This is a genomic window from Pseudotamlana agarivorans (genome assembly GCF_018860245.1).
Taxonomy (GTDB): Bacteria; Bacteroidota; Bacteroidia; order Flavobacteriales; family Flavobacteriaceae; genus Pseudotamlana; species Pseudotamlana agarivorans_A.
The window spans coordinates 298,506-413,848 of record NZ_JAHKPD010000008.1 but is presented as its reverse complement, the minus strand read 5'-3'; the positions used below and the strand labels follow the sequence as shown (position 1 = coordinate 413,848).

Sequence of the window (115,343 nt, the reverse complement as noted above, 5' to 3'; positions counted from 1 at the left end):
TCCATTATTTTGTTTATAGAAACCTGGTAGGTTATCTAATTCTCTCTGCGGAAAAGGAAGGTATTTCTTTTCATTAGTATAAAACAAACTGTTATCATCAGAAAACTTTTGTAATACTCTATCTGCTTCACCAAACCTTATTAAATCGTATAAACGTTGATTTTCATAAACAAATTCTAATCTACGTTCCTGTAACAACAAGGCTTTAGTAACGTTAGCCTGATCGTTTAGACCAGCTCTAAGTCGTACTTGATTAAAAGCATCTACAGCTCTCTGATCTGTAGTACTATCTCCACCAGCCAAAATTGCCTCAGCATACATTAATAACACATCTGCATATCTTAAAACTATCCAGTCATTGTCTCCAATCTCACCTGGTGTTGGGAATTTTGCATTAAACGTATCGTTAGTAGGCACTGAAGGGTTGTAAGAAATAGCATCAATACTAGCGTAAAACCTTATCGGTTGTAACGTTGGCGTCATGTAATCCAAGAAATCAAGCGACGCAATATTAACACCATTTGATGGTCCTTGTAAAGTCATAGCAAAACTATGAGATTCTGAGTCTGTTTGCACTTGATCATTTAAACCACTATCACTAGTTACATAGTTATCACTACTAAATAAATCGTAAGCAATAGAAAAGATGACTTCCTCATTAATTTCATAACCATCGTTATTAGACCAAGATCCATCAGGAATACCTCCAGTAAAATCACCAGAAATTTCATTACCAAATACGTGTCCGAAATCTTTAATTAAGTTCTCATAGTGTTCAAACATAGAAGAATTACCACGTTCAGTATATAATAAATCAAAACCATAAGCGTCATTATTTTCTACAACTGATGCTAATAAAAGTTCTGCTTCTTTAAAATCTGGATTAGGCTGACTTAAATAAGCCTTTGCAGCTAAACAAATTGCAGCTCCAGCAGATGGGCGGTATCTGTTTAATTCGACACCATCTAAATAAGCTATAGAAGTTTTAAAATCTTCTATAATTTTAGCATAAACTTCGGCTTCTGGTAATTGTGGATAATCTTTAGCTTCATCCTTAGTAATATCTAATACCTTATCTATAAAAGGTACATTTTGATAGGCTCTTACTAAATTAAAATGACACAAAGCTCTCATAAAATAAGCCTCACCAACCGCATATTGCTGATTTTCTGGAGCTAGAAAACGATTATCAATAACCGTATTAGCATGCTTTATTGTGGACATATTATTAGAGTAATATGTAGCTACATCACCGTTATTAGGATCGATGTTATATGCGTGGAAATCTGGGTAGTTACCATTCTCAGAATTCGCTCTAACGTTATCAGATCTCAATTCTGTTAGTAGAAACTCATTTGCTGGTACCTTTTGATAAGCATCAAGAACCCCATTCGACAACAACTCGAATCCATTGTCCGTTTTTAGTAACTCTTCAATTGAAAGCGCTGTAGGGTTACTAAGGTCTAATTCTTCAGCACAACTTGAGAACAATGCTGCGACAGAAAAACAAACTATAATATTTTTATATATCTTTTTCATAATTTATTAAAATTGAAAGTTAAGACCTGCTGAAATTGTTCTTACTACTGGTCCATCTCCTCTTTGGTAACCTGCTGTTAATGGTGTATTTGCATTATCTGAAGTTTGACCAGCAGCCTCAGGATTAAATCCTTCATACTCAGCAGCTGTAAAGAAAAGTAAGTTTTCACCTGTTACATATAGCCTAAGTCTATCAATGCTATATTTAGAAGTAAATGATTCTGGAATTGTATAACCTAAAGTAATATTTCTCATAGTGATATAAGAAGCATCTTGAATATGATCATCAGTATATCTTCTGTGTACTAATAAATCTCTATCAACAAAATCGTTAACTGAATTTACAGCAGACTCACTAGCATAATATAATTGATCTAGATCGGCAACTCTAACTTCAGCACCATGAGATCCTTGCCATTGGAAAGAGAAATCAAGGTTTTTATACGTAAAATCAGAATTGAAACCCCAAGTAAAATCAGGGTAAGGATTTCCTAATTCAGTTCTATCTTCACCATCAATAATACCATCACCATTTAAATCTTTTACATAAACGTGAGCAAAATCATTATTGAATCTATTAAAAGGATTGTCAACATACTCTAAAGGCATTTCTTTTTCGTATACCCAACCGTAGAAAGATGTAATTGGCTGACCTACTCGAGCGATAAATTCAGTTGGTCTAGTATCCTGATCGATTCTTGAAAGAATTTGATCATTATTACCTAAACTAATAACTTCATTTCTATTTAAAGCAAATTGCCCAGAAGCTTTCCAACTCATGTTTTCATTAGTATAAATTCTAGAACTAATTTCAACCTCAACACCTTCATTTTTAACTTCTCCGATGTTCTGCAACCAGTTATCAGCTCCATAAACTCCAGATACTGGAGCAAAAAGAATTAAATCTTTACTACTTCTAGTATAATAATCTAAACCTAAAGTTAAAATACTTCTACCAAAAGTCGCATCAATACCAGGGTTAAATTCTACTAACTGCTCCCAACCTAAATCTTGATTTGCCAGGGTAATAGCTTTAACACCTGTTAAGCCTTGATAACTTACAGTACTAAATGATTCTTCGAATCTATATAATGAATTGAAGATATTATTATCAATTTCATTAGAACCCGAGATACCATAACTAGCTCTTAACTTCAAGAAACTAACAAAATCACTATTTTCTAAGAAACTTTCCTTCGACATGATCCATCCCACAGAAGCTGCTGGAAAAAACCCAAACCTTGTATTCGTTCCAAATCTTGTACTTCCATCAGTACGAGCAGATAACTGCATTAAGTACTTCTCGTTATAACTATAATCAACTCTACCAAAATAAGATACTAACTTATCTGTACCATTGTCTGTAAAAGTAGTTCCTCCATCGGCAACAGCAATATTATTATTAAAGTCATTAGTGTAACCAACAGCTTCAGATTCTTGAGTATAAAAATCTCTACGTGTATACTCAAAACCAAGTACAGAGTTTAAACTGTGTTTCCCGAAACTTTTATTGTATTTAAGAAGAGATTCTATTGCGTATTGATTCAACTCGTCTCTTGCTTCTAAACGGAAAGATTCTTGATCTCTATTTTCTTGCCCGTATAGGTAATCTGCATTGTTATCTTTACTATGTCTAAAAACTCCAGAAACAGTTTGTCTGAAACTAAGACCTTTTGCTAATTTGAAATCCATATAGGCCGAAGTATTTAAATTTAACTTCTTCTTTAACCTAGATCTTTCAATATAGTGAACTAAAGGGTGTACGTTTTTAGTAGTAGATAATGTTAAACCTCCAGAAGTTAATGGACTTACCGTAGGAAGGCCTGTTGCTGGATCTCTTTGAATAGCTCTTGGATTATTAGGATCTACAGTAAAAACGTGATCGAAAGCTCTAGAAAAACCATAACTACCTACGCCAAGATTTTCAAACAACTTACCAGCATCTGTAGAAACACCTGGCTCCCTTGAGAAATTAGTTACATAAGGCATATGCGCTTCAGTTAAATAAAGAGGCAAGTGTCCATATTGTCTTAATGGATCGGTAAATCTCGTTGGTACTCTTACTTGATCATTATAGTTTACACTAATATTTGCACCAAACTTAATTTTTTTGTTTTTAGACTTACTATCAACTTTAATTCTAGCGTTTATTTTCTTAAAGTTATCTGTCAATATAATACCTTCATCTTCAAGGTAACCAATAGATCCCGTATAACTTGTTAACTCTGTCCCTCCTCTTACTGCTAAAGAGTGGCTATTAATTATACCGCCATTAAAAATTTCATCTTGCCAGTTCGTTTCTCCCTTACCTAATCCAGCAAGAAAATCCATTGCTTCTAATTCTGCATAAGCAGTATCGTAATACCTATTGATATCAGCATACCTAGAACTACTTGGGTCAATAGCATCTACTTGCCCTTGTAACCCATCTAATCTTGCTCTTTCATCAGCAATTGAAGTATTAAAATTGTTGTTATTATTAGCAAACTTATAACCAGTAAATGTGTTATAAGAGAATTTTGTCTGACCAACAACACCTTCCTTAAGCGTTACTAAGATAACACCATTTGCACCACGAGAACCGTAAATTGCAACTGAAGATGCATCTTTTAACACACTTAAAGACTCAATATTATTATTATCAATAGAACCTAAGATATCTGGATCTGTACCCAAAACAACACCATCAACAACAATAAGTGGTGCAGAAGATCCTGTAATAGAACCTGGACCCCTTAAAGTAATTTTCGGGTCTCCACCAGCTTCACTAGAAGTCACCTGAATTCTTAAACCTGCAACCTTACCTTGAAGTGCATCTTCAACACGAGCTACAGAATAATCCTGAATGTCTTTAGAATCTACTTTAGTTAAGGCACTTGTAATGTCTTTTTCTTTTTGATCACCATAACCAATAACGACAACCTCATCAAGTTGCGAAACATCTTCACTTAAAGAAATGTTTAATGTAGTATCTCCAGAAAAAAGTTTCGTTTGAGATACATAGCCAAGATAAGAAAACTGAACTGCCTCACCTTCCTCAACTCCGATTTCGTAGTTACCATCGAAATCTGTAGTAGTACCTCTTGAAGTACCTACTACAATAACATTTACACCAGGAATAGGAATACCATCCTCAGAAGCCACTACGGCCCCTTTCAGAACTGTTCCATTCTGCGCAAACGTTGTAATGCTTAAAAGCAACACAACAAATAGTGCTAATTTATTTTTTAAATTCATAATTGGTTTTTTTATGTTTATAATAGTATAGTTAATACAACCCAGACACATAACGATCAGGATTGCTTTTTTACCTGCACTTGACAAGCTATAAACCCAATTTACAAGTTTATAATAAGACCAAGATTTCGGCTTGAATTTTAATTCACTTCCCTCCTAAAAGAAGTAAACGTTTAAAAAATTTGAATTTATTCTCCTTTTTTTTACAATAAAATCATGCTAATAATAGTTTTTTAAGAAAGCGTTAAACATTAAATTTTAATAGTCAAAAACCAGTTTGGTTTACCAAATTGGTTTACCAAAGGTATGTTAAATAAAATTTAATGCAAAATATTTTTTAAAATTAACATACTAACTCTATAAATATTACTACTTCAGCTAAAAGACAATTAAATACTCAACCAAACTCTTAAAAATTAAAACTAATTTTAAATAGCGTTAATTTGAACATTTACATAAGTTTTAAATGTGTTTTTACAACTGATTGCATATGATTACTAGTAAAATAAATAAATGCGATGAAGCCTTACTTAACAAAACAACAGCCAAGCCAGATTTACTTCACCTGCATGCTGTTATCAGCACATTCCAATTAATATCCTTTTAATAATTTCACCTCTTGTCTTCCTTCGAACCCCTTCTTTTTTGAGGAATTCTTTACTTGTTCCAATTGTTTTCATAATCATCTTTTTTAGTCATCTACTTATTTAAAATAATAGCTCCCAGTCCACTGGAAAGTATCATCATGTATTTTCAATTTATGATTTGCTTCTTTTGAAGCCGTTTTATTCGACACAATAAACACCTTACTATGCCCTTGTAAATCCATTATGCTAACTGCTGTATAATTTGCATCATTATGAATTACTTCTATTTTAGTGATGTTACTATGCGAGTTAACCGCGTTTTCAGAAACCGGACTATAACTTCCATGAGACTCAATAACTGACGCAAAGACAGCATCCTTAGTTTGAGACTTTCTAAGCATAAGTGCTGGCTCCTTACGTAAATTAAATTCTGGATCGGCCGCGCCTATACGTGTCAAAAACACCTCATCTTGATTATCTGTAACAGTTGTTAAGGTGTGAAAGCGCCCTGCATTCAACCAAGATAATTTAACATTCTCTTGATTAGCCTGACCTTGAGCCTCAACGAATAAGTGCTGATAACCATGTTTAGCCCCCAGTGGTTTTAAGACTTCTGGCGTTTGGTATTTAAAGTTAGTCTCCATAACCTGCCCCAAGAAATAATAAGGAAAATCATATTGATTTGCTTTATCAGAAGTTACACGCATAATATCTAATACATAAGGTTTTTCAAAATCCTTATCTGAAATCACAGCCATTGTACGGTGCAGTATGGTACCAGGATAAGCATTTGCTTCGTGCGCACTCACCACTTTGATTTGATCATTAGAAAAATCATAAAAATCCAACACAGAATGATGTTTTGAACCTATTTCATATTTCCCTTGAAAATGACTTTTTCCATTTTGAGTTATGGTATTATGAGCGATAGTTTGTTTAGCCCAAGTTTTGTTTTCTTTTAAATAATTACCGCCACCTTTTTGTTCAATATTCACAAAACGTGCTAAGCCGTAGTCTTGAATAACTTCTTGACCGTTTTCATACATGGAAAATGATAACTTATCATAATGCCCATGACTTAAACCTTGCGCAGCATACTTAAACACCACTTCTAAATCGTCATTACGCAAAACAGCAACACCACCTTGCTTTCCATCTGGACCATCACTAAGATTAACAGACTTCTTTTCAAAAGGTTTAGCTTCACCATTTTTAATTCCTAAGGCTATGGCTAAACCAGAATCGTCTAATAAAACACGATTTTGTTTTTCAGCAATACTTAATAATCCAGCATTTTTACCACCATGCAAGTAGGCAATATCAACGGCTGTCACTAATTCTTTTGAATAATAAGACATCCCTTTCTGACCATCATTTAAAGGAAAGAAATCACCATCGGCATCCGACAGATTTAATAAAGCATCAACTGCTTTTAAAAGCACACCATCTTTATGTTCAAAGATTTTAAGTTCAGGCTTTACATTATTCAGAGCTTCTGAAAAAATTAAAAATGGATACATAGCGTATCTCTGGTAGTATGGTCCTTCAGTATAATAACCATCCGGAGAAAAAGGCTCCTCTAAATTCGCTAAGAATCCAGCCCTACCTTCTGGGTCTTTGATAAAACCACCATCATTATCCTTTGCATTTTTATCTAATCCATCATTTTCGATACCGTACAAGGCGCGATGTAATAATTCTGCATCGTCCATAACTAAAGCAATCATACCAACTGCAGCATTACCCCAGGTGCTATGATTATGAACACGATTGTAAAATTGTGGATTCTCTATTGAAATATAATCGGCAAACGGCTTAAATAGATCAGTTTCTAATGTTTCACGTTCTTCCGGCGATAAATATTCGTATATACAGTCGTAACCCTGACTTGCGTATACTAACCAATTCGAATCATTTAAACATTGCCAAAACAATTTCCCTCTTGCATAAGAACGCGTTTGAGGATGCACGGGCAAATCTTTATACATCGCCGCATACTGAAAAAACATATCTTTCACATACTTCGCATATTTTTCATCATCCAATATTTGATAAAGCAACCCTGCTTTTTCAAGCATAAAGAAGTTGCGTTTGTGACGCACGTGTGTGTAACCACCTGAAAAATCTTTTGGAATTGGCGTGTCTATACCCAATGCAATCTCTGCATCGACTTCCTCTTGCGCCATTTTCAAGGTCGCATCAAAAATTGGAATATTGCCCAATTCTGCACGAATTTTTTCTACCCCTGCTTTAGTAATAATAAGTTTTGGGTGACCTCCTGAATTTGAACTTTGGGTATTTTTACTTGAAGTTTCGTTTTGTGCTTTACAAGAAAACACGAATCCTAGCAATAACACACTAAGACATGCACTAATAATTGCTTTTTTATTTAACTCCATTCGTTTTATTCGAATTTATTTATTAAATTTAGTCTCTACTGCAAACCAGTTTGGTTTACCAGATTGGTTTCCCAAAGATAGACATATTTATCACTTACACCAAACCACTTCAAGTAAATTATTAATTACAACACTGTATTTGTGGCAAATACATAATTTCACGTCCAATTTTCGCTAATTAAACAACGTATTCGTAACACAAAACATGAATCGCTTAGTTTTTTTTATTTAAAACTGCATTTTACTATACTTTTATCAACGGAAGACAAAAAAATACAATAGAAGATCAACGCCGAAAAAAAGCAATCACCCGTTTTGTAATCAATAAGTTAAGTCGAAACTAGCCCCAGGAGCCAATGTAAGTTCAATAGATCCTTTGTCACTTTTAAATTGACAATCTACCCTTTCTTCAGAAAGTAATTGGATGGCAAGACGTCCACCCTTTTTAGAAATAAAAACATCAGAATTATCAGAAAAGTGCAGCTCTACCCCGTCACGTTTTAAACTTTTCACCGAAAAAAATAGAGACTTATCTCCTTTGGATAAACTTAATCCATTTCCCCCTTCAACCTTCCAAGTGCCATTGTTTAACTCCCAACCTTTAAGAACCGGCCAGGACACATCTTCATCAATGCGACTATCGTATCCCTTATAAGGATACAACACGGTAACAAAACTAAAGTCCTTTTGCTGCTTTTTAGAAACAACCGACCATTGCTTACCGCGCTTTCCAGAAACCGAAACGTCATCTGTATTATTTAGTTGATAAATATCCAACCCTGAGGCATCACTAAAAGTAGCACGTAACACATTTGGCGCTAACTCCTGACTGTAATGCCCTTGCCAAACCTGTTTGTATGCGTGTCTTTTTTTAGATGAAAAATTATCCTTTACAATCCAAAAATCATCTTTTAAATAAATCACTTGCCTAGAATAATCGACACCAACATTTTTAAATCCGTCATGAGAACCAACAAAAAGATCCAATTCATTATTAGTTTCCCATGCTATCGTTTTCGGTAGTGGTAATTCTTTAAACTTCCCAAAACCACTACCTCCCTTGTTTGAGGTGTATTGCTTCCCTTGCAATTCATCATCGACTAACGCCACGTTTTTGGTCATAGAGTTTTTAAACAACTCTAGATCATCAAGAGAATAGCGCACTTGATAATTTGGTAGCATCGGTCTGCCATAGGCCATGAATTGAACCCCTAACATATCGCCATGTTGGTGGTCGGGTTTATCCTTATCTAAACCAGAGGTAATCACCATCACCTTATCATCAGGGTTCCAACCTTCACGCATCACATAAACCCCTGTAGTAGGAAAGTGTACCGACCCCATAGTTGGCGCTTCAGATTTTATAGTATCCAACATACCCAATTGATCTTTCGTAACAAACCAAAACATTTTGGACGGTACCTGAGCGTTTGCAAAATACCCAAATTCTGAATCGCCAAACAACAAATACCCCAGTGTTAAAGCTCCCGAAATATCATTTGTTTCGCCCCAAGGGTTGTCGGTATCATCTGAAAGCACTGGAGCCGATCTATCTGGATAAGCGATTTTAGTTAAAGAAACAAATAACGACTTCAACTTAGCACTCCAAAAATCATTCACCTTGAAATCACTTAATTTAGCGAGTTGATACACATAATAATAATTTCCAATATCACTAATATGATAATGAACCGTACGTTCAAACTGAAAGCCGTCATCGTTAATTTCTTTAGCTAAATGCTCCTCTAACAATGCCATAGCATGATCATACCATACATCTGCACCTTCAAAATCTCTTAACAAAACAGAAATCATCGCTAAAGCGGAAAGACCTCGCGTTTGATGATTGCCCGGGTGAAATTTAAGATTATCTTGATACAAATGCGCCCCATGTTGAAGCAGGGTAGCAATAGTTGTTAATTGATCGGTATCGGTATAACCTTCTTCACCGAGAAACATATTATGAATCTGTAACCAATTTAAAACACGATACCCCGAACGAAACGCTTCATACACCCCGTTACCGTCTTTTATTTTTTCGTATTCACCAGCCAGAAGTGCTGAATTAAGGGATTGAAGTTGATTTTTAAAGTAATTTAAATACTTGATATCTTTATTCTGGTAGAAATAATAATAAGCGATATCTACCATTTTATGCTGTCGTGCCAGATGTCTTAGCGCATATGCATTTACAGGAGTTCCATATTGATAATTGAAAGGCAATACCCATTGTGTAGCATCTGAAAATTTTGCCATATGATCCAAAGCGCGCGCTGTGTGCAAGGCTTTCGCTTCAGGATATAAGTTTTGGTAAGCCTCAAAACGGCAATCAAAATTCTTCCAATTGAAGAAATAGCGCTCTGAAAATTTATCTCGAAAATATGCCGCTAGTTGAGCTTCGGAAATCGAATTTACCCCTAACTCCTTATGAACCTCTTTTGTTAAATACTCTGAAAGGTTTTCGTTAGCAATAACTTTATCAGCAGGTATATTTTGCGAAAAAAGGTTTTGCATGAGTCCGAAGACTAACACAAAACCTAATTGTTTTACAAATTTCATCATGTATGAATTAATACATCATTTTCATCTCTAAATTCTCTTGAACTTTAATAACACCAGAGCTAGAAATGGTATTGTTTGAGTGTTCGTTATTCTTTGCACCCCATAAAACAGACACAAATTTAACATGGTTGTTTTTAAAGGTATTATCCTTAATATTAACATTAACTATACCGCGGTGGTTTAATAATGTCTTGTTTTTTTCATGACTACCAGAATTTGTAAATGTACAGTTAGCAATTAACAAGTTACCACCAATGGTAGACTCGTCGTAGCCACCTCTATAGTAATCTACCACATTTTGCTTAATCGCATTAAAAGTACAATCTGTAATGGTTAAGTATTCAGTGTTATAATCGCCTTTATCGTTAATCTCTTCAGATAACTCAAGACCATTTTCACATTTATCAAAAGCGGTTTTTTCGAAAGTGATACTTTCAGCGAAAGCTTCTTTGTAAACCCTTAAAGCATAAGCAAAATCACTAACCTCACAGTTTGAAACCGTTAAACCAAAGTGATTAGACATGTTTTCTTTTAAAGTTGCAAAAGCATAATTTTCACCGTTACCTTGTAATACCACATTGTTTAAAGTTAAAAGCCCTTTAGGATTTAACTCAAAAACAGGTGCATTGGCAGCTCCAGAAAAAATAATTTGAGCTTTTTCTTCGGCAGGTGCTTGAATAGTAATTGACTTACTAATTTTCAAAGACTTATCTAATTCATAAACACCAGTAGCTAAAGCGATAACATCTCCAGATTTGGCTGCATCAATTTTTTGCTGTAACTCTTCAACAGAAGCAACTGCATGTGTTGTAGATGCTTTCGCTTCAACAATATTTGAATACCAATCTGCTCCGTACTTAGACTTATCTAAAATGTTCGGATTCGCAACATCTGCTTTTAAACTTGCTCCTACTATATTATTTTCATCTCTAGAATTACCAAATAAATCTTTAGTAATCGTATTAAAGTCAAAACCTTGATAAGGCACAACCGAACTTGGAACACCTGTTGGAAGCATAATATTATCTGTAATTTTTGTCAATTCTAATGGTGCTGTTTGAATACCGCCATCAAAATCCTTGTATTCAACACCTTGATTATTGATCACATTACTTTTAAAAAGAACACCATCCGCTTTATCATGTTCAAAAACCGGAGCAGGATCTCCAACCTCGTTATAAATAATATTATTTGCTACAGTAGTTCTAATAGCTTTAGCCGATCTAATTTCCGACTTAGGCAATACATCCGCTTGATCAATGTTGGTACCTACACCAAACTGCCAAGGCGAAACACAATCTACATAAGTATTATAAGCCACTACAACATCGGTAACTTGGTTGTATCTGTTTTGTGGTGATTTAGGTATACCATTCATTACCGCTAAGGCACTTCTAAAACTAGCCCCTTTGATGTTAAAGAAATAGTTGTTTGTTACCCAGTGTCCAGAATTTACAATTCTAATACCACCAACGTTCGTGTTATTACTATCGTTAATGAAATAATTACCATCAATAATACAGTAGTTACCATGTCTAGTTACTAAAGACCCTTCACTGTTGTAAAACACATTTCCTCTAAACTCATTAAAGTTTGTTTTACTAGAAATAATTTCTACCTCACCATTACATTCTTCAAAAAGGTTATTAGCAACCATAGTATAACTTGGTGCCATAGACGTAAAACTATTACCTATCTGAATGGTTTCTGCACTAGCTCCACCTTTTCTAGGACGTGGACCAAAGTGGTTGTTTACAATTTGGTGGTAGTTATTCATACTCTCGATACCTTCCAAATTAACACGTACTGTTGGTCCGCGGTTGGTTTTACCAGCGATATAACAATTGCTTAAAGTATTGTTTCTACCCCAGAATTGCACCCATAAATCGGTTTCATCACGATGTAATTGATTAAAATCTTCTATCACACAGTTTGTTACTGTACAATTGTATGCAATTTCATTTTCACCAATTCTAAAATCGATAACTGAACTTGACGGTGAATAACCATTTTTAAAATGCAAACCTTCAACTACTAAATATTCTCCAGCGAACTTCAAGTAAGATTCACCTTCAATGGAAACGCCTCCAGCTGTTTCAGCCTTGATGGTTATAGGCCGGTCTTTGGTACCTTTTGCCTTAAATTTTATTTGAACATCTTTCCAAACACCATTAGACAATACAATAACATCGCCCGGTTCTGCTTTTTTAATGGCTTCGTTTAACTCGTTACCATTTGATACAGCCGATGAAGACGCCACTTTTGCCGTTTTCTCCTTACACCCTACACTTAAAAACAAAACAGTTAATAATAATGCTGCTTTTGTTATTAAATGACGTTGAACATTTTTCTTCTGAATTTTATTCATTGCACTTATAAATTATGATTATTCGAACCTAAAGTTATAATTAATTAACTATAAATAAGCTAACAAACTAAAACTATTTACAAATTAGATAGTCTTAAGATTTAGAAAAGCAAACTACAAAACGACAAATAGTCATTTTATGGTTTGCTTTTGGTTTGGTTTTCTTAAAATACAAAAAAGCCTTTTATTTTACTAAAAGGCTTTTAATAACTAAACAACTACTTATTGAACTACTAATTTTTTACTAAAAGTACGTCCACTAGCTTCAATTTTCAGGATATAAACCCCTCTGTTGATGCTAGACAAATCAATTATGCTACCACTAAATTGATTGTTCTTATAAACACTCTTCCCTAACAAACTGTAAATACTTACAGCTGAAATTTGAAGGTTGTTTGATTTTATATTTAAAATATCGTTTGCTGGATTTGGATAGATTGCGAATTCACTTGATGTCGCGTCTTCTACAGATGCTGTAGTATCTTCAACAAGCACAAAGTTATCATAAAACACTTCATTAGAACTATTAACAGCTTGAAGCGCTCTACCGTAGATTACAACAAAGTCAGCTGTCGCTGTAAACGTAACAGAGTTATTTGTAAAGGTATTAGTTGTTGCATTACCCTTACTAGAATTAAAATCATTTGTAATATGTAAATACCCATCTACCATATCACCGTCATGAGCAAGTGCATCCTCACTTAAAATCTCCTCATTCAACATAAAGAATTCTGTCGTCACATTTTCAGCCTCAGATCTAGAATCTACTGAGAATTTATACGTAGCACCTAGAGTAACCGACACTTTTTGATATAAACGACGACTAGCCTCGCCTAACTTTACGCCTCTAGTTTTATTTCCTGCCGCATCAAAAGTTCCATCACTAGTAGAACCTGGCTGCTCACTATCATCACCATAAAACGTCTCTAACCACGTATCTAAATCAGTATTATTCCAAACTAAAAAATACGGACTATTATCAGAACCACCATCTATATCTTCAGGTGGTGTCATATCAAATGTATCTGCATTATCATTTGGATCAACAGTATGCGTATCTAAATCGCCATTCTGAACAAGGTTTGTTTGAGCAAAGCCAAACGATGCAGTAAATAATGCTGCTAAAAGTAATTTTGTTTTCATATTACATTAGTTTAAAATTAGTATTCAATTTAAATTTAGGTTAAGTTTTATATGGCAAACCAAACTGGTTTACCACATTGGTTCTCCAAATATAGGTATAATTATGAATAAACCAAATTTTACTTTGTTAAATTTCACATCAAACAATTAAATAGCCATCCATATACCAACTTACCACAAACCACACCCCTCTTCATCCAACGTTTACGCCATAAATCACGAGTTTTTGGGATAAAAAAAGTCAGCAATTAAAAACTGCTGACTTGAATTTTATTTATAAAAAACGTTGAATAAACGTTAGACTCTACTTAATTACTAATGAGACACCACAATCATTCGAGACTCATTTAGTCCGTTGGTGTTTGTAAATCGAATCACATAGGTTCCGTTAGACAAACTTGAAGTATTTAAAGTAATTCCTGCATTTGAATTCCCAACCGATTTGTTAAGAACCAATCTTCCGTCTAAACCGTAAACACTAACGTTATTTACAACAACATCTTTAGTATTAATATTCAACACCTCTTTAGCAGGCACAGGGTACATTTTTAATTGTTTGGAGAATATTTGTTCTTCAGTAGAAAGTGACGCATTAAAATCTCCATAAAATTCCAACTCGGTTATGGAGGTCCAGTCACTACCACCACCATTAGGCTGACCGAAGCCTAGTATTTTAACAAATCGAACCCCATTCGCTACCGATGGCAACACAAAACTTTTAAAGGTATTATCATTACTACTTATCAAATTACCTGTACCAAAAGGGTCGGTAAAATCACCATCTGCCACACCCGTATTAGACACTCTTAATTGGAAATCGTATGTTTTTCCGTTAGTAGAAGCAAAATCAATAATTTCTAAATCATAATAAGCCCCTAGATCTATAATAATAAATGAGTCTCCACCAGTAGTACCATCTGATGACCAATTCGTTCCTTGATCTTTATCTAAAACGTTTACCGCATAATTTGATTTAGTGGAAGTTACCTGCTCCATAGAGAAAGAGTGCACGGTTACACCATCAGTACCGTTACCCTGGTCATTAATAAGAGTAGCTAAATCTGTTGGGCTTGGCGCTTCTTGGTTTATTGTCAAGGTTCTAACGATATCATCACCTCCTGGATCCTGGGTAAAAGTTACGGTACCTGTACGACTTACTGAACTTGTATTTTTAGTTACCGTTACTAATACTGTTGCATCTCCAGACCCTGCATTGGTATCGATAGTTACCCATGAATCGTTAGATGCTGCCGTCCAACTCACATTAGCCGTCACATCAACCGTATTATTTCCTGCATCATAAGTAAATGAAGGCAAAGTACTTACCAATAATGATTCTTGAATAACAATATTACAATCACCATTAATTATTTTGGTTCCAGCACTGTTTAAAAAACAGGCTCCAATTCCAAAGCCTACCTTTGCATCGGTAGCAGGTTCATAAGCGCCCATATCTGCACCTTTTCCTGTAGCTCCAGAGAATGTAAAAATCTCACCGTCTGGAGTTGCGGTAATTCCAGATTCTAAAGAAAATCCATTTCCGGTATTCGCATCCGACTCCCCTAAATCTGTTCCGGCATATACATTTCCAGAATACATTAAACTCTGACCAATTTCGCTAAATGCAGTCGCAGTCTCTCCAACAATCACATCAGTTTTATTAATATTTCCAGAACTGAAATAAATTAAATTATTAGCCATCGTACCTGTTACAGCACCATCACCTTTATCGATATTATAAAATAAAGGCGCATTAGTATTAACAATAGTATTATTAGAAAGTGTAATATCTTTAGATTCCTGATAATCACTTGAAGAACTTGTAGACATACAGTCATCTATACTAGATTTCTCTCCGCCAATAAACGTAATTCCATTATTCCATTTGGCCTGATCTATAGTCGTTACACAGTCTTGAATGTAATTATTTGTAATTGAATGATCACTATCTACAATTCTAATTCCGCCAGTACCTTCAACATTATTACCTAAAAAGAAATTCCCATCTACAGTGGCATTAGAACCATGACGTAACACTAATGAACCTCTACACTCTCTAAAGGTGTTGTTTATATAGGAGTTCCCTTTACTCTTATTTGTAATAATTTCATTTTCACCATCCGATTTAACGAAATAATTATTATTAACCACACAATTAGCGTTTACCATTTGACCTCCGCTAACACCAATTCGAATCGTTTCACTATCGCCAGCATTAGTTAAGGTAGGATCAATTTTTTCGAAATTATAAAAATAATTATTGCTAATTGTATGACCTACTTCATCACACTGGGTGTTTGTAATCCCACCATCAGGAGTGATGTTATAATAAAGCTCTACCAAAATTAAGGCACCTGCGTTCTTTTTATTCATGAATGAACAATTAATAACGCTGTTATAATTACCATACAACTTGATCCAATTATGTTTTTTACTTTGACCAACAACCTCATCACTTGGATCGACAATTAACCCATCCATCGCGCAATTTTGAATGGTACTATGATAAGCAACATCCCCACTATCCCTAAACTCAATTACGGCACTTGCACCATAACCACCTTTCCAGTAAAACCCATCGACAACCACATAATCTCCACTAATACTTAAACGGGCACCGTTAGTAAAAGTCACCCCACCTGGCGTTTGCGCTCTAAAAATAATAGGATTGTCTTTTGTTCCGTTCGCGCCAAAGCGCATGCGACCAGAATTATTATAAACCCCATCTTTTAGCTCAACAATATCCCCGGGAACTAATGTAGCCGATAACCCCCTGATATCCTCTGGATCGTCAATCGTATAAATTTGTTGCGCCAAAGCAAACTGAGAAGCAAATAAAAACAGAAATAACAAATTGAAAGTTGTTCGTGTATTTCTAGCGCACGATCGCATAATAAGAGTAGATTTTCTTACCATTTTAATTAGATTTAGTATTAGTTTTGGTATGTTTTGTTTGAAATAAAATTGGTTTTCCAAACTGGTTTTCCAAATATACAATAAAATTCCAAAAAAACAACAAACAAAGAACCTATAGCGATAAGCTCATTCCAAAATTAGATCTTCTAACTATTTAAATACGCCTCTAAGCAAAGGGGCTTCTGGATACTTTTTAACGTCATTCAACAAAACTCAAATTACAGAAAAACAAAAGAGGCTGCCTTATTAAGACAACCCCTTCCGAAATAGTACAATGAATAATATTATTATTTTGAAACAACGATCTTATTTACCAATCTACTTGTTCCATTAGTTATTTCTACAAAATAAATGCCTTTAGAAATAGAAGAAACGTCTATAACTTCTTTTTGCACAGCAGGATTTAATTTCTTAATTAAAATCGTTTTCCCAGAAATATCATAAATTCTTAAGTCACTAACACTTGAGTCTTGTTTATTTAAATACAAAACACCATTTACAACTGGGTTTGGATATAATTTCACAGTATTCTTTTCAAATTCAGAATTTGAAAGTGCTTGACTTGTATAAAATTCAATTTCATGAATTGAAGTGTAATTACTTCCTCCTGGTTGTCCGTCACCAATAATTTTAACATATTTAACACCTGCAATTGTTGAAGAAGGAATAAACGGCTGCATATCACCATCACTAGTGGTTACAATATCTCCAAATACATTTGTAAAGTCTGCATCATCAACTCCAGAAGTAGATACCCAAATTTGAAGGTTATATGTTTTTCCTGATGATGTTGCAATATCTATCAAGTCTAAATCAAAAGCCCCTTGTAAATCGTAAATAATTATAGATTTCCCACTTCCAGCTGGATCCTGTGTTCTATCACTCGCCCAATAGGTTCCTGAGATTTTATCTAAACTATGTACTGCTTGATTGTCTTTATTTTTACTAGGATCTACTTCCTGATTTGTATACGAATACACAGAAACATCTGTAGCTGTTGGATTAATCAAGTTTAAATTAGCACGAGGATCGGCCATATCTTGGGATACTGTTAACGTTCTAACAATACTTGAGTTTCCAGAAGTTTGTTCAAAAGTTACGGTTCCTGTTCTAGAAGAACTCAATGTATTTTCTGTTACAGTCACAGAAACGGTTGCATCACCAGTACCAGATGATTGGCTAAGAGTAATCCAATTATCATTTACAGTCGCAGACCAACTTACATTAGCATTAACATCAACATCATAGCTCCCTGAAGTGTAATCCAAAGTAGACAATCCTCCAACTGTTAAAGATTCTAATACTTGAATTGTACAATTACCACTAGTAATTACAGCTCCAGAATTATCTAAAAAGCACGCTCCAATACCTTGACCTACCATCGCATCGGTTGCCGGTTGGTAAGCACCCATATCAGCACCTTTATTTCCCGAGAATGTAAAAATTTCTCCACTAGCAGTAGCTGTAATGCTATTGTCTTCGGAAAAACCAGCATTTGTAGCTCCCAAACTTGTACCCGTATATACATTCCCATTATATGTTAATCCAGTACCTAAGTTATCGAAAGCTGTTGCTGAATCTCCTGTGATTACATCGGTAACATTACCATTACCGGAAGCAAAATAAACCAAGTTATTAATGACACTTCCACTTGGATCGTTTGATCCTTTATCTTCATTATAAAATAAAGGAGCATTCGTGTTTACTAGTGAATTATTACTAATATTTACCGATACAGTTTTTTGGTACCCGTTTGAAACACTTGTTGAATTACAATCTACAGCATGGCTATCACCACCACCTAAAAAGGTGATCCCGTTATTCCATTTCGCTTGATCTAATACATTAATACAATCTTGGATATAATTATTAGTAACTGTATGTTCACTATCCACAATACGAATACCTCCTGTACCTTCAACATTTTCTCCTAAGAAATAATTCCCATCTACCAAGGCTCCAGAACCATGACGAAGGACTAAAGAACCTCTACATCTTCTAAAAGTGTTATTGATATACGTATTGTTTTTACTTTTGTTAGTAATGATTTCATTTTCACCATCGGCTTCCACAAAATAATTATTACTCACTGTAGTTTCACTATTTACGTTTTGGTATTCACTGGTTCCAATACGAATCGTTTCACTATCACCAGAGTTACTTAAACTAGCATCCATTTTTGCATACCTATAAAAGTAGTTGTTACTAATAGTATGCCCAACCACATTACACCTGGTATTTGAAACGCCATCTGGAGACGCATTGTACTCCATTTCTGCCAACACTAAAGCTCCAGCACTATTTTTGTTCATGAAAGAACAGTTTATCACCGTATTATAAGTACCGTATAAAACAATCCATCGGTGTTTAGTAATTGATTTATCAATAATATCATCTGCTGCATCATCTGGATCAATTTCTAAGCCATCGATAGCGCAGTTTTGAATCGTACTATGATTCGCATAGTTAGATGAACCATCTCTAAACTCGATAAAGTTGCTCGCTCCAATCCCGCCTTTCCAGTAGAAGCCGTCTACAATAACGTGATCACCACCTATACTCATTTTTAAACCACCTGTAAACTTAACGCCTCCCGGAGTTTCAGCACGAAAAGTGATAGGTTCTGCTGCCGTTCCTGTTGTAGGAGAAAATTTAATACGCTCATCCGAGGTATAAGTTCCATCCAGCAACACCACTTCATCTCCAGCCTGTAACGACGCCGATAAAGAAGTTATAGCCGCTGGATCACTAATGGTGTGAGTTACGCCTTGCCCTATTGCTGATATAGAAAAGAGCATTAGTAAATAAAAAGTAATTTTTCTCATTTTTTAATAATTTAGTTTGTTAACACTATAGACAACAGTATTTTAAACTGTATTCACTATAATTTCAGTTTATTACATCTGGAAAACCATTCTGGTCTACCAAATTGGTTTTCCAAATATAAGCCTAATTAACCAATTACCAAAAAAACGACATACATTACCGATATATTCACTCAAGCTCATAAATCCCCCCTTTAGGGCTCCTATATAATTTCACTGTTATCGAAGAATTTATTAGCTAAAAAAATTTAACTAAATTCAAATACAATCATGATTGCCTTATTTAAGGCTTCAGCAAAAATTTAGACATAAAAAAATCAGATGACAACCATCTGATTTTTGAATCTATTCGATATTTAAAAACTTCTTCTAATTCTTAAAAACAACAACGTCATCTCTTTTCAAAATCATACTTTCGCCTTTTCCTCTTAAATTATACGTGTCATTTTTGTACCAAAATCCAGAGCCCGTACGCTCTCGTTTCAATTCTGTGATTTCACCTTCAAAATCTATAGTTACTGTGCCCTTTGTATTATTAAAAGTCATGTATAAAGTCTTTCCACTTTCATCAGTCACTGTGCTTTCTACGATTTCATCCGTGACAACTTCCATAGGCTTCACTCCGGTTTCATTGGACTGCACTTCTTTACATGATATTAAGACTAAACTAAAAACAATAATAATGGTCAAAACTTTTCTTATCATTCTAAACAGGATTTGGCTATTCACAAGGATAAAGTTAGTTTTTTTATTTTATAATTAGCACCATAAACAGTATTTGAGAAAGAAAACATGATTAGAATCCATTTAATAAACTGATATCATTTCTACTTTTAATTTCCGCCCTAAAACAAAAAAGCATCCCAATCTTCTTCGCAGAAAAAAGGAAAGCCTTTCATTGGAATACCTCCCGATTGCTATCGGGATTACTGGTATTACTACTTCCTAGATTTCTCTAGGAACAACACAACATCATTATTGCCATAAACCTTGATTCTTCAAACTTTATTTGCAACATTTTGCGATACGCTTGGAGTCATTTAACTCCCTGAGCACGCTTTATATTTTGTTCAAAATTTCAATTCTAAAAATTCTTAAAACCTTCTCTACAAAGGCATACCGCACAACCTGCGCCTAGAAAGTACAAAGATAGAAACTTAATCTATACAGTCAAATCATTTTATCAAATTAATTAAATTCAAATAATAAGAACTCGTATTCTACGATTCTATCTCAATCAAAATGATGTCAGATATAAAACACTTCACCCATCTCTTAGATCAAGATAATTATTAAAATCTCAATTTTACCTATTCAATTATTACCTTTTTTACAACAACACCAATATCCGATTCTAAATACACAAGATACACCCCTGTAGACATTTTATCAACTGGCAACAAGGTTACTGAAGCCTCTAAATTTTCAACCCAAACCCCTACTAAACCTCCTAAGGTATTGTACATTTTCACGCCTAACAACTTAGAACTTGTTGTGTTTCTAATTTGTAATTCCTTTGTCGTATTGCGCATATAAACCGATAAACCATGTTCTAAAGTCTCTTCCGCAGCACTTAACGTATCGTCTGACTTAAAAACCAATGAAAAACGATTTAAATATGCTCCAGCCTCTAAATTCATTTTAAAAACTCCTTCGTTTATAGCATATGTTTTGTTTGTAAAACGATCTTTAATATATAAATCCATTCCTTCTGGAAGGTTTTCTAAATCGGCTATTTGAATTTCTACCATGTCATTAGCACTAACATGCAATCCGAATGGAAACTGTGCATCTTCATTAAATTCAGGCACACCTTGTATGACAAATTTACCGTTGTTTATTTCCCAAAACATATCGTCTGAAGCTACATCTAACATAGGTGCATCGTAACCAATATCAAAGTTAGTACTTGTATTAGCATCGGCACCTATAAGTAATTGCCTGTAATAGCCATTTGAAGCATATGTTAATCTAATTTTAGGTCTCGTGTCGCCTGGTGTTTTAGCTGTATTTTCTTTATTAGTAGATTTCAGAAAAATTGAATTACCGCTACTTTCAGTCTCAAATACACGTTGGCTATTTTTAAATTGAACAACTCCACCAACAACATCAGTTGTATTATCACTATTCATAATAGGATCAAGCGTTGCCGAGACAAAAAAGCCCTGTCCTACAGGTATGTATTGCCCAGGTGCATTTGCTCCTGATGCATTATTATCATTTATTAAAGGATCGTTTGAAATAGCCACTGCTCCACCTATTAAATTCCAAGTGGCATAACCGCCTATGTATTGTTTTAAATAATGTGAATTGACTGCCCCAAAGTGATCCCAAAAATACAAGGCTCCATTTATAACGTTCGTTCCTCGGTTTCCTGAAGTTCCCCCATCTGTTAGGTTTATCTGATCCTTAATAAATTCATCGGCGTCTAGAGCCGATGGGTAAGGGTTTCCAATTAACACGTCCTCGCCTTGGGTAATATTTATATCTATGTCTCCACTATTAGGCATACCAATAAATACATAATTTTCAGAATCTGTTAAAGGCACGGGGCCTAATGAGCCTTTCATCGTAAAACCTTGTCCAGGATTAAGGTTTGTATTTTGATCTATTTTACCCCAAGCATTATAATCATCGGTTGGCCCTTCAAAAGTATAAAGCCATCGTGAGCTTTTAATTAATTGTCCTACAGGCGCGGTATCGGCACCATTAGCACTTGTAGAATAAAGAATATCATTTCCATAATGCCCACTCCTACCATCTTTTAATACAGTTTCTAAATTATATGTTGAAGCTCCAGAAACATGTACTGGTGATGACCAATAATTATAATTAAAACTATTTGCTTTTCCCTGTTGATCGCGTTCTAATGATCCCGTACTAACTCCAATTATAGTACTGCTGTCGTTTTGCAACAACTGCCCTTCGTCTACTAAATCAATAAAACCATTTAATAATAAATCGCCGTCTAGTTGCATAAAATTATCATGAACCATTAATGAGGCACCTGTTTCAATATCAAAATCATTGGCTAAACCACCAGCATCTCCACTAAAAATCTCTGGCTGATTTACGGCACTCGCAGGTATTAATACATCTGTACTTAGTTGCGGAATAGCACCACAACCCCAGTTCCCTGAATCATTCCAATCTGTACTTACTACGCCCGTCCAAACATTAATATCATTGATAATTATAGTCGCTACATTAGAAGTGTTTTCTGCAATATAAGGACTTGTCATACCTACATTATTTGTACTAGAAAGTGTGGCTTTTCTAATCACATATATCGTATCTCCACTATTCACAGTACCAAAATCTGTTACAGCCGAAGGGGTATATGCAGCTCCTGTTGCTCCCGATATATCTGTCCAAGGACCACCTATCGAGCTACTATAAGCCCACTGATATCCTGTACCTGAAGTAGTAATACCCGCAGGTAAACTTCCAAATTGATCACCACTTATTGGTACACCTACTCCTGTTTCACAAAGAGTTTGTGTGGTATTGGTATTTAAGTCATTTTCTAAAACTAAGGTTAAACCATTAAAAGAAACTTGATTACTACCGCCATTCTCAAAAAAATCTAATATTAAAGCATTACTCCCATTTAAATTTAATAGAACATCTTGATCCGTACTGAAGCCTCTAGCTGTCCAATAATCGTACACCAGACTCCCATCAACTTGTAAACGTGAGCCGTCATCGGACCCTATATCAACCACATATAAGCCTTGCCTAGTAGAATTCATACGATAACGAATTGAAAAATATTCGGTATGAATAGATCGAATGCCGTATGTTGCCGAATTTATAGAGTAACACGTAGTTCTCCCGCCAAAATTCTCATCAAACTCTTCCATTTCAGTCACTTCACCATAATAATCAGTAAAATTACCACCATGAGCAACCGAGAAATTATTTCCATCATACACGTGACCTATCCAAGAATCTGTACCAGCGGTAGTTTGCGAATCGGGGGAGTTAATTGGAGTCTCCGCGCTAACCATAATGAGTCCGCTAACACAGCCGCTAGCATCTAAAATAGCCACCCAGTAATCAGTTGGAGCACTTATAGCTGGGGTGTTAAATGTATTATCTGAATCATCAGTACTTTCATAAAGTATTGCACCACCAGTTGCTGCATCGTACCATCTATATTTGTCACCTGAATTAGCTCCTGAAGCAGATAATGTGACACTCGATGCTCCACCAATACATAGTGCACCATTAATACCTATTGGTGATGTAGGTGTCCCTGCAAAGGCATTAATTACAACATTAGCCGATGCTGCCGAATCACAGTTACTAGCTCCGTTATTAATGAGTTGAGACGCCGGTATATTTACATAAGAAGCCGCACCAGACCTACCCCAAGCAAGTTGCGCTACCGCCTGACCTGCATTCTCGTAATACTCTAAAACGATGTTATATTTTTGTCCTGCCACAAAAGGGATTAATGATGAGTAATTATAAGTCGCCCCGTGGTCTGTCCAATTATTAATAACCTGAACACCATCTACCCAAAGCCTAATACCATCATCACTACGTGTTCTAAACACATAATCATCAGAATAAGTGGGAACCACTTGTCCGGTCCACCTAACAGAAAAGTTATCAGTACCAATGGAACCGTCTGGACTTCCATTGACCCAGTCAAAATTTATTGTGCTATCCGTTCTTGTTAAATCAGGGGTACCCGTTAAGGTTGAATTATTAAAATACTCACCTTTTAAACCTTGTTCATACGCTTCAACCGTATAAGAATAGGTTCCAGGAGCTAATCCAGAAATCGTGGTAGTCGACCCCGTTCCTGCTGTGGTATTTCCTCCCGGACTTTCTGTTATAACCCAAGAATTTGATGGCAAGCCAGTTAATTCAACGCTACCAGTTGCAACAGGACATGATGGCTGTGTAATGGCTCCCACAACAGGTGCCGATGGTATATTATTTATGGTTAAATTTATACCATTATCACTTCCAACCTCCACAGGATTATCACTTACCACCCTTATTCTATACCCAGCACCTTCTAAAGTACCTAAAGGAACTGTAGCAGTAATGGTACCTGCAGACACAGATGATAATGTGCCTATGTCAACAGGAGAAGTAAACCCTCCGGCAGCATCAGATAACTGAGCAGTAAAAATATTTCCTGAGTTAAAAGTTCCTGAAATAACGAAAGGCACATCCACGGCTCCCCCTTCGCAATACGAAGTTGGCGAAATCATTTCTGTGGTAATCGTTTGAGAAAAACTTAGAAAATTAACGAACAAAAAAAGCACGAGTTGGTTAACTTTCAGAAAATTAAAGATTTGGGTCATGTATTAATTTTTAGAAAGGGAGATGATATTTGGCAAACATAATGTTTTTTTCAATCATTTAAAAAACATTAACAAGGGGGCATTTCCTTAGTTTTTAAGCATAAAAAAAGCCTTAAATTTCTTTAAGGCTTTTTGCAATCTTGCGGTCTGGACGGGACTCGAACCCGCGACCTTCGCCGTGACAGGGCGACATTCTAACCAGCTGAACTACCAGACCGTTGCGTTATTGCGAGTGCAAAGATACACGCCTTTTTAAATATCACAAACGTTTTTGAAACTTTTTTCATGAAATTTTTAAAATATTTTAAAACAATTTGATAATCAGTATTTTAAAATTTCAAATTTATTTATAAAAGCTCAGGATTAAGCGAATTTTTGACGCTCCACCAAATAAGTCGTTAGGATGTTATTAAAATCCTTGTTTATATCGGCTTCAACATACTTAATTTTATACTGTGCGCACTTTAAGCGCAGGTTATTAAAATAATTTTCTACGGTGGCGCTGTAGCTTTCTTTTATTGAATCAGCATAAAGGTTAATAAACGCTCCGGTTTCAACATCAACAAAACGCTTGGGCTTATTATCAAAATCGAAGTCTTGCTCCTTTTTCTTATCCATAACATGAAATAACACTACTTCATGCTTGTTGTATTTTAAATGCCGTAACGCTTCAAAAAGTTTTTCATCCTCCTCTGAGGCTTGAAACATATCGGTAAACAAAAAAATCATAGACCGCTTATGAATCTTCTCAGCAACCTCATGCAAATACCTATAAGTTTCAGTCTCTTTGTTCACAGGGTTTGAAACCGCAACACCGTCCAAAGTGTTTAACAACATTTGATGATGCCGCTCACTCCCCTTCTCTGGGGCATAAAAATCATACGCATCACTATACACTGTGAGTCCAACCGCATCGCGCTGTTTCTTTAAAACTTGCATTAACGAAGCGGCCGCCAATACCGAAAACCCAATTTTATTTAAATGTTCAATAGAAAAAGAAGGCATTTTTGGGTAATGCATCGAACTGCTATTATCTATAATCAGGTGGCAACGTAAATTCGTTTCATCGTCATAACGCTTGGTGTACAGTTTTTCGGTTTTAGCGAATAACTTCCAATCGATATGACGCGTACTTTCACCTTGATTATAAATTTTATGCTCTGCAAATTCTGCCGAAAACCCATGAAACGGACTCTTATGCATGCCAGCAATAAAACCCTCGACCACTTGCTTGGCAAGCAGCTCGAGGTTCTTAAAACCTTTAGCTTTATTAAGTTCGTTTTGTAGCATAAAATAGATGCCCCACCTAGCCTCCCCGGTAGGGGAGGAACACTCATATGGGAATCGGTGTATTAAATTTTAGTTCTATAGCTTAATCTGATATTCTCAATACTTTATTGGGAAAGAGTAAGAGTTCCCCCAACTGGGGGCTAGGGGGCCCGGCTTTTTATTTTATACCATCTACAATTCCATAGGCAACAGACTCCTCTGCACCCATCCAATGATCGCGGTTAAAATCTTTCATCACTTTATCAAAATCTTGTCCGCAGTTATCGGCTAAAATTCTTGCACTTAATTCTTTAGTAATCACGATTTCCTTAGCCGTAATTTCAATATCACTCGCTTGACCACGTGCACCACCGCTTGGTTGATGAATCATAACACGCGCATGCGGCTGAATAAAACGTTTCCCTTTTGCTCCAGCCGATAAAATAATCGACCCCATGGAAGCAGCAAAACCAGTACAAATTGTAGAAACCTCACTGTTTAACGCCTTAATACAATCGTAAATTGCAAAACCAGACGTTACATAACCTCCAGGACTATTAATATACAATTCGATATCATCACTCCCTAAAGCATCCAAATACATCAATCTATCAATAACATGCTTTGCAGATTTATCATCTACCTGACCCCATAAAAACACTTTACGTTGTTCTATAAATTTACTATCAATAGCATCTTGCACTTTTCTTTTATCACTCATGTTGAATTTTTAATTTTGTTCTAAAATAAAAAAAGGTTCACCATAATGGCAAACCTTTTTAATATTCTTTTATTTAAATAGACTTTTAGACTATAATAAAGCGTCTATAGCTTCAGTATAAGCTGTTTTAGGCGCTACACCCACTTGTCTTCCAACAACTTCTCCGTTTTGAAACACTAAAACAGTAGGAATATTACGAACACCATACTTAGCTGCAAATTCTTGATTCGCATCTACATCTAGCTTTCCAACAACGGCTTTACCATCGTATTCACTACTAATTTCTTCGATGATTGGCCCAACCATTCTACAAGGTCCACACCATGCAGCCCAAAAATCAACTAAAACGGGTTTATCACTTTTTAAAACCGTTTCTTCAAACGTCGCATCTGTTATTTCTAATGCCATAATATTTATATTTTAATCTGTTTTACTTCAATATTAAAGTACAAAATTAGTCAAAAAAAACTCTAAAGCTTACAAACCATCAATTTGTTTTCCTTATAGCTTCATCGATTCGTACTATCAAAGGATTTCGGGCGCATAAACCAGGCTATTCGCTATATCTTTTTTGTGTTTAAATTCACGTTTTTTATCAGGGCCCAGTATTCAAGTTTATAAAAACTACTTCTAATAAGTTTACATTTCACAAAAAAGGATGCCGCTGCTATCCTTTGCGCGCTGCTCGTTTCCGAAAATCATATGCTTCCTTTCTATTTCTCACTCTTGACGGCACCCGTTAAAAACGAACGCTAGCCTGCAAAACGTAAATAATCTGTGGAAATCCGTGGAATCTGTGTCTAGAATTATTGGTTACTAGTTCTTGGTTATTAGTTGTTAGACTTACTCATACGCTAATTTTCATAAATAGTACAAGTTCAATTCGTGTCTAAAAAACCCTCTGTGAGTCTACGTGAAACCTCTGTAAAACCCTGTGTTACACCCCACAAGAGTAAAACCAAAAACTAGAAATTTACTTCAAATCTAAACACTTCTCGACTCCGCTCGAAGACCGTATAAAAACATGAATAGAACTGGTGTTCGAAGTCGAGAACATTTCTAACTAGCAAAGAATCTGTGAAAATCAGTGTAATCTGTGTCTAGAATTATTGGTTGCTAGTTGTTGGTTATTAGTTGTTAGACTTACTCATACGCTAATTTTCATAAATAGAACAGACCTCTCTGTGAGCCTCCGTGAAACCTCAGCGTAGCTCTGCGTTACAATCCCACAAGAGTAAAACCAAAAACCACCAAGTAGCAACTAAAAACCAAACCCGCCGTGAAACCTCAGCGAAACTCTGTGTTACACCCCCTCAAGAGTAAGCAACAAAAAACCAATAACTAACAACCAGCAACTAGCAACTAGCAACTAAACAACCCTAATTCAACTTAAACTTAATATATCTAGCTTCCAATTCCGAAACCAACTCCTGACTCACCTTAACCTTTTGTCTTCTACTCTGCATGGCTATTTTCACTTTGTCTTTCGTGTCGTAAACAACAAAATTAAGTGCTTGATTCCCTGGATGCATATGCAGCAGATCCTTTAAATCGATTACTTTTTTATCATCTAAGTCATTAATATTTATTTGAATGGATAATTTTTTAGCATAATTCTCCATGACATCATGCAGCAACTGAAAACTATTAAACTGCAACCTCGGGTCACTTTTCTTTCCGGTATCTTTATTCACCCAACCTTCACGTACAAACGTCTTCACAAATACAAAATTATTATGCATTAAAAAGTGTCTGAATTTTAAATAATCCTCACCAAAAATTCTAAACTCGTAGCTATCATAATAATCTTCAATAGTAAACATTCCCCAGCCCTTTCCTTGCTTGCTTACACGGTGCTGTACATCGGTAACCACGCCTCCAAAAACGAGTTCCCTATTCACATAAGGATCAATATTCAAAAACATACCAACATTGGCATTACAAAAAGTTTTCATTTCAGTTTTAAAATCATCTAATGGATGCCCAGAAATGTAAACCCCAACCACTTCACGCTCCTTGCTTAATTTTTCCATGGTTCCCCAAGACTCACAAGGCGGTACTTCGGGCTCGGCGATTTGCACTTCACTAGCTTCGCCAAACAAACTCACCTGTGCCGAATTTTCATTCTCTTTATGTTTTTGCGCATATTTAATCGCTTTCTCTAAAAAGGTAATCCCGTCACCATCATCATGAAAAAACTGTGCACGATGTGTATCACCCAAACCGTCAAACCCTCCTGCTAAAGCTAAATTCTCGAAAGCCTTTTTATTGGCAGCACGTAAATCGATACGCTTAGCCAAATCGAAAATTGATTTATACGGCCCTTCCTCACGATTATCTACAATGGTCATTACCGCACCATGACCTACACCTTTAATAGCCCCCATACCAAAACGAATCGCACCATCTTTGTTTACCGAAAATTTATAATAACTTTCATTCACATCTGGACCAAGCACGTCCATTTTCATACGCTTACATTCCTCCATAAAGAACGTCACCTGTTTGATATCATTCATATTATTGGAAAGTACCGCTGCCATATATTCCGCAGGGTAATGCGCCTTACAATAAGCCGTTTGGTAAGCAATCCAAGCATAACATGTGGAGTGCGATTTATTAAAGGCATAACTCGCAAAAGCTTCCCAATCCTTCCAAACTTTCTCAAGAATTTTAGCATCATGACCGTTCGCACTGGCCTGCTCGATAAACTTAGGCTTCATTTTATCAAGTACCGCAATTTGCTTTTTACCCATAGCCTTACGCAGTACATCGGCTTCACCCTTTGTAAACCCTGCGAGACTTTGAGACAAAAGCATAACCTGCTCTTGATATACGGTAATACCATAAGTTTCCTTAAGGTATTCTTCCATAGCTGGTAAATCGTACTCGATTTCCTCGTCGCCATGCTTACGTCTAACGAAACTAGGAATGTATTCCATTGGCCCTGGACGATACAAGGCATTCATGGCAATTAAATCTTCAAAAACTGTAGGTTTTAAATCCCGAAGGTGTTTTTGCATCCCTGGTGATTCATACTGAAACACCCCAACAGTTTCACCGCGCTGGAACAACTCATAGGTTTTCACATCATCTAAAGAAAAACTATCCGGATCTAAAACGATACCATGCTTGGCTTTTACAATTTTAACGGTATCCTTAATTAAGGTTAGCGTTTTTAATCCCAAGAAATCCATTTTCAGCAGCCCGGCATCTTCCACCACCGAGTTATCAAACTGTGTCACGTATAAATCAGAATCCTTTGCCAAGGATACTGGTACGAACTTGGTAATATCATCTGGAGTAATAATCACCCCACAAGCATGAATACCCGTATTTCTAACCGAACCTTCTAAAGTTCGCGCTAAATTCAAAGTTTCCGCTGGTAAATCGTTACCATCAGCAATATTTAAAAGCTCGTTTACTTTTTCTAATTCTTCAGCTCTAAATTTTGAAGCCAAAGCCTTTTCATCTAAACCAAATATTTTATTCAGCTTAGACATATTTGGTATTAACTTGGCAATTCTATCGGCATCAAAAAGCGGTAAATCCAGTACACGGGCTGTATCTCGAATAGACGATTTTGCCGCCATGGTACCATAAGTAATAATTTGTGCCACTTGATTGGCCCCGTACTTATCGATTACGTAATCCATGACACGACTACGCCCTTCATCATCAAAATCAATATCAATATCGGGCATACTCACACGATCCGGATTTAGGAAACGCTCAAAAAGCAGATCGTACTTCATCGGGTCGATGTTGGTAATCCACAAGCAATACGCCACTACCGATCCTGCCGCCGATCCACGACCCGGCCCCACCGAAACATCCATGTTTCTAGCCTCTCGGATAAAATCTTCAACAATTAGGAAATACCCTGGATACCCCGTATTTTCAATAACGCTCAACTCAAAATCGAGACGTTCTGTAACTTCTTCAGAAAGCGGTTCTCCATAACGTTTTTTAGCACCTTCAAAAGTTAAATGCTTTAAAAAGGCGTTTTCCCCACGCTTACCGCCATCAGCTAAATCTTCATCATGCTTAAATTCTTCAGGAATATCAAAGGCTGGTAATAATACATCACGAGCTAACTGATACCCCTCCACCTTATCGACTACTTCTTGCACATTAGAGATCGCCTCAGGAATATCCTTAAACAATTCTTTCATGGCATCGCCAGACTTAAAGTAGTACTCTTGGTTTGGCAACCCAAACCTATAGCCTCGTCCGCGACCTATTGGCGTGGCTTGTTTTTCACCATCTTTTACACACAATAAAATATCATGGGCATTGGCATCTTTTTGATCTTGATAATAAGTATTATTGGAAGCAATCAGTTTCACATCATGCTTTCTTGCTAACGCGATCAATGTTGGGTTTACACGATTTTCATCTTCTTGATTGTGGCGCATCAATTCCACATACAAATCGTCGCCAAACTCCTCTTTCCACCATAAAAGCGCTTCTTCCGCTTGAACTTCACCTACATTTAAAACTTTACTTGGTACTTCACCATATAAGTTTCCTGTAAGCACAATGATATCTTCTTTATACTGCTGTATTAATTTCTTATCAATTCTTGGTAAATAATAAAACCCATCAACAAAGGCATGCGAGGATAATTTCGCTAGGTTATGGTAGCCGTTTTTATTTTTGGCTAATAGTACAATTTGGTATCCGTTATCTTTTCGAGTTTTATCTAAATGATCTTCACAAACAAAAAACTCGCAACCAATTATAGGTTTTATCTCCTTCGCTGTAACAGTGGCGCCGGTAGCTTCAGCTTCTTTAATTTTAGCTTTCACACCACTATTATGCTTGTTTACTGCATTCACGAAGTGAAAAGCCCCCATCATATTCGCATGATCGGTAAGCGCCACGGCTGGCATATTGTATTTGGCTGCTGCCGAAACAATATCGGCAACCCCCATAGTGGATTGTAATACCGAATATTGCGAGTGGTTATGTAAATGCACAAAATCGACATCGGCTAACTCGGAAATATTTTTATTTATTTCTTCTGAAGAAACATCTACCGTTTGCGCCTTTTTTATACGCTCAAGAATTTTAGCACTCTCCTTTTTAAGGTTGATGTGCTTTAATCCGATAAGCCTAATGGGCTCTGGGTTTTCCTTTTTAAAATTCTCGAAATAATCTGGTTCAACGTCTAGTTGTTCTTTAGTATATTCTTCCAGACGGATTAACTCTAAAAAGCAACGCGTGGTCGCCTCTACATCGGCAGTCGCATTGTGTGCTTCTGCAAAGGGCTGATTAAATAAAAACTCATGGAGTTCGGTAAGCGTTGGTAACTTAAATTTACCATAACGACCACCAGGAATTTGACATAAATTAGCCGTATGCTCTGTACAGGTATCTAAAACTGGTAATTCTTGCAGCTGATTTTCAACATGACCACGCACAAATTCGGCACCCATAATGTTTAAATCGAACTTCACGTTTTGCCCGACCACAAACTTGGTTTTTCCTAAGGCGATATTAAATTTTTCTAAAACCTCATCTAAAGAAACCCCTTGCTCTTGCGCTAATTCGGTAGAGATACCGTGAATTTTTTCGGCGTCATAAGGGATATTAAAACCTTCGGGTTTCACCAAGTAATCCTGACTCTCGATACAGTTACCCATCTCGTCATGCAATTGCCATGCTATTTGAATACACCTTGGCCAATTATCGGTATCGGTTATGGGTGCATCCCAGCGTTTAGGCAATCCGGTAGTTTCAGTATCGAAAATTAAGTACATTCTTAAAGTTTAGATGTTTGTTATTAAGGCGATTAGAAAAACAAATCTTAGTCGTTAAAAATACGCAGAATTTACACTTTTAAAAACGGAACCCCTAAAAGTTGTAAACAAAAAAGCGGCGCTTTCAGTAAATTACTGAAAGCGCCGCAACTAGCTCAATCAATGATTAAGATTAAGACCTCAAGACCTCATAAATTTTCCTTGAATTAAAACCCTTTTATTATTAAGGACACTTTAAATTTAAGATTCTCTACAGTTCAATTTCACAAAAACAACCTAACACACCTTTAAACATAAGTGTTTACAATGGATTAACAAACTTCACAATAGCTTTAAGAGTCATTAACAGAATAGGTATCATTATTAAGTTAATTTATATTAATTTAGTCGTTTAAATCTTAACACATGCATTACAAACACCTTATTCTATTAGCATTAGTTGTTTTTTCAACTAAAAACTACGCTCAAAACATTCCACTTTACGTTGGAACTTATACCAATGAAGACGCTAAAGGCGTTTATCAGCTTCAATTTAATACCGAAACTGGCACATTAAGCAAACAACAATTAGCCATTAAAATTGACAACCCGTCGTTTTTACAGTACTCCCCAGATAGAAAATATTTATACTCTACCAACGCAACCAAAGATGGTTTTGTGTCTTCTTACACCGTTAATGAAGATGGTACGCTAACGCTTTTAACACGCATGCGTAGTCATGGTGTTTTGCCTTGCCATATTTCTTTAAATGAAGCTGGCGATAAAGCTGCAGTTTCAAATTACAGAAGCGGAACTGTTGCTATTTTCCCTATTAATAAAGATGGGAGCCTAAGCGAAGCCTCTCAAATTTTTGATCATAATTCCGAAAAAACAAAATCGCATGCACATTCGGCGCATTTCTTTAATGACGACTTATTTGTTGCCGATTTAGGAACCAATGCTGTTTTTCAATATGAACTAAAAAAAGGTGAATACAAATTGGATACCGATGCGATTGTAAAAACAAAAGGTAATCCAGGTCCTAGACATTTCACAATGACAAAAGACGGAGAATTCATGTACGTTATTAACGAAATGGGAAGCAGTATTACTTCAATAAAAAGAAGCGGCAATAAATTTAAAGAAATTGATTACGATTCTACCCTAGCGGAAGATTATAAGGGCGAAAACGCCTCGGCAGACATCCATTTATCAAATGACGAAAAGTTTTTATACGCAACAAATCGTGGCGAAAACACCATTGCTGTTTTTGAAAGAAACATAAAAAAAGGAACTATTGAAAAAGTACAAAACGTTTCTGTTCATGGTGATTGGCCAAGAAACTTTGCTATGGATCCAACAGGAAACTTCCTTATAGTGGCTAACCGAAGAAGCAATAACTTGGTAGTTTTCAAGATTGACCAAGCTAGCGGTGAACTCACCTATTTACAAGAACATAAAACACCAACGCCAGTTTGCTTACTTTTTTAGCTTTCTAAAACACTGAGAATTAAAAAAATATAGTATCTTTGCGCCCTTATTAATAACTCGAGGTCGAGTACCTCACATAATTAATTATTATGCCTGTAAAAATTAGATTACAAAGACATGGTAAAAAAGGGAAACCTTTTTACTGGATCGTAGCAGCTGATGCACGTTCAAAAAGAGATGGTAAATACTTAGAGAAATTAGGTATCTACAACCCAAACACAAACCCTGCAACAGTTGAATTAGACGTTGACGGTGCTGTACAATGGCTACAGAATGGTGCACAACCAACTGATACAGCTAAAAACCTTTTATCTGAAAAAGGTGCTTTACTAAAAAATCACCTTGCTGGTGGTGTTAGAAAAGGTGCTTTAACTGAAGAGCAAGCAGAAGCTAAATTTACTGCTTGGTTAGAAGAAAAAACAGGAAAAGTTCAAGCTAAAGTTGATGGTTTATCTGAAGCGCAAGCTAAAGTAAAAGCTGAAGCATTAGCTGCTGAAAAAGCTGTTAATGAAGCAAGAATCGCTGCCGCTGCTCCTGTAGTAGAGGAAGAGGTTGCTGAAGAAGCTCCTGCTGCTGAAGCAGAAGCATCTAACGAAGAAGAATAAAAAACAAAATTTTTTATACTTTTAAACTCCGATAGAAATATCGGAGTTTTTTATTTAATAGAACTTTTTCGAAGTTCTATTAAATAATTCCCGCGAAGGCGGGAATCTCTAATTGTTTAACTTATCTTAAAAAGATTCCCACCTTCGTGGGCATGTAAAACATATTTCTTATGAAAAAAGAAGACTGCTTCTATCTAGGTAAAATCATAAAAAAATACAGCTTTAAAGGTGAAGTTTTAGCTAAACTTGACACCGACGAACCTGATATTTACGAAAACTTAGACGCTATATTTATAGATTTAAGAAACAACCTGATTCCTTTTTTTATTGAAAGCTCACAACTGCATAAATCGGAACTCCTTCGTATCAAATTCGAAGAAGTAGATACCGAAGCCGATGCAGATGCCATCATGAAAAGTGACCTATACTTACCTCTAGAAACGCTTCCTAAGCTTGAAGGTAATAAGTTCTATTTTCATGAGGTTATTGGTTTCACCATTGAGGATGTCAATTTTGGAACAGTAGGAACGATTAAAGCCATAAATGATTCTACAGCACAGGCTCTTTTTGAAATTGACCGTGACGGTTTAGAGATTTTAATCCCAATGAATGATGAGTTTATTATCAATGTAGATCGCAGTAAGAAAACGATTCTAGTAAACACGCCTGAAGGGCTAATAGACTTATACTTAGAATAGATTTTGGCATATAACTAGTCCAAAAAAAAGCTGTCTAAAAAGTAAAGTTTTCGTCAACCTGAATTCATTTCAGGCCCTCATAATGATTGGTTATCAATATGATGCGATTCTGAAATGAATTCAGAATGACGTACTTTAATACTTTTTGTACAGCCTCTTTTTTTTTAATAAGAAAAACTTACCTATTGCGCAAAAGCATATATTTCCTCCCTTACGATAGCATCTTTCGCATCTTGAATAATATCACGTTGTTTAATTAATAGTTTACAAACAGAAAGTGGCAAACCTAACATTCTTAATAATTCGTTATACCTATTTATTGCCAAACTCTGCATCTCACTTACTTCCTTAATGATTTTTTCTTCACTATCATTTAGCAAAACAACGTTTCTAACTTTCATCCAAAATTTAGAAAGTTCAGACGAGGAAGCTTGAACCTCTTCATTATCAAAGGATCCTCCAAGTTTCAAAATCTCAACTTTTAAAGCTTCAACAAACTCTTTTCGTTTAACACTATTAGCTTTAAAAAAATATTTTAAATCTTCATCCAACACCTTACCTTCAAGTTCCAAATATATTCTCTCGACCTCTTGATTTACAATCAAAAGCGCATTCAAATTCAATAATATTCTTTTTTGTTTTTTCATAGCTATTAACTTTTCTTAGGGCAACAACTGTTGAGAGGGAGAGAGAAATTGTTGCATGACAAAAGTAGAAATGCTATGACACCTTCATTTTAATTTAACAGTGTTTAGCATTTTACCGTAAGACAAAACGCACTTAATTAAGTCTTTATTAACATACATAGGCCTCACCGCTAATACGTTTGAGTATTTTTTCAATAAATAAGACTTGAGCAGCATTATTTCTTAGTTTTACGCAAGAATAAAAAATAACATGTCGAATAAGCCTTTTATATTTAAACAATTTAAAATCAATCAAGACCAATGCGCTATGAAAATTGGTACAGACGCTGTTTTATTAGGCGCATGGGCATCGGTAAACCAACAGCCTTTTTCCGTTCTAGATATTGGTTCAGGAACTGGGGTATTAGCCCTTATGATTGCCCAAAGATGTCCTGCCGAGGTTATTGATGCTTTAGAAATTGACGACAAGGCTTACGAGCAATGTGTAGATAATTTTGAACAGTCCGATTGGGGCGATCGGCTTTTTTGCTACCATGCGGCTTTAGAAGAGTTTGTAAATGAAATCGAAGACCAGTACGACCTCATTGTTTGCAATCCCCCATTTTATTCTGAAGATTATAAAACCAATGACGACACCCGAGATTTAGCACGTTTTCAAGACGCACTTCCCTTTGAACATCTAATTTCGGGAGTATCAAAACTACTTTCTGAGAACGGTGTGTTCACTGTCATTATTCCTTATAAAGAAGAGACCCGATTTATCAAATTAGCTTCACAAGAAAAACTCTACCTCAACAGAACACTACACGTTAAAGGCAACCCAAGCTCTGAAGTTAAACGTAGTATTCTCGAATTTTCTTTCCGCGAAAGCGGCACTAAAAACAGCACGCTTACTATTGAAAATCAAAGACATGACTACACTGAAGATTACATAAACTTAACAAAAGATTTCTATTTAAAAATGTAGAAAAGCAAATAAGATTGATTAAATTTGAGATAAACAGTTCTGAAAAATAAAAAAATACATTGTGTGTTTTAGTTTTCAGAAATCAAACCTCTTATTAATTTCGTCTTTATGCGTCCAGATTTATTTGTAGCTCCAGATTATTACAACTTAGACGAATTATTAACTGATGAGCATAAATTGGTTCGCGATGCGGCTAGAAAATGGGTGAAACGCGAAGTCTCCCCTATTATTGAAGACTATGCTCAAAAAGCTAAATTCCCAGAACAACTTATTAAAGGACTTTCTGAAATTGGTGCTTTTGGCCCATACATACCTTTAGAGTATGGAGGCGCAGGATTGGATCAAATTTCTTATGGGCTCATCATGCAAGAAATAGAACGTGGAGACTCTGGTATTCGCAGCACAGCCTCCGTACAGTCTTCCTTAGTGATGTATCCCATTTGGAAATATGGCAACGAAGCCCAACGTAAAAAGTACTTACCCAAATTAGCTAACGGCGAATGGATGGGCTGCTTTGGCTTAACAGAACCCGACCATGGCAGTAACCCAAGCGGCATGGTTACTAATTTCAAAGACAAAGGGGATCATTACTTATTGAACGGCGCTAAAATGTGGATTAGTAATGCGCCTTTTGCACAAATCGCTATAGTTTGGGCTAAAGATGAAAATGATCGCGTACATGGTTTAATTGTTGAACGTGGCATGGCAGGTTTTACAACTCCAGAAACCCACAATAAATGGTCACTACGTGCTTCGGCAACTGGCGAGTTAATCTTTGATAATGTTAAAGTGCCAAAAGAAAATATATTACCTAATAAATCTGGATTAGGAGCACCTCTGGGCTGCTTGGATTCCGCACGTTATGGCATCGCTTGGGGCGCCATTGGCGCGGCGATGGATTGTTATGATACGGCTTTACGCTACAGCCAGGAACGTATGCAATTTGGTAAACCTATTGGGCAATTCCAGTTACAACAAAAAAAATTAGCTGAAATGATTACAGAAATCACCAAAGCACAATTATTAACCTGGCGCCTGGGTGTTTTAAAAAATGATAATAAAGCGACATCGGCCCAAATATCTATGGCCAAACGAAACAATGTAGATATGGCTATTAATATTGCTCGAGAGGCACGACAAATTCTTGGTGGTATGGGGATTTCTGGAGAATACGCCATTATGCGTCATGCCATGAACTTGGAAAGCGTGATTACCTACGAAGGCACGCACGACATTCATTTACTAATAACCGGATTAGACATCACTGGTTTTAACGCTTTTAAATAATAACACGTAAAATGATTTATTTACCTTACAATTTATTTTTATCTTCGCTATCTACCCCAACGCAATCGTTTTCGATTAATTATTCTAAACAATTATACATAAGACTGACTTTTGACAGCTTTTATATAAGCTGTAGACCCTAAATTTGTCTTAGAATAAGAGTATTATATTCACAGAAAGTAACTTTTTATACATCATGCAAGAAGAATCAAGAAAAGACATTATCCAATTTACGAACTTACAATTAGCGTCCCTTTGGTTGCCTACTTTTAAGGATAAACCGGATAGTAAAGTTAAATTTTGCAATCCAAAATTTGAAGAATTAACAAGTGGAATCGTAAAAAACGTACAAGCTAAATCGCGACTTTTAGCAACGCATCACGCACCTGCAGATTCTCGTATTCAAAATTTTATAAACGACTATTTAAAAGATGTAAAATTTGAAAAATCGTACGTCATTCCAAACAACACACTTATTCTATCGAGAAAAGGACAAGCTAGAGAAGTAAGTTTACCTCCGGATGGCGATACTTTCAAAAGCAATCAAGTAACCTCTAATAGAATAAAACAAGGAATTTTAAACAATCCTTTACACGATAAAAGAACAACAAAAGGAACTTTTCATATTGTTGAAGGTCCGTTACCAGTGCCTTTAGATAAAAAAGAAGTACCTAGAGTTGTTTTTGCACATTTTTTAAACGCAGCTTTTACGCCTTCAGACGAGTTAAAAAATCTGCCATTTACATCAAGTCAGCCTGAAGAAGAGCAAGCTAAAACTTTAGTATCTATGATGCTAAGACCTGTAGTTTGCCCAGAAGTTAAAGGTGTCATTTCAGAAAAATCTTTAGAAGTTCGTTTCTTCGCCCCTGGTAGTTTAGTGAGTAATCTAGATTTCGTAGAATCTATATTCGGAAATGCTGGCGATCCACATTTAGCTTTAAACGATGCTGCTTTAGACACTGAACACTGGACCGGACATACCGGTTGTATTATTTTAGCACCTCAGTTGTTAAAACTTAAAAAGAAGGATGTTGGCCTACCTCATATTGACGATGCTACGGCGCGTCAAAAAAATGATGGGATGTGCTGGGAAAAGGAAGATGAACTTTACAACGACGGTGGCGCATTCAAAATCACTTGTAGAGATGACCGCGGTGTAGTTGTTACTATTATTGCTGATAACTACTATGGCTACTCTAAAAAAGAGATTAAAACACAAATTAGTTATTCTGCCAACCTTTATGGTTTAGTTGAAGAAGAACACGCTGGTGGTGCTATTGCTTTCGCAAGACGTGTTATGGGAAGTACTCTAGATGGTAGGGATTATACTAATTTCCACCAAAACAAACACAGTTTTGAAGGGGTAAAACAATTATTAGGTGATCGTATTGATGTGCAACCTGAAAATTATGCCATAGATAAAAAATACCCTAATATCATATACATTCCAGAGGATGCTTACGTGAATACAAACACAAACAGCATTACCTGGGAGCATAATGGCAAGGAAGAAAAATTAATTCTTTCTCCACGTAAAACATATGTACATCCAACTGGTAATAAATTCAGGTTAGAAAAACACCAATCTGTTGATTTATGGCGTATTGTTGACACGTTTGCAGAAGGTATTTTCTGCCACAAACCTTGTACGGTATCTGGTGGAGGTAAATCTGAAATATCAAAATCGATGCAAAACGCTATTACATATAGTACGTTTAACATTCAAGATATTGATGAGGATTTCAAAAAAGCCGATGAAATTATCGAATTTGATTATACTACGCGTTGGAAGAAAAAAGATCCGAATAGACCAAAATCTAGATCTTTCTTAAGTGAAGAAAGATCGTTAAGTTCTGCGGTGAAATTACTAACGCCTTCAGAAGAAAACACAGACGAGTACAACCAAATGCTGGAAGAAATTCCTGTGCACATTAGATCGTTAGTGCTATTCGTGAAACGTCTTTACAGACAAGCTCGTGGTGTTTTAAATTGGAAAGACTACATGTCTGTTGAAATCATTAACGGTGAAAACGGTACTGGTCTTTTACATAACAACACGCCTGTTGTTGGTAGTTATGTACGTATTGGATTTAATCAAAAAGGAAACTGGATGCTTAACAAGTTAAGATCTGATTTTTCGCCTTGTGAAAAAATTCAAACCGAAGATGATATTACAGCTTCTATCACTTTACCAAGACAAGAACTTAAGGACTTAAATCCTGAATTCTCTAATAAAAGTGTAAAAGTGGTAACAAACTGTGAAGCGCATCTATTCCAAAGACCCGATGAAGCTGTAGTTAGAGGTTATGATAAAAATGCCGAATTAGATATTGTAACTAAAGGCCGTTTCTTAACCAATTATGAATTGTTGAAAAAAGCGGATGCCATTGAAATTTATAATGACACCATTCATTTTGATAAATACACACAACCGGTAAAAGATTTCATTACAGAAATTGTTAACAGTGATAAAGAAGAAGAGTTTTTCGTATTACCATCACATACAAGAATTGTACAAGGGGAACCAACGAAAAACCCAAGATATTTAGAACCTAATAAGAATGTAAGCGAAACGGAAGCTACTTATTTAGCTGATGTTGGCGTACGTTTAGTGAGACAAATAAAAGCTGAAGATCCTGTAGTTAATGTTGTAAATGCTGTTTTACCTGGTAGAAGAAATAACCCTGCCGATAAAGAAGCTGGTATTCGTGCCTTAGCAGTTTACAACCCAATTCACTACCAAGAAACTCCAGAATTATTCATGGATTTTATTTGTAGTTTAACCGGAAAATCACCATCAACGACTGGAGCAGGTTCAGAGGGGGCTTTAACAAAAGGACCTTTTAACATGTTAACACCAACTACAGATTTAAATAATGCACTATTATCGCATATTTTAACAGAATCTGATGCGTTTAGTACCGCAGCTGGATATGTGGGAGGAAACAATCAAGTTGATCATGATATTAGTTTATTAATTCCAGAAATATGGGCACGTTTAGAACCATCTGATCGCGATCCTAAAAAATTAATTGCGAATGGAAGTTTAGAAAAACTTGAAGATTTTGAACATAATGGTGAAACAATTTTGGGAAGTCGTTTAGGGTATAGAATCACTAAAACATTCTCACACCTATGTTTAAATCGTTTATTTGACGAGCCTACCGCTGTTTTTAACGAAGAAATGTTAAAACCAGAATTACAAGGTCTTGAAGATTATGTAGATGGTATTAAAAATATTGTTGAAGCACAAGAAAAAGTAGCTTTACGTTATTTTGAAGATGGTAGTATTGAAGCTGCTATTCCTCCATTAAAGATTTTATTACACATGATGGCTTACGGTAATTACGAAGGTAAACCAATGAGCGATCCTGAATTAAGAAAATTATTTGATAGAGATTACGTATTAAATAGCGACTGGTACAAAGAAAGATTGGCGTTAAAACAGCAAAAAGACATTCGTTTTTACGAATCTCAAATCGCGTATTTGGAAACATTCATTACGAATATCGATAACGCTATAATTTCTTCAGAAATGAATATTGAAGAGCGTTTGGAAGTTGTTAAACAACAATACAATGAAGTAAGTTCTAAGGCTTATCTAGAAACTTTAGTAGGCACTATTGGAGCAGATCCATTATGTAGAAAATAAATCTCAAAACATCATAATGCTAAAAATGAGGCTGCCTGAAAAGGCAGTCTTTTTTTTGTCCAAATGCTATGTACATCGTAAAACACAATTAAATTTGGCCCAAATACTCAAAAAACAAACCGCCTTAATTGCTTAAAAATCAGACAACTCTAAAAAACAAATCTAAAATATCCGTTAAACTGCAATTTTTTAACGTTTTTTTTATCATTTTGACAAATTTTTACCACCAAAATTTGGAAATCTTCTTTTTTCGTATACATTTGGAAAACCATACTGGTTTACCACTTTAGTTAACCAGTTAAATATTAATCTATTACTAAACTATTTTAAATTAATTAACAATGAAAAACAGATTTTCAAAAGTTAGCAAAACTGCATTTTTTAGTCTTGCTACATTCGCCCTCATTTTTACCATTTTCGCTTGTTCAAGTGAAGAAGTATTAGAAACCGACACCTCTGCAGAAGATGACACCACCACCGCATCTGCATATTCAAAATCAACACTATCATCCAAATCGGCCGTAACCATACAAGCCGAAGCATATGATAGTCAAAGTGGTATTAAAACCGAAAGCACTGCCGATACTGGTGGCGGATTAAACGTAGGTTGGATAGATACCGATGACTACCTAGAGTATGACATTGAAGTACCAGCTTCTGGAAGTTATAAATTTGAGTTTAGAGTGGCTTCAAAAACAAACACTTCTAAATTTGACTTCTATCAAGATGGCACAAAATTAAGCAACGTAAACAAAGCGTCTACAGGCTCGTACCAAACGTGGATAACCACATCTAAAACAGTAGATTTATCTGCAGGTAGCAGCACATTAAAATTACTGGCTACAGGTGGTGGATGGAACATTAACTGGATACGCATTACACCTGTTGATGTAGACGAAAGTACCTCAGAAAACTTAGCATTAGGAAAAACGGCAGAACAATCTTCTGTTGCTCATGGAGGAAATCCAAGTCGTGCTGTTGATGGCAACACAAATGGTGCATGGTCTAACGGCAGTGTTACCCATACATCAAGTACAGCACAACCATGGTGGCAAGTTCGTTTAGGTCAAGATTACACAATCGGAAGCATTAAAATCTTTAACCGTACAGATAGCTGTTGTAAAACACGTTTAAGCAATTTTGATGTCTTTGTATACAAAGACAACGGAGATTTAGCATACAAAACGACTATCGAAGATTCTCCAAACCCATCAGTTACTATTAACACAGGAGGTGTTACTGGTGCTCGTGTACGTATCAAACTAAAAGATACTAACGCGCTTTCTTTAGCAGAAGTTCAGGTTTTCTCTACTGGAGGCGAACCAACCGACCCAACTGATCCTACCGACCCTGAAACACCAAGTCCAGGAAACGCAAGTATCCCATCTGATTTAATGAGCAACTGTAACCAATGGAAAATCACGTATCCTGATGGGGTGGAAGACAAAACACTTTGTGGAGAGTCTAACAACGAATATTTCTATGTAAACGATGATAAAAATGGTATGGTTTTCCGTGTACCAATTAGAAGTAACAACGGATCAACACCTAATTCAGACTATATCCGTTCCGAACTTAGAGAACGTGAAGAAGATGGTGGTTCTGATATCTACTGGACTACTTCTGGAACACATGTCGTGTATGTACAACAAGCTATTACCCATTTACCAATTGTAAAAGATCATTTAGTGGCGACTCAAATTCACGGTAATAAAGATGATGGTATTGATGATGCCATGGTTTTAAGATTAGAAGGCAATCACCTGTTTTTAAGCTTTAATGGTGGGGTGTTAAGAGATGAAGTAACTATTAAAACAAACTACTCGCTTGGAACAACTCATGAAGTTATTTTTGAAGTAAAAGACGGGAAACACTATTGCTACTATAGTGAAGATGGCAACCTTAAAAACGCTTACGCTAACGGAAACGCATCATCTTACTTAGTGAAAGATGGAAGCAACACGGTGTTAATGGACAGAGATTACGGTGAAGCTTACTTCAAAATTGGTAACTACACACAAAGTAATGCTGAAAAAGAAGGTGACGAAACTGGTAAATCAAACAACTACGGCGAAGTTGTAGTTTACGATTACTTTGTAGAACACTAAGCCACATACTACAAATTCTAAAAGGAAAAAGGCGATGATTGATTTCATCGCCTTTTTGTTTGTATTTTAAATCATTTTAATGCTTACAACATATTCCTAAACACACATGACGTATTACATGTCATTCCGAAACATCGAGGAATCTCTAGAACAATAGAAAGATTCTTCAGTCGTACCTCCTTCTGAAGGACAAAATCAAAATACCTTACTCTCCATGCGCTTCTCGCATAAATTCTTCAGCCTTTTCAACCATGTTTTTACTTCCACATATAAAAGGCACGCGCTCATGTAACTCTGTAGGTTCTACATCCATCGTTCTTGTAAAACCATCACTAGATTTTCCATTAGCTTGTTCTGCTAAAAATGCAATGGGATTACATTCATATAACAAACGTAACTTCCCTTTCGGATTTTTAGAACTTTGCGGGTATAAATAAATCCCCCCTTTAATCATATTTCTATGAAAATCGGAAACTAGAGATCCAATATATCTTGAGGTGTAAGGTCTATCCCCTTCCTCCTTTTGGCAATATTTAATATAGTTTTTTATGCCCTGCGGAAAGTGAATATAATTCCCTTCATTCACGGAGTAAATATGCCCGTCTTCAGGAAATGTCATATTAGGATGCGATAAGTAAAAAGAACCAATTGCCGGGTTTAAAGTAAATCCGTTTACACCAGCCCCCGTAGTATATACAATCATGGTAGATGTTCCGTAAACCACATAACCCGCGGCCACTTGTTCGCTACCTTTTTGAAGGAAATCTTCAAGTTTTACAGGTGTTCCAACTGGAGTTACCCTTCTGTAAATTGAAAAAATAGTACCTACAGATACATTCACATCAATATTTGAAGAACCATCTAATGGATCGATTAAAACAACATACTTATTTCCGTTGTTTTCATCCTGACTATTAATGGCAATAAAATCATCTTCTTCCTCACTTGCGATGCCACAAACAATATTTCGTTTAGTCATGGTTTGAATAAACTTCTCATTAGCATATACATCTAACTTCTGTTGATCTTCACCTTGAATATTTGTATCACCAGCAGCGCCTATGATATCGACTAAACCAGCCTTATTTACTTCGTGATTTACTACTTTTGCTGCTAATCGAATAGAATTAAGGAGACTAGAAAGTTCTCCCGAAGAGTATTGAAATGCAGATTGATTTTCAATAATAAACTCTCCTAGAGTTTGGTGTTGTCGAGACATATGTAAGTGTTTTGGTTAGCACAAATATCTGCATTTTTTCCATAACTACACCGATTTCGAAAAGGTTATACACCGAAAATAATGAACTTTAAGCTATATTTGACCTTCAATTACGGACACTATGAATTATACCATTAGAAACGCAAAAAAAACAGACATGCCTCAAGTGCTAAATTTAATTAACGAATTAGCCGTTTTTGAGAAAGAACCCGATGCTGTAGAAGTTTCACTAAGTGATCTGGAAAAGGATGGGTTTGGAGAACAACCTGCTTTTCATTGTTTTGTTGCAGAAGTTGAAGAAAAAATAGAAGGCATTGCTTTAATTTATAACCGCTACTCCACTTGGAAAGGTAAAATAATCCATTTAGAAGATTTAATAGTTAGTCAAGCCATGCGTGGTTCTGGCTTAGGCACAGCGCTTTTAGATCAAGTCATTAAACACGGGCATCAATTAGGCGTAAAACGCATTAATTGGGAAGTGATAGACTGGAATGAACCTGCCATTGCCTTTTATGAGAAAAAAGGTGCTAAAGTTTTAAGAGATTGGGACGTAGTACATTTAGATGAATCTGGAATAAAAAACTACATAGCAAACCTGTAACATGCGTATATATAAATTTGGAGGCGCCTCGGTTAAAGATGCCAACGGTGTAAAAAACTTGGCTTCTGTTTTACAGAAAACAGGCTATAACAATACGTTAATTGTGATATCTGCCATGGGTAAAACCACCAATGCCTTGGAAGCTGTTATTCATAATTATTTTAAAAATAAAAGTGAATTACCAAGTGCTATTCAAGAAGTTAGAAAATACCACAAAGACATATTACTTGAATTATTTGATGCTGAAAACCATCCTGTATTCGGAAAAATAAACGCTTTTTTTGATGAACTTCATGCGTTTTTCAAAATTAATAAATCGCCCGACTACAGCTTTGTTTACGATCAAATTATTGGTTTTGGTGAATTAATATCTACTACCATTGTTAGCGAATACCTAAATGCAATACACCTAAAAAACAATTGGATTGATGTTCGAGAACATATTAAAACAGATAGTTATTTCCGTCGGGCTAAAGTAGACTGGGATCAGACACAGCAAAGCATAAAAGAAAACTTTAAAAAAGACACTTTAAACATCACTCAAGGTTTCCTTGGTAGCGACTCACATAATTTCACAACCACACTAGGTCGTGAAGGCAGTGATTACACCGCAGCCATTTTTGCGTATTGCTTAAATGCTGAAAGCGTGACTATTTGGAAAGATGTCCCTGGTGTATTAAATGCAGATCCGCGTTATTTTGAAAACACCACATTACTTAACAAAATATCTTACCGCGAAGCGATAGAATTAGCATTTTACGGTGCATCGGTTATTCACCCAAAAACCTTGCAACCACTTCAACGCAAAGAAATCCCTTTATTTGTTAAATCGTTTCTAAATCCAGAGGCGGCGGGAACGCAAATAGGAAAAAATGTAGATTTAGAACCTAAAATTCCATGTTTCATTGTTAAAAAAAACCAAGCACTTATCGCCTTATCATCATTAGACTTTTCATATATCGTTGAAGAGAATATTAGTGAAATTTTCAGCTTATTAGCAAAATATAAAATGAAAGTGAATGTTATACAGAATTCGGCCATTAGTTTTTCTGTATGCATTGACAACATTTATGATAATCTTGACAAGCTTTTACACCACTTAAAAGCAAAATTTAAGGTAACTTGCCACGAAAATGTAGCGCTGTACACCATTAGGCATTACAACCCCGAATCTATCCATCAAATAGAAGCCCATAAAAAGGTATTATTAAAGCAATTAACCCAAGAAACAACGCAAGTAGTGACAAACACCATCTCTCCTTTAAAATGACGCTAATAAAATGCGCTTTTTTTGCTTTCTACTTCATCCTAAAAAAAACCGTAACTTAGGCTAGGCTTTATTTTTCGGTCTCGTATAAAACAAAAAATCATCTTTTTCTTTTACGTAATTTTAAACTAGAAATGGTATAATAAACAATTTAGTACTTTTATAGCCATGAGTAAAGCGCAAGATTTAGGACTAGTATCCGCTAAAGAAGTTGCAAAAGCCATTCAACTTGATAAATATGGTTTTGTTGGCACGTTAACGGGCTGGGTTTTAATGAAAGTTTTAAAAATTTCCACACTTAACAAAATCTACAAACGCAATAAACACCTTAGTGAGCTTCCTTTTCTAGATGCTATTTTAGATGATTTTCAAATAAAATTTGAAATTCCTGAAGAAGATTTAAAAAGACTGCCAAAAGATGGCGCTTATGTTACTATTTCAAATCATCCTCTTGGTGGCATTGATGGTATTTTGCTGCTTAAACTCATGTTGGAACAACGCAATGATTTTAAAATTTTAGCCAATTTTTTACTGCATCGTATTGAGCCCATGAAGCCATATATTATGCCTGTAAACCCTTTTGAAGACCGTAAAGACATAAAATCTAATCTTGCTGGTTTTAAAAATGCTATTCTACATTTAAGATCGGGGCATCCTTTAGGTATTTTCCCTGCTGGGGAAGTATCCACGTACCGCGATGGTAAATTAGTTGTTGATAGGCCTTGGGAGGAAACCGCCATGAAATTAGTAAAAAAAGCAGGCGTTCCCGTGGTTCCAATATATTTTCATGCCAAGAATAGTCCTCTATTTTACAAACTCTCCAAAATAAGCGACACTTTTAGAACAGCAAAACTACCTTCGGAATTACTCACACAGAAAAAACGCGTGATTAAAGTACGAATTGGGAAACCCATTTCTGTTGAAGACCAAAAAGAACACACCAGCTTACAAGATTTCAGTGATTTTTTAAGACGAAAAACGTATATGCTTTCAAATTCTTTTGAAGAAGTTTCAAAACTAACAAGCAATATTACCTCTAATTTAAAGTCACCCAAACCACCAAAGAAAATAGTCACTCCCGTGGATCAACTTCTCATGATGGAGGAGGTGAAAACGGTTAGAGAAGACGGCTCAAGACTACTTGAAAGCAAGAATTACGAAGTATTTTTAGCCGAGCCGAAAAAAATACCAAATATTCTTCGAGAGATTGGTAGACTACGTGAAATTACTTTTCGTGAAATTGGAGAAGGTACCAATGAAGCCATAGATCTAGACCCTTTCGATAATTATTACCACCACATGTTCCTTTGGGACAATGAAAAAGACGCTCTTGCTGGAGCTTATCGTATGGGCTTAGGTTCTCAAATATTTAAAGCCTATGGTATTGATGGGTTTTACCTGCAAGACCTTTTTAGGTTTGAACCCGAATTATATAAAATGATGAGCGAATCTATTGAAATGGGTCGTGCTTTTATCATTAAAGAATACCAACAAAAACCAATGCCTTTATTTTTACTGTGGAAAGGTATTGTACATACAACACTCCGTTTTCCTGAGCATAATTACCTAATTGGAGGTGTAAGTATAAGCAATCAATTTTCAAACTTCTCAAAATCACTAATGATTGAGTTTATGAAATCGCATTATTACGATCCATACATAGCCCAGTATGTACGTCCTAAAAAAGAATTTAAAGTAAAACTTAAGGACGCCGATAAGGATTTTGTATTCGATGAAACCGAAGCCGATTTAAATAAATTCGATCGTTTTATTGATGAAATAGAACCAGGGGCTTTACGCCTTCCAGTTTTGCTTAAAAAATACATCAAACAAAACGCACGTTTGGTAGCCTTTAATGTAGATCCACTATTCAACAACTCGGTTGATGGCCTTATGTACATTAAAATCGCCGACCTCCCTGAAAGTACCGTTCGCCCAGTTATGGAAGAATTTCAAGCGGAGTTGGAGAATAAGTTGAAGGATCTTAATAAGGAAGAGGAATAGTTCTAATTAGTCCCTTGTCGTCTGAAATTTCAATACTCATTTTATTATCATCATATCTCCCCTTTAAGTTTAACAATAAAATAACTATATTTGAGAGTATTAACCAAAAAACCCAACACAAATTATGAATTGGTATTTAAAAGTATTAAAACAGTATGCAGATTTTAAAGGACGTGCAAGGCGAAAAGAGTTTTGGATGTTTTTATTGTTTAGTTTTCTCGTTTCAGCAGTTGCGTCCATTTTAGATAATGTTTTAGGCCTTACCTTTAAAGATTATGGTGGCAATGGCCCTATTCTTGGCTTATATTCATTGTTTGTATTAATCCCAGGGCTAGCAGTTACGGTACGTCGTTTACATGACATTGGAAAAAGTGGCTGGTGGCTATTCATTGGCCTAATACCTCTGATTGGGGCTATCTGGTTACTTATTTTATACTGTAAAGACAGCGAAGCTGGATCGAACAAATGGGGGCCTAACCCAAAATCTAGTGCCGATGGTATCAACCAAATTGGTGTAGAGTAATAAAATTAGAATGTCAAGATACTATTGAGCCTGCTAAAAACGAAATTTTAGCAGGCTCAATATTTTTAAGTTTAATCTACGCTTTAAATTCTTATTCTCATGGCTATTGAAACCTAAAACCAAGGTTTCTTGCCTACTTGATACGTTCTATAAAATTCTGCATCCGATTTCGTTAAATAGATAATGCCTTCAACAACACCAATAGCTCCCGGTATCCAAACGAACAAAGCGCCAACACCAAAACAGGACAACAAAATTCCCGCTATAGTAACACCTAAAAGTGTCGCACCTTCTTTAGTATATCCTAAAATAAACTTATGAATTCCAAAAGCACCAAAAAGCAAAGCTACTATACCGGCTAATAATTTCTCATTATCACTAGATCCAAAAGTATCTTTAGCGTTTTCAGCAAATTCGAATGCCGTTTCTTTAGCTTTCTCTTTAGCAGATTCGAAAGCGTCGTTAAGGTCTTTATTGTTTTTTTGTTCAGCCATTTTTCATTCAGGGTTTGAAAACGGTGTCGAAATTACAAAAAAGCAGCATCTATAGGCTCCCAAAGTTCAATTTTATTATCGTCATTATCCAAAATCCAACCAAACTTCCCATACTCAAAAACCTGCATTTCGCCAACAATGGTAACTCCTTCTTTTTTTAAAACTTTAAGTAATTTCTCTAAATTTTCAACACGATAATTAAACATACAAGCTTTTGTTGAAGGCTCGAAATAACTGGTTTCTTCTGGAAAAGCACTCCATTGTGTGGAACATTTATTTCCAGCTTCATCCTTCCACCAAAAAGTACAACCATAATCGTCGGTATTAAAACCCAAGTGTTTTTTATACCACGCTTTAGAGGCCTTTGGGTCTGTCGCCTTAAAAAACAATCCACCTATTCCTGTGACACGTTTCTTCATAACTCGCTATTTTTTTGTTTCCACGGCAGTGAAAAATTATTGCTTTTTAATCGCCTTTTCATAAACTGAAATCCATTCGGACACTGTAAGCTTACTTGCTAATTCCCCAATGAGCTCAAATGGTATCTCATTAATTTTTTTAAACCGCACACAACTTTTACCCATATCAAGTTTTAACGTACTGTATTTTGGGTATTCTGAAACAAACCAGTCGTACAACTCTGGCAGGGCATAAATACCACTATGATAAAAATTTATAGAGTTTTTTTGAGAAGCAAAACTCATAAACGGCAAAGGTTCTTCTGGCTTACAATGGTAACCATCTGGGTACAGTGTATGTGGCACATAATAACCAATCATACCGTATTGAATGCCTTCTTGAAATCCTTCAGGCAGGTTTTCTAAAATGGTTTTTCTAAGTTTTTTTACTGGCGCTACCCTATCTTCTGGCAACTGACTAATATAATCTTCTGGAGAATCTGCTTTGTACTGCACGGCGGTTTGTTTTCTATAAAGTTAACAAAATTTCGCTTTAATTTTATCTACAATGGTTTGAGCCAATTTTTCTTTACTTTCGACCGTCCAGCCTGCAACATGTGGTGTTAACACCACATTTTCTGCTTCAATTAAATATTTAAAGGCTTTAGGCAATTTAGTAGAAAACAGCGTTTCAAACGAGGCTTTTTCATATTCTAAAACATCCAATCCTGCGCCTAATATTTTACCTGTTTGTAATGCTGAAACTAAATCTTCGGTTACTACACTTTTTCCGCGTGCGGTATTTATCAACCAAAATGGCTTACTTATCTGATTTATAAAGGCATTATCAATCATATTTAACGTCAACGAGGTTTGTGGCGTGTGTAAACTGATCACATCTACCCGCTCTTGAAATTCTTCTAGCGACACTTGTTTAGCATTCAAATCGCCTACACCCTCTTTGATGTCATAGCAGAGTACCTCAACATCAAAACCTCGTAATTTTTTAGCGAAAGCTTTACCCATATTACCATAACCTATAAGACCAACGGTTCGCCCATCCAGCTCAATACCACGATTCGCTTCTCGCAACCACTTACCGGCCCGCACTTCGGCATTAGCCTTATTCAGTTTATTAAACAACGCCAGTAGCATCCCCAAGGCATGCTCACCAACGGCATTTCTATTCCCTTCGGGTGCCGATACTAAAAACACGCCTTTGCTCTCGGCATAATCACAATCAATATTCTCAAGCCCCGCACCAACGCGACCAATAAACTTCAAGTTACTTGCTGCATCTAAAAACGTTTTATCAATAGTAAAACGACTTCTTAATACAATACCATCATAGGCTTGAATTTTAGCTTCAATTTCAGACTTTGAAGACGTATAATCTTCATGATTTTCAAAACCTAATGCATGCAATTGATTAATTAATAACTCATGGTTGGTATCTAAATGGAGAACTTTCATAAAACAGAATTTGGAGTTCAAATTTACGAAGTTTTACGCTATGGTTTTTGCGCTTCTTATTAAAGCTTTAAAAACATCATTTTTATTAATACATGCGCGATTTGTGATACTTGAATTTTATTTTGAAATCTACATTTACCCGCAAATAATAAGGCAAACGCCTTATTTATAAAAAATATTAAACGAACTAACTATTACATCATGAACAAACACGGATTACTCATTTTAATCACATCAATAACAGCTTTAGGCGGTTTACTTTTTGGATACGATACAGGCGTTATTAACGGTGCGCAATTTTACTTAACCAAATACTTCCAACTCGACGCTGGTCTGCAAGGCTGGGTGGTAGGAAGCGCTTTATTGGGCTGTCTAGCAGGAGCCTTGATTTCGGGCGCTTTAAGCCATAAAATAGGACGCAAAAACTCCCTCATAATTTCTGCCTTATTCTTTAGTATTTCCGCTTGGGGGTCTGGGCTGCCTAGCTTTTTACCTGAATCGATATCCTTATTAGTCGTATTTAGAATTATAGGAGGTTTAGGCATTGGTATAGCCTCTATGAATGCACCCATGTATATTGCCGAAATAGCCCCAGCTGAAAAGCGCGGAAAACTCGTATCCTTCTACCAATTGGCAATAGTTATAGGCTTTTTTGCCGTTTTTTTAGTAACCTATTTTATCGGAAATCGATTAACAGAAGCTGAAAATTTAGCCATTGGATGGCGCCAAATGTTTTGGTCGGAATTAATACCTAGCGGACTCTTTTTAGCAGCTTTATTTTTCGTGCCTAAAAGTCCCAGATGGCTATCATTAAAAGGAAGAAATTCTGAAGCCTTAGAGATATTAACCAGAATACATGGTCGAGAAAAAGCACAAACTGAAAGTGAAGCCATAATAAAGTCATTACAAAAAGAAGTCGAAGGCACGACAACCAATTACCTATCTAAAAGCATTTTAAGCATCATTATTATCGGATCGGTATTCTCAATCTTACAACAGTTTACAGGTATAAACGCAGTACTTTATTATGGTGCCGATATTTTTGAAAAGGCTTTAGGTTTTGGCAAAGAAGATGTTTTAAAGCAGCAAGTCCTATTAGCTTTTGTAAATTTAATTTTCACCTTTGTCGCTATGGCTACTGTAGATAAACTAGGAAGAAAACCTCTTGTTTACATAGGTGCTTGTGGCATGTTATTAGGGTTTCTACTTTTAGGGTTTAGTATTCAACAGCAAGCTATTGGATTTATATCTTTACTTGGCGTTTTAATTTTTATTGGTTCGTTTGCCTTATCTATGGGCCCTGTAGTTTGGGTAGTGCTATCGGAAATGTTTCCTAACAAAATTAGAAGCACAGCCATGTCGGCAGCTGTAGCCGTGCAATGGGCAGGAAACTATGTTGTTTCTCAATTTTTCCCAATGGTTACCGCAAGCGAAGTAAACCATAATAACTTTTGGAACGGCTCGCTACCCTATTTTATTTTCAGTGCGTTTATTGCCATAATCATTCTGTTTACTTACAAATATATTCCTGAAACTAAAGGAAAATCATTAGAAGAAATTGAGGCTATTTGGGATAAATAAACGCAAAATCGCCCAATAAACACCATTCTAAATTATATCAAAAGGAATACAACCCTGAAAACCCCATTAGAGTTGTATTCCTTTTCCTTCTTAAGGTAAGCCAGTTAAAACATGACATTTATAGGCTTATATGCAACATAATAGGCATGGTATGCAACATTATTTTCAACTGCTACTAGTATTAATATTTATTTTTATCTTTAATAACAAATCCAGCTAACCACCAAACCTATGTCCAAACTTTTACGTTTCCCCCTACTTTTATTGCTATTATTTTACGGCAATTTACGGGGACAAACCATTCAAAAAGATTATAATTTTGTTAGCATAAAAGAAGGTATCCCCAAAGTAGGGATTCCAGATATTGTCCAGGATAATGAAGGTTTTATTTGGATAGCTACTAATGCCACGGGGCTATTCAAGTTTGATGGGATTAACTACACCTCTTACAAACATATCTTAAACGATTCTACCTCTTTAAGCAGCAGCAGGGTTGATTGCACCTTTATAGACAGCAAAAAAAGACTATGGGTGGGTACGGAAAGTGGTTTAGATTTATACAACAGTGCCCTAGATCAGTTTCAACGTATTACTCTCGACACTGCTAACCCGAACGCAGACAAAATTACCACCATTACCGAAGACGCCTCGAACCACCTCTACATTGGCACCTATGGCAATGGCATTTTCAAAGTCAATCTAAGCACTTTAGAAGTCGAAAAAGTATCCAATTCTACGTTTCACAACCAAACGCATAGAATAAACATTAATGGCATTGAACACGTTGGGGGCAATAAATTATATGTTGCGACAAATTTTGGTTTAAAGGAAATTGATATATCCGAGAACAAGCTTACGCACGCTAATTTTTACACCAAAGACAAAAGCAGTTTTAATATTGATATTTCCACACTATTTGTAGATCGAAACAACCAGTTATGGGTGGGAACACAAGCGCATGAAGGTATTTACAAATGCACGCTTAACAAAAACCAAAACTATAGTATCATTGATGTAAAACAAATAAAAATTACCTCAAAAAAAATCATAACTCTTGCCCAGCTTCCTGATAACAGCATGCTTATAGGAACTGAAAATGACGGTCTTTTTCATTTGAATAAAAAAGATGAAGTGATTAAAAATTACATCTATAGTAAGGAAGATGAAAATAGCCTTTTACACAATTCTATTTGGAAATTGTATGTGGACAGCGATGATCGTATTTGGATGGGATACTTTAATAGCGGCGTGGCAATAAGCGATGCCCTATTCGATAAATTTAAGGATATTAAAAGTTCACCTAACAAAGATAATTCACTAAAAATAACATCAATAATGGCTTTAATAAAAGATGAAGATGAAAATCTTTGGATGGCCACCGATGGAGGAGGTATTGATGTTTTAAACAGAGAATCAAACAAAATCACGCATATAAACACCGAGGATCAAAATGAATTTTCTGGCTTAAAATCTAACCATATTATGTCCTTGTTAAAGGATTCAAAAGGAAACATTTGGGCAGGAAGTTGGGATAATGGTATGTTCTATTTAAAAAAAGGAAGTAAAAAGTTTATCCATTATGCTTCTGAAAATGCAGCAGGTTTAAACTCCAATACCATAAGAAGCATCGCCGAAGACGCTAAAGGCATCATTTGGATAGGCACTTCCTTTCAAGGCCTACACGCCTTTAACCCTAAAACCAAACAGTTTAAACATTTTAACTCGAACGATTTTGTAAAAAACAGGCTTAATACCACCGATGTATCTAAGGTTCTAGTAGACGGCAAAGACAATCTTTGGTTGGGCTCGGTAGACGGGCTATTCAAAATTGAAAAAGAAGGTATGCAGATAAAGAAAATCCATGCCTTTACCGATAGGATAAACAAAACCTTTAGCAGTACTTCAAACACCAATTACATTTTAAGCATTTATGAAGACGCCCAAGAAAATATTTGGATAGGCACTCGTGGTACGGGGCTTTATAAATACAACACCTTAAAAGACGAATTGACATGGTTTAATAAATCGAATGGATTAGTAGAGGATAACGTAGGTGCTATTATTGAAGATGCCGAAAACAACATTTGGATTAGTGGCAATTCTGGTTTAACCAAAATTGAATTAGAACCGCTCATTTACACCAATTTCACCTTTAACGATGGCTTGTTATCTAACGATTTTAATTCTGGAGCAGTATTAAAAGACTGCACGGGCATGCTTTATTTCGGAAATTTAAAAGGCTTAGATTATTTTCATCCAAACAGTTTAAAAATCAATGCTAAAGTGCCTATTTTACATCTAACAGATTTTAAATTATTTAATGAAAAGGTAATCCCAAACACTGACGACTCCCCTTTAAACAAAGTAATTTCTGAAACCAATAGCATCACATTAAACAGCGCACAATCGGTTTTCACCATCGAATATACCGGAATAAACTTTACCAGACCAGAAAAAAATAGCTACGCCTATTACTTAGAAGGCTATGAAGATTCTTGGAATTATGTGGGGCAAAAAAGAAGTGCTACCTATACCAACTTAGATCAAGGTAATTACACCTTTAAGCTAAAAGCTGCGAATAACGATGGTATTTGGAATGAGACTCCCTTAGAATTTAGTATTAAAATTCTCCCACCATGGTGGAAATCCACCTGGGCCATTACCAGTTATATTTTATTATTCTTACTAAGTTTTTATTACCTCAACTATCTCACACAAAATAGAATTAAAGAAAAGGAACTTATAAGGAATGAACGTATGCAACGTTTGCAAATGGATGAATTGAATCAGAAAAAAATTCAGTTTTTCACCAATATTTCACATGAGTTTAGAACACCTTTAACTTTAATCATGAACCCTTTAAAAGACATTATTCACGACACGAATTTAGTCTTACCCTACCACGTAAAAAACAAACACGCCATAATTAATAAAAATGCAGATAGATTATACCGCCTTATTAACGAGTTAATGGATTTTAGAAAACTAGAATTTAACAAACTTCATGTAAAAGCTAGAGCATTAAACTTGTTAGACTTCACCAAAAATATTATAAGTTATTTCAAGGAGGAAGCCCATACCAAAAACATTTTGTTGAGTGTAGATTCTGATAATCCGAACTTAACAATTTGGGCAGATAGTAAAATGCTAGAAAAAATAATTTTCAACCTGCTTTCTAATGCTATAAAAATCACCCCAGAAGGCGGGGCCATTAACATCGATTTATTAGCCACCGAACAGTTGTATCACTTACCTCTTGTAAATGAAACTGAAGATGTACAGGCTGTTGAAATTATTATTTCGGATACAGGCCCAGGTTTGGAAGCAGAAGAGGCAGAAAAAATATTTGAACGTTTTTACCAAGTAGAAAACCAAAGTAAAACCTACTTTGGAGGCACCGGTATTGGCTTAGAAGTCGTACAAAGTTTTGTTGAATTGCATAAAGGTAAAATTGAGGTAAGCAGCACAGTTGGCGTGGGCACAACCTTTAAAATTTTATTCCCTACGGGGAACAGTCATCTAAATGAAAACCAAATTATTTTAGATGAAGGATCGGAATTCCTTAAAGAAGACAGTTTCTCTTATGTGCCAACCGTTCAAATTGAAGATGGGCCAGAATTAGAGCCTTCAGACGAAACTACTATTAAGCAACATACCGTATTGGTGGTTGAAGATAATGTGGAGCTTCGAAATTATTTAAAACAAGAACTAAGCAGACAGTATAAAGTACTCATAGCACAACATGGTGCCGAAGGTCTTAAAATCGCTAAAGAATCTTTTCCCGATGTGATAATCACCGATGTTGTAATGCCCGAAGTAGATGGTATGGAATTCTGTAAACAATTAAAAAAAGACATGAGTACGAGTCATATTCCTGTTTTAATGTTAACTGCCAAAGCTAAAGTCGAAGACCGTATTGAGGGCATAGAAACTGGTGCCGATGCTTATTTGGTGAAACCATTTAATATTCGCTTACTAAAGCTTAGACTTGCACAACTCATTACAAGTAGGCAGTTAATATTCAACAAATATTTTAGTGTTATTAGCGACTTGCCAGAAGATGTAAGCAGCACCCCTTTGGATAAAGAATTTATTGAAAATGTTTTAAATCACATTAGCGAAAACATTGGTGACCCTAATTTAAATGTAGAAACTCTTGCAACAGAACTAAAACTTAGTAGAAGTCAGTTTTACAGAAAAATTAAAGCGCTTACCAACCAAACCGCGAGTGAGTTTTTAAGAAATATTCGATTACAAAAAGCAAAGCAAATTTTAGAGATGGGCGAGACAAATATTGGCAAGGTTTGCTACGCCATTGGTTTTTCATCGCACTCCTATTTCACAAAATGCTTTAAAAACGCCTTCGGTATTCTACCAACCGAAGTGAAAACTAAAAAAATTAGCTAATCAAATATAACTAACCGTTTTTGAGATTATTACACCAATAAAAACTTTTAATAAAATTGTTGCACTAATTATTACAAATGTAGCGAACACCCCAATTGTAAGTGGATTGCGACAAAATTTCTAGCACATGCTTAAAAGGTTATACTTTGAATTTAATTTTTTTTTAACATTTGGATTATGTTTAAATCAAATAGGTTCAAAAAAATCGAAGAAGTCATTTTAATACTATGCATTATAGCATTACTTCTTTTTATAATAATCTATGTGTTTTAACATAAAAAAGATAGTAATAACTTAAAAAACTAACTAAACTTTATGAAAAACAGATTACTTAAAAAATTAATACTCCCTATGTTTCTATTACTAGGAAGTATTATTTATGCGCAATCAGTTTCAGGAACTGTTTCCGACAAAACAGGTATTCCTATTCCAGGGGTGAATGTTATTGTTAAAGGAACATCCACAGGAACTGTAACAGACTTTGACGGAAATTATGCCCTAGACACCAATGCAGGAAGTACCCTTGTGTTCTCTTATATTGGGTACCAATCTCAGAACATTAATTACACGGGGCAAACCACATTAAATGTAACCTTAAATGAAGATGCTTCGATACTAGATGAAGTTGTAGTTGTAGGCTATGGTACTAAGAAAAAGAGCCTTGTAACTGGAGCTATTTCCAGTATAGATAGTGAACGTATTGGCACCTCTTCTAACCAAAGAGTGGAACAAGTTATCCAAGGGCGAACTTCTGGTGTTACCGTATCATCATCATCAGGTGCTCCTGGTGCTGGTGCTAAAATTAGAATTCGTGGCGCAGGCTCTAGCGGTAACTCCGAGCCACTTTACATTGTGGATGGTATGAAAACCTCATCAATTGAAGATATCGCACCATCGGATATTGCAAACATCGAAATTTTAAAAGATGCAGCATCATCATCCATTTATGGTACCGAAGGTGCTAACGGGGTGGTTATTATAAACACAAAAAGTGGTCGTGCAGGCGATTTAAGAGTGTCTTTTAACAGCCAAACTGGTGTACAATTTGTAAACACAAGTATGGACTTAATGGATGCTTCTCAATTTACAACTTACATGAACGAAGCTGGTATTGGTACGGTTTTCAATAATGGATACAACACCAATTGGATTGATGAAACCTTTTCTACAGCCATGCTTCAACGTTATGACGTGAATATTTCTGGAGGTAGCGAAAAATTCTTATACTACGCCTCTGCCTCGCACTTAGATCAAGACGGGGTGGTTGGTCGATCCAATTCAAATTTTAAAAGAACCACCTTTCGTACAAACTTAAAAAGTAAAATAGGTAAGGTTGTTGAAATTGGACTTAACGCTACCTATTCCCTTTCAGACAGGAATGGAATTCAAGAAAATAGCGACACCAGGGGAGTTATTCAAAACATGCTAATCTTAGACCCATTAACACCTGTTACTTACGCTCCAGGTCAGGTTCCTCAATCGGTTATCGACAATGCCAACGCCAATAATGTACCGCTATTAACCGACAAAAGCGGAAACGTTTACGGTTACCCAGCCTTTTCAACAGGTGAAGTTCTAAATCCTGTAGCATACGGCAACGAAATTGACAAAACAAATTACGATGAGAAGCAATTTCTTGCTTCGGTATATTTAAAATTAAATTTAGCTGAAGGCCTTTCGGTGACTTCTCGATTTGGTTTCGACCAAGGGGAAACAGAAACCCAAACCAGGGTTATCCCTTATTATGTTTCTTCTGAAGCTGCAAATACCGCTTATTCTGGATCACAAGAACAGGTTGAAAGCACCAGATGGTTATGGGAAAATTTCGTAACCTACGAAAAATCATTCGGATCACACAATTTCAAATTAATGGCTGGTTACTCGGCAGAAGATCAAGATATTGAAACCCCATTAAAAAGTAGTGGTTCTGTAGCCATTGCAGACTTTACAGATTGGGATTTTGATTTACCTGGGTTTAACACCCAAGTAGATATCGTAGATCCTTATTATGATAATATGGTGTCACTTTACAGTAGACTTTCTTACGATTATGACGACAAATATCTTTTTGAAGCTTCGGTGAGATCAGATAAGTCTGATAAATTTCCAACAGATAATAAAACAGGCATATTCCCTTCATTTTCTGCTGGATGGATTCTTTCCAATGAAGGCTTTTGGAATACAGATTCTGGATTTAATTACCTTAAGTTTAGAGCCAGTTGGGGGCAAAATGGTAGTAGATCCAATTTAGATGGTAACTCAGATAAAACCTATATTACAAACATAATAGATGGGCAATCTATTGATTATTTGGGTAATCAAGGTGCCGAAATCACCGGGTATGCCAATCCGAATCTAGTATGGGAAACATCAGAACAGTTTAATGTTGGAATGGATTTAAGAGCCATCAATAATAAGTTGTCTTTCTCTGCCGATTACTATAAGAAAACCACAAGAGATGCCATTGTAAAGGATGGTTCGTTAATCACCCCTGGTTCTGCAGGATTTCTTTCCAATGAATTTAATTCTGGAACCATTGAAAACTCAGGTTTAGAGTTTGAATTAGGCTTTAACGACACCTGTAGCAATGGGTTTAGCTACAGTATTAGCGCCAATTTATCGACCCTTAAAAATGAAGTTACCGAGATTTTATTTGTACCCGATGGGACCTCTTTAGTAGGAGCTGGTGCCCCGCAAAATGCAGATGGCATTACAAGATTTTCTGAAGGATTACCTTCTTGGTATTTCTACGGTTTTAAAACCGATGGCATAGACCCTAATACCGGTGAGGTCGTTAAAGTAGACACCAATAACGACGGTAACATAACCAATGCCGATAAGACCATGATTGGATCGCCACACCCAGACTTACTTTACGGTGGAAATATCAACTTAGCTTATAAAGCTTTCGATTTCAATTTGCAATTTCAAGGTACTGCTGGAAACGATATCGTATCGGTTTACCACCAACCTTCTAGACCCATCACAAACAAACCGATACATTTTTATGAAAACAGATGGCAACAACCTGGGGATAATGCAAGCTATCCTGGTGCAGCCCATGTTATTGGTTCCTACGACACCGATTTAATGGTTGAAGACGGCTCATACATGCGAATCAAACAAATTCAATTCGGTTACACCCTGCCTGAAGCCTTTTTAAGTCAACTAAAAATTAAACATCTAAGACTTTATTTATCGTTAGACGATTATTTCACCTTTACCCAATACAGTGGTTTAGATCCTGAAATTGGAAACTTTAATTACGATTCTATAGGTGTTGATAGAGGTTTTTATCCTACAGCTGCTAAAGCACTTTTCGGATTATCACTAAACTTTTAACACTAAAAAATCAACATTTTATGAAAAAAATAATTATAACATTTATAGCAGTAATCTGTATTGGTATTATTTCGTGTAGCGAAGATTTTACTACCAATCCTAGATTAAACGTGCAAGATCTAGACACCTATTTTCTTGAAGAAGCTAATGTGGAAACCGCAATAATAGGCATCTACGATTTAATGCAATTTAACTACAGTAGAGACTGGCACAGTGCCTATTTTGTAAAATTGTTACCTGGCGACGATGCCAATGCAGCAGGAGGAAATTCTGGTGACCAACAACAATTACAGAATATTGATGATTATAGTGATGTATCCTCCTCTAACGCTTCCATTTCTAGTATTTGGGATTTGTTTTACAGAACGATTGCATTGTCAAATCTGGTGATAATAAACATCCAGGATAGTAACCTAAGTAATAAAGAGAGGGCTTTAGCCGAAGCCAAATTTATGAGAGCATGGTGTTATTTTGAATTAACCACTATGTTTGGCGAAGTCCCTTTAAGATTAACGATTCCGGAAGTGGCAGAAGATTTCGGACTTGCGAAATCGCCACAAAGCGAAATTTATGCACAAATAGAAGCCGATTTAACAGATGCGATTGCTTCACTTCCAGAAAAAGGTGCTAGCGACAGCTTCAGAGCGTCAAAGGGAACTGCACAAGCCCTTATGGGTAAAGTATTAGTTTTTCAAGAAAAGTACCCAGAATCTCTACCCTATTTTCAAAGTGTCATTTCTAATCCGTCACACGATTTAGAACCTAACCCTGAAGATGTTTGGAGCATCAATAACGAATTTGGAATAGAGTCTTTATTCGAGATGGGATTTGTTTCAACTTCTGAAAGAGACTGGGGTAATATTGCCTGGGGAGGAAGAACAGAAAGTAATTTACACATTCAACTTATGGGACCTCGTGGTGATGGTATCTTCGATCTTACTGGCACCGGACTTATAAACGGATGGGGCTTTAACTTACCTACAGCAAAACTTGCCGATGCCTTTAATCAAGCAGGCGATACCAAAAGAAAATCGGCTACTCTAATGACTGAAGCAGAATTAATTGCTGCTGGCGGATCGGTAGATCAATCGGCTGCTACAGGAGGTTCTATTTGGGATTACGAAGGTTCAATTCGAATTAAATACGCTACCAAAAGTGAGGATACCAGTGCCGATGGTATAAAAGAATTAAATTACAGCACCAATTTTAGGCTATTCCGCTATGCGGAAGTACTATTATTAGCAGCCGAAGCTTACAATAAATCGGGTCAAGATGCCGCCGCTAGAATGGAGTTAAACAAAGTTAGAAACAGAGCTGGTTTAGCCGACATTAGTACGTCATTATCAGGGCAAAATTTATTCCAAGCCATTGTTAAGGAAAAATATTTAGAATTAGCTTTTGAAGGCCAACGCTTCTGGGATTTAGTACGCTGGGATTTAGCAGCCACTGAATTAGCAGGTACAGGATATTCATCAATGAATGATTTATTCCCTATTCCAATTACAGAAATAGATAAAAATTCTGAACTAGATGAAGGCGATCAAAATCCAGGTTACTAATACCATTTCCAGTTTAAAAAACGGAAACTTAAAACATAATTAATTGGTTTAGTTCATTCATGAAATAAGGCAGCTAGAAAACTTTTCTTGCTGCTTTATTTTTTATAATTTTCTAAAAATAATATGGATTTTGTCACAGCAAGGAAGCAAGGCGTCTGCCGAATCATTATAAGATTCTCCAGAGTAACCTCTTCATAAGGGCAATAAATTCATGATACAAATTACGAACATTCAAAAAAAATTACATGCGTAAATTCGGTTTCCTACTTCTTGCTTTTGTGCTCATAAATTGTGATTCAAACACGAACACCTCAAGCGCATCTCCTTTATTTAAGCAAATTCCATCTAGCCAATCACATATTCAATTCAGCAATAAATTAACAGAAACCGATTCTTTAAATTACTTCACTTACACTTCCATATACATGGGTGGCGGTGTTGCCGTTGGAGATATTAATAATGATGGTCTAGATGATATTTTTTTCATTGGAAACCAAGTCTCTAATAAATTATACCTCAACAAAGGCGGATTAAAATTTGAAGACATTAGCAAAACCGCCAACATGACGGGGGATAACAGATGGTATACCGGCGTTACAATGGCCGATGTAAACCATGATGGTTATTTAGATATATATTGTGCCGTAGCTGGAAAAAACGGTGTAAAAAACAACCAACTTTTTATAAATAACAAAGATAACACCTTTACTGAAAAAGCGAAAACTTACGGTATTGACGATGCAGCAAACTCCATACAAGCCACGTTTTTTGATTATGACAACGATGGTGATTTAGACCTGTATCTAGCTACTTACCCCATAGCACATCCTTCTACAACCAACATGGTTTACAAAAATAATATGGACCATGTTACCCTAGAAGAATCGGACAAACTATTTAGAAACGACGGTGACACTTTTACTAATATCACCGAAGAAGCAGGTGTTAAAAACTATAGTTTTTCTTTAGGAATTACGGCTGCCGATATTAATAATGATGGCTGGCAGGACCTGTATGTATCCAACGATTATAGTATTCCCGATTTTTTCTACATTAACAATCAAGACGGCACGTTTAAAGAGGTTGTAAAAGAAGCCACCAAACAAACCGCATTTTACGGTATGGGTATCGATATAGCCGACATTAATAACGACGGTTTGCTTGATATTTTTCAGGTAGATATGGACTCTAATAATAACCGTCGCCAAAAAGCAAACATGGCAAGCATGAACCCGAAATTGTTTCATGAAACTGTTTATTACGGATTTCATTACCAATACATGCAGAACAACTTACAACTAAACACGGGGTATGAAAAGCAAGGTGTACCACACTTTTCTAATATTTCCAGACTTTCAGGCACCTCATCTACCGATTGGAGTTGGGGCCCACTATTAGCCGATTTTGATAACGACGGCCTTAAAGATTTGTTTGTTACCAACGGAACTCGACGCGAGGTAAACAACAAAGATTTCTTTAAGAAAATAGGAAAAGAAGCTTACGACAAATACTCACTTCTAGAAAAAACAAAAATGATTCCTTCGGAAAAAATTGATAATTTCATCTTTAAAAACACAGGAGATTTAGGTTTTAAACGTGTAAATACCGATTGGGGTCTCGAACATAAAGGTTTTTCTAACGGAGCAGCCTATGCCGATTTAGATAATGATGGTGATTTAGAGCTTATCGTAAACAACATCGATGAGGAAGCCACAATTTTTGAAAACACCAACATAGCAAACCATTTTATTCAAATAAAATTTGATGGTGGGTCTCACAATAAATTTGGCTTAGGTAACCGTGTTTACCTTTATACAAATAATAGCATTCAAGTTCAAGAATTAACACTCACTCGAGGCTTTCAATCTTCAGTTTCACCTAAACTACATTTTGGTCTAGGTGCAGCCTCCATAGTAGACAGTCTTAAAGTGGTTTGGCAAGACGGCACGATTCAAAAGCTAAAAAACCTTCCAGTGAATCAGCTTTTAACTTTACATGTTTCTGATGCTACACTTTCTGAAGCTCACAAAACGCTTCCTTCAAAAAAACAATTTAAAACCATACAAAATGTAGTACATCATAAACATATTGAAAATGATGTAAACGACTACGATAAACAAATATTATTACCACATAAAATGTCTACTTTAGGGCCAGCATTAGCCGTTGGAGATATTAACAACGATGGTTTAGATGATTATTTTGTTGGTGGATCCTTTGGTCATACCTCTAGTTTATATTTACAAACCGCAACTGGTTTTGAAAAACAAAAAAGTACAGCCTTGGATACCGATAAACTTTCGGAAGATTTAGGCGCTCTATTTTTTGATGCCGATAGCGATGGTGATTTGGATCTGTACGTGGTAAGTGGCGGTTACGAATATGCTGAACATTCAAAAATGCTTCAAGACAGGCTGTACGCTAACGATGGCAATGGGAACTTTAGTAAAACGAAAACGGCATTACCTGAATTTCACAGTAGCGGCTCTAAAGTTTTCGCATTGGATTATAATAAAGATGGCAAACAAGACCTATTGGTTTTAGGCAGGCAAACACCAGGGAAATATCCGCTACCAGCTTCTAGTTTTTTACTAAAAAATGTATCGAACTCGCAAGTTTCTTTTGAGAACGACACGCAAACGGCAGCGCCATTTTTTAAAGATTTAGGGATGGCTACCAGTGCCGTAATTACCGATTTCAACAACGATTCTTGGCAAGACATTATTATTGTTGGCGAATGGATGCCTATTAAAGTATATCAAAACAACAAGGGTGTTTTTAAGGATGTTACCGAAACCTATGGTTTAAACAATGACACTACGGGTTGGTGGTGGCAAATAAACCAAGGTGATTTTGATGGTGATGGCGATATGGATTATATGATAGGGAACAATGGTTTAAACTATAAATATAAAGCCACCGATGCCGAAACTTTTGATATTTATGTGAATGATTTCGATGAAAACAACAAACAGGATATTGTATTAAGCTACTATAATGAAGGAAAGCAATACCCGCTTCGTGGTCGTCAATGTTCATCAGATCAAATTCCTGGAATCAAACGAAAGTTTAAAAACTACGATAAGTTTTCGCAGGCTACTTTGGTAGATGTTTACGGTAAAGACAATTTAGAAAACGCCTTGCATTATCAAGTAAAGTCGTTTGCAAGTGTGTATTTAGAAAATAAAAATGGGAAATTCATCATTCACGAATTACCTATTGAAAGTCAGTTTTCCAGCATTAACGGCATTCTTATAAACGATTATGATGGCGATGGCCTTTTAGATGCCTTAGTTGCAGGAAATTTACACAACGCTGAGGTAGAAACCCCTAGAAACGATGCCGGATTCGGATTGTTTCTAAAAGGCAATGGTAAAGGTGATTTTGAAAGTATTCCCGTTGCAAAAAGTGGTTTTTATGTTCCTGGCGACGTAAAAGATCTTAAAGAAATTACTATTGGAGGTAAAAAACACGTGATCGCTGTAAAAAACGATGATTATTTACAAGTTTTGAAGGTTCTACAATAAGGAACGCTCCTTAATTAATAGATAAAAAAACCAACGCAAATCCATTAAACTTACTTAAAGTATATTTGCTTTATATCGTTTACTTTAGGGTTACCCTAAAAAGCAGCCATACTGATCTTGTTTTACGATATCTAATAATGCTTCTAAATGTGTTGCTTTAGAAAAGGGTTCGTAGAGCTCCCATTTTCCGTTGGCGCGCATCCAATTTAAATGCCATTCTTTTTTGGATTTATAAAATCGAATTTTCGCAAATTCCTTTTGTACTATTTCTTTTGAGGCATCCCAAGCCGATCGGATTTCAAAAAGAATGACAACTTTACCATCATAAGAATAGCCAAAATCAAGTTGTTTTCGAACTTCTGGATCCTGTGGTCGAATAGAAGCTATAAACTTTATAATCGTCCATTCGTTAATATCGGTTGTCTTTGTAGCCATTTTAATTTCTACGCTTTGAAGTTTCAAAGTTAATAAATAGAACTATACGGCCGTTTATAAAAACAATACTAGAAAACGAAGGCGGGTATAAACCCGCCTCAATCTTCAACAAACCAAAAACAAACTATTAACCAAACTATATTATTAAATGAAACAATTTTTAATCTTGTAAATAAAAGGAGGCTTTCATACCAGCACGTGCATTTTCTCCAACCCAGATATTAAAAACTCCAGTTTCGGCAGCTTGCACCATTTTATGATTCACAAATTCTAAATCTTTTGAGCTTATAGAAAAACTTATTTCTTTAGATTCTCCAGCATTTAAATTAACATGCTCAAATCGTTTTAACTCTTTAACTGGTCTTGTAATACTTCCCACGACATCCTGGGTATACAGTTGTACAATTTCTTTGCTGGGCCTTTTTCCTGTATTGGTTACGGTAACTTTAACATGAAGCGTGTCATTAAAACCTATAGTATCTTTAGAAATGGACATATTATCATAAACAAACTCAGAATACCCTAAACCATAACCAAAAGGATACTGCGGCGTGAAACCAACATCTAAATAATGAGAATCGTTACCAAGAGAACTCTGCCAAGCGTGAATAGGTATATCATCCATTTCGATATACTCCTCTTTATTCGCTGGTCGTCCTGTATTTTTATGATTGTAAAAATAAGGCAACTGTCCTGCAGTTTTAGGCCAAGAAACAGGCAAACGTCCTTCGGGTTCGGCAAGTCCGTAAATCATATCGTAAAGGGCTTCGCCACCCATCGTCCCGGGGTGCCATGCCATTAATACGGCATTGGTTTTATCTAAAATTTTTGTAAGTGTAATTGGTCTTCCGGCCATAATTACCAATACAATAGGCTTTCCTAATTTGGCTAATTCCAAAATAAGATCTTCTTGGCCTCCAGGTAAATTGATATGGGCGCGACTATGCGCTTCTCCAGATAGTATCGCTTCTTCTCCACCAACAAACAAAATCACATCGGAAGCTTTTGCCGCTTGAATGGCTTCCTGATATCCATTTTTAGAACGATCTCTACTATGGGTAAAACCAGCTGCATATTTAAAATTAGAATGCGCTGTTTTAAAAGCATCAACCGGGGTAATGGTGTGTTCCTTTTCACCATCGAAAACCCAGGTACCTAACTGCTCATGTGGTGCATGGGCTAACGGACCAATGAGCGCTACTTTTGTATTTTTATCTAAAGGCAAAACAGCTTCATTTTTTAATAAAACAGCACTTTTTATAGCTGCTTTTTTGGCCTCATCCATATGTGCTTCTGCATAATAGTTACCAGAATGCGATTTATCGCGATGCGGATTTTCAAACAGTCCTAATCTATATTTAATACGAAGTATATTTTTTACAAATACGTTTAGTTCCTGTTCCGAAAATTTCCCTTCGCTTATTAACTCTTTTAAATGATCGGCATAACAGGTGCTGTTCATTTCCATGTCCATCCCCGCATTTGCCGATAATTCTGCAGCATGTTTTTTATCGCTTGCAAAACCATGTGCTATCATTTCTTCGGTCGAATCCCAGTCACTAACCACAAAGCCATCAAAATTCAATTCTTCACGAAGCACTTGTTTTAATATGAATTCATTTCCAGATGCAGGTATCCCATTAACTTCATTAAACGAAGACATAATAGTTGCCGCACCGGCATCTACAGCCGCTTTAAAAGGCGGTAAATACACATTGCGCAACAGGGGTTCGCTCATATTTACCGTATTATAATCTCGCCCCCCTATGGCAGCGCCATAAGCCATAAAATGCTTTGCACACGCAGCTATACTTGTAGGACGACTTAAATCGTCGCCTTGAAAACCTTCAACATAAGCTTTCCCTAAAAGGCTTGCCAAATAAGGATCCTCCCCTGGCGATTCGGCGATACGCCCCCAACGGCTATCTCTGGCAATATCTAACATAGGGGCAAAAGTCCAACGTATACCCATTGCTGAAGCTTCAAACGCTGCAATTTCAGAAGATTTTTTAGCCACTTCGGTATCCCATGATGCGGCAATACCAAGCGGTATAGGAAAAATGGTTTTGAAACCATGAATAACGTCTCTACTAAATATGAGTGGAATACCATTCGGACTCTCCTCTACAGCAATGCGTTGCAATTCGTCTACATAATCTAAATTCGATATGTTTAAAAAGGCGCCAATTTCTCCATTTTTAACCGCCTGTTTCAAGGCTTCAGGAAGTTCTTTAGTTTTACTTGATGTCCCTCTTAAATTGGTTTGCCCAATTTTTTCCTCTAGGGTCATTTTGGCAAGCAAATCGCTCACAAATTTATCTTCATCACTATTGATAGTAGCTGTTTTTTTATTTTCTGAACAAGAAAAAACACTGACTAACGCTATTAAAAATACTATTTTTTTCATGGTTAAATTTTAATTAATTGCTTTGTTAAACATGGTGCTTTGCACGCCTTTTACACCTGGAATTACAGAAAACAAAGAACCTGCTAGCGGAAAGGCTTTATGTTCTTCCTCGGTCATATCTACCGAGGCTGTAGTAATGTAGAGTATTTCGAGGTTTTTACCACCAAAAGCACAAGCTGTAACATTATGAGCAGGAACTTCAATCTTTTGAAGTACTTTACCCGTTTTTGGATTAAACCTAATTACGGCATTACCATTCCACATACCAACCCACAGCATGTCTTCTGCATCTATGGTCATACCATCGGGGAAACCAAAATCTACTGGAATTTGAACCGCGATCCGTTCGTTAGAAATCCCCCCTGTTTTATCGTCATAATCATATGCTTTTATTTGTGAAGTAGGCGTATCGATATAATACATGGTGTTCCTATTGGCGGTCCAAACGATACCATTAGAAATCGTTCGATTGCTTAATTTTTGTTCTAAAACACCTTTTCCGTTAATGGTATACAAATTGGCCTTACCTTTTTCTTGATTTAAGTGCATCGATCCTACCCAGAGCCTCCCTGAAGGATCACATTTCCCATCATTCAACCTACAACCTTCTAATTCGTTCGACATATCTGTGAACATTTTATAATCTCCAGATTTATTGTTCAAAATATACACACCATCTTCAAGAGCGATTATGGTTTCCATTTCGTCAATGGGAACCACGGTTCCGATGCGGGATTTTGTTTTAAAAACTTTATTGGTTTTCAGTTTCGGATTATAAACATGAAGTGATTTGCCTTCAATATCCACCCAATACAACTCCTGGGTTTTATAATTCCAAATGGCTCCTTCTCCTAATTTCGCTTCTATTTTATAGACCAATTTGGCCTTAATATTTTCTTTTGAACCACTTTTTTGTTCGGATTTACATCCAAAAAAAAGACAGATTATCAAGACAGAAATAACACGCTCTAACATCTAGTTAATGGTTATTTTTAAAGTTTCAGAAATATTATTTGAAGCATTTCCAACATACACCTCATAATCTCCAGTTTCTATTTCCCAGTTGGCAGTATCTGCATTATAAAATGCTAATTTGGAAACAGGAATTTCAACATCAATCGATTTACGTTCACCTTTATTTAAGCTCACTTTTGCAAATCCTTTTAACTCTTTTAACGCACGGTCTACCTTCGAATCTTTTTTACCAACATAAACCTGAACTACTTCGGCACCAGCCAAATCACCTGTATTAGAAACAGTACAGTTTATTTTAATATTAGCATCTTTAGAATAGTTTTCCTTATCGGAAGTCATATTTTTCAATTCAAAAGAGGTGTATGACAATCCGTATCCAAAAGCATATTGAGGCGCGATATTTTTGGTATCATGCCATCTATAACCTACTAAAATATCTTCTTTATAATGTTGGGTCATATCTACCCCGGGATAGGACGTTTCACCAAAACTATGCGCTCCATTATCTTTTAATTGCTTCGGAAATGAAAATGGTAATTTCCCCGAAGGGTTAACATCGCCACTAATAACATCGGCAATGGCGTGCCCCGCCATACTGCCCAAGTACCAAGACTCCACAAGGCCTTTAACTTTATCTAACCAAGGCATAGCGACTGCATTCCCAGTTAATAGGATAAAACCAAGATTTTCGTTCGCTTTAGAAATGTCATCTATAAGCGTTTCTTGCCCAAATGGGAGTCCAAATTGTTGCCTATCATCACCTTCGCAATCTTGTAAATGACTTTTATTTAATCCGCCAACAAACAAAACTACGTCGGCAGCTTTAGCCAACTTGATAGCTTCCGCTTTAAGCGAATCTTGATTTAAAGTTGGTGCGTGCACGATATCATATTCTGAAGCCCCCGTTTCATACCCCATAGTATGCAGCACTTTTGCTTTTTTATAGCGTGCTTTTATACCTTCCAAAGGAGAAATTTCAAATTTTGGTTTTAACTCTGATGAACCTCCACCAGCAGTCATAGACCTTGTGGCATTTTCGCCAATTACAGTAATAGTTAACCCAGATTGATCTTCTATAGGGAAAAAATTTGCTTCATTTTTAAGGAGTACAATCCCTTCGGTCGCTACTTTTCTAGCCACCTCATGGTGTTCTACATTATTTGCTCTACCCAATGGTCTGCCTTCATTCATATTGGTTCGCAATCGCAGTCTTAACACACGACGTACTTTATCGTTTAAAACGGCTTCTGAAATCGCACCGCTTTTAATTTTCTCTAAAAAAGGATTAGCTAAATAATAATGCTGATAATGATTTGCTGTGGTCGTCCCTAAACCGTCGGTTCCGGTTCCCATTTCAATATCTAAACCATTATTTGCAGCTTCAAGGGTGCTATGTGTCGAACTCCAATCGCTAATTACAACGCCATCAAACTTCCAATCGCCTTTTAAAATTTTATTGGTAAGCAACTCATGATGTGTGGTATACTGACCTCTAAATTTATTATAAGCTCCCATAATGGCCCATACATCGGCATCTTGTACAGCGGCTTTAAAAGCAGGTAAATAGATTTCATGCAAAGCCCTATCACTAACTTCAACATTTACTAAATCACGCCAGTGTTCTTGATTGTTCAATGCAAAATGCTTTACACAAGCGGCCACACCATTTTCCTGAACCCCTTTTATATAAGGCACGACCATAGTAGACGCTAAAAACGGGTCTTCACCCATATACTCAAAATTTCTTCCATTAAACGGGGTTCGATACATGTTTACCCCGGGCCCTAACAGAACATCTTTTTCACGATACCGGGCTTCTTCACCTAAATTAAAACCATATTCCCCTGCTAATTCCGGATTAAAAGTAGCCGCTAAACAGGTTAATGCAGGAAAGGCTGTGATGGAATCGTTTGTCCACCCTGCATAATCCCAAGAATCCCAACTAATTTCGGCACGAACGCCATGAGGCCCATCGGACATCCATATTTCTGGTATGCCCAGACGTTCTACACCTTTGGTACTAAATTTAGATTGTGCATGACACAAATCTACTTTTTCCTCTAAAGTTAATAACGGTAAAATACTATCAATTCTAGCGTCTATATTTACACTTATTTTGGAAGTTGAAGCCATCTCCTTTTCCGTTTTAGAAGCACAAGAATTCAATAAGCAGGCGCTTACTAAAACCAGGCTGTATTTCCATATCTTTCTCATAAAATATTAATGCTTTTTAAGACAAATTGCCGTTCGCAAATTTTGGTTTTGGTTTGAGAAAATAAAACTATCTAGAAATGAAAAACATCATTAAAACAAATACAGCACTTTGTAAAACATTTGTTGCAAATGCTTGTTTTTACATGATAATTAAAGGGTTATAGGGAAATGAATGACAGATATGTGTATTACATCTGTTGCATGAGCTAAAAGCAAGACCTTGAAGCGCTCTGGTATGCTATTCGAATTCAATGTAGAAAAGAACAGGCATCGTTCCAAAGTTTAATTCTACGAAACTAGAACGGTATTAAAGAAACAGCAAACCATAGCCCAGAATCGGCAAACGGTTCATTTTTTTTGAATTGATACTAGCTGTGAAGTATAAAATATAATTGATAGAAAGAAAATTACAAAATGGACATGCTGTTTTAGTTCTTAATCTAAAAGTTTAAAGTTTAGCATTTGAATCCAGACACGCCGTGTCGCCATAAAACCACTAAACCTAACGTAAATTTGTAGTGTAATTATAACGATTACATTTTTTCATATAGTTAGTTTAGTTTGGTTTTTAAAGATTAAGCTGCTGCAGGTGTGGTTACCTACAGCAGCTTAATTTTTTATATGCCATACAGATTTATTGAATTTCTACTATACCAGTCTATCCATAATAATCAAAAAGCCCCCACAGTTTTGCGAAGGCTTTTAATTAGTATATTGCTAAGAATATTTCTATTCGATTTTCAGCATTAAAGCGTCAAAGGAATGTGTTTTAATACCTATCAAACCAATTATGGTTTCTCCCTTTTTTATAACAGTCCCATTAATAGTATAATCTAATAGTTCTGTTTTAAACTTTTTATTTGCATTACCTGCAGCAATCATATTTCCTGCGGTTAGTCCTGGCCCTATAATTAAACCCACAGGAAATGAACTTGTGGTTTCTTGCATTCCATATGAATTCGTCTCATTCGTATAAAAACTCATAGGGCTTAACAATAAATACCATAAATAGGATGCTGGACTTTGCTTTAAAGATTTGTAAACCTTATCACGATCCATTATATAGATAGCGTCTTCATTAACATAAGCCAATTTAACATCGCGCCCAAAAACAATATCCTTGTCAGAGTTATTAGTTATTTTAACAGCAACAAGTTTAACACCTCTTTTTACTTCTTTTTTAGCATATTTTTTATCAAGAAGATCATATTTATATTCTAATATTATTCCTCCTGACTCTTTTTTAGATATATACGAAATAGACTGGGGCTCAATGTTTTTATAGCTTGAAGCACAATTTGTTAACATTGAAATAGCTAAAAACAATAGGGTGATTTTAATAATTTTCATTTTAGTTGTTAAGGTGGTTAATATCTGGTTACATTACATAAAAAATCCGCAATACCTATACAAATTATAGTATTACGGATTTTACTCGTACTCAAGGTGGGAATCGAACCCACACTCCAAAGGAATCGGATTTTGAATCCGACGCGTCTACCAATTCCGCCACTTGAGCTAATGGACAGCAAAAATATATATTTTTTCCATATTAATCATAAAAATACCTAGCAATATGCTTTTTAGGTTAAAATAAATCCATAAATTTGCACCTCGTTAAAAACAACGTAGCGTTTATACGCTCTAAAACAACAAGTTAACTATGCCAATTGTAATCACAGAAGCGAAAATTTTTGCATGTACTCAAAGTAAAGTTTTAGGAGAAAAAATTGCCAAAGCTTTTGGAGCAGAATTAGGTAATGTTATTACGTCTACTTATAGCGATGGTGAGTTTCAACCATCTTACGAAGAGTCTATTCGTGGTACTAGAATTTTCATTATTGGATCTACAAATCCAGGAGCAGAAAACTTAATGGAAATGTTATTAATGATTGACGCTGCTAAACGTGCATCGGCAAGACATATAACGGCTGTATTGCCTTATTTTGGATGGGCAAGACAAGACAGAAAAGATAAACCTCGTGTACCAATTGCAGCGAAGTTAGTTGCAAAAATGCTGGAAGCAGCTGGAGCGACACGTATTATTACAATGGATTTACACGCCGATCAAATTCAAGGTTTTTTCGAAAAACCTGTAGATCATTTATTCGCATCTACTATATTTTTACCATACTTACAAAGCCTAAATTTAGATAACTTAACCATTGCATCTCCAGATATGGGAGGTTCAAAACGTGCTTATGCTTATTCTAAAGCCTTAAAAAGTGATGTTGTAATTTGTTATAAGCAACGCGCTAAAGCCAATATCATTTCTCACATGGAACTTATTGGTGATGTTACTGGTAAAAATGTTGTTTTAGTAGATGATATGGTTGATACCGCTGGAACACTTACTAAAGCAGCCGATTTAATGATGGAACGTGGTGCTTTAAGTGTAAGAGCTATTTGTACGCACCCTATTTTATCGGGTAAAGCATACGACAATATTAACAACTCAAAATTAGAAGAATTAATAGTAACCGATTCTATTCCTGTTAAGCCTTTAAGCGACAAGATTAGAGTTTTAGGATGTGCCGATTTATTTGCACAGGTTATGGAGAAAGTTCATAACAACCAATCTATTAGTTCAAACTTTGTAATGTAAAACGTTCCTTTTCCGTAAAGGGAATCGAACACAAAAAGTGAATTTTAATTAAATATATATAACAAATGAAATCAATTACAATCGACGGATCTCAAAGAGAAAGCGTAGGCAAAAAAGCAACAAAAGCCTTACGTAATGCTGGTCAGGTTCCTTGCGTATTATACGGAGGAGATAAACCAGTGCATTTCTCTGCACCAGAATTAGCTTTCTCTAAACTTGTATACACGCCTAATGCGCATACAGTTGTGATTAATTTAGACAATGGTGAAACACTTAATGCAGTATTACAAGACATTCAATTTCACCCTGTAACAGACAAAATATTACACATCGATTTCTATCAATTATTTGAAGATAAAGAAATTGCTTTAAATATTCCTGTAAACTTAGTAGGTAACTCTAGAGGTGTTAAAAACGGTGGTGTTTTAAGAAGAAACAACCGTAAATTACGTATTAAAGCACTTCCTGCTAACTTACCAGATTTTATCGAAATCGATATTACACCGCTTAAAATTGGTGATAAAGTATCTGTAGCAGATCTATTAAACGAAAAATACTCTTTCTTACATACAGACAACACTGTTGTTTGTCAAATTAGAACATCTAGAACAGCTATTGCTGAAGATGAGGAAGAAGAAGGAGCGGAAGAAGGAGCGGAAGCTGCTGCTGAAGCAACTCAAGAATAAATTTTATTCTTCAACTTATATAAAAAGCATCCTGTCCCGAAAATTTTCGGGATTCAGGATGCTTTTTTATTTTTACAAAAAACGCATCGATGTGGTCATTTTTAGTTAGTCTTTTTAGAAATACGCCACTTGTAGAAGAACAAAATCCTATGAAAAAATATTTAATCGTTGGTTTAGGAAATATTGGTGATAAGTATGAAAACACACGCCACAACATTGGTTTTAAAGTACTTGATTTCTTTGCCAAGAAAGAAGACTTAACTTTTGAAACTCAAAAACTGGGTGATCTTACTACCTACAAATTAAAAGGAAGAACCTTCATATTTTTAAAACCCAATACCTTTATGAATTTAAGCGGAAAGGCTATCCTGTATTGGTTAACGAAAGAGAAAATTCCGTTAGAAAATTTACTAGTCATTACCGACGATTTAAACTTACCTTTTGGAAGCATTCGTGTTAAAACTAAAGGCAGTGACGGTGGGCATAATGGATTAAAAGACACTCAAGACAAACTAAACACCAACAAATACAACCGTTTCAGATTGGGAATCAGTGACGCTTTTTCAACAGGCCGACAAGTGGATTATGTTTTAGGTGAATGGACTCCAGAGGAAAGTGACAAACTTAAAGAACGCCTAGAAAAAGCTACCGAACTTATAAAATCTTTCGGTTTAGCAGGTATTAATAACACTATGAATAGTTTCAACGGCAAATAAATTTAAGACTACCGTATAATAATTTTTTTAGTAAAGGTTTTTATAGCATTAGTTACATATAAAATATACATTCCAGACTTCAATTGTCTTAGCCTTAACGTTTCTTCTAAGTTGGTAAGTCCCACTTGAGTATCTTCATAAACCAGGCGATTATTAAGATCTAAAACTTTAATTTCAATATCATTATTAGAAGGGTTATACATTTTTAGAACAAAATCCCCTTCGCTCGGGTTTGGAAAAACAACTAAATTTTCATCCTTATTTGGGTTTTCTGGATTGTCTAATGGTGATTCTGTGGTATCGCAAATTTCAATAAACCAAGAATTTAAAACCCCCTGATCTCCCGCTTCAAAGTCCCCCAAAAGAATGGTCCAATTGCCAGAAATATTCTCACCATCAAATTGCGACAGTAATTCATTTAATGGCTGATAGGCTAATCCCGCAGCAGAATTTGAACAATTATAGGGTTCAGCATCATCATCATAAAGACCAAGCATATTTACCTCATCGCCACAATCTTCGTGATATTTTAACTTGACTTCTGTACCTTGCGGACTTACAACGGCAAATTCTAAATCGCCTATATAACCATGACTAATATTAATGCCAATATTTAGATCTGTAATGGTTACCGAAGCACCAACATTTATGGTGTGACTCTCTGTAAAAGCTTTTCCATTATCTGTTATAGCAATCCCTAAATTAGATCCAGACGCATACTGATTACAACTGGTATCCACAGTATAATTTATAGAAAAATCATGTGTGTTAATGCTGAAGAAATGATTATCTGTAGGCACAACCATAATTCTACAGTACGGCGCTGGTAAGTCTGGAACCACAAACGTATAAGCACCATTATTGGGAACATTTGAAGCCAACACATCGTTATAATTCATGCCCCCATCGGTAGATAACAAAATATCTACATGCGAACTTCCTGCCAAATTATTTGTGCTATTAACCCGCCATGATACAGTTTCTGTAGTGCCACTAACCCATGTAATACCTTCTTTATTTTGAGAAGTCACTTCGAAAGGCCCATAGGCTGCATCGAAAGTCACACGCATATCGTCATGATTGTTAGATCCGCCACCTAATTTATTATCTCTTACGGTTAATCTAAAATCTGCTGTTCTGCCTACGGTAGGCACTTTTTCCCACTGGGTGGTATTTAAACCAAACCTTAAATCGGTTAAATTAGGAAAGTACCTCATAGGTTTTTCTGTAGGTAAAAACGAACGAAATAGTACAGCGTTTGAATTTGAAAAATTAGGATCTGGATAGCTCGTTGCCGCATTATTTTCATTAAACTGCTCCCAACAGTACGTTAGTACATCACCATCTAAATCGGTTGCCGATCCTTCTAACATAAAAGGCGTTCCAATAGGTAAGACTAAATCATCTCCGGCATCAACATTTGGCGTAGCATTACCTGTATCTGTTACAGTTGCACAAGTCGTGGTTTTCACAAAACTAGTAACTTGAGCAATTGAAATGGCATGAAAATATGGATCACTATTTAATTGCACATTATAAGACCCTGTAATTCCAGCATAACCTAAAATGGTAGACCCACCCCCTGGTTCCATTTGGCTATTAAAACCTTCGTTACCATCATGTGTCCAGGTATGTGTTGCTCCAAATTGATGTCCAATTTCATGTGCCACATAATTTATGTCAAAATTAATACCATGTGGAGATGAACTTGTAGAAAACCCCGCACCTTTATGCGTTTTTGCGGGATAAGAACCACCGTTATTACAAACACAGCCCAAACATCCTGCATCACCGGTGCCATTATCATTGGCATCATTTATCCCTCCAAAAAGGTGTCCAATATCGTAATTTGATTCTAAAATAACGAGGTCTAAGGTGTTTGCTAATTGCTGATTGTAACTTCCTAAACCGGTATAAGGATCGGTGCTTGGGTTTAGATAAATGACAGCATCGTTAGTAGGAATTAATTCTAAAGACACATTAAAATCCTTTTCAAAAACTGCGTTTATATTGGTTAATGTGGCATTGATAGCAGCATTTACAGAAGCTAAACTACCGCCATTGGCCTGGGCATATTCACCAGTAACAGAAATGGCGATTCGATATTTACGGTGTTTCCCATCATCGGCATCTTTAGCACCTTCAGATTTAAAAGTTTTATCTAAATCTGCATTCAAACTTGCACATTCAAGGAACACGTTTTCTGTAACATTAGATTTTGAAGTCACTAATATTTCATCAGGTCTATTTAATACGGGTTGATAAACTAATGTTTTATCACGCCCCAAAACCATAGCCGAGAGTCCGTTGTATGGAGACAAACTAAAGCGCATACGCACCATTGGATTATCTAAACTTTTAGCGATAAACGATTTAATTTCAGGGTATTTTGCCTGCAAATCAGGATGTAACACCGAAGATTCGGCTATTTCAAAACGTTCTAACGTTCCATTTTTACTAGGAAAACTTAATATTAAATTGGCCGATTTAGAGCTGCTAGATTGTTTTGAAACACCGGTTAAAGTTTCCGATAACGCATCGTAATCAAACCGATAATAAACCCCTTTTCCATCAACCTTACCCTTAGTGCGCTTCTGTAAAGACTTACTATCACTAACTTTAACAAAAAAATTAGTTTGTGATAATGCTGAAAATGCAAACAAAAGCATTGCAGTTGTTAAAACATAATGTAGTTTTGTTTTCATAAACAATTTAGAGGCTATTTATTCCTTCAAATATAGCAAAACTATAAGTATTAAGTTTTATTCAATACATGCGAAAAGTTAAAAATATAGAGACTTACAAGTCTGAAGAGCCTGCAGTGGTAACAATTGGAACTTTTGATGGCGTGCATATTGGACATCAAAAAATAATAAAACGCTTAATTAACACAGGCAAAGAAGACGGCTTAAAATCTGTAATACTTACTTTTTTTCCGCACCCTAGAATGGTTTTACAAAAAGATTCTAACATTAAATTGATAAATACCATCAAGGAACGTCATGATATTTTAGACGATTTAGGATTAGATTATTTAATGATTAAAAAATTCACTCAAGAATTTTCTAGAATTTCTGCCGAAGATTTTGTGAAAGACATTTTAGTCGATAAAATTAATGCCAAAAAAGTTATTATTGGATACGATCATCGGTTTGGAAGAAATAGAAATGCTGATATCAATGACTTAAAGGTTTTTGGTGAAACTTACGGTTTTGAAGTTGAAGAAATATCGGCTCAAGACATAAACGATGTTTCGGTGAGTTCTACTAAAATAAGAAAAGCCCTAGAAGCAGGCGATATTTTAAAAGCCAATGCTTTTTTAGGCTATAACTTCATGATTTCTGGTGTTGTTACCAAAGGAAAAGGCTTAGGAAAACAACTTAATTTTCCCACGGCAAACCTAAAGATCATTGAAGATTACAAAATTATCCCAAAACAAGGCTCGTATATTGTACGCGCTACAGTACAAGGAAAACCTGTTTTTGGCATGATGAATATTGGCATGAACCCTACTGTAAATGGCAGTAATCAAACTATAGAAGTGCACTTTTTTGATTTCAATGCAGACATTTACGATGACACTATAAAAATTGAGTTTTTACACCGTTTACGAGATGAAGAAAAATTTGATTCGATTGAAGCTTTAACCGAGCAACTTAAAAAAGACAAAACAACTGCGTTAGATTACATTTCTAAACACCATGCTGAATAAATGGTTTTTTAAACATATCGACAACTCGGCTTTAGTTGTTTTCCGAATCATTTTCGGGGCTTTATGTTTTTTAGAATCGGTTGGTGCTATTTTTACAGGTTGGATTAAACGCACGCTCGTTGAACCTAAATTCACATTTAATTTTATAGGTTTTGAGTGGTTGCAACCACTCCCAGGTGATGGCATGTACTATTATTATGCCCTCATGGGTATTTTTGGTTTACTTATTATGGTAGGCTACAAATACCGACTTAGCATGATTTGCTTCACACTCATGTGGTCTGCAACCTATTTAATGCAAAAATCATCTTATAACAATCACTATTACCTCTTAATGCTTTTAAGCGCGATTATGGTGATTCTTCCCGCTAATAAATACGCTTCTATCGATGCTAAAATAAACCCTGAAATAAAAACGGATGCCATGCCACAATGGTGCCGCATTGTTATCATTCTGCAACTTTTTATAGTTTATACCTACGCTTCTATAGCCAAACTGTACCCCGATTGGCTTGATGCCACCGTTATAGAAACCTTAATGCGAGGCAAAAAGGACTATGTCTTAGTTGGTGAATTGCTTCAACAAAAGTGGTTGCAGTATCTTTTAGCCTATGGCGGTATTTTATTCGACGGGCTTATTGTGCCTTTGCTTTTATACAAACCCACCCGAAAATATGCCTTTGGAGCTTCAGTAATATTTCACATATTTAATTCTTTAGTCTTTCAAATTGGTATTTTCCCGTATTTATCGCTTGCTTTTACCTTGTTCTTTTTTCCTTCCGAAGTCATTCAGAAATTATTCCTAAAAAAGAAAACACATTACAAGGGTGGAGCAGTTATTATTCCGAAGCACCAAAACATTTTTTTAGTTATATTTTTCACCTATTTTATCATACAAATTGGTTTACCGCTACGTCATCATTTTATAGCAGGCAATGTACTTTGGACTGAAGAAGGTCATCGTTTATCATGGCGTATGATGTTGAGATCGAAAACCGCTAGAACAACTTACTGGATTGAAAACAAAGCCAATGGCAAGCGCTTTAAAGTGAACCTAAACCAGTATTTAACAAAGAAACAGGTGCGTTCGGCAAGTGCCAAGCCCGATGTTATTTGGCAATTTTCACAACGTCTTAAAAAGCAATATAAAGCCAACAATATGGCTATTGGGGTTTTCGTAGATTGCCAAGTAAGTGTTAACGGTAAACCTTACCAAACCCTTATTAATCCTGATATTGACATCGCCAATATGCCTTGGGATGTTTTTAAACACAGTTCATGGCTACTCCCTGTTAAGTAATCGTAAAATTCGTGTAGTGTTTCCATTAGAATTATTCGTAATTCCCTAAATTTGTCGCTTAAATTTTCACGACATGTTACAAGTTGCATTTATTAGAGAGAACAAAGAATTGGTAGTTGAACGCTTAACCAAAAGAAACCTTAACGCTGTTCAATTAGTAGAAGATGTAGTTACTTTTGATGAAGACCGCAGACGTCTTCAAGCAGAATTAGACAACACTTTAGCCGAATCCAACACGCTTTCTAAAGAAATTGGTAACTTATTTAAATCGGGACAAGTTGAAAAAGCTAACCAATTAAAAGCAAAAACCACACTATTAAAGGAAACTTCAAAAGATCTTTCTGAGTTGTTAAACGCTAAAGCGGAAGCATTAAATGAATTGCTTTATAAAATCCCTAACGTACCTAATGCCATTGTACCTAGCGGAGTTTCTGAAGACGATAATGAAGAAATTTTTAAAGCTGGAGAAGTTCCAAAACTGCACGAAGGTGCCTTACCACACTGGGAATTAGCTAAAAAATACGACATTATAGATTTCGAATTAGGAAACAAAATTGCTGGTGCTGGTTTCCCTGTTTATAAAGGGAAAGGCGCACGACTACAACGTGCCTTAATTGCATACTTTTTAGATAAAAATACAGCCGCTGGCTATACTGAATATCAATTACCTCATGTGGTTAACGAAGCTTCAGGTTTTGGTACTGGGCAATTGCCAGATAAAGAAGGGCAAATGTACCATATTACTGAAGACAACTTATACTTAATTCCTACTGCTGAAGTTCCTGGAACCAACATTTTTAGAGATGTGGTTTTAAATGAAAGCGAATTGCCAGTAACCATTACGGGCTATACACCATGTTTTCGTCGTGAAGCAGGTAGTTATGGGGCACATGTTAGAGGATTAAACAGGTTACACCAATTTGATAAAGTTGAAATTATTAGAGTGGAACATCCTAGTAAATCTTACGAAGCATTAGATGGTATGGTAAGTCATGTGAAAGGAATTTTGGAAGAACTTAAATTACCATATAGAATTTTACGTTTATGTGGTGGCGATTTAGGCTTTACTTCAGCTTTGACTTACGATTTTGAATTATTTTCAACAGCGCAAGATCGCTGGTTAGAAATTTCTTCAGTATCAAACTTTGAAACCTTTCAAGCAAACCGATTAAAGCTACGTTTTAAAAATAGTGATGGTAAAAATGAATTAGCACATACCTTAAACGGGAGCTCTTTAGCTTTACCAAGAGTACTGGCAGGAATTTTAGAAAACTACCAAACCGAAGCAGGTATCGTAGTTCCAGAAATTTTACAACCATATACAGGGTTTAAAATTATTGACTAAACCTCCACTTAATTAGCAGGTAAAACACTACGCTTTAATTAAGTTTTTTTATACAAAATCGACAAACCACATATTTATCTCGTCATTCAACGATAAATATGTGGTTTTTTTGCGTTTTACAAATTTATTCTCCAAGTTAGCGATAAGAACCCCCAAAACTACTTATCATGAAAAACCTAATACGTCTTGGGCTTATAATAGTACTTATATATTTTGTGAGTCAAATCTTGTCTCCAGATTTTGATCTTTTTAAATCGGGAACCAAAACGAGTATCAGCAAATCTGGTGACAAATAATAAAAAGCATTGCTAGTTGTTTAAAATACAACGAAATAGAAATAAAAGGTTTCCCTAAAGCAAGGAAACCAACGATAGTCCCCAATCGAGTGTTTAATTTAATAGTAGCAATACAAATTATTTTGATTGGTCTATGCCCGAATTTTATTCGGGCATTTTTTTGTTGTATTTTTTAAGATACCGGGCTAGAAATTGTTCTATTTAAAACAGCATTCAATTCATGACTATGGGCTTAATAACATCTTAATTTTCTTATTTTTGGTTGTGAATTCGTCACGAGTTTAAGTTATTCAAATAATAAGAAAACAGCTTTATTAATATGGAAATACATATCAATGCCTTTAGTATCTTTGTGCTATGAAGCGTTTCCTAATTTTTTTCTTAATTATTAGCCACTCCTTGTTAGCACAAGAAGACATTTTAGCTAAGGAATACTACAAAAATGGAGACTATGATAAAGCGTTAATAGCCTACCAAAAGCTTTATGACCGCTCACCTTCAAACGTAAACTACATCAACCAGATTGTTAGCACACAGCAACAACTGGAGCTATATGCGGAAGCAAACGCCTTTTTAGAATCCATAATGAAACGCGTGCAATACCCTGCATTTTTTGTAGAAATGGGTTATAACTATCAACTTAGTAAAGATCAAAAATCGGCAGAAACCTATTACAAAAAAGCCCTTGATGCCTTAGATGAACGCCCAACTCATGTATATGCCATAGCACGAGGATTTCAAAATCACGCGCTATTAAATGAAGCCGCAACAGCTTATGAAAAAGCCATGGTTTTAAATCCGAATTTCAATTTTAGCGTGCAGCTTGCTCAAATTTATGGCGAACAAGGACATATCGATAAAATGTTTACCCGCTATATTGAATATGCCGAATCGAATCCTTCGGTTTCAAGCGATGTTAAACGTGCAGTTAACGATTTTATAAGTGAAGAGCCTACGAATGAAAACAATATTTTATTCAAAAAAATATTGCTAAAAAAAATGCAGCAGGATCCCAAACCACTGTGGAATTCACTTTTAAGCTGGTTGTTTATTCAGCAAAAAGAATATAAAAAAGCCTTTATTCAAGAAAAGGCCATTTATAACAGACAACTCCTAACCTTGCACCCTATTTTCGAATTGGCCGAGATCGCAGCTAGCGAAAACGAAACCCAATTAGCTAAAGATATCTACAATTATGTTATTGAAACCACCAAAAGCGATAACACCAAACTTGAAGCTTATTTTAACATCCTTGAAATAGATATTAAAACAAGTAATAAAAGAGATTACCCCCAAATAAAAGAAACATTTTTAGCACTGTTATCTCAATATCCTAACAAAGACAAATCGCTAGATTTAAAAATTGCTTACGCCAACTTTCTATCCTTTTATTTAAATGAAACAGACGAAGCCATACGTTTCTTAGAAGACACCCTTAAGGCGCCTTTAAACAAACTTGAACAGGCCCAAGTTAAACTTAAACTGGGTGATATTTTGGTCATTCAGGAAAAATTCAACAAAGCTTTAATCTATTATACCCAAATTCAACGCAACTTAAAAAACAGCACCATTTCTCAAGAAGCTCGTTTTAAAGTCGCAAAAGCGAGCTATTATAAAGGTGATTTTAAATGGGCCGAATCACAACTTAAAATTTTAAAATCATCAACCTCCCAATTAATTGCCAATGATGCTTTAGACTTAAAATTATTGATAACTGATAATAAATATGAAGACTCGCTTCAAACCGCTTTAAAAATTTATGCTAAAGCTGATTTGTTAGCGTTTCAAAATAGGAATGATGAAGCGATTACTTTATTAGACAAAATACTAGAGGCTCATAAAACCGAACCTATAATCGCTCAAACTTTATTTAAGCAAGCGCAATTGTACGAAAAAGAATCTCAATTTAACAAAGCGCGCGCCAATTACGAAGGCATTATCGCCAATTATCGCGAGGGTATTTTAATTGACGATGCCTATTTTAACCTCGCAAAAATTTACGAATACCACTTAAACGACCCCAAAAAAGCAAAAGATTTATACGAGAAAATCATATTTAATCATGCCGATAGTATTTACTTCGTAGAATCTAGGAAACATTTTAGGGCTTTAAGAGGTGATGCCGTAAATTAAATTTTGAGGGCTAACCTAAATCAGTAACAATTCAACAACAAAAAATGTATATATACAACGAAACAATGAATGTGGATGATTCTGTGCATGACGCATGGCTAATCTGGATCAAAGCACATATCCCAAAGGTTTTAGGCACTGGAAAATTCGAAAAAGCAACCCTAACAAAAGTTTTAGTAGAAGAAGAAATGGGCGGACAAACCTATTCTGTGCAATACAGATCGTATTCTCGAGAAGCTTTAGACGCCTTTTATCGAGACGATGCCGAGAAATTTCGCCTTGAAGGCCTGAAAAATTTTGCAGATAAAATGCTGACTTTTAAAACAGAGTTGCAAATTGTAAATGAATTCACGGTGAACTTTAAATAGTGTAGCTTTGCACCAAGCCGTAAAGGCTTTTTATTAATTATAAACCAGAATTCGTGGCAAATAATCAAAACCATCATCAAGTAAAGGCAAAAAAACATTTAGGTCAGCATTTCTTAAATGACGAAACCGTAGCCGAAAAAATTGCCGATACCCTAGCTTTAAAAAACTATAAAAATGTTTTAGAGATAGGACCAGGAATGGGCGTTCTTACTAAGTATCTATTAAAAAAGGACGTGACCACCTATGTGGTTGAAATTGACACCGAATCGGTTGAATACCTACAAGCCAATTATCTTAACTTGGCACCTCGTATTATTGAAAAAGACTTTTTAAAGTATGATTTAAATGAAGTCTTTAAAGGAGAATCTTTCGGAATTATAGGTAATTTTCCTTATAATATTTCAACTCAAATTGTTTTTAAAACTTTAGAAATGCGTGATCAAATTCCTGAATTTTCGGGCATGTTTCAAAAGGAGGTCGCCCAGCGTATTTGCTCTAAAGAGGGCAGTAAGGTTTACGGCATACTTTCGGTATTAACACAAGCTTTTTACCATGCCGAATATTTATTTACAGTACCACCAAATGTATTTAATCCGCCACCAAAAGTGGATTCTGGAGTTCTTAGACTAACGCGAAAAGAAGACTACAGTTTACCCTGTAATGAGAAACTCTTTTTTAGAACCGTAAAAACAGCTTTTCAACAACGTCGAAAAACACTTCGTAACAGTTTAAAAACATTCGATTTGTCAGATAATTTAAAAGCAAACCCTATATTTGGCAAACGCCCAGAACAATTAAATGTTCAAGCTTTTATTGAGCTTACGCAATTGATTGAACAGGACGTTTAAACCGTTAAAAATCTTTCCCTTTGGCAGAAGAAAAAGAAAACATACAGTTTCAGCTCACCGACGAACTTATTGAACAGGTAGAACTTCTTGTTGAACAACAGAACAACAAAGAGTTACAAACTGTTTTAGATGAGTTTCACTATGCTGATATTGCTGAAATTCTAGATGAATTAAATCTAGAAGACGCTATGTATGTGATTAAACTTCTGGATTCTGAAACGACTTCCGATATCCTTATGGAGTTGGATGAAACCAATCGTGAGAAAGTCTTAAAGAATCTTTCAGCTAAAGAAATTGCCGAAGAAGTTGAGGAACTAGACACCGATGATGCTGCCGATATCATTGCAGAACTGCCTATAGATCGTCAGCAAGAGGTTATTTCGAATATTGAAGATATCGAACATCAGGCCGAAATTCGCGAGCTTTTAGCCTACGATGAGGATACTGCCGGTGGATTAATGGCGAAAGAACTCGTTAAAGTTTATGATACCTGGACGGTTGCTGGATGTTTACGTCGTATTCGCGGTCAAGCCGAAGAAGTTACCCGAGTACATTCGGTTTATGTCGTTGACAAACAAGATAAATTAGTAGGTAGATTATCTCTTAAAGATCTTATTGTTGCTAAAAATGATCAGAAAATTGCAGACATTTATATTTCAAGTGTCGATTTTGTAAACGTACATGAAGACGCTGAAGATGTTGTGAAAATCATGCAAAAATATGATTTGGAAGCTATTCCTGTAGTCGATGATAATTTCACTTTACTTGGTCGTATTACTATTGATGATGTTGTAGACGTCATGAAGGAAGAGGCCGAAGAAGATTACCTTTTAGCAGCTGGTATTACTAGTGATGTTGAACACGATGATAGTATCTGGGAACTCACCAAAGCCCGTTTACCATGGCTTTTAATTGGTATGTTTGGTGGTATTGGTGCTGCAAGTATTATAAATGGTTTTAGTGATGCCATGCTAAAATTTCCAGCCTTACTCATGTTTATTCCATTAATACAAGCCACTGCAGGGAATGTAGGCGTACAGTCGTCTGCGATTGTCGTTCAAGGACTCGCAAACAACAGTATTGATGGTAAAATTTTTAGCCGACTTCTTAAAGAATTTGCTTTAGGCTTAGTTAACGGATTGGCCATTGCCTCTATTGTTTTACTTATTAGTCATTTTGTTTTCCATACCACCTATTTAGAGTCTATTACTATTTGTGTTGCCTTAATTACGGTAATCATTATGGCCGCTTTAATTGGTACATTCATCCCTATTTTCCTTGACAAAAGAGGTATCGATGCTGCTGTAGCAACGGGACCATTCATTACCACAAGTAATGATGTGTTTGGTATTTTTATCTACTTTTTAATTGCGAAGATGATTTTAGGGTTTTAATAGAAAAAGATTTCTACTTATTCAATAAAATAAGGTGGTAGGATCCAGTTTATTTTGAAATTTTAAATAGCAACCTCAAAGTATTCATTTTAGGTTCACTTAACTGTTTCCTAAACCTCAGCTTTTAGTTACCTTTGCGTAACTTAATACTTCAGCATATGATATATTCTATGACAGGTTACGGAAAATCTGTATTGCAATTGCCTACAAAAAAAGTAACCATCGAACTTAAATCTTTAAATAGTAAAAATTTAGATTTAAATGCAAGAATGCCTTCCATTTACCGTGAAAAAGAATTGGCTATAAGAAAAGTGTTAGCCGATAAATTAACTCGTGGAAAAGTAGATTTTTCTATTTATGTTGAAGCTACTGCTGAAGATACTTCGACGCAAATTAACACGCCTGTTGTTAAGCAATATATTGAGCAGCTAAGAAATGTAGTAGATGGAGATGATGTTGAATTACTAAAAATGGCTGTGCGCTTTCCAGACGCTTTAAACACCGTTAGAGAAGAAATTAATCATGATGAATGGCAAAACATAGAAACGGGTATTCATACGGCTGTAAACGATTTAAACAACTACCGTTTAAACGAAGGTATCGTTTTAGAGAAAGACTTTAACGATCGCATTACAAGTATTGAAAAAATCCTTGAACAAGTCATTGCTATGGACCCTGAACGCGTTGAGGGTGTTCGCGAACGTTTATTGAAAGGCGTGGAAGAATTAAGAGAAAAATACGATGAAAACCGTTTCGAACAAGAATTGGTTTATTACATTGAGAAATTTGACATTACTGAAGAAAAAGTACGTTTAAAAAACCACTTAAACTATTTTACTGAAACGATAAACTCTGAAGATTCTAACGGTAAAAAACTAGGTTTTATAAGCCAAGAAATGGGTAGAGAGATAAACACCATTGGTTCTAAAAGTAATTATGCCCCAATGCAACAATTAGTCGTTCAAATGAAAGACGAATTGGAAAAAATTAAAGAACAATTATTAAACGTCCTTTAATTAAAAAGGCATCCATTTAGCGATTTAAAACATTAAGGTTTGGCAGAGCAAAAACAAGCAGTAAAAGGTAAGTTAATCGTGTTTTCAGCGCCATCAGGCTCAGGAAAAACAACCATAGTAAGACACTTACTTGGGCAAGAAGACTTAAACTTAGAGTTTTCTATTTCGGCAACATCAAGAGAAAGTCGCGGTACCGAAGTTCACGGTAAAGACTATTATTTTTTATCGGCCGACGATTTTAAAAACCACATTAAAAACGATGATTTTTTAGAATGGGAAGAAGTCTATCGTGATAATTTTTATGGTACCTTAAAAACTGAAGTGGAGCGTATTTGGGCTAAAGGAAAAAATGTGATTTTTGATATTGATGTTTCTGGCGGACTAAGAATTAAGCGTAAATTCCCTGAAGAAACCTTGGCCATTTTTGTAAAACCACCAAGTGTAGATGAGTTGAAAATCCGTTTAAAAAAGCGCAAAACTGAAACTGAAGACAAAATAAACATGCGTGTTGCAAAAGCGTCTGCAGAGCTTGCAACTGCACCTTTATTTGACACCATCGTAATCAATGATACTTTGGAACATGCTTTAGAAGAGGCCCATCAAAAAATTAGTGATTTTATAAACTCATAGTCGTCTATCCATGAAAATCGGACTCTATTTTGGCTCTTTTAACCCCATTCATGTGGGGCATATGGTTATTGGCAACTACATTGCAGAATATAGCGACTTAGACGAAGTTTGGTTTGTTGTAACCCCTCACAACCCTTTTAAAAAGAAAAGCACACTTTTAGACAACCACCATCGCTACGAATTGGTATACCGTGCCACCGAACCTTACGACAAATTAAAACCCTGCGACATAGAATTTAAATTGCCACAACCCAATTATACGGTGAATACCTTAGTGCATTTACAGGAGAAATACCCCGATAAAGAATTTGCACTCATTATGGGTGAAGACAATTTAAAGAGCTTCCATAAATGGAAAAATTATGAAGTGATTTTACAACATCATTATGTATATGTTTACCCACGAATCACGGCATATCAAATAAAACCAGAACTGGTAGCCCATCCTAAAATTACCCGTATTGAGGCTCCAATAATGCAATTGTCGTCTTCTTTTATTAGAAAGGCGATTAAAGACGGCACCAATATTCAGCCTATGCTACCTGAACACGTATTCAATTACCTGGATGAAATGAACTTTTACAAATAAACTTCAATTAACAAAAAAGCACAATCAAGCATTAAATCTTAGGGCTTCTATACAAAATAGCAACAACCTTAACTTATTTCACACCAATTTAACAAATCGGTAACATACGAGTCGGTCATAGCGTATACCTTTATTTTTCGAAAATTTCAGAACACCATTGCCATGAAATATCTTAAAAGGAAAGCGCTTAAATGAATATTGAAAACACCGAAGATTTTTTAAACAAGTTTGATTATAAGTACAAACGAGAGACTAATTCATTAACTATTATAATGGATAACAGTCATCGTGTTTTTATCGATTTTCATAATAACGATAAAATAATAATCACCGATCAATTGGTGACTTGGAACTTTATTACTGGCATGTTAAAAATGAGCATTAGAAAAGCTATTTTACTTAACGTGGTTTGCAACATTGTTTTCAGCACTATAATTGGAATCTATGATTTAAAGTTTGGTATCGCGCTCTTCTTTACTCTTGGACTTTGGACGCTATACTGGTCTATCAGTCATATTTCTAAATATGAAAAATTCAGGTACATGTTAACCAATTGGAGCAAGCGTGCCGTGTATTCTATTGAGTCTTAACACAATCTATGACACCTATTAAAACTCTATAAAATAAATTTCTAACTCTAAATAGTGGAATACACCATATGTTCCTAATAACAAGAAACTGTAGACTTAAAAACATCTTACAGTTAAAGTTTTTTAACCATGAGGCCATAGTTGTTTTCAACATTAACCCCCTTTAAAACACCCACCAAAAACAGTAATTCAATCTATCAACTAATACTATTTTTATGGATCGCGCAAGATCAATAGTGATCTCTAATTTTATAAAAAAAGCGTATTTTTTAATAGTTAAAATATAACAAAGGCTTAATTAGAGTTTAATAAATTTATTCTTTTCTCTAAGAAGCAGGTTTACAAAAAATTTAAGTCTTTTGAATTTTGGCCAATGCTCAAAACATATTTTAAAAAAATGTCCCATAACTGTAAATTATCTACACAATGATACATTTATTCAAGAACACCATAAAATATTTACAGGGTGCATATGGGGTGCAAGTATTTAAAATACTAACCTACAAAGACTTAACATAATCATCTAGAACAATATCTTTAGATAAATTTAATTTTTTCTTGATTCTAAATCGAGAACTTTTCACGGTTTCTAGGCTTACTTGTCTAAATTTTGCAACTTCTTTACGTGACAACCCTATTTTTATTAACGTTATAACTTCAACATCTGTTGGACTTAAATTTGGATGCCGTTCTTTAAGTTTCTTGATAAACTCAGCATTTTCAAAATCTATGGTTTCTTTAGTAAGTAGTAATTTTTTATCATCATAACTTTCGCTTAGTAAGTCAACCAATATATTTTTAAGCGTCACACCTTCTTCAGCCTTATTCAATTTTTTAAGATTTTCAGCTAATTGCAACTTGTTTTTTAGGTGCCGAATACTTTCAGTCATTAAAGCCATGATCTCTTGCTTTTTAGCCAAAATATCCTCATCTCTGGTAACTAAAGTGCTTAGTAACATTTTCTTTTCTTTACGTAATTGATCATAACGGTCTCCTAAGGCTAAAGATAATAAGGTGACTTCTACTAAAGACCCCACCATGTAGGCATTGGTAGTAAACGCATTAATAGGCAACCAAGCCAAAAGGGTTAATACATAAATAACAATAGTAACGCAATAGATGGTCCAGGCATAAATAAAATACCGTGCCGACTTATTACCTTTGAGGTATACCATAATTCCAGAAAACAAAGCAACAAACCCGAAAGCCATTAAACCTATGGCGACCAGGGCATTTGTGCAATAGATATTAAATATTTCTGAAATAAACACCTCAATGATTAACGCTATAACCATATAGAAAATGACTCCCCAGAGTAATCGGTGAGCTATTTTACTATACCGTTTGGTATTTAAAAATTTCACACAAAACAAACTAAGAGCAATAGTACCTAATGAAATAAAAAATACTGGTGACCATTTCAATATAAATGCACTATCGGGAATGAGATACATTTTCATGAATCCTCTAGCTGCAAGCTGTGTCACTAAAGATCCAGAAATAGCAAAAGCATAAAGACCATATAACCTATCCTTGAGTGCAAAACCCAAAAAAACGTTATAAATAGACAGCGTTAACAGCGCACCAATTAATAAACAAACAGCAATTAATTCCATGCGCTCTCTTTGATGAAAAGTAGCTTCGGAAACAATGTTCGCAGCAATGGCCTTACCATACTTACTATTACATTTTAAAAAGTAGGTTTGAGTTTCATTGGCATTTAAACTCAGAGGAAAATACAAAGCCAAGCCATTATTAGACCGATCCTTATCCTTGATCATATAGCCATTTTCAAATTGCCTTAATACTTTATCTTTATAATAGAATAATGTAATGGAATCCTGAAGTGGTTTTTGAATGTATAGTAATTTCTCTACCTTTTTTGAACTCGAATTTTCCATCGAGAATTTTAACCAATGTGTACTATTACTAAAACCAAAGTTTATTATTGCATTGGATATAGGCCGAAACTGCTGTTTTACAATTATTTCTTTATTAAACTCACGTAATGAATCCTCTACAAAAGAAAAGAAATCACCTAAGTAATCGGTTTCGTTAATGCTGGTAATGTCAATTACTTTATTGAGCTCGGTATGTACTTTTCTATTTTGCTTATAATTAAAATGAGTTTTAAGATCAAAATCTTTTTTAAGAGAATCCTTAATAATGGAAAGTCTTGAAACAGTATCTACTTTTATATCACTATTATGCCAGGCTACAGCAAAACAAACAGTACAAAAGAAAAGGATAGATAGTATGGTTTTCATTAATATTTGAAACTCTAACGATTGAATTATAATCGTTGCTAATTTATAGGAAATTGAATAGTTAAACTGGAAATAACTTATTTAATAACAAGTTAACCTCCATAAAAACAGCCATAGTTAAGTTATAATACAAAAAAGAAACCGCTCAAAGCTATGGACTTTAAACGGTTTCTAACTAAATAACCAACCAAAAAACTCTTATAAAACCCTTGTACTACTTCTAGGATTTTCTTTTCTATCTTTTTTAAACTTACGTTTTTTCTCTATTAATTTATTCGTGTCATCTTTACCATTAGCGGCCTTCACATATTGGATATAACCTCGGCCAGCAAATTCATATGTTGTTCCAGACGATGGTTGGTACAACGCTATTGTTTCATCGTTTATAACGCTCAATTCAAAAAACTCATTGCCATACGAATCATAATCTAATGTTAAAGTTTTTAAATACATGTCATTCGACACATCACCAATACCATAATCACCAATATAATCCCAAATTATATGATTAGGGTTCATCCCCACGGGATCTTGTGAACTCTGGAATGTCTTGTCGTTACCGCCAGCTATAAACTGTAAATAATTTTCATCATCAAAAGGATTTACAGTCCCTGCCGAACTGGTATAAATTTTTTCCCAAGCCGTATAATCTTGTAAGAAGTAATGAATGTTATCGTAAAACACCATATCGTAATCAAAATTTGAACGTTGATAGCCGTCTAAAAAATAAGAAGTGTCATTTCTTGGATTATAAAGTTCTATAGTATTACTTGAAATTTGATAGACATCGAAGGAGGAAAAACCGTCTATATCGTGGTCTACATCTAAAATCATTTGGTAAGCATCATATACTCCAACATCGATACCAAAACCATTACCATTGTCTCTAATGCCGGCAATATTATTATTTGCATACAACACCCCATTTCTAAACGACACGGTAAAAGCTTTTTGAAGCCAAGGGGTCTCGCCATAACCTAAGGTGGCGTCTACATCGACATACCATAGTTCATATTTACCTAATAATTGGTTTAGAGAAATTCCAGGCTCTTCCACATAAACATCCTCACAGGAGGTAAAAAAGGTGGCACTAAACACCACGACCAAAAGTAATTTTATTGTTTTCATATTTCAACAAGTTAATGATTTCTAAATTCTAATTTTCAAAACACGTGCCAAAAAAACAAATGCTTAACCATCAAACCCCACATATTCATCATTTTTTTATGTATTTTTGAACTAGAAATTGATTTAGTTTTCATGGATAAACCATTAAAATACGCCGTTTTTGGAGCAGGAAGTTGGGCGACTGCCATTGTTAAAATGCTTTCTGAAAATTTAGATGAAATTGGTTGGTATATGCGTAGTGTTTATACGAAAGAACACTTACAGCGCGAACAACACAACCCTAATTATTTAAGTTCTGTTGAGTTTCACTTAGAGCAACTCAAACTAAGTAACGACATTAATGAAATTGCAGAATATGCCGATGTGCTTATATTCGTAATCCCTTCTGCTTTTATACATGGCGAATTAGAAAAACTCAACATAGACATTTCAAACAAAACCATTGTTTCTGCCGTAAAAGGCATAATGCCTGAGACAGAATTATTGGTTGGTGAGCATTTTCATGATATTTATAAAGTACCGTACGACAATATTGCGGTCATAGCAGGACCTTGCCATGCCGAAGAAGTTGCTTTAGAGCGTCTATCTTATCTAACGATTTCTTGTACAGATCAAAACAAAGCAACAGCCATTGCAAATAGCTTAAGTAGCGATTACATTAAAACGACAATAAGCGATGATGTAATAGGTATAGAATACGCCGTGATGCTTAAAAACATTTATGCCATCGCCGCAGGTATAGCCCATGGCTTGGGATATGGCGATAACTTCCAAAGTGTATTAATGAGTAATGCGATTCGCGAAATGAAGCGCTTCATTAAGAAAGTACATAAAATGAAACGTAACATTAATAATTCGGCTTATTTGGGTGATTTATTGGTAACAGGATATTCTGTTTTTTCTCGTAACCGCATGTTCGGAAACATGATTGGCAAGGGCTATACCGTTAAATCGGCGCAAATGGAAATGAACATGGTTGCCGAAGGTTATTACGCCACTAAAAGTGCGCACGAACTCAACCTTAAAAACGCCAAGAAAACACAAATGCCTATTATAAACGCCGTTTACGAAGTATTATACGAAAACAAAAACCCTAAAAAAGTCTTTAAGAAGTTAACTGAGAAGTTAGATTAGACCATACAAAGTCTTTTTTCAAAAAAGTTTAAAACGACATATATGCAAACATTCTACAAAAAACTTTCAAGCGTTATTATTTTCTATATGATATGCTTTAACGTAATACAAGCACAAAATGATGTCATCCTAAAAATGGACGGTAAAGAAATGATTGGAAAAGTCATTAAAATTAACCCTTCCAACCTTGAATTTACATATCAGAATGAAACTGTAGAATACATTATTGATTTAACAGATATAGCTAAAATCACATTTAGTTCAGGTCGAGTAGAGTTTTTTAATGCCAAAGACATCAAATCAAAGGCTAAGCTTGAAAACCACCATAACAAAGTTGCTATATTACCTTTTGGTTACATCAGGGGGCAAGAAACCAACAATGTACAGATGTCTAAAGAAATTCAAAATGAGACTTATTCCTTATTCAAAAAAAAAGCCGTCAATCTTAAATTTCAAGACCCAAATACAACTAACACACTATTAATAAAAGCAGGTGTAAACAATAACAATCTTCAAGGATATACTATGGGTGAGATATGCAATATTTTAAACGTGGAATATATCGTTCAAGGACTAGTTTTAATCGAGAAATCATCAGTTAGCAGCTTTAGTAACAGCACCTCAAAATCTAAAAATAATGATGTTTACATCGATAGAAAAGGCCATATTGTTGGTGATATTATGAATGATAATGAAAGAACAGCTAATCGTAGTACTTATAGTTCTTCTACGCAACATTACTCCACTAATTTAACTATGAATATTTATAATGACAAAGGTGATAATCTTTATACTAAAGATCACCGTTCTTTTTGGCAAACCTTAGATGCCTATAAAATAACACTAGATTATCTGGTACAAAAGACCCCTATTTATAAAAAATAACACACCATACCAACTTCTTTTTATCGACTATTATTTAGTTACTAAAAATAGCAACCAAGCCTTGTAGCGAGAAGGTTAATCACTACTAAATATAAAAAGAACTCAATAGAAACATTGGTATTACTTGACTAAAACCCCTTTTTCAGACATCAAAGGTAACGGTTGTAAGGCTTTCATATTAACCGTATTTTTTCTAAACAAATACGTTTTTTCAAACATCTGGTTGCCTTCAAAAAAGGTTACTTTAAAGGTATTGTTGATTTCAAAAAGCGGTTCTTGCATCAGTTCGATTTTAGCATAGCTTTTCTTAGGAAGCACATCAATTTTCTTTCTAAAAATAGAAGTCATTTTATCTTCAGAATAGCCTCCAGTGACAATAAGTACCATTTCTAAATCAACATCTTTATCGTTAATGATATAGGCATTCCAATCCTGACTCTTATAAATGCTATTATACTCGTTTACAATCGCGATATAAACGCCTTCTACCTTTGGTATGATGATATCTTCTTTCATGCTGCAAAAATAATAAATTCGTTTAAAGCTTTAGGAGTTAAGTTAACTTCTAAAACAGAAATAAAAAAACCGGCTACAAAGGAGCCGGCTTTAAACTAATTTTTAAAATATATTATAAAGCGCTTTTAAACTGCTCTAAAAAACGCACATCGTTTTCACTTAATAAGCGAATATCTCCTATTTGGTGCAATAACATCGCAATACGATCAATACCAACACCAAACGCAAACCCTGAATACTCATTGGTATCAATATTACAGTTTTCAAGCACGTTAGGATCTACCATACCACAGCCACCAATTTCTAACCAACCGGTACCTTTGGTGATTTTATAATCGGTTTCGGTTTCTAAGCCCCAATACACATCAATTTCTGCACTTGGCTCGGTAAATGGGAAGTATGACGGACGTAAACGTATTTTACTTTTTCCGAACATTTCGGTTGTAAAATGTTGAAGCGTTTGTTTTAAATCTGCAAAACTAACATCTTTATCAATGTACAAACCTTCTACTTGGTGGAAAAAGCAATGTGAACGTGCTGAAATAGCCTCATTTCTATACACACGACCTGGAGAAATGGTACGGATTGGTGGTTTATTATTTTCCATGTAACGTACTTGCACAGAACTAGTGTGTGTACGCAACAAAATATCTGGATTGGTTTGAATGAAAAAAGTATCCTGCATATCACGGGCTGGGTGATATTCTGGCAAGTTCAATGCTGTAAAATTATGCCAATCATCTTCAATTTCCGGACCTTCACTCACGTTAAATCCGATACGAGAAAAGATTTCGATAATTTGATTTTTCACAATTGAAATCGGGTGACGCGCTCCAATATGAATAGGCTCTCCCGGACGTGATAAATCACCGTAAACCCCCTTAACTTCTTCCTTAGACTCTAAGGCGTCTTTTAAGTCATTTACTTTCTCTTCGGCTGTTTTTTTAAGCTTATTTATGGTTTGACCAAATTCTTTCTTTTGATCATTAGCCACATTTTTAAACTCAGCAAAAAAGTCGTTTAACAAGCCTTTTTTACCTAGGTATTTTATACGAAAAGCTTCTACTTCTTCTTTGCTTTTTGCTTCAAAAGCTTCGGCTTCGGCTATAAGGTCTTTTATCTTATCTATCATAACGTCATTTCAAAAATGAATGCAAATTTACTGTTTTTTCGTGATTTGCGTTAGGGATTGCAGCGGAAATCCTTTTGGTGAGATTATCGAAACCAAAATATTTTTTGGTTGAAGATACCGAAGTGAAGCTTTAACCAAAAGATTGTCACCTTTCGACTACGCTCAAGATAAACTTTCAGCCCGACCTTTAGGTAACGCCCAAAATATTTTAATTGATATATTCGGTTTCTAAAAAGTAGTTTACAATGGCTTCTTTCATTAAAACACTTTGCTCTCCAGCCTTTAAATGTGGTAAGTTTTCTAAGGTTCTATAATGTGGCCAGCCCTCTTCATCTACAAAATCCAATTCATAATACCCATAAGGCACGAGCAATTTGCAAATGGCAATGTGCATAAGGTCCAACTTTTGGTCTTTTTTAAAGGCTCTATCGAGTTGCCCTAGTTCTTGTACTCCGATTAAATATATAATAGCATCAAGATCCATTGGGTCGCCATCGGCAAATTGATCGGACAATTTAGTTACCACCAGATTCCAACGTTCTTTTAATTCTTCGTCTCTAGACATGTTTATTTCAGTTTCAAAGCTTAGATTATTCTCAGTTTCTGAATTTCAGAGTTACGAAATTACTAGGCTACTTCATTTTCGGCATCAAAGTTACGGAATGGGGAGTTGACTTGATTGGTATTGACGAAAAAAGGACAAAATTTATTATATATTTACAGAAATATTAACAGTTATGGGGGTTATTGATATTGTTTTAGGAGCTTTAATTTTATTCGGATTGGTACGCGGATTTTTAAAGGGCCTTTTTGTTGAAGTCGCATCTTTAATCGCTCTAATTGCAGGGGTGTATGGCGCTATTCACTTTAGTAATTATGCAGCCGATCTTTTACAAGAATACACCAAGTGGGAGGAGCAAACCATAAATATTGTAGCTTTTGCCATCACTTTTGTAGTTATTGTTTTAACCATAGGTCTTGCCGGTAAAGCGTTAACCAAACTGGCTAATTTCGCCGCTCTTGGCATTGTAAATAAACTTTTAGGTGGTATTTTTGGAGCCTTAAAAATTGCATTAATTTTAAGTGTTATTTTAAATATTTTTGATCGTGTAAACCACACCCTTACCTTTCTTGAAGAAGATACGGTGAAAGATTCCATATTATACGAACCCGTAAAATCGATCGTACCACTAATTTACCCAAGTATTATGGCTGAAACCGAAAAACTTAAAGAAGAAAAAAAAAGCGCCAGAACCTATTCCGGAGGATCAATCCTTTTTTAATGACGAAGCTTAACTTTATTTAAACGTGATTCAAGTTTTGTTTAATCCATTTTAAACAGCTTTTAAAATCTTTAAAAATATGTGCTTTCGGAATTAACTGTGGGATAATACCGATACGCTCCATCATAAATTTTGGTTGTTTGAGCAAATCGACAAACAAAACCTCAACACCTTTTTTGTTTAAATCCTGAAGCATATCCTCCATAGCGTACAGTCCTGATTGATCCATATACTGCATACGCCCTAAACGAATAATTACGGTAGTTGCCGTATCTGGAATTTGCACGGTAAGCTGCTGAAAATCGCTTGTGCTTCCAAAAAACAAAGGTCCCTTTATATGCTTAATGAAAACTTTTTCTTTAAGCGCTATCGGAAAATCACCTTCATCATTCCAGGATTCTTCTTTTAAAACTTTCACATCGGAACGCTCGGCCGTTAAATCACCAATTTTTTTCATAAACATTAATGAAGCGATGATTAAACCTATACCAACGGCATAAACTAAGTTCCAAAAGGTAGAGAGTATTAATACAACAAACATGATTAACACTTCTGAACTTATTTTTATTGGTCCGAATTTCATATCCTTAGGCAAGCTCGGAATGGCTTTCAAGCCTTTAAAATCCATAACACCAATACCAACTGTAATTAGTATGCCCGCCAAAACCGCTGCTGGAATCCGTGAAGCTATTGGCCCTAAACCTAATAAAATAACAAGCAGCATGACACTAGAAAGCATCCCAGATAATTTTGTTTTACCTCCGGACGAAATATTCACTACAGTTCTAATCGTTGCACCTGCCCCTGGAATACCACCGAAAACTGCGGCTATACTATTACCTATACCCTGTCCTATAAGCTCTTTATTTGGCTTGTGTTTGGTTTTGGTCATGTTATCGGCTACAACACTTGTTAACAACGAATCTATGGCTCCTAGGAGAGCTAATGTCAGGGCTGTGAAAATATATGGTGCGATATGAGAAAAACTAAATGCTGTAAAAATGCCAAGATTTGGCACCGGTAAGCCACTTGGTATTTTTTCTATCGGGCGATAATCTAATCCGAAACCTACCGCTATTCCAGACATAATCACCAAAGCCACTAAGGTGCTGGGTACCGCTTTTGTTATTTTTTTAAACCCGAAAATAATAAATACTGTTCCTAAGGCAAGTATACATTCCAACCAATTAATGTTTTGTATGGCTCTTGGAAAAGCCCGTATGGCACCCAAGGCACCACCAGCTTTTTTAGCAGCCAAAGTTTGGGATTCCACTAAAATATCTTGCTGTGAAATATGATTAGAACGCGCTATGGTTTCTTTAAAATTTTCGAGAACGAGTATCCCTTCTCCCGCTTCTTCTTTAAGGATGTTCTCTAATATAACCTCTTCAGCTTCTGGTTTAAAAAGTTCTACAAAAACGGCATCTTCCTTAGGGTAATACCCTAAAGCTGGTAGTAACTGTGTAAATAATATAATTACCCCAATAGCAGTCATAAACCCTGATACTACAGGGTACGGGATGTAACGAATGTACTTTCCCAAACCAATAATACCTAAACAAATTTGCATGACCCCCGCTAGTAAAAAAACAGTGAGAATAATTGGTAAAGCTTTGGAAACATCACCATCGTTGGCAGCAATTATCCCTGCTATTACCACCATACTTACCGCCGTCATGGGAGCTGTTGGCCCAGAAATCTGGGTATCGGTACCACCAAAGAGTGCAGCGAAGAAACTTATAAAAATGGCGCCATATAAGCCAGCTGTTGGACCTAAACCTGAAGATACACCAAATGCCAATGCCAAAGGAAGTGCTACAATTCCTGCTGTAATCCCACCAAAAGCGTCACCTTTTATATTTGAAAACAGATTCTTCATACCTAAAGATAATTAAGAATCAGTAACTTACAATGAAATACATCAATAATAATTTAATATTCAGCGTGTTTTATTGTTAAATTATCACTTTTAAGAAGACCCGATAAGTATAAATCAAAAAAAAGTCAACACACAAGGTATTGACTTTTTAACTCTGCTATTAAATTAATCAAAGAGGCTTATATTTAAAGCACCATTAACATGGCTTGATTATTAAATAAGCGCCGCTTATATTATTAATAAAAATGTACGGCTCCTGTACTAATATCGTACATAGCACCTACAATTTTAATTTCACCGGCTTTTTCCATTTCAGCTAAAACTGGGCTTTCAGCATGAATTCTATCAATGGTTAATTCCACATTCTTTTTTGACACTTCATCAACAAAAGTTAAATTTTTAGAAGTTCTTTCGCTAGCATCCTTTGGCTCTTCAACTCCATTTACTGCAGGTGTAATTTTTTCTAAAAGCTTTGTTAGGTTCCCTAATTCAGCATGATCACAAGCGCCTTTTATAGCGCCACAACTTGTATGTCCTAAAACAACGATTAATTTAGTACCAGCTAATTTACATGCAAATTCCATACTCCCTAAGATATCTTCGTTTACAAAGTTTCCTGCAACTCTAGCACTAAAAATATCGCCTAAACCTTGGTCGAATACCATTTCAGCAGGAACACGAGAATCGATACAACTTAAAACTGTAGCAAATGGATATTGTCCACCACTAGTATCATTAACTTGTTCTTTAAGGTCTCTATTTGCTTTTATATTATTTTGAAACCTTTCGTTTCCTTCCTTTAAACTTTGCAATGCGCTCGCTGGCGTCATTGTTGCCTGTGTTTCTTTAGTATGTGCTTTCATAATTGTTCTATTTATTAACGCGTTCTTCAGGTTTATGAGCTCTAAAAGTTGTCTCCTTTAACCGTCATACTTAATTGTTTTTATGTTTTAACTTAAACTAATATCAGATTTTGGTCGTGTACGGAAAAACTCAAAATAACTCTCCGGGTTTTCTACCACACCACGTTTAGAAACTAGTTTGATATCAATATTTCTTTCTTTGGCTTTAAATGCAAAATCATCAAGAATTTCAATAATATCATTATCTAAATACCTTGTTTTCATAAGGTTTAACTCTAAGTATGTTTCGTTAGGGATATTTTCTAATTCTTTTAAAATCGCACCTTTATTGAAAAAAGTAACTTCTTCAGCTAAAGTCATACTAATTTTATGCTTCCCATTGCTTTTATCTTCAATATGAAGGAAGTGAGAGTTTTGGTAACTTTTTAATAGTATAACTACGACACCTACTAAAAGACCTAAACTAATTCCTACTAATAAATCGGTAAACACAATACCTAATACGGTAACAATAAATGGCACAAATTGTTTCCAACCTAAACTGTACATCTTTTTGAACAAAGCAGGCTTAGCCAATTTATAACCAACAACTAATAAAATAGCTGCTAAAACAGATAATGGAATTTTATTAAGTAATGTTGGTATTAATACTACCGAAATTAATAATAGTAAACCATGAATGATTGTAGATAATTTTGTTTTACCACCAGACTGTACGTTTGCTGAACTTCTAACAATTACTTGTGTGATTGGTAAACCTCCAACTAAACCAGATACAATATTACCAGCACCTTGTGCTAATAATTCTCTATTTGTTGGTGTTACATTTTTGTCTGGATCTAATTTATCACAAGCCTCTACACTTAATAAAGTTTCTAAACTGGCAACTAGAGCAATAGTAAAAGCCACTACCCATATTTCTGGATTTGTAATCGCTCCAAAATTAGGAAAACTAAACTGACCCAAAAATGAATTAATATCCTCTGGAATTGGCACACTAACTAAATGCGATGCTTCTATACCCAAAGGCCCATCTGCTCCCATTATAGCAAAAAAGATAATACCCAATACAACAGCAATAAGCGGCCCTTGGATAACCGTGAAAAATTTAGCCTTTTTAGCCAATACGTTATCCCAAAATAAGATAACTGCCAATCCGATTAAACCAATAACCAATGATCCTATTATAAGATTATCAAATATATGAAAAATGGCAGAAAAGGTATTTTCACCTGAAGCTTCTAAAAAACTATCGGCACCTTCTGGTTCTGCATCGTATCCAAAAAAGTGCGGTATTTGTTTTAAGATAATAATGATACCAATACCCGTTAGCATTCCTTTAATAACCGAAGAAGGAAAATAATAACCAATAACCCCCGCTTTAAGAACTCCAAAAATTAATTGCATAATACCTGCTAAGACCACAGCTACTAAGAAGTTTTCATAACCACCTAAAGTACCTATGGCTGTTAATACGATTGCAGCCAATCCAGCTGCAGGACCACTAACACCCAGTTTAGAGCCACTAAGACCCCCAACTACAACACCACCAATAATACCAGCAATTACTCCCGAAAATAAGGGCGCGCCACTGGCTAAAGCGATTCCTAAACATAATGGTAGAGCAACGAAAAATACGACTATACTCGCTGGCAAGTCATTTTTAATATATTTAAACATACTATAATAAATTTTACTCAAGGTTTAAGAACCTTAAGTTGTTAAAAATAATGAGACCATTAACATGATCTGCTAACAAACAATTATACGATGTGAAAATCGGGGGGAGGAGAAACTAAATTTAAGTGTGGTATGGCATAGCTTTTATAAACATAGCCCATATTATTTTCTTTAAAACTAATAAAGAAGCTGGATTCATTATTTAAATCTGCCAGAACTACAATTTCTTTATTTACATTTTTTGTAGAACCGTTCTCTTCTTCTTCAGCAAAAGAGTAGAAAAAGGAAATATCAATCGATTCATCAACTATCTTGATAACCGTCGGTGCCGCAATGAACGCCAAAAATATCGTTGATAGAATAATAGAAACAAAATGTCTTGACATTTACTTTTAATTTAAGTTGTCAAATATAAGACATATTCTTACAACTTCACAGCATTTAAATTTCCTTTAACATTTTTATATCTTCAGACAATACCCAGCCTATCTTGCCATCGGCTAATTTAATTTTTTGCCAATGGTTATAAACTTCTACAACTTGCACTTTTGTACCTTCATGCAGTCTAAAAGCTTCTTCACTTTTAGCGTTTGGTGTTGTTTTCACCTTAGTTTCTTGTACAAACACAATAGCAGGATTATCCTTTTTATCCAAGTTATATTTATGGAATGCTAAGGCAAGCGTAATACACATTAGCGCTAAAACAGTTAAACTCCCAACAAAAGTTAACCGCTTTTGAGTGGTTGAATACGAAAAATGATAAACCAAAAATAAAATTACAAATACAAATACAAAACATACCGCTGTAATTGCCCAACCATCAAAAGTCATTTTATCGGTGAGGTTATGAATTAATTTGGCTATTCCTGCCTCAGGAATTACATCAATAGCATCGACCGTCATGTTTTCAGCGTAAGCTAAATTATTCTTGATATCACTATCATTAGGCTCTAAAAGCAAGGCTTTTTCGTAGTAATATATACTTGGTGCTATATTATTTAGTTTATAATTCGCATTGGCTAAATTAAAATACACATCTGCCGAATGCACACCACTTTCTAGTATGGCTTGATAATTATCTATGGCTTCAGCATACTTGCCATCATTATAAAACGCATTGCCTTTTTCGAACAAGGCTTCATTTTGAGCAAAAACGCCAAAACTTAGAAAAAACGATAATAGGTAAAATATAGTTTTCATCTTAACGTGCTTGTTTATCAATTAAAGAAATGGTTGTTCCGGCCTTTTCAAAATCCTCTTGCATGGTTGCGATATCAATTGGCGTATATCGTGCCAATTCACAACGTTCAATCAAACTTATAAAATCTGTAATCACGGCTTGATTCACTTGTTTTCCTTCTAGTAAATGTGTGATTTTCTCTTTACTCATATCACTAGTTTCGATATGCAATTTCGCTTTTAGGTAATTATGCAAGGCTTTCTCTAAGGCAATGTAAAACGCTTCTTTATGACCTAAAGATTTCTTGGCATGACTCAAGTATTTTTTAACCAATTTATTCGCTTTTCTAATCTTATTCCCAGAAATATCAGCATCGCGATCGGCTTTTTTATTTCTAACAACTATAGCTAATGGAATGGCTAAAAACGGCAGCAATAATAAACTCCAAAACAGTTTTGTTTTAAAGAAATACGATTGCTTAATTGGATAAAAATCCGTTTGTGTTTTTATAAATGCAAAATGATCGGTATTAGAAACCACTTCTTGCTTGTTAACTCCTAAAGCGGCATTATTTTCTGTGTTTGCCGAATGACTTGCGGGTCCGTTTAAAACATGTATTAAAATTTCTTCGGAAGACAGACGTTTATAACTTTTCGATTTTATGTCAAAAAATGAAAATGAAATACTAGGTATTGGATATTTCCCCTTGTACTGTGGCACAATAGTATAACTGTCCGTTATTTTGCCATGCATACCAGATGAATTTGTTTTTACATTTTCATCATGTTCTGGTTCGTAAACTTCCAACGAACTTGGTAAGCTCACTTTTGGTAGCTTAAACAATTTTAAGTTTCCAACCCCTTTTACCGCAATGTTCAACTGTAACGATTCTGTAGCGTCTAATTCTGTTTTCGAAGTGGTCACATCGAAATCAAAACTACCTACGGCTCCTGTAAAATCAACGGGTTTTCCTGCTTCAGGAAGCGCTTTAACATGGATTGTCTTTTTACCAGCAGAAATAGTTCTATTAACACGCGACATGAGCCTATTTCCAAACATATCACGACGGTTTGTTGGCACCCTAAGCGCTAAGTCCAAACTTAAGGGTTCGATTTCCAACTCCCCAGTTTTTTGAGGATATAACACCGCCTTTTTATAAACTAAAAAGCGATAGTCTTCGCCATTGTATTTACCGTTTTGAACCTTTTCATTTTGAGTATTTATAATCTGACTCCAAAAATCATTATACCGTGGCGAATCAATTTCATTCATTTGATCCACTCCAATGGTAGGCGAAATGTAAAGCTTATAAACCACTGTAATTGCTTCATTTAAAAACGGACTTGCATTTGAAACCTCAGCCACTAAGTGCACACCCTCTGAAGCTACATAAGATGGATCGTTTGGATCTTTAGGGATTTCAACTGCAGCAGTAACTTGAATTCTTTTAGGCGTTGTTTTATAGGTATTCCCTTCTATAACGATAGATGCTTGCGAAATGGTAAACGTTCCACGTTTTTTAGGCGCTAAAAAATAACTGTATGTTTTTTTATACGTACGCTTTCCATTAATCCAAGAGTTACTCACCGATTGGTTAGGGCCACCTACAACTGTAAAGTTTGAGAAATTTGGCGGATTAAAATTATCGCCATCTCGATTCATTTCAAAATCAACACGTAAACGCTCGTTTATGCCTAGTTTTTGTTTACTTGTTTTCATAACAAATTCCACGCTCTGTCCTGAAGCGAGACTTGCCGAAAACACAATTAATAGAATATATATGTTTTTTATAAACTGCATATTTAACTTTAGTAATTAACAATTAATAATGCGACCCAAAAATTAATAAGGGCTGATCAAATCAATATACACCAGTCGTTAATTTTTTATTCAAATTTTAATTTAAGAACTTTTCGCTTTCGCGGAATTGTAAAACGGCACTAAACTACCAATCTTTCTCCGATTTCACTTTAACACCCTTCTGTTTTTCGGCATTAATTTTTTCTTGCACCTCCTGCTCCTGATTATTCATAGCTTCTAACAAACTTTTAATTTGCTGAGGAGATAATTGCCCAGGCTGTGGTTGAGGCTGCCCTTTATCCTGTTTATCTTCTTGATCCTTTCCTTGATCTTGATCATCATCTTTAGGTTTACCTTCATCGTCTTTTTCGTCCTCGCCGTCCTTCTTATCTTCGTTTTCTTGATCCTTATCCTCGTTTTCGTCTTCGTTATCGCCGTCCTGATCTTTTTTATCCTCGTTCTCTTTGTTGTCCTTATTGTCTTGATTTTCATCATTTTGATCGTTATTTTGATCATCCTGATCTTGTTGCTCTTCGGCACACACTTTAGCCACCGCTAGGTTGTACCGGGTCTCATCATCTAAAGGATCATTTCTTAAGGCGCTTTTATAAGCTTCAACCGCTTCCTTGCACTTTTCGTTTTTCATTAAAACATTCCCAATATTATGAAATGCTCTATGCTTTTCATCTTTTGAAGTGGCTCCTTTGGCTGCTTGCTCCAAACGAAAAAGGGCTTCTTCTAAATTGTCACTTTTAATATAAGCGTTGGCTAAATTATAAGCCGCTGCCACTGAAGTTTCTTGTTCTGAAATCGCCTTACGATAAGCCATCTCAGCACTAATAAAATCTTCAGATTCGGCTAAACTATTGCCTTCATACACAAAGTCATTTGCTTTTTTTTCAGCCAATAACTGTGCTTCATCTGCCTCTTGCGAAAAGGCAAAAAGCGTGATAAAGAGTACTAAGCATGTTATTAATTGTTTCATTGTGACACTCTTATTTTAATTTTAAAATCTGTGTACCTATTTTTATTCTAATCATTTAGAAATCGCTTTCGCGGAAACTAAAGGTTTTCATTAAATAAATTTAACTTTTTCAACCAACCTGTTTTTCTTTCTAAAAGAAACACGTCTAGTAATAAAAAGAAAATTCCGAAGCCTAAAAACCATTGAAACTGATCTTTAAAATCGGCAAATTGCTTGGCTTCAAATTCTGTTTTATCCATAGTATTTAAGATTTCACGAATTTCATCTACTACAGCACTTGTATTTCTCCCGTTTATATAAACACCATTAGCTGCTCCAGCGATATCCTTAAGGGTGTCTTCGTTTAATCTTGTAATTACCGTTTCGCCTTGGTTGTCTTTTTTATAATTTAAAACAACACCATTACGCTTCTCTGGAATTGGGCCTCCTTTAACATCGCCAACACCAATTGTAAAAATTCGAATACCTTCTTCACTAGCCTCTTCAGCTACAGCTTCTGATGCTTCACTATGGTCTTCACCATCGGAAATAATAATTAACACACGATTGGTTTGTTCGGCGTTATCAAAATAGGTTTTCGATAATTTAATAGCTTCATTAATAGCCGTTCCTTGAGAAGATAGCATATCGGTATTCATGCCTTGTAAAAACATTTTTGCCGAAGCATAATCTGTTGTAATAGGCAATTGCGGAAATGCTTTTCCCGCGTAAGCAATAATACCAACACGGTCGCTGGCCAAATTATTAATAATTTGAGTAACGAGTTGTTTCGATTTATCCAAACGATTAGGGGCAATGTCTTCGGCCAACATACTTTTAGATACATCGACAGCAAAAACAATATCAACACCTTCTCTTTTTACTGTTTCTAGCTTGGTTCCAACTTTAGGATTTACCAAAGCAATTGCTAAACAAGCAAAAGCCAAACTTAAAACTACCACTTTTAAAACACCTTTAAACACAGAGCGATTCGGACTCAATCGTTTTAAGGCTTTTTTATTCGCAAACTTATTTTGCGCTTTATATCGCCAAAATTGAAGCACCAAAAAGAGTAGGATTATTATAGGAATAATACCTAACGCCCAAAACCATATTTTTTCTTCTAATTGATACATTAAATTAATTATTTGTTTTTCGCAGATTTATATGGCCACGAAATATCGTAAATCATATGCTATACAAAACTTCTAAACACCGTGAAACGAAGCAGTAATTCGATGAGTAAAAGCAGTCCCGCTAGCAACACTAACGGACGATACATTTCTTGATAATTGTAAAACTTAAACTCTTCAACATCTGTTTTTTCAAGCTTGTTGATTTCCTCGTAAATGGCTTCAAGCTTTTCATTATTAGTTGCTCTAAAATACTTCCCACCGGTAACCTCAGCGATTTCTTTTAACAACACCTCATCAATTTCAACCTGCACCCTACCGTATTGAAAATTACCATTTGGTAAAACGGCTACTGGCGATAATGCCATTCCATTCGTACCTAAACCAATGGTATACGTTTTAATACCGTATTCTACTGCCAATTCACTTGCAATTTTAGGATCAATAAACCCAGAATTATTAACCCCATCGGTTAATAAAATAATCACTTTACTTTTTGCTTTACTATCCTTTAAACGGTTTACCGCGGTAGCTAAACCCATACCAATAGCGGTACCACCTTCAATAATATTATTGTATTTAATACTTTCTAGAGATCGCAAGACAATAGCTTTATCACTGGTTATAGGTGTTTTGGTATAACTTTCTCCAGCGTATTCTACTAATCCAATTCGATCGCTAGGTCTTCCCTTAATGAAATCGGCAGCTACTTCTTTTAAAGCCTCCAATCGATTTGGCTTTAAATCTTTGGCCAGCATACTTCCAGAAACATCAATAGCCATAACAATATCTATACCACGCGTGGTTTTTGTTCTAGACGACACATCTACCGATCGTGGCCTGGCAAGAGCGGTAATTAAAAATGCTAAAGCCAACAATCGTAAGCCAAACATAAGGTGTCTTAATTTTGGAAGCCAAGAATTTGTAACTTGAAACCCCTTTAAACTAGACATCTTTAATTCGGCCGTTTGCTTTTTGTTTTTAAAAACATACCATAAAATGGCCAATGGAAGCAATAACAGCAGCCAAAAAAACTCTTTATTTAAAAACTCTACACCTTCAAACATTATTTCTCTGCGTCTTTAAGTTCAACTGAATTTAAAATACGAGTCACCATTTGCTCGGCGTAAACGTCGTGTTCTTTATGAAATATTATGATTTGCTGCACCACATTTTCTGAAGCAAACCCTAGCATTACATAGTTTCCTTTTTCAAATTTCTCAGTGCCTTTAATTGGCATATCCATAGACCCGAAAACCTTAATCCCTTCAGCTCCGTTTGGCGTATTAAAGGCTTCGTTTTTAGTAATGATATTTTGGGCTCCTGATGCTTCAAACATTTTCAAACTCGCCTCCAACGATTTATTAATATCAATTTGAGGTTTCGCTTCCCCTTGCCCCTGTGGTCCTTGCTGCCCTTGCGCATTAAGCCTTGTTGTTGCCACTACTAATTGGAATCCATCAATTAAACTCCCATAACTAAATTGGGTTAATTGCATTTTCTGAGCCATCGCCTCAGGTAATTCTGGAGTCGTTCGTTTTAAAACTTTTGGTGTCGTAATAGTTACTGGAGGCATACCATATTTACTGGTTACCCATTCCCCTTCTAAAAGCGCTTTACTACCATGCCCAATAATGGTATCTTTCACATAGTTAAAACCATATTTATAAGAAAAGCCTGTTAATGTGGCTAAAAGTAAAAATGCACTTATTCCAACAGTAAGCCATACTTTTTTACGTTTCTTTTTACGCTCTTGCTCTTCTCTGTATTGTTGGTTTAGTAGTTTTTCTTCCTCAGAAGGTTCTGGTAAGGCTTCTTTAACATGATCGATCTCAACATCAATCGTTTTTCTATCTAATTTAGCCAATTCAATATCTGGCGCAGACTTGGCGAATTTCACTAAATCGGCACGTTTTAGTATGCTTTCTAAATTTTTAATATCCTCTTTGCTTAAATCAACTTGATTGCCTTCTTTAAGTAAATTTAAACGGTTGATAAGCTCGTCGGTTGTACTCTCTAAAGCACGGTCGTATACTTTTTCATCTAGATATTTTCTAATAATAAACGTTAGATCGGAATAATAATCTTTAAGATTTTCATGTTCCAAATAATGACTTTCATCTAAGGTTTTTAAGGCTAATTTCGCACGATCGTAAGGCGGCAATAAGGCTATTTTTTCTTCTTCAGATAATGGTTTCTGTCTCCAAATAAACCAATACAATAAAAACCCAACAATGCTTAAAACTAACAGTGTAACCAAAAGGTATTTCCACCAGTTACTCCCGCTTTTTTCAACAGCAATAATAGGTTTATAATCAAAAAGCCCTTTTGTGGTGTCGATAACCACATTATTCACTTCTACCCGAACAGAATCTGTAAAAAAGGTTTTATCACCTATTAATACTTTCTGTCTAGGAATGGTATATTTTCCAGAATCGAATTGCGTTAACCCGTATTTCTTAATGAGATTGAATTTATCCTTATTCTTTAAGGTATCTACATCATAAGATGCGATCATTTCCAATGGTTCAAAAGTTTGTCCTTCTGGAAAAACCACCAAATTTGTAGAATCGGTTTCCACTTGAATGTGGTAGGTTATTTGCGCACCAATTTTAATAGATGTAGAATCTACCGTCGATTTTACTTGTGCATGTAACGACAAAGCAAAAAGTAAAAACGCGCCAGCAAACAAACTAAGTCGTTTTCTAAGCGTATGTGTCATTTTTTGAGTAATTATACTTATCACTTTAAACTTTTAAATTATCCTCTTCTTTTAAAATAGCCCAATAGCTTTTTAACGTAACTTTCATCCACACGACAATCTATAGTTCCCGCTCCAGCCTTATTAAAACTTTCTTTGTAATAATTCACCTTTTCCTGATAGAATTTGGCGTAATTACGTCGTACAGTTTTAGACGACGTGTTAACCAGCATCAATTCGCCAGTTTCTTCATCTTCCATTTGAACCATGCCTAGGTTTGGAATTTCTTCCTCACGCTTATCGTAAATTCTTATCCCCGTAACATCATGTTTCCCTGAAACAATTTTCATGGTTTGATGGTAATCATCTGCTATAAAATCACTCAACACAAACACGATGGCTTTTTTCTTCATGACATTTTGCAAGAATTTCAAAGCCTCGGCGTAATTTGTTTTTTTGCTTTCAGGTTCAAACTCAATAAGTTCACGAATAATGCGAAGTACGTGAGAGCGTCCTTTTTTAGGCGGTATATAAAGTTCAATTTTATCTGAAAATAAAATCAAACCTATTTTATCATTATTTTGTGTGGCAGAAAATGCTAAAGTCGCTGCTATTTCTGTAACCACTTCATTTTTAAATTGATCGGAAGTTCCGAACAGTTCAGAACCCGAAACATCAACCATAAGCATCATGGTTAACTCGCGCTCTTCTTCAAAAACCTTAACATAAGGTTCACTGTATCTTGCGGTAACATTCCAATCGATATTTCGAACGTCATCACCAAATTGATACTGACGTACTTCACTAAAAGTCATACCACGACCTTTGAAGGTAGAATGGTATTCCCCTCCAAAAATATGATCAGACAAACGGCGTGTCTTAATCTCTATTTTCCGTACTTTTTTTAGTAATTCTTTAGTATCCATTTTTCAATTGTCTATTGAATATTTATTATTGATTAATTCTGAGTTAATAATCAATTGTCAATTATCAATTGTCAATCCTAAGGCACTTCTATTTCGTTTACAATTTTGTTGATGATGTCTACAGACGTTACATTTTCGGCTTCAGCTTCATAAGTAATTCCTATTCTGTGTCTTAAAACATCATACACTACTGCACGTACATCTTCTGGTATTACATAACCACGACGCTTAATAAACGCGTAACATTTTGCAGCAGTTGCCAAGTTAATACTACCACGTGGCGATGCCCCAAATGAAATTAAAGGTTTTAAATCTTCTAATTTATATTTCTCTGGATAACGGGTTGCGAAGATGATATCCAAAATATACTTCTCAATTTTTTCGTCCATGTAAACTTCACGAACCACCTCTTGAGCTTTTAATATTTGTTCCACCGAAACTACTGGACTCACTTTTTCCCAAGAACCTTTTAAATTCGCTCTCATGATCAATTGTTCATCTGCAATTTTCGGATAATCAATCACTGTTTTTAGCATAAAACGGTCAACCTGAGCTTCCGGTAAGGGATATGTTCCTTCCTGTTCTACAGGGTTCATGGTTGCCATCACTAAAAAAGGCTTATCCAACTTAAAAGTTTCATCGCCAATGGTGACTTGTTTTTCCTGCATGGCCTCTAAAAGTGCCGATTGTACTTTTGCCGGCGCCCTGTTAATCTCATCTGCCAATACGAAGTTTGCGAAGATTGGCCCTTTTTTAATAGAAAAATCATTAAGCTTCATGTTATAGATTAATGTTCCTGTAACATCGGCAGGTAATAAATCTGGTGTAAACTGAATTCTACTAAAACTGCCATCTACCGCTTGTGATAAGGTATTAATCGCAAGGGTTTTTGCTAAACCAGGAACACCTTCTAATAAAATATGTCCTTGACCCAATAACCCGATAAGCAAACGTTCAACCATGTGTTTCTGACCAACAATAACCTTGTTTATCTCACGCATTAACAAATCAACAAAAGCACTTTCTTTTTCAATTTTTTCGTTGATCGACTTAATGTCGATTGCACCTGTTTCTTCCATCATTTTTTATTTAATTAAAAGCCCGAATATACTTTCTTTATTTGAGGACGCAAAATGTTAAAAATTTTACTGTAAACATGTTAAAAATTGGTTAAAAATACAGATAAACACCAATCACTGCGGTATTTAACAAATTATTATTATAAGCTTTTCTTAAATGCCTTTTTTAGTGCTTTAGCTCTCAAAATATTAAGTTTCAAAATGTTAATTTTAAAATTAAATACAATCAAGGTTTACTAAATTTCTTTTAAGTATTTTTAGAGAAATATTGCTTATAACTTTATAAAATCATGACTAAAACTGCACTTATAACAGGAGCTACTAGCGGCATTGGAGAAGCCACTGCGTATGAATTCGCTAAACAAGGTATTCATTTAATTCTCTGTGGCCGACGTGTAGAACGCCTAAACACCATTAAAGTCGCTCTAGAAAAACTAACTATAGTTCATACTTTAAATTTTGACATTCGCGATAGACACAAAACTTTTAAGGCCATTGAATCGCTACCTGAAGCCTTTAAAAATATTGATATTTTAATTAATAATGCTGGAAATGCACACGGCTTAGACCCCATTCAAGATGGCGATTTAGACGACTGGGACACTATGATTGATATTAATGTTAAAGGACTACTTTATGTGAGTAAGGCAATCATTCCACAAATGACTGAAAGACATTCGGGACACATTATTAACATTGGATCTTCGGCAGGCAAAGAAGTTTACCCAAAAGGCAATGTGTATTGCGCGAGTAAACATGCCGTTTTAGCGATTACAGAAGGTATGCGTTTAGATTTAAACCCCTACGGCATAAAAGTTACAGCTATAAACCCAGGCATGGTAGAAACCGAGTTTTCAAAAGTGCGCTTTAAAGGCGACCCTATTGCAGATTCCGTTTACCAAGGCTTCAAAGCCCTAGAAGCAAAAGATGTTGCAGAAATCATATATTTTGCTGTGTCCCGACCAGCTCATGTAAATATTGCTGATCTGCTTGTGTTTCCAACAGCCCAAGCAAACAGCACCACCGTTCAAAAAGAATTATAAATCTATAATTAAGGGATACACGCATTCGCGGAAATGAACGCTATGATTAACAAACGCTTACTTATAAAACACCTTTTGGCTCATAATGACGAGAATAGTTTTTACGACAAAAAACGTAAAATAGACATTGGTCAGAAAGAAGGAAAAGCGAAGTTTTTGAAGCATGTTTGCGCACTTTCCAATAGTAATCCGAAAAACAATTCGTTTATAGTTATCGGTGTTGAAGATGACGACAACACGATTATTGGTGTCGATTTTTTCGATGATAGCAAAATTCAAAACCTCATTAACGCCTATTTAACCAACCCACCAATTGTTCAATACGAAAATATTCCATTTCCACATTTGCCTAACAACAAAGTGGTTGGTTTAGTAACTATTAGGCCTAATGATAAAATTACCTCGTTAAGAAAAAACATTTGGAAATACTACGGTGGCTCCGTCTTTTTTAGAGATGGCAGCATGAGCATGCCAAAAGTCTTCGACATCGAAATTAAAGATGTGAATTCTAAAATTGTTTCTGCCATTGAAAACAACGCTCAAAACAATATAGAACACACTTTAGATGGTGTTTTCGACTTCATGAACAGTCGTGTGGACTACAACGCACAATACAAAGTCTTTAAAGAGTATTTTGTGGTTTGTTGGGCCGGACAAAAAAAATTAGTAAAAGACGAAATTTACTATTCCCGTGTTGACATCGAACTGATAAATGAAAGGGTACGGTTATTTTTTTCGGCCTTGGATGAAGTCTCGATCAATATAAACGATAATCAATTCAAAATCATTGAATATGTAAATTTAGGCCTTCAAGGCACCAATCGGTATTACCCTTTAGAAGAAACGCTTATTAAATTTGAAGATAATGCCCAATATAGCATAGAAACCGCTTTATTATTTGAGCCACCAATATTTGATAAAAAAATTCTACACCACATCTATAACGCGAATAACGCGATTATCAAAAAGTTAAAAAAAGGCTTACCCCTTACTCCTGCTGAAGAAAT

At 35.5% G+C, this 115,343-nt stretch carries 79 protein-coding genes and 2 tRNA genes (2 of these 81 cut by a window edge); 36 read left to right on the top strand and 45 right to left on the bottom strand.

What is annotated here, in order from left to right; genetic code table 11:
• The 15 genes from KO493_RS04480 to dnaE form a co-directional block, all read right to left on the bottom strand.
• A protein-coding gene (locus KO493_RS04480) for a RagB/SusD family nutrient uptake outer membrane protein (RefSeq protein ID WP_216066741.1) crosses the window boundary here: on the bottom strand, window positions 1-1,539 show its 5' portion. Its footprint begins 6 nt before the window's first position; only the first 1,539 of its 1,545 coding nucleotides appear in the window; the start codon lies at window positions 1,537-1,539; its stop codon lies off the left edge, out of view.
• Window positions 1,540-1,545: 6 nt separating this feature from the next.
• Window positions 1,546-4,776, bottom strand: coding sequence for a SusC/RagA family TonB-linked outer membrane protein (locus KO493_RS04475; protein ID WP_216066740.1), 3,231 nt, complete (start codon window positions 4,774-4,776; stop codon window positions 1,546-1,548).
• A gap of 703 nt (window positions 4,777-5,479) precedes the next feature.
• Entirely contained in the window at window positions 5,480-7,762 is a 2,283-nt protein-coding gene (locus KO493_RS04470) for an alginate lyase family protein (protein ID WP_216066739.1), read from the bottom strand.
• A gap of 321 nt (window positions 7,763-8,083) precedes the next feature.
• On the bottom strand, window positions 8,084-10,324 hold the full coding sequence (locus tag KO493_RS04465) for a heparinase II/III family protein (RefSeq protein ID WP_252723153.1): 2,241 nt from the start codon (window positions 10,322-10,324) through the stop codon (window positions 8,084-8,086).
• A gap of 7 nt (window positions 10,325-10,331) precedes the next feature.
• Window positions 10,332-12,692, bottom strand: a complete 2,361-nt coding sequence (locus KO493_RS04460; protein WP_216066738.1) for a chondroitinase-B domain-containing protein — start codon at window positions 12,690-12,692, stop codon at window positions 10,332-10,334.
• Window positions 12,693-12,914: 222 nt separating this feature from the next.
• Window positions 12,915-13,835 carry a T9SS type A sorting domain-containing protein gene (locus KO493_RS04455; RefSeq protein ID WP_216066737.1) on the bottom strand — a complete coding sequence of 307 codons (921 nt, stop codon included), beginning with the start codon at window positions 13,833-13,835 and terminating at the stop codon, window positions 12,915-12,917.
• Window positions 13,836-14,150: 315 nt separating this feature from the next.
• Window positions 14,151-16,751, bottom strand: a complete 2,601-nt coding sequence (locus tag KO493_RS04450) for a chondroitinase-B domain-containing protein (RefSeq protein ID WP_252723152.1) — start codon at window positions 16,749-16,751, stop codon at window positions 14,151-14,153.
• 287 nt (window positions 16,752-17,038) lie between these two features.
• Window positions 17,039-19,576 carry a chondroitinase-B domain-containing protein gene (locus KO493_RS04445; protein WP_216066736.1) on the bottom strand — a complete coding sequence of 846 codons (2,538 nt, stop codon included), beginning with the start codon at window positions 19,574-19,576 and terminating at the stop codon, window positions 17,039-17,041.
• A gap of 369 nt (window positions 19,577-19,945) precedes the next feature.
• Window positions 19,946-20,281 carry an MliC family protein gene (locus tag KO493_RS04440; RefSeq protein WP_216066735.1) on the bottom strand — a complete coding sequence of 112 codons (336 nt, stop codon included), beginning with the start codon at window positions 20,279-20,281 and terminating at the stop codon, window positions 19,946-19,948.
• A gap of 605 nt (window positions 20,282-20,886) precedes the next feature.
• Window positions 20,887-24,900, bottom strand: coding sequence for a PA14 domain-containing protein (locus tag KO493_RS04435; RefSeq protein WP_216066734.1), 4,014 nt, complete (start codon window positions 24,898-24,900; stop codon window positions 20,887-20,889).
• Between the two features lie 143 nt (window positions 24,901-25,043).
• Window positions 25,044-25,117: transfer RNA gene (locus KO493_RS04430), tRNA-Asp, on the bottom strand.
• 146 nt (window positions 25,118-25,263) lie between these two features.
• On the bottom strand, window positions 25,264-26,190 hold the full coding sequence (locus tag KO493_RS04425; protein WP_216066733.1) for a DUF58 domain-containing protein: 927 nt from the start codon (window positions 26,188-26,190) through the stop codon (window positions 25,264-25,266).
• A gap of 157 nt (window positions 26,191-26,347) precedes the next feature.
• The gene (locus KO493_RS04420; RefSeq protein ID WP_216066732.1) at window positions 26,348-26,890 is read right to left on the bottom strand and encodes a ClpP family protease; all 543 of its coding nucleotides are present in this window, start codon (window positions 26,888-26,890) and stop codon (window positions 26,348-26,350) included.
• A gap of 90 nt (window positions 26,891-26,980) precedes the next feature.
• Window positions 26,981-27,298 carry a thioredoxin gene (gene trxA, locus KO493_RS04415; protein ID WP_150938824.1) on the bottom strand — a complete coding sequence of 106 codons (318 nt, stop codon included), beginning with the start codon at window positions 27,296-27,298 and terminating at the stop codon, window positions 26,981-26,983.
• A 971-nt stretch (window positions 27,299-28,269) separates the two neighbouring features.
• A complete protein-coding gene (dnaE, locus tag KO493_RS04410; protein ID WP_216066731.1) occupies window positions 28,270-32,655 on the bottom strand; it encodes a DNA polymerase III subunit alpha in 4,386 nt (1,461 codons plus the stop codon).
• A 405-nt stretch (window positions 32,656-33,060) separates the two neighbouring features.
• Here dnaE and KO493_RS04405 point away from each other — a divergent pair, with 405 nt between their 5' ends.
• The 3 genes from KO493_RS04405 to rimM all read left to right on the top strand — a co-directional run bounded on the left by KO493_RS04405 (window position 33,061) and on the right by rimM (window position 35,428).
• Entirely contained in the window at window positions 33,061-34,125 is a 1,065-nt protein-coding gene (locus KO493_RS04405; protein ID WP_216066730.1) for a lactonase family protein, read from the top strand.
• An 89-nt stretch (window positions 34,126-34,214) separates the two neighbouring features.
• Window positions 34,215-34,730: a 30S ribosomal protein S16 gene (locus KO493_RS04400; protein ID WP_216066729.1), complete on the top strand. Its 516-nt coding sequence runs from the start codon at window positions 34,215-34,217 to the stop codon at window positions 34,728-34,730.
• A gap of 170 nt (window positions 34,731-34,900) precedes the next feature.
• The gene (rimM, locus tag KO493_RS04395; RefSeq protein WP_216066728.1) at window positions 34,901-35,428 is read left to right on the top strand and encodes a ribosome maturation factor RimM; all 528 of its coding nucleotides are present in this window, start codon (window positions 34,901-34,903) and stop codon (window positions 35,426-35,428) included.
• Between the two features lie 182 nt (window positions 35,429-35,610).
• Here rimM and KO493_RS04390 read toward each other — a convergent pair whose 3' ends face one another.
• Window positions 35,611-36,075, bottom strand: coding sequence for a DUF2383 domain-containing protein (locus tag KO493_RS04390; RefSeq protein WP_216066727.1), 465 nt, complete (start codon window positions 36,073-36,075; stop codon window positions 35,611-35,613).
• A 250-nt stretch (window positions 36,076-36,325) separates the two neighbouring features.
• Here KO493_RS04390 and KO493_RS04385 point away from each other — a divergent pair, with 250 nt between their 5' ends.
• The 4 genes from KO493_RS04385 to KO493_RS04370 all read left to right on the top strand — a co-directional run bounded on the left by KO493_RS04385 (window position 36,326) and on the right by KO493_RS04370 (window position 44,089).
• On the top strand, window positions 36,326-37,042 hold the full coding sequence (locus KO493_RS04385) for a tRNA1(Val) (adenine(37)-N6)-methyltransferase (RefSeq protein ID WP_216066726.1): 717 nt from the start codon (window positions 36,326-36,328) through the stop codon (window positions 37,040-37,042).
• 108 nt (window positions 37,043-37,150) lie between these two features.
• The gene (locus KO493_RS04380) at window positions 37,151-38,329 is read left to right on the top strand and encodes an acyl-CoA dehydrogenase family protein (protein WP_216066725.1); all 1,179 of its coding nucleotides are present in this window, start codon (window positions 37,151-37,153) and stop codon (window positions 38,327-38,329) included.
• Between the two features lie 196 nt (window positions 38,330-38,525).
• Window positions 38,526-41,981 (top strand): hypothetical protein, encoded by a 3,456-nt coding sequence (locus tag KO493_RS04375; RefSeq protein WP_216066724.1) that lies wholly within the window; start codon window positions 38,526-38,528, stop codon window positions 41,979-41,981.
• Window positions 41,982-42,322: 341 nt separating this feature from the next.
• A complete protein-coding gene (locus KO493_RS04370; protein ID WP_216066723.1) occupies window positions 42,323-44,089 on the top strand; it encodes a polysaccharide lyase family 7 protein in 1,767 nt (588 codons plus the stop codon).
• Between the two features lie 205 nt (window positions 44,090-44,294).
• Here the strand turns inward: KO493_RS04370 and fbp are convergent, their stop codons facing one another.
• The gene (gene fbp, locus KO493_RS04365) at window positions 44,295-45,308 is read right to left on the bottom strand and encodes a class 1 fructose-bisphosphatase (RefSeq protein WP_216066722.1); all 1,014 of its coding nucleotides are present in this window, start codon (window positions 45,306-45,308) and stop codon (window positions 44,295-44,297) included.
• A gap of 121 nt (window positions 45,309-45,429) precedes the next feature.
• On the opposite strand from fbp, the gene KO493_RS04360 reads away from it, so the two are divergent.
• The 4 genes from KO493_RS04360 (at window position 45,430) to KO493_RS04345 (ending at window position 49,703) form a co-directional block, all read left to right on the top strand.
• Window positions 45,430-45,909, top strand: coding sequence for a GNAT family N-acetyltransferase (locus KO493_RS04360; RefSeq protein ID WP_216066721.1), 480 nt, complete (start codon window positions 45,430-45,432; stop codon window positions 45,907-45,909).
• Between the two features lies 1 nt (window position 45,910).
• The gene (locus KO493_RS04355; protein ID WP_216066720.1) at window positions 45,911-47,179 is read left to right on the top strand and encodes an aspartate kinase; all 1,269 of its coding nucleotides are present in this window, start codon (window positions 45,911-45,913) and stop codon (window positions 47,177-47,179) included.
• A 165-nt stretch (window positions 47,180-47,344) separates the two neighbouring features.
• Entirely contained in the window at window positions 47,345-49,180 is a 1,836-nt protein-coding gene (locus KO493_RS04350; RefSeq protein ID WP_216066719.1) for a GNAT family N-acyltransferase, read from the top strand.
• Window positions 49,181-49,304: 124 nt separating this feature from the next.
• Window positions 49,305-49,703: a DUF805 domain-containing protein gene (locus KO493_RS04345; protein WP_216066718.1), complete on the top strand. Its 399-nt coding sequence runs from the start codon at window positions 49,305-49,307 to the stop codon at window positions 49,701-49,703.
• A gap of 113 nt (window positions 49,704-49,816) precedes the next feature.
• Here the strand turns inward: KO493_RS04345 and KO493_RS04340 are convergent, their stop codons facing one another.
• The 4 genes from KO493_RS04340 to KO493_RS04325 are packed head-to-tail and all read right to left on the bottom strand — an operon-like array spanning window position 49,817 to window position 52,068.
• Entirely contained in the window at window positions 49,817-50,197 is a 381-nt protein-coding gene (locus KO493_RS04340) for a TM2 domain-containing protein (protein ID WP_216066717.1), read from the bottom strand.
• A 32-nt stretch (window positions 50,198-50,229) separates the two neighbouring features.
• Complete coding sequence (locus tag KO493_RS04335; RefSeq protein WP_216066716.1) at window positions 50,230-50,616, bottom strand: VOC family protein; 387 nt, start codon at window positions 50,614-50,616, stop codon at window positions 50,230-50,232.
• A 36-nt stretch (window positions 50,617-50,652) separates the two neighbouring features.
• Window positions 50,653-51,111, bottom strand: coding sequence for a DUF1801 domain-containing protein (locus tag KO493_RS04330; RefSeq protein WP_216066715.1), 459 nt, complete (start codon window positions 51,109-51,111; stop codon window positions 50,653-50,655).
• Window positions 51,112-51,132: 21 nt separating this feature from the next.
• Complete coding sequence (locus KO493_RS04325; RefSeq protein ID WP_216066714.1) at window positions 51,133-52,068, bottom strand: 2-hydroxyacid dehydrogenase; 936 nt, start codon at window positions 52,066-52,068, stop codon at window positions 51,133-51,135.
• A gap of 201 nt (window positions 52,069-52,269) precedes the next feature.
• On the opposite strand from KO493_RS04325, the gene KO493_RS04320 reads away from it, so the two are divergent.
• The 5 genes from KO493_RS04320 to KO493_RS04300 all read left to right on the top strand — a co-directional run bounded on the left by KO493_RS04320 (window position 52,270) and on the right by KO493_RS04300 (window position 66,484).
• Window positions 52,270-53,649, top strand: coding sequence for a sugar porter family MFS transporter (locus tag KO493_RS04320; RefSeq protein WP_216066713.1), 1,380 nt, complete (start codon window positions 52,270-52,272; stop codon window positions 53,647-53,649).
• A 231-nt stretch (window positions 53,650-53,880) separates the two neighbouring features.
• A complete protein-coding gene (locus KO493_RS04315; protein WP_216066712.1) occupies window positions 53,881-58,056 on the top strand; it encodes a hybrid sensor histidine kinase/response regulator transcription factor in 4,176 nt (1,391 codons plus the stop codon).
• Between the two features lie 315 nt (window positions 58,057-58,371).
• A complete protein-coding gene (locus KO493_RS04310) occupies window positions 58,372-61,398 on the top strand; it encodes a SusC/RagA family TonB-linked outer membrane protein (RefSeq protein WP_216066711.1) in 3,027 nt (1,008 codons plus the stop codon).
• A 20-nt stretch (window positions 61,399-61,418) separates the two neighbouring features.
• A complete protein-coding gene (locus KO493_RS04305; protein WP_216066710.1) occupies window positions 61,419-62,957 on the top strand; it encodes a RagB/SusD family nutrient uptake outer membrane protein in 1,539 nt (512 codons plus the stop codon).
• 245 nt (window positions 62,958-63,202) lie between these two features.
• Window positions 63,203-66,484, top strand: coding sequence for a VCBS repeat-containing protein (locus tag KO493_RS04300; RefSeq protein ID WP_216066709.1), 3,282 nt, complete (start codon window positions 63,203-63,205; stop codon window positions 66,482-66,484).
• 90 nt (window positions 66,485-66,574) lie between these two features.
• Here the strand turns inward: KO493_RS04300 and KO493_RS04295 are convergent, their stop codons facing one another.
• From KO493_RS04295 to KO493_RS04270, 6 genes are all read right to left on the bottom strand, one after another.
• Window positions 66,575-66,919: a DUF3024 domain-containing protein gene (locus KO493_RS04295; RefSeq protein WP_216066708.1), complete on the bottom strand. Its 345-nt coding sequence runs from the start codon at window positions 66,917-66,919 to the stop codon at window positions 66,575-66,577.
• A 160-nt stretch (window positions 66,920-67,079) separates the two neighbouring features.
• Window positions 67,080-69,326 carry a glycoside hydrolase family 3 N-terminal domain-containing protein gene (locus KO493_RS04290; protein WP_216066707.1) on the bottom strand — a complete coding sequence of 749 codons (2,247 nt, stop codon included), beginning with the start codon at window positions 69,324-69,326 and terminating at the stop codon, window positions 67,080-67,082.
• 9 nt (window positions 69,327-69,335) lie between these two features.
• Entirely contained in the window at window positions 69,336-70,205 is an 870-nt protein-coding gene (locus KO493_RS04285; RefSeq protein ID WP_252723151.1) for an SMP-30/gluconolactonase/LRE family protein, read from the bottom strand.
• 96 nt (window positions 70,206-70,301) lie between these two features.
• A complete protein-coding gene (locus tag KO493_RS04280; RefSeq protein WP_216066705.1) occupies window positions 70,302-72,515 on the bottom strand; it encodes a beta-glucosidase family protein in 2,214 nt (737 codons plus the stop codon).
• A gap of 729 nt (window positions 72,516-73,244) precedes the next feature.
• Window positions 73,245-73,865 (bottom strand): hypothetical protein, encoded by a 621-nt coding sequence (locus KO493_RS04275; protein ID WP_216066704.1) that lies wholly within the window; start codon window positions 73,863-73,865, stop codon window positions 73,245-73,247.
• 88 nt (window positions 73,866-73,953) lie between these two features.
• Window positions 73,954-74,034 (bottom strand) — tRNA-Leu (locus tag KO493_RS04270).
• 144 nt (window positions 74,035-74,178) lie between these two features.
• Here KO493_RS04270 and KO493_RS04265 point away from each other — a divergent pair.
• The 3 genes from KO493_RS04265 (at window position 74,179) to pth (ending at window position 76,522) form a co-directional block, all read left to right on the top strand.
• Entirely contained in the window at window positions 74,179-75,120 is a 942-nt protein-coding gene (locus tag KO493_RS04265; RefSeq protein ID WP_216066703.1) for a ribose-phosphate pyrophosphokinase, read from the top strand.
• Window positions 75,121-75,185: 65 nt separating this feature from the next.
• Window positions 75,186-75,806: a 50S ribosomal protein L25/general stress protein Ctc gene (locus KO493_RS04260; RefSeq protein WP_216066702.1), complete on the top strand. Its 621-nt coding sequence runs from the start codon at window positions 75,186-75,188 to the stop codon at window positions 75,804-75,806.
• Between the two features lie 89 nt (window positions 75,807-75,895).
• The gene (pth, locus tag KO493_RS04255) at window positions 75,896-76,522 is read left to right on the top strand and encodes an aminoacyl-tRNA hydrolase (RefSeq protein ID WP_216066701.1); all 627 of its coding nucleotides are present in this window, start codon (window positions 75,896-75,898) and stop codon (window positions 76,520-76,522) included.
• Between the two features lie 8 nt (window positions 76,523-76,530).
• On the opposite strand, the gene KO493_RS04250 is transcribed toward pth, so the two are convergent.
• Complete coding sequence (locus KO493_RS04250; RefSeq protein WP_216066700.1) at window positions 76,531-79,227, bottom strand: zinc-dependent metalloprotease; 2,697 nt, start codon at window positions 79,225-79,227, stop codon at window positions 76,531-76,533.
• A 68-nt stretch (window positions 79,228-79,295) separates the two neighbouring features.
• On the opposite strand from KO493_RS04250, the gene KO493_RS04245 reads away from it, so the two are divergent.
• From KO493_RS04245 to KO493_RS04195, 12 genes are all read left to right on the top strand, one after another.
• The gene (locus tag KO493_RS04245) at window positions 79,296-80,234 is read left to right on the top strand and encodes a bifunctional riboflavin kinase/FAD synthetase (RefSeq protein WP_216066699.1); all 939 of its coding nucleotides are present in this window, start codon (window positions 79,296-79,298) and stop codon (window positions 80,232-80,234) included.
• Window positions 80,224-81,534, top strand: a complete 1,311-nt coding sequence (locus KO493_RS04240; RefSeq protein WP_216066698.1) for an HTTM domain-containing protein — start codon at window positions 80,224-80,226, stop codon at window positions 81,532-81,534. The genes KO493_RS04245 and KO493_RS04240 overlap by 11 nt, the downstream gene beginning before the upstream one ends.
• A gap of 73 nt (window positions 81,535-81,607) precedes the next feature.
• Window positions 81,608-82,879 carry a serine--tRNA ligase gene (gene serS, locus KO493_RS04235; protein WP_216066697.1) on the top strand — a complete coding sequence of 424 codons (1,272 nt, stop codon included), beginning with the start codon at window positions 81,608-81,610 and terminating at the stop codon, window positions 82,877-82,879.
• A gap of 167 nt (window positions 82,880-83,046) precedes the next feature.
• Window positions 83,047-83,175 (top strand): hypothetical protein, encoded by a 129-nt coding sequence (locus KO493_RS15995; protein WP_289846506.1) that lies wholly within the window; start codon window positions 83,047-83,049, stop codon window positions 83,173-83,175.
• 357 nt (window positions 83,176-83,532) lie between these two features.
• Window positions 83,533-85,308 (top strand): tetratricopeptide repeat protein, encoded by a 1,776-nt coding sequence (locus tag KO493_RS04230; RefSeq protein WP_216066696.1) that lies wholly within the window; start codon window positions 83,533-83,535, stop codon window positions 85,306-85,308.
• Window positions 85,309-85,352: 44 nt separating this feature from the next.
• Entirely contained in the window at window positions 85,353-85,676 is a 324-nt protein-coding gene (locus KO493_RS04225; protein WP_216066695.1) for a DUF4286 family protein, read from the top strand.
• A gap of 53 nt (window positions 85,677-85,729) precedes the next feature.
• Window positions 85,730-86,524 carry a 16S rRNA (adenine(1518)-N(6)/adenine(1519)-N(6))-dimethyltransferase RsmA gene (gene rsmA, locus KO493_RS04220; RefSeq protein ID WP_216066694.1) on the top strand — a complete coding sequence of 265 codons (795 nt, stop codon included), beginning with the start codon at window positions 85,730-85,732 and terminating at the stop codon, window positions 86,522-86,524.
• A 20-nt stretch (window positions 86,525-86,544) separates the two neighbouring features.
• Window positions 86,545-87,918, top strand: coding sequence for a magnesium transporter (mgtE, locus tag KO493_RS04215; RefSeq protein ID WP_216066693.1), 1,374 nt, complete (start codon window positions 86,545-86,547; stop codon window positions 87,916-87,918).
• A gap of 158 nt (window positions 87,919-88,076) precedes the next feature.
• Window positions 88,077-88,934: a YicC/YloC family endoribonuclease gene (locus KO493_RS04210; protein WP_216066692.1), complete on the top strand. Its 858-nt coding sequence runs from the start codon at window positions 88,077-88,079 to the stop codon at window positions 88,932-88,934.
• A 39-nt stretch (window positions 88,935-88,973) separates the two neighbouring features.
• Window positions 88,974-89,564, top strand: a complete 591-nt coding sequence (gene gmk / locus KO493_RS04205; protein WP_216066691.1) for a guanylate kinase — start codon at window positions 88,974-88,976, stop codon at window positions 89,562-89,564.
• 10 nt (window positions 89,565-89,574) lie between these two features.
• Window positions 89,575-90,153: a nicotinate (nicotinamide) nucleotide adenylyltransferase gene (nadD, locus tag KO493_RS04200; protein WP_216066690.1), complete on the top strand. Its 579-nt coding sequence runs from the start codon at window positions 89,575-89,577 to the stop codon at window positions 90,151-90,153.
• Between the two features lie 191 nt (window positions 90,154-90,344).
• Complete coding sequence (locus KO493_RS04195) at window positions 90,345-90,743, top strand: hypothetical protein (protein ID WP_216066689.1); 399 nt, start codon at window positions 90,345-90,347, stop codon at window positions 90,741-90,743.
• Window positions 90,744-91,243: 500 nt separating this feature from the next.
• Here the strand turns inward: KO493_RS04195 and KO493_RS04190 are convergent, their stop codons facing one another.
• The gene (locus KO493_RS04190; protein ID WP_216066688.1) at window positions 91,244-93,010 is read right to left on the bottom strand and encodes a 7TM diverse intracellular signaling domain-containing protein; all 1,767 of its coding nucleotides are present in this window, start codon (window positions 93,008-93,010) and stop codon (window positions 91,244-91,246) included.
• Between the two features lie 198 nt (window positions 93,011-93,208).
• Window positions 93,209-94,138 (bottom strand): nicotinic acid mononucleotide adenyltransferase, encoded by a 930-nt coding sequence (locus KO493_RS04185; protein WP_216066687.1) that lies wholly within the window; start codon window positions 94,136-94,138, stop codon window positions 93,209-93,211.
• A 132-nt stretch (window positions 94,139-94,270) separates the two neighbouring features.
• Between KO493_RS04185 and KO493_RS04180 the strand changes: the two genes are divergently transcribed.
• Together KO493_RS04180 and KO493_RS04175 are read left to right on the top strand one after the other, a co-directional pair.
• Window positions 94,271-95,272, top strand: coding sequence for an NAD(P)H-dependent glycerol-3-phosphate dehydrogenase (locus KO493_RS04180; RefSeq protein WP_216066686.1), 1,002 nt, complete (start codon window positions 94,271-94,273; stop codon window positions 95,270-95,272).
• Between the two features lie 42 nt (window positions 95,273-95,314).
• Window positions 95,315-96,157, top strand: coding sequence for a hypothetical protein (locus KO493_RS04175; RefSeq protein WP_216066685.1), 843 nt, complete (start codon window positions 95,315-95,317; stop codon window positions 96,155-96,157).
• A gap of 120 nt (window positions 96,158-96,277) precedes the next feature.
• Here KO493_RS04175 and KO493_RS04170 read toward each other — a convergent pair whose 3' ends face one another.
• The 3 genes from KO493_RS04170 to KO493_RS04160 form a co-directional block, all read right to left on the bottom strand.
• Window positions 96,278-96,673, bottom strand: a complete 396-nt coding sequence (locus KO493_RS04170; protein WP_216066684.1) for a hypothetical protein — start codon at window positions 96,671-96,673, stop codon at window positions 96,278-96,280.
• Between the two features lie 112 nt (window positions 96,674-96,785).
• On the bottom strand, window positions 96,786-97,805 hold the full coding sequence (gene pheS / locus KO493_RS04165) for a phenylalanine--tRNA ligase subunit alpha (protein WP_216066683.1): 1,020 nt from the start codon (window positions 97,803-97,805) through the stop codon (window positions 96,786-96,788).
• Between the two features lie 208 nt (window positions 97,806-98,013).
• Entirely contained in the window at window positions 98,014-98,370 is a 357-nt protein-coding gene (locus KO493_RS04160) for a hypothetical protein (protein WP_216066682.1), read from the bottom strand.
• 172 nt (window positions 98,371-98,542) lie between these two features.
• On the opposite strand from KO493_RS04160, the gene KO493_RS04155 reads away from it, so the two are divergent.
• Window positions 98,543-99,088 (top strand): CvpA family protein, encoded by a 546-nt coding sequence (locus tag KO493_RS04155; RefSeq protein ID WP_216066681.1) that lies wholly within the window; start codon window positions 98,543-98,545, stop codon window positions 99,086-99,088.
• A gap of 19 nt (window positions 99,089-99,107) precedes the next feature.
• Here KO493_RS04155 and KO493_RS04150 read toward each other — a convergent pair whose 3' ends face one another.
• From KO493_RS04150 to KO493_RS04095, 12 genes are all read right to left on the bottom strand, one after another.
• Window positions 99,108-100,967: a SulP family inorganic anion transporter gene (locus KO493_RS04150; protein WP_216066680.1), complete on the bottom strand. Its 1,860-nt coding sequence runs from the start codon at window positions 100,965-100,967 to the stop codon at window positions 99,108-99,110.
• Between the two features lie 236 nt (window positions 100,968-101,203).
• Complete coding sequence (locus KO493_RS04145; protein WP_216066679.1) at window positions 101,204-101,830, bottom strand: carbonic anhydrase family protein; 627 nt, start codon at window positions 101,828-101,830, stop codon at window positions 101,204-101,206.
• Between the two features lie 87 nt (window positions 101,831-101,917).
• Window positions 101,918-103,510, bottom strand: a complete 1,593-nt coding sequence (locus KO493_RS04140) for a SulP family inorganic anion transporter (RefSeq protein ID WP_216066678.1) — start codon at window positions 103,508-103,510, stop codon at window positions 101,918-101,920.
• Between the two features lie 83 nt (window positions 103,511-103,593).
• Complete coding sequence (locus KO493_RS04135; RefSeq protein ID WP_216066677.1) at window positions 103,594-103,896, bottom strand: hypothetical protein; 303 nt, start codon at window positions 103,894-103,896, stop codon at window positions 103,594-103,596.
• A gap of 55 nt (window positions 103,897-103,951) precedes the next feature.
• Window positions 103,952-104,710, bottom strand: a complete 759-nt coding sequence (locus KO493_RS04130; RefSeq protein WP_216066676.1) for a tetratricopeptide repeat protein — start codon at window positions 104,708-104,710, stop codon at window positions 103,952-103,954.
• 1 nt (window position 104,711) lies between these two features.
• A complete protein-coding gene (locus KO493_RS04125) occupies window positions 104,712-106,490 on the bottom strand; it encodes a BatD family protein (RefSeq protein ID WP_216066675.1) in 1,779 nt (592 codons plus the stop codon).
• Window positions 106,491-106,635: 145 nt separating this feature from the next.
• The gene (locus tag KO493_RS04120; RefSeq protein ID WP_216066674.1) at window positions 106,636-107,475 is read right to left on the bottom strand and encodes a tetratricopeptide repeat protein; all 840 of its coding nucleotides are present in this window, start codon (window positions 107,473-107,475) and stop codon (window positions 106,636-106,638) included.
• Window positions 107,476-107,552: 77 nt separating this feature from the next.
• Window positions 107,553-108,590, bottom strand: coding sequence for a VWA domain-containing protein (locus tag KO493_RS04115; protein WP_216066673.1), 1,038 nt, complete (start codon window positions 108,588-108,590; stop codon window positions 107,553-107,555).
• A 59-nt stretch (window positions 108,591-108,649) separates the two neighbouring features.
• On the bottom strand, window positions 108,650-109,654 hold the full coding sequence (locus KO493_RS04110; RefSeq protein ID WP_216066672.1) for a vWA domain-containing protein: 1,005 nt from the start codon (window positions 109,652-109,654) through the stop codon (window positions 108,650-108,652).
• Entirely contained in the window at window positions 109,654-111,309 is a 1,656-nt protein-coding gene (locus KO493_RS04105) for a BatD family protein (RefSeq protein ID WP_216066671.1), read from the bottom strand. Before KO493_RS04105 ends, KO493_RS04110 begins: the two co-directional genes overlap by 1 nt.
• A 38-nt stretch (window positions 111,310-111,347) precedes the next feature.
• A complete protein-coding gene (locus KO493_RS04100; RefSeq protein WP_216066670.1) occupies window positions 111,348-112,214 on the bottom strand; it encodes a DUF58 domain-containing protein in 867 nt (288 codons plus the stop codon).
• A gap of 77 nt (window positions 112,215-112,291) precedes the next feature.
• Window positions 112,292-113,293, bottom strand: coding sequence for an AAA family ATPase (locus tag KO493_RS04095; RefSeq protein WP_216066809.1), 1,002 nt, complete (start codon window positions 113,291-113,293; stop codon window positions 112,292-112,294).
• Window positions 113,294-113,583: 290 nt separating this feature from the next.
• On the opposite strand from KO493_RS04095, the gene KO493_RS04090 reads away from it, so the two are divergent.
• Together KO493_RS04090 and KO493_RS04085 are read left to right on the top strand one after the other, a co-directional pair.
• Window positions 113,584-114,336 carry an SDR family NAD(P)-dependent oxidoreductase gene (locus KO493_RS04090; RefSeq protein WP_216066669.1) on the top strand — a complete coding sequence of 251 codons (753 nt, stop codon included), beginning with the start codon at window positions 113,584-113,586 and terminating at the stop codon, window positions 114,334-114,336.
• Window positions 114,337-114,378: 42 nt separating this feature from the next.
• Window positions 114,379-115,343, top strand: partial view of an ATP-binding protein gene (locus KO493_RS04085; RefSeq protein WP_216066668.1) — the 5' portion only. 169 nt of this gene lie beyond the right edge of the window; 965 of the gene's 1,134 nt are visible here — the first part of the coding sequence; its start codon is at window positions 114,379-114,381; the stop codon falls past the right edge of the window.

Bases quoted from the DNA above. Each gene is read 5' to 3' on its own strand.
- KO493_RS04475 (WP_216066740.1), bottom strand. From the start codon at position 4,776: ATGAATTTAAAAAATAAATTAGCACTATTTGTTGTGTTGCTTTTAAGC.
- KO493_RS04470 (WP_216066739.1), bottom strand. From the start codon at position 7,762: ATGGAGTTAAATAAAAAAGCAATTATTAGTGCATGTCTTAGTGTGTTA.
- KO493_RS04465 (WP_252723153.1), bottom strand. From the start codon at position 10,324: ATGATGAAATTTGTAAAACAATTAGGTTTTGTGTTAGTCTTCGGACTC.
- KO493_RS04460 (WP_216066738.1), bottom strand. From the start codon at position 12,692: ATGAATAAAATTCAGAAGAAAAATGTTCAACGTCATTTAATAACAAAA.
- KO493_RS04455 (WP_216066737.1), bottom strand. From the start codon at position 13,835: ATGAAAACAAAATTACTTTTAGCAGCATTATTTACTGCATCGTTTGGC.
- KO493_RS04450 (WP_252723152.1), bottom strand. From the start codon at position 16,751: ATGGTAAGAAAATCTACTCTTATTATGCGATCGTGCGCTAGAAATACA.
- KO493_RS04445 (WP_216066736.1), bottom strand. From the start codon at position 19,576: ATGAGAAAAATTACTTTTTATTTACTAATGCTCTTTTCTATATCAGCA.
- KO493_RS04440 (WP_216066735.1), bottom strand. From the start codon at position 20,281: ATGATAAGAAAAGTTTTGACCATTATTATTGTTTTTAGTTTAGTCTTA.
- KO493_RS04435 (WP_216066734.1), bottom strand. From the start codon at position 24,900: ATGACCCAAATCTTTAATTTTCTGAAAGTTAACCAACTCGTGCTTTTT.
- KO493_RS04425 (WP_216066733.1), bottom strand. From the start codon at position 26,190: ATGCTACAAAACGAACTTAATAAAGCTAAAGGTTTTAAGAACCTCGAG.
- KO493_RS04420 (WP_216066732.1), bottom strand. From the start codon at position 26,890: ATGAGTGATAAAAGAAAAGTGCAAGATGCTATTGATAGTAAATTTATA.
- trxA (WP_150938824.1), bottom strand. From the start codon at position 27,298: ATGGCATTAGAAATAACAGATGCGACGTTTGAAGAAACGGTTTTAAAA.
- dnaE (WP_216066731.1), bottom strand. From the start codon at position 32,655: ATGTACTTAATTTTCGATACTGAAACTACCGGATTGCCTAAACGCTGG.
- KO493_RS04405 (WP_216066730.1), top strand. From the start codon at position 33,061: ATGCATTACAAACACCTTATTCTATTAGCATTAGTTGTTTTTTCAACT.
- KO493_RS04400 (WP_216066729.1), top strand. From the start codon at position 34,215: ATGCCTGTAAAAATTAGATTACAAAGACATGGTAAAAAAGGGAAACCT.
- rimM (WP_216066728.1), top strand. From the start codon at position 34,901: ATGAAAAAAGAAGACTGCTTCTATCTAGGTAAAATCATAAAAAAATAC.
- KO493_RS04390 (WP_216066727.1), bottom strand. From the start codon at position 36,075: ATGAAAAAACAAAAAAGAATATTATTGAATTTGAATGCGCTTTTGATT.
- KO493_RS04385 (WP_216066726.1), top strand. From the start codon at position 36,326: ATGTCGAATAAGCCTTTTATATTTAAACAATTTAAAATCAATCAAGAC.
- KO493_RS04380 (WP_216066725.1), top strand. From the start codon at position 37,151: ATGCGTCCAGATTTATTTGTAGCTCCAGATTATTACAACTTAGACGAA.
- KO493_RS04375 (WP_216066724.1), top strand. From the start codon at position 38,526: ATGCAAGAAGAATCAAGAAAAGACATTATCCAATTTACGAACTTACAA.
- KO493_RS04370 (WP_216066723.1), top strand. From the start codon at position 42,323: ATGAAAAACAGATTTTCAAAAGTTAGCAAAACTGCATTTTTTAGTCTT.
- fbp (WP_216066722.1), bottom strand. From the start codon at position 45,308: ATGTCTCGACAACACCAAACTCTAGGAGAGTTTATTATTGAAAATCAA.
- KO493_RS04360 (WP_216066721.1), top strand. From the start codon at position 45,430: ATGAATTATACCATTAGAAACGCAAAAAAAACAGACATGCCTCAAGTG.
- KO493_RS04355 (WP_216066720.1), top strand. From the start codon at position 45,911: ATGCGTATATATAAATTTGGAGGCGCCTCGGTTAAAGATGCCAACGGT.
- KO493_RS04350 (WP_216066719.1), top strand. From the start codon at position 47,345: ATGAGTAAAGCGCAAGATTTAGGACTAGTATCCGCTAAAGAAGTTGCA.
- KO493_RS04345 (WP_216066718.1), top strand. From the start codon at position 49,305: ATGAATTGGTATTTAAAAGTATTAAAACAGTATGCAGATTTTAAAGGA.
- KO493_RS04340 (WP_216066717.1), bottom strand. From the start codon at position 50,197: ATGGCTGAACAAAAAAACAATAAAGACCTTAACGACGCTTTCGAATCT.
- KO493_RS04335 (WP_216066716.1), bottom strand. From the start codon at position 50,616: ATGAAGAAACGTGTCACAGGAATAGGTGGATTGTTTTTTAAGGCGACA.
- KO493_RS04325 (WP_216066714.1), bottom strand. From the start codon at position 52,068: ATGAAAGTTCTCCATTTAGATACCAACCATGAGTTATTAATTAATCAA.
- KO493_RS04320 (WP_216066713.1), top strand. From the start codon at position 52,270: ATGAACAAACACGGATTACTCATTTTAATCACATCAATAACAGCTTTA.
- KO493_RS04315 (WP_216066712.1), top strand. From the start codon at position 53,881: ATGTCCAAACTTTTACGTTTCCCCCTACTTTTATTGCTATTATTTTAC.
- KO493_RS04310 (WP_216066711.1), top strand. From the start codon at position 58,372: ATGAAAAACAGATTACTTAAAAAATTAATACTCCCTATGTTTCTATTA.
- KO493_RS04305 (WP_216066710.1), top strand. From the start codon at position 61,419: ATGAAAAAAATAATTATAACATTTATAGCAGTAATCTGTATTGGTATT.
- KO493_RS04300 (WP_216066709.1), top strand. From the start codon at position 63,203: ATGCGTAAATTCGGTTTCCTACTTCTTGCTTTTGTGCTCATAAATTGT.
- KO493_RS04295 (WP_216066708.1), bottom strand. From the start codon at position 66,919: ATGGCTACAAAGACAACCGATATTAACGAATGGACGATTATAAAGTTT.
- KO493_RS04290 (WP_216066707.1), bottom strand. From the start codon at position 69,326: ATGAAAAAAATAGTATTTTTAATAGCGTTAGTCAGTGTTTTTTCTTGT.
- KO493_RS04280 (WP_216066705.1), bottom strand. From the start codon at position 72,515: ATGAGAAAGATATGGAAATACAGCCTGGTTTTAGTAAGCGCCTGCTTA.
- KO493_RS04275 (WP_216066704.1), bottom strand. From the start codon at position 73,865: ATGAAAATTATTAAAATCACCCTATTGTTTTTAGCTATTTCAATGTTA.
- KO493_RS04265 (WP_216066703.1), top strand. From the start codon at position 74,179: ATGCCAATTGTAATCACAGAAGCGAAAATTTTTGCATGTACTCAAAGT.
- KO493_RS04260 (WP_216066702.1), top strand. From the start codon at position 75,186: ATGAAATCAATTACAATCGACGGATCTCAAAGAGAAAGCGTAGGCAAA.
- pth (WP_216066701.1), top strand. From the start codon at position 75,896: ATGTGGTCATTTTTAGTTAGTCTTTTTAGAAATACGCCACTTGTAGAA.
- KO493_RS04250 (WP_216066700.1), bottom strand. From the start codon at position 79,227: ATGAAAACAAAACTACATTATGTTTTAACAACTGCAATGCTTTTGTTT.
- KO493_RS04245 (WP_216066699.1), top strand. From the start codon at position 79,296: ATGCGAAAAGTTAAAAATATAGAGACTTACAAGTCTGAAGAGCCTGCA.
- KO493_RS04240 (WP_216066698.1), top strand. From the start codon at position 80,224: ATGCTGAATAAATGGTTTTTTAAACATATCGACAACTCGGCTTTAGTT.
- serS (WP_216066697.1), top strand. From the start codon at position 81,608: ATGTTACAAGTTGCATTTATTAGAGAGAACAAAGAATTGGTAGTTGAA.
- KO493_RS15995 (WP_289846506.1), top strand. From the start codon at position 83,047: ATGAAAAACCTAATACGTCTTGGGCTTATAATAGTACTTATATATTTT.
- KO493_RS04230 (WP_216066696.1), top strand. From the start codon at position 83,533: ATGAAGCGTTTCCTAATTTTTTTCTTAATTATTAGCCACTCCTTGTTA.
- KO493_RS04225 (WP_216066695.1), top strand. From the start codon at position 85,353: ATGTATATATACAACGAAACAATGAATGTGGATGATTCTGTGCATGAC.
- KO493_RS04210 (WP_216066692.1), top strand. From the start codon at position 88,077: ATGATATATTCTATGACAGGTTACGGAAAATCTGTATTGCAATTGCCT.
- nadD (WP_216066690.1), top strand. From the start codon at position 89,575: ATGAAAATCGGACTCTATTTTGGCTCTTTTAACCCCATTCATGTGGGG.
- KO493_RS04195 (WP_216066689.1), top strand. From the start codon at position 90,345: ATGAATATTGAAAACACCGAAGATTTTTTAAACAAGTTTGATTATAAG.
- KO493_RS04190 (WP_216066688.1), bottom strand. From the start codon at position 93,010: ATGAAAACCATACTATCTATCCTTTTCTTTTGTACTGTTTGTTTTGCT.
- KO493_RS04185 (WP_216066687.1), bottom strand. From the start codon at position 94,138: ATGAAAACAATAAAATTACTTTTGGTCGTGGTGTTTAGTGCCACCTTT.
- KO493_RS04180 (WP_216066686.1), top strand. From the start codon at position 94,271: ATGGATAAACCATTAAAATACGCCGTTTTTGGAGCAGGAAGTTGGGCG.
- KO493_RS04175 (WP_216066685.1), top strand. From the start codon at position 95,315: ATGCAAACATTCTACAAAAAACTTTCAAGCGTTATTATTTTCTATATG.
- KO493_RS04170 (WP_216066684.1), bottom strand. From the start codon at position 96,673: ATGAAAGAAGATATCATCATACCAAAGGTAGAAGGCGTTTATATCGCG.
- pheS (WP_216066683.1), bottom strand. From the start codon at position 97,805: ATGATAGATAAGATAAAAGACCTTATAGCCGAAGCCGAAGCTTTTGAA.
- KO493_RS04160 (WP_216066682.1), bottom strand. From the start codon at position 98,370: ATGTCTAGAGACGAAGAATTAAAAGAACGTTGGAATCTGGTGGTAACT.
- KO493_RS04155 (WP_216066681.1), top strand. From the start codon at position 98,543: ATGGGGGTTATTGATATTGTTTTAGGAGCTTTAATTTTATTCGGATTG.
- KO493_RS04150 (WP_216066680.1), bottom strand. From the start codon at position 100,967: ATGAAGAATCTGTTTTCAAATATAAAAGGTGACGCTTTTGGTGGGATT.
- KO493_RS04145 (WP_216066679.1), bottom strand. From the start codon at position 101,830: ATGAAAGCACATACTAAAGAAACACAGGCAACAATGACGCCAGCGAGC.
- KO493_RS04140 (WP_216066678.1), bottom strand. From the start codon at position 103,510: ATGTTTAAATATATTAAAAATGACTTGCCAGCGAGTATAGTCGTATTT.
- KO493_RS04135 (WP_216066677.1), bottom strand. From the start codon at position 103,896: ATGTCAAGACATTTTGTTTCTATTATTCTATCAACGATATTTTTGGCG.
- KO493_RS04130 (WP_216066676.1), bottom strand. From the start codon at position 104,710: ATGAAAACTATATTTTACCTATTATCGTTTTTTCTAAGTTTTGGCGTT.
- KO493_RS04125 (WP_216066675.1), bottom strand. From the start codon at position 106,490: ATGCAGTTTATAAAAAACATATATATTCTATTAATTGTGTTTTCGGCA.
- KO493_RS04120 (WP_216066674.1), bottom strand. From the start codon at position 107,475: ATGAAACAATTAATAACATGCTTAGTACTCTTTATCACGCTTTTTGCC.
- KO493_RS04115 (WP_216066673.1), bottom strand. From the start codon at position 108,590: ATGTATCAATTAGAAGAAAAAATATGGTTTTGGGCGTTAGGTATTATT.
- KO493_RS04110 (WP_216066672.1), bottom strand. From the start codon at position 109,654: ATGTTTGAAGGTGTAGAGTTTTTAAATAAAGAGTTTTTTTGGCTGCTG.
- KO493_RS04105 (WP_216066671.1), bottom strand. From the start codon at position 111,309: ATGACACATACGCTTAGAAAACGACTTAGTTTGTTTGCTGGCGCGTTT.
- KO493_RS04100 (WP_216066670.1), bottom strand. From the start codon at position 112,214: ATGGATACTAAAGAATTACTAAAAAAAGTACGGAAAATAGAGATTAAG.
- KO493_RS04095 (WP_216066809.1), bottom strand. From the start codon at position 113,293: ATGGAAGAAACAGGTGCAATCGACATTAAGTCGATCAACGAAAAAATT.
- KO493_RS04090 (WP_216066669.1), top strand. From the start codon at position 113,584: ATGACTAAAACTGCACTTATAACAGGAGCTACTAGCGGCATTGGAGAA.